The organism is Streptomyces zhihengii, assembly GCF_016919245.1.
GTDB classification, from domain to species: domain Bacteria; phylum Actinomycetota; class Actinomycetes; order Streptomycetales; family Streptomycetaceae; genus Streptomyces; species Streptomyces zhihengii.
Map to the genome: position 1 here is coordinate 4,417,501 of NZ_JAFEJA010000001.1, position 111,714 is coordinate 4,529,214.

108 protein-coding genes and 2 rRNA genes (2 of these 110 cut by a window edge) are annotated in these 111,714 nt (G+C 72.5%); 57 read left to right on the forward strand and 53 right to left on the reverse strand.

Annotated features, from left to right (window positions below; genetic code table 11):
- Together JE024_RS18530 and rrf are read left to right on the forward strand one after the other, a co-directional pair.
- Positions 1–2,844, forward strand: a 23S ribosomal RNA gene (locus tag JE024_RS18530); it begins 282 nt to the left of the window's first position.
- 79 nt (positions 2,845–2,923) lie between these two features.
- A 5S ribosomal RNA gene (gene rrf, locus JE024_RS18535) occupies positions 2,924–3,040 on the forward strand.
- 74 nt (positions 3,041–3,114) lie between these two features.
- Here rrf and JE024_RS18540 read toward each other — a convergent pair.
- From JE024_RS18540 to JE024_RS18555, 4 genes are all read right to left on the reverse strand, one after another.
- A complete protein-coding gene (locus JE024_RS18540; RefSeq protein ID WP_205374649.1) occupies positions 3,115–3,792 on the reverse strand; it encodes a response regulator in 678 nt (225 codons plus the stop codon).
- Positions 3,789–5,090 carry a sensor histidine kinase gene (locus tag JE024_RS18545; protein ID WP_372449816.1) on the reverse strand — a complete coding sequence of 434 codons (1,302 nt, stop codon included), beginning with the start codon at positions 5,088–5,090 and terminating at the stop codon, positions 3,789–3,791. Before JE024_RS18545 ends, JE024_RS18540 begins: the two co-directional genes overlap by 4 nt.
- A 68-nt stretch (positions 5,091–5,158) precedes the next feature.
- On the reverse strand, positions 5,159–5,953 hold the full coding sequence (locus JE024_RS18550; RefSeq protein ID WP_205374651.1) for an ABC transporter permease subunit: 795 nt from the start codon (positions 5,951–5,953) through the stop codon (positions 5,159–5,161).
- The gene (locus JE024_RS18555; RefSeq protein WP_205374652.1) at positions 5,950–6,990 is read right to left on the reverse strand and encodes an ABC transporter ATP-binding protein; all 1,041 of its coding nucleotides are present in this window, start codon (positions 6,988–6,990) and stop codon (positions 5,950–5,952) included. The genes JE024_RS18550 and JE024_RS18555 overlap by 4 nt, the downstream gene beginning before the upstream one ends.
- A gap of 165 nt (positions 6,991–7,155) precedes the next feature.
- Between JE024_RS18555 and JE024_RS18560 the strand changes: the two genes are divergently transcribed.
- Positions 7,156–7,710, forward strand: a complete 555-nt coding sequence (locus JE024_RS18560; RefSeq protein ID WP_205374653.1) for a GNAT family N-acetyltransferase — start codon at positions 7,156–7,158, stop codon at positions 7,708–7,710.
- Between the two features lie 111 nt (positions 7,711–7,821).
- Complete coding sequence (locus JE024_RS18565) at positions 7,822–8,130, forward strand: GNAT family N-acetyltransferase (protein WP_205374654.1); 309 nt, start codon at positions 7,822–7,824, stop codon at positions 8,128–8,130.
- Positions 8,131–8,215: 85 nt separating this feature from the next.
- Here JE024_RS18565 and JE024_RS18570 read toward each other — a convergent pair whose 3' ends face one another.
- The 6 genes from JE024_RS18570 to JE024_RS18595 form a co-directional block, all read right to left on the reverse strand.
- Positions 8,216–9,859, reverse strand: a complete 1,644-nt coding sequence (locus JE024_RS18570) for a type IV secretory system conjugative DNA transfer family protein (protein ID WP_205374655.1) — start codon at positions 9,857–9,859, stop codon at positions 8,216–8,218.
- 1 nt (position 9,860) lies between these two features.
- A complete protein-coding gene (locus JE024_RS18575) occupies positions 9,861–11,279 on the reverse strand; it encodes an ATP-binding protein (RefSeq protein WP_205374656.1) in 1,419 nt (472 codons plus the stop codon).
- Between the two features lie 12 nt (positions 11,280–11,291).
- Positions 11,292–12,845: an SCO6880 family protein gene (locus JE024_RS18580; RefSeq protein ID WP_205374657.1), complete on the reverse strand. Its 1,554-nt coding sequence runs from the start codon at positions 12,843–12,845 to the stop codon at positions 11,292–11,294.
- Positions 12,842–14,146 carry a hypothetical protein gene (locus JE024_RS18585; RefSeq protein WP_205374658.1) on the reverse strand — a complete coding sequence of 435 codons (1,305 nt, stop codon included), beginning with the start codon at positions 14,144–14,146 and terminating at the stop codon, positions 12,842–12,844. The genes JE024_RS18580 and JE024_RS18585 overlap by 4 nt, the downstream gene beginning before the upstream one ends.
- Entirely contained in the window at positions 14,136–14,975 is an 840-nt protein-coding gene (locus JE024_RS18590; RefSeq protein ID WP_205374659.1) for a DUF8175 domain-containg protein, read from the reverse strand. Before JE024_RS18590 ends, JE024_RS18585 begins: the two co-directional genes overlap by 11 nt.
- A gap of 129 nt (positions 14,976–15,104) precedes the next feature.
- A complete protein-coding gene (locus tag JE024_RS18595) occupies positions 15,105–15,413 on the reverse strand; it encodes a DUF8827 family protein (RefSeq protein WP_147987093.1) in 309 nt (102 codons plus the stop codon).
- A gap of 409 nt (positions 15,414–15,822) precedes the next feature.
- On the opposite strand from JE024_RS18595, the gene JE024_RS18600 reads away from it, so the two are divergent.
- Positions 15,823–16,371 carry a peptidoglycan-binding domain-containing protein gene (locus JE024_RS18600; RefSeq protein ID WP_205374660.1) on the forward strand — a complete coding sequence of 183 codons (549 nt, stop codon included), beginning with the start codon at positions 15,823–15,825 and terminating at the stop codon, positions 16,369–16,371.
- Positions 16,372–16,389: 18 nt separating this feature from the next.
- Here the strand turns inward: JE024_RS18600 and JE024_RS18605 are convergent, their stop codons facing one another.
- The gene (locus JE024_RS18605; protein WP_205374661.1) at positions 16,390–16,770 is read right to left on the reverse strand and encodes a DUF397 domain-containing protein; all 381 of its coding nucleotides are present in this window, start codon (positions 16,768–16,770) and stop codon (positions 16,390–16,392) included.
- Positions 16,771–16,781: 11 nt separating this feature from the next.
- Positions 16,782–17,636: a helix-turn-helix domain-containing protein gene (locus JE024_RS18610; protein ID WP_205374662.1), complete on the reverse strand. Its 855-nt coding sequence runs from the start codon at positions 17,634–17,636 to the stop codon at positions 16,782–16,784.
- 205 nt (positions 17,637–17,841) lie between these two features.
- On the opposite strand from JE024_RS18610, the gene JE024_RS18615 reads away from it, so the two are divergent.
- From JE024_RS18615 to JE024_RS18625, 3 genes are all read left to right on the forward strand, one after another.
- Positions 17,842–18,258, forward strand: a complete 417-nt coding sequence (locus JE024_RS18615) for an ATP-binding protein (protein WP_205374663.1) — start codon at positions 17,842–17,844, stop codon at positions 18,256–18,258.
- Positions 18,255–18,797, forward strand: coding sequence for a Uma2 family endonuclease (locus JE024_RS18620; protein ID WP_205374664.1), 543 nt, complete (start codon positions 18,255–18,257; stop codon positions 18,795–18,797). Before JE024_RS18615 ends, JE024_RS18620 begins: the two co-directional genes overlap by 4 nt.
- 89 nt (positions 18,798–18,886) lie before the next feature.
- Positions 18,887–20,947: a pectinesterase family protein gene (locus JE024_RS18625; protein ID WP_205374665.1), complete on the forward strand. Its 2,061-nt coding sequence runs from the start codon at positions 18,887–18,889 to the stop codon at positions 20,945–20,947.
- Positions 20,948–21,397: 450 nt separating this feature from the next.
- On the opposite strand, the gene JE024_RS18630 is transcribed toward JE024_RS18625, so the two are convergent.
- Both JE024_RS18630 and JE024_RS18635 read right to left on the reverse strand, forming a co-directional pair.
- Positions 21,398–22,201 carry a thioesterase family protein gene (locus JE024_RS18630; RefSeq protein WP_205374666.1) on the reverse strand — a complete coding sequence of 268 codons (804 nt, stop codon included), beginning with the start codon at positions 22,199–22,201 and terminating at the stop codon, positions 21,398–21,400.
- Positions 22,202–22,342: 141 nt separating this feature from the next.
- Positions 22,343–22,549: a hypothetical protein gene (locus JE024_RS18635; RefSeq protein ID WP_244882953.1), complete on the reverse strand. Its 207-nt coding sequence runs from the start codon at positions 22,547–22,549 to the stop codon at positions 22,343–22,345.
- A gap of 312 nt (positions 22,550–22,861) precedes the next feature.
- Between JE024_RS18635 and JE024_RS18640 the strand changes: the two genes are divergently transcribed.
- The 3 genes from JE024_RS18640 (at position 22,862) to JE024_RS18650 (ending at position 25,833) form a co-directional block, all read left to right on the forward strand.
- Positions 22,862–23,668, forward strand: a complete 807-nt coding sequence (locus tag JE024_RS18640) for an SAM-dependent methyltransferase (protein WP_205374667.1) — start codon at positions 22,862–22,864, stop codon at positions 23,666–23,668.
- A gap of 153 nt (positions 23,669–23,821) precedes the next feature.
- Positions 23,822–24,835, forward strand: a complete 1,014-nt coding sequence (locus tag JE024_RS18645; RefSeq protein ID WP_205376605.1) for a C40 family peptidase — start codon at positions 23,822–23,824, stop codon at positions 24,833–24,835.
- 257 nt (positions 24,836–25,092) lie between these two features.
- Positions 25,093–25,833, forward strand: coding sequence for a phosphatase PAP2 family protein (locus JE024_RS18650; RefSeq protein WP_205374668.1), 741 nt, complete (start codon positions 25,093–25,095; stop codon positions 25,831–25,833).
- 36 nt (positions 25,834–25,869) lie between these two features.
- On the opposite strand, the gene JE024_RS18655 is transcribed toward JE024_RS18650, so the two are convergent.
- Together JE024_RS18655 and JE024_RS18660 are read right to left on the reverse strand one after the other, a co-directional pair.
- Positions 25,870–27,435: an FAD-binding oxidoreductase gene (locus JE024_RS18655; protein WP_205374669.1), complete on the reverse strand. Its 1,566-nt coding sequence runs from the start codon at positions 27,433–27,435 to the stop codon at positions 25,870–25,872.
- 137 nt (positions 27,436–27,572) lie between these two features.
- Positions 27,573–27,737, reverse strand: a complete 165-nt coding sequence (locus tag JE024_RS18660) for a hypothetical protein (RefSeq protein ID WP_205374670.1) — start codon at positions 27,735–27,737, stop codon at positions 27,573–27,575.
- 158 nt (positions 27,738–27,895) lie between these two features.
- Between JE024_RS18660 and JE024_RS18665 the strand changes: the two genes are divergently transcribed.
- Both JE024_RS18665 and JE024_RS18670 read left to right on the forward strand, forming a co-directional pair.
- The gene (locus JE024_RS18665; RefSeq protein ID WP_205374671.1) at positions 27,896–28,723 is read left to right on the forward strand and encodes an SCO4651 family lipoprotein; all 828 of its coding nucleotides are present in this window, start codon (positions 27,896–27,898) and stop codon (positions 28,721–28,723) included.
- Between the two features lie 156 nt (positions 28,724–28,879).
- The gene (locus JE024_RS18670; protein ID WP_205374672.1) at positions 28,880–29,059 is read left to right on the forward strand and encodes a hypothetical protein; all 180 of its coding nucleotides are present in this window, start codon (positions 28,880–28,882) and stop codon (positions 29,057–29,059) included.
- A 164-nt stretch (positions 29,060–29,223) separates the two neighbouring features.
- Here JE024_RS18670 and JE024_RS18675 read toward each other — a convergent pair whose 3' ends face one another.
- Positions 29,224–29,556 (reverse strand): metal-sensitive transcriptional regulator, encoded by a 333-nt coding sequence (locus JE024_RS18675; protein WP_244882955.1) that lies wholly within the window; start codon positions 29,554–29,556, stop codon positions 29,224–29,226.
- Between the two features lie 196 nt (positions 29,557–29,752).
- On the opposite strand from JE024_RS18675, the gene JE024_RS18680 reads away from it, so the two are divergent.
- Both JE024_RS18680 and JE024_RS18685 read left to right on the forward strand, forming a co-directional pair.
- Complete coding sequence (locus JE024_RS18680; protein ID WP_147987079.1) at positions 29,753–30,373, forward strand: DUF47 domain-containing protein; 621 nt, start codon at positions 29,753–29,755, stop codon at positions 30,371–30,373.
- A 5-nt stretch (positions 30,374–30,378) separates the two neighbouring features.
- The gene (locus JE024_RS18685; RefSeq protein WP_205374673.1) at positions 30,379–31,377 is read left to right on the forward strand and encodes an inorganic phosphate transporter; all 999 of its coding nucleotides are present in this window, start codon (positions 30,379–30,381) and stop codon (positions 31,375–31,377) included.
- A gap of 562 nt (positions 31,378–31,939) precedes the next feature.
- Here JE024_RS18685 and pstB read toward each other — a convergent pair.
- The 8 genes from pstB to mshD form a co-directional block, all read right to left on the reverse strand.
- A complete protein-coding gene (gene pstB, locus JE024_RS18690) occupies positions 31,940–32,716 on the reverse strand; it encodes a phosphate ABC transporter ATP-binding protein PstB (protein ID WP_205374674.1) in 777 nt (258 codons plus the stop codon).
- 63 nt (positions 32,717–32,779) lie between these two features.
- Positions 32,780–33,850 carry a phosphate ABC transporter permease PstA gene (gene pstA, locus JE024_RS18695; RefSeq protein ID WP_205374675.1) on the reverse strand — a complete coding sequence of 357 codons (1,071 nt, stop codon included), beginning with the start codon at positions 33,848–33,850 and terminating at the stop codon, positions 32,780–32,782.
- A gap of 91 nt (positions 33,851–33,941) precedes the next feature.
- Positions 33,942–34,943, reverse strand: a complete 1,002-nt coding sequence (pstC, locus tag JE024_RS18700; protein ID WP_205374676.1) for a phosphate ABC transporter permease subunit PstC — start codon at positions 34,941–34,943, stop codon at positions 33,942–33,944.
- Between the two features lie 99 nt (positions 34,944–35,042).
- Positions 35,043–36,176, reverse strand: a complete 1,134-nt coding sequence (gene pstS, locus JE024_RS18705; RefSeq protein WP_205374677.1) for a phosphate ABC transporter substrate-binding protein PstS — start codon at positions 36,174–36,176, stop codon at positions 35,043–35,045.
- A gap of 248 nt (positions 36,177–36,424) precedes the next feature.
- Positions 36,425–36,898 (reverse strand): NUDIX hydrolase, encoded by a 474-nt coding sequence (locus JE024_RS18710; protein WP_205374678.1) that lies wholly within the window; start codon positions 36,896–36,898, stop codon positions 36,425–36,427.
- A complete protein-coding gene (locus JE024_RS18715; RefSeq protein WP_205374679.1) occupies positions 36,895–37,947 on the reverse strand; it encodes a CHAD domain-containing protein in 1,053 nt (350 codons plus the stop codon). The genes JE024_RS18710 and JE024_RS18715 overlap by 4 nt, the downstream gene beginning before the upstream one ends.
- The gene (locus JE024_RS18720; protein ID WP_205374680.1) at positions 37,934–40,159 is read right to left on the reverse strand and encodes an RNA degradosome polyphosphate kinase; all 2,226 of its coding nucleotides are present in this window, start codon (positions 40,157–40,159) and stop codon (positions 37,934–37,936) included. Before JE024_RS18720 ends, JE024_RS18715 begins: the two co-directional genes overlap by 14 nt.
- A gap of 583 nt (positions 40,160–40,742) precedes the next feature.
- Entirely contained in the window at positions 40,743–41,666 is a 924-nt protein-coding gene (gene mshD / locus JE024_RS18725) for a mycothiol synthase (protein WP_205374681.1), read from the reverse strand.
- Positions 41,667–41,934: 268 nt separating this feature from the next.
- On the opposite strand from mshD, the gene JE024_RS18730 reads away from it, so the two are divergent.
- Both JE024_RS18730 and JE024_RS18735 read left to right on the forward strand, forming a co-directional pair.
- Entirely contained in the window at positions 41,935–43,755 is a 1,821-nt protein-coding gene (locus JE024_RS18730; RefSeq protein WP_205374682.1) for a bifunctional metallophosphatase/5'-nucleotidase, read from the forward strand.
- Between the two features lie 201 nt (positions 43,756–43,956).
- Positions 43,957–44,829 (forward strand): phosphatidylinositol-specific phospholipase C, encoded by an 873-nt coding sequence (locus JE024_RS18735; protein WP_205374683.1) that lies wholly within the window; start codon positions 43,957–43,959, stop codon positions 44,827–44,829.
- A gap of 44 nt (positions 44,830–44,873) precedes the next feature.
- Here the strand turns inward: JE024_RS18735 and JE024_RS18740 are convergent, their stop codons facing one another.
- From JE024_RS18740 to JE024_RS18755, 4 genes are all read right to left on the reverse strand, one after another.
- Positions 44,874–46,487, reverse strand: coding sequence for an ATP-binding cassette domain-containing protein (locus JE024_RS18740; protein ID WP_205374684.1), 1,614 nt, complete (start codon positions 46,485–46,487; stop codon positions 44,874–44,876).
- Positions 46,488–46,671: 184 nt separating this feature from the next.
- On the reverse strand, positions 46,672–48,111 hold the full coding sequence (locus tag JE024_RS18745; RefSeq protein ID WP_205374685.1) for a sensor histidine kinase: 1,440 nt from the start codon (positions 48,109–48,111) through the stop codon (positions 46,672–46,674).
- On the reverse strand, positions 48,108–48,821 hold the full coding sequence (locus JE024_RS18750; RefSeq protein WP_205374686.1) for a response regulator transcription factor: 714 nt from the start codon (positions 48,819–48,821) through the stop codon (positions 48,108–48,110). The genes JE024_RS18745 and JE024_RS18750 overlap by 4 nt, the downstream gene beginning before the upstream one ends.
- 20 nt (positions 48,822–48,841) lie before the next feature.
- On the reverse strand, positions 48,842–49,966 hold the full coding sequence (locus tag JE024_RS18755; protein WP_205374687.1) for a S1C family serine protease: 1,125 nt from the start codon (positions 49,964–49,966) through the stop codon (positions 48,842–48,844).
- Positions 49,967–50,257: 291 nt separating this feature from the next.
- Here JE024_RS18755 and JE024_RS18760 point away from each other — a divergent pair, with 291 nt between their 5' ends.
- Positions 50,258–51,472, forward strand: a complete 1,215-nt coding sequence (locus JE024_RS18760; RefSeq protein ID WP_205374688.1) for an FG-GAP-like repeat-containing protein — start codon at positions 50,258–50,260, stop codon at positions 51,470–51,472.
- A gap of 484 nt (positions 51,473–51,956) precedes the next feature.
- On the opposite strand, the gene JE024_RS18765 is transcribed toward JE024_RS18760, so the two are convergent.
- Positions 51,957–52,985, reverse strand: a complete 1,029-nt coding sequence (locus JE024_RS18765) for a LacI family DNA-binding transcriptional regulator (protein ID WP_205374689.1) — start codon at positions 52,983–52,985, stop codon at positions 51,957–51,959.
- Positions 52,986–53,008: 23 nt separating this feature from the next.
- On the reverse strand, positions 53,009–53,788 hold the full coding sequence (locus JE024_RS18770) for a response regulator transcription factor (RefSeq protein WP_205374690.1): 780 nt from the start codon (positions 53,786–53,788) through the stop codon (positions 53,009–53,011).
- Between the two features lie 299 nt (positions 53,789–54,087).
- Between JE024_RS18770 and JE024_RS18775 the strand changes: the two genes are divergently transcribed.
- Genes JE024_RS18775 through JE024_RS18785 form a run of 3 tightly spaced genes read left to right on the forward strand, consistent with a single transcriptional unit; the run spans position 54,088 to position 56,874 of the window.
- Positions 54,088–54,933: an alpha/beta hydrolase gene (locus JE024_RS18775; protein ID WP_205374691.1), complete on the forward strand. Its 846-nt coding sequence runs from the start codon at positions 54,088–54,090 to the stop codon at positions 54,931–54,933.
- A gap of 44 nt (positions 54,934–54,977) precedes the next feature.
- The gene (locus JE024_RS18780; RefSeq protein WP_205374692.1) at positions 54,978–55,232 is read left to right on the forward strand and encodes a MoaD/ThiS family protein; all 255 of its coding nucleotides are present in this window, start codon (positions 54,978–54,980) and stop codon (positions 55,230–55,232) included.
- A gap of 10 nt (positions 55,233–55,242) precedes the next feature.
- A complete protein-coding gene (locus JE024_RS18785; RefSeq protein ID WP_205374693.1) occupies positions 55,243–56,874 on the forward strand; it encodes a hypothetical protein in 1,632 nt (543 codons plus the stop codon).
- On the opposite strand, the gene JE024_RS18790 is transcribed toward JE024_RS18785, so the two are convergent.
- On the reverse strand, positions 56,871–57,824 hold the full coding sequence (locus tag JE024_RS18790) for an IS481 family transposase (RefSeq protein ID WP_205374337.1): 954 nt from the start codon (positions 57,822–57,824) through the stop codon (positions 56,871–56,873). The genes JE024_RS18785 and JE024_RS18790 overlap by 4 nt on opposite strands.
- A gap of 372 nt (positions 57,825–58,196) precedes the next feature.
- On the opposite strand from JE024_RS18790, the gene JE024_RS18795 reads away from it, so the two are divergent.
- From JE024_RS18795 to JE024_RS18810, 5 genes are all read left to right on the forward strand, one after another.
- Positions 58,197–58,946 carry an LmeA family phospholipid-binding protein gene (locus tag JE024_RS18795; RefSeq protein ID WP_205374694.1) on the forward strand — a complete coding sequence of 250 codons (750 nt, stop codon included), beginning with the start codon at positions 58,197–58,199 and terminating at the stop codon, positions 58,944–58,946.
- A gap of 239 nt (positions 58,947–59,185) precedes the next feature.
- A complete protein-coding gene (locus tag JE024_RS42315) occupies positions 59,186–59,269 on the forward strand; it encodes a putative leader peptide (RefSeq protein WP_355648638.1) in 84 nt (27 codons plus the stop codon).
- Positions 59,270–59,412: 143 nt separating this feature from the next.
- Positions 59,413–60,252 (forward strand): sulfurtransferase, encoded by an 840-nt coding sequence (locus tag JE024_RS18800; RefSeq protein ID WP_205374695.1) that lies wholly within the window; start codon positions 59,413–59,415, stop codon positions 60,250–60,252.
- Between the two features lie 31 nt (positions 60,253–60,283).
- Positions 60,284–60,571, forward strand: coding sequence for a DUF1416 domain-containing protein (locus JE024_RS18805; protein WP_010985465.1), 288 nt, complete (start codon positions 60,284–60,286; stop codon positions 60,569–60,571).
- A 111-nt stretch (positions 60,572–60,682) separates the two neighbouring features.
- A complete protein-coding gene (locus JE024_RS18810; protein WP_205374696.1) occupies positions 60,683–60,946 on the forward strand; it encodes a DUF3099 domain-containing protein in 264 nt (87 codons plus the stop codon).
- A gap of 61 nt (positions 60,947–61,007) precedes the next feature.
- Here JE024_RS18810 and JE024_RS18815 read toward each other — a convergent pair whose 3' ends face one another.
- On the reverse strand, positions 61,008–61,370 hold the full coding sequence (locus tag JE024_RS18815) for a DsrE family protein (protein ID WP_205374697.1): 363 nt from the start codon (positions 61,368–61,370) through the stop codon (positions 61,008–61,010).
- A 104-nt stretch (positions 61,371–61,474) separates the two neighbouring features.
- Between JE024_RS18815 and JE024_RS18820 the strand changes: the two genes are divergently transcribed.
- From JE024_RS18820 to ygfZ, 6 genes are all read left to right on the forward strand, one after another.
- Positions 61,475–62,305 carry a hypothetical protein gene (locus JE024_RS18820; protein WP_205374698.1) on the forward strand — a complete coding sequence of 277 codons (831 nt, stop codon included), beginning with the start codon at positions 61,475–61,477 and terminating at the stop codon, positions 62,303–62,305.
- The gene (locus JE024_RS18825; protein ID WP_205374699.1) at positions 62,302–63,216 is read left to right on the forward strand and encodes a hypothetical protein; all 915 of its coding nucleotides are present in this window, start codon (positions 62,302–62,304) and stop codon (positions 63,214–63,216) included. Before JE024_RS18820 ends, JE024_RS18825 begins: the two co-directional genes overlap by 4 nt.
- The gene (locus tag JE024_RS18830) at positions 63,213–64,181 is read left to right on the forward strand and encodes a hypothetical protein (RefSeq protein WP_244882957.1); all 969 of its coding nucleotides are present in this window, start codon (positions 63,213–63,215) and stop codon (positions 64,179–64,181) included. The genes JE024_RS18825 and JE024_RS18830 overlap by 4 nt, the downstream gene beginning before the upstream one ends.
- A gap of 223 nt (positions 64,182–64,404) precedes the next feature.
- Entirely contained in the window at positions 64,405–64,977 is a 573-nt protein-coding gene (locus tag JE024_RS18835; RefSeq protein WP_205374700.1) for a heme-binding beta-barrel domain-containing protein, read from the forward strand.
- 56 nt (positions 64,978–65,033) lie between these two features.
- Positions 65,034–65,471: a Fur family transcriptional regulator gene (locus JE024_RS18840; RefSeq protein ID WP_205374701.1), complete on the forward strand. Its 438-nt coding sequence runs from the start codon at positions 65,034–65,036 to the stop codon at positions 65,469–65,471.
- A 9-nt stretch (positions 65,472–65,480) separates the two neighbouring features.
- Positions 65,481–66,446 carry a CAF17-like 4Fe-4S cluster assembly/insertion protein YgfZ gene (ygfZ, locus tag JE024_RS18845; RefSeq protein ID WP_205374702.1) on the forward strand — a complete coding sequence of 322 codons (966 nt, stop codon included), beginning with the start codon at positions 65,481–65,483 and terminating at the stop codon, positions 66,444–66,446.
- A 21-nt stretch (positions 66,447–66,467) separates the two neighbouring features.
- Here the strand turns inward: ygfZ and JE024_RS18850 are convergent, their stop codons facing one another.
- Positions 66,468–68,339, reverse strand: coding sequence for a serine/threonine protein kinase (locus JE024_RS18850; RefSeq protein WP_244882959.1), 1,872 nt, complete (start codon positions 68,337–68,339; stop codon positions 66,468–66,470).
- A gap of 178 nt (positions 68,340–68,517) precedes the next feature.
- Positions 68,518–68,955 carry a D-aminoacyl-tRNA deacylase gene (gene dtd, locus JE024_RS18855; RefSeq protein WP_205374703.1) on the reverse strand — a complete coding sequence of 146 codons (438 nt, stop codon included), beginning with the start codon at positions 68,953–68,955 and terminating at the stop codon, positions 68,518–68,520.
- A gap of 158 nt (positions 68,956–69,113) precedes the next feature.
- Between dtd and JE024_RS18860 the strand changes: the two genes are divergently transcribed.
- The 3 genes from JE024_RS18860 (at position 69,114) to JE024_RS18870 (ending at position 72,323) form a co-directional block, all read left to right on the forward strand.
- Complete coding sequence (locus JE024_RS18860; protein ID WP_205374704.1) at positions 69,114–69,719, forward strand: RsiG family protein; 606 nt, start codon at positions 69,114–69,116, stop codon at positions 69,717–69,719.
- Positions 69,720–69,792: 73 nt separating this feature from the next.
- Entirely contained in the window at positions 69,793–70,764 is a 972-nt protein-coding gene (locus JE024_RS18865) for an asparaginase (RefSeq protein WP_205374705.1), read from the forward strand.
- 314 nt (positions 70,765–71,078) lie between these two features.
- On the forward strand, positions 71,079–72,323 hold the full coding sequence (locus tag JE024_RS18870; RefSeq protein ID WP_205374706.1) for a GNAT family N-acetyltransferase: 1,245 nt from the start codon (positions 71,079–71,081) through the stop codon (positions 72,321–72,323).
- Positions 72,324–72,384: 61 nt separating this feature from the next.
- Here JE024_RS18870 and JE024_RS18875 read toward each other — a convergent pair whose 3' ends face one another.
- Positions 72,385–72,549, reverse strand: a complete 165-nt coding sequence (locus JE024_RS18875) for a hypothetical protein (RefSeq protein ID WP_205374707.1) — start codon at positions 72,547–72,549, stop codon at positions 72,385–72,387.
- 245 nt (positions 72,550–72,794) lie between these two features.
- Here JE024_RS18875 and JE024_RS18880 point away from each other — a divergent pair, with 245 nt between their 5' ends.
- From JE024_RS18880 to JE024_RS18890, 3 genes are read left to right on the forward strand one after another with little or no spacing between them, the layout of a single operon-like run.
- Positions 72,795–73,727 (forward strand): GntR family transcriptional regulator, encoded by a 933-nt coding sequence (locus tag JE024_RS18880; protein WP_205374708.1) that lies wholly within the window; start codon positions 72,795–72,797, stop codon positions 73,725–73,727.
- 2 nt (positions 73,728–73,729) lie between these two features.
- Positions 73,730–74,467, forward strand: a complete 738-nt coding sequence (locus JE024_RS18885; RefSeq protein ID WP_244882961.1) for an HAD family hydrolase — start codon at positions 73,730–73,732, stop codon at positions 74,465–74,467.
- A gap of 31 nt (positions 74,468–74,498) precedes the next feature.
- Positions 74,499–75,647 carry an aminoglycoside phosphotransferase family protein gene (locus JE024_RS18890; protein ID WP_244882962.1) on the forward strand — a complete coding sequence of 383 codons (1,149 nt, stop codon included), beginning with the start codon at positions 74,499–74,501 and terminating at the stop codon, positions 75,645–75,647.
- 29 nt (positions 75,648–75,676) lie between these two features.
- Here JE024_RS18890 and JE024_RS18895 read toward each other — a convergent pair whose 3' ends face one another.
- Positions 75,677–76,468, reverse strand: coding sequence for an ABC transporter permease (locus JE024_RS18895; protein WP_205374709.1), 792 nt, complete (start codon positions 76,466–76,468; stop codon positions 75,677–75,679).
- On the reverse strand, positions 76,461–77,510 hold the full coding sequence (locus JE024_RS18900) for an ATP-binding cassette domain-containing protein (RefSeq protein WP_205374710.1): 1,050 nt from the start codon (positions 77,508–77,510) through the stop codon (positions 76,461–76,463). Before JE024_RS18900 ends, JE024_RS18895 begins: the two co-directional genes overlap by 8 nt.
- 152 nt (positions 77,511–77,662) lie before the next feature.
- Here JE024_RS18900 and JE024_RS18905 point away from each other — a divergent pair, with 152 nt between their 5' ends.
- The gene (locus tag JE024_RS18905) at positions 77,663–78,469 is read left to right on the forward strand and encodes a TetR/AcrR family transcriptional regulator (protein WP_205374711.1); all 807 of its coding nucleotides are present in this window, start codon (positions 77,663–77,665) and stop codon (positions 78,467–78,469) included.
- A 170-nt stretch (positions 78,470–78,639) separates the two neighbouring features.
- Entirely contained in the window at positions 78,640–79,167 is a 528-nt protein-coding gene (locus JE024_RS18910) for a GNAT family N-acetyltransferase (RefSeq protein WP_244882964.1), read from the forward strand.
- Positions 79,168–79,183: 16 nt separating this feature from the next.
- Here JE024_RS18910 and JE024_RS18915 read toward each other — a convergent pair whose 3' ends face one another.
- The 5 genes from JE024_RS18915 to JE024_RS18935 form a co-directional block, all read right to left on the reverse strand.
- Positions 79,184–79,813 carry a histidine phosphatase family protein gene (locus JE024_RS18915; protein WP_205374713.1) on the reverse strand — a complete coding sequence of 210 codons (630 nt, stop codon included), beginning with the start codon at positions 79,811–79,813 and terminating at the stop codon, positions 79,184–79,186.
- Positions 79,814–80,020: 207 nt separating this feature from the next.
- On the reverse strand, positions 80,021–82,411 hold the full coding sequence (locus JE024_RS18920) for an ATP-binding cassette domain-containing protein (RefSeq protein WP_205374714.1): 2,391 nt from the start codon (positions 82,409–82,411) through the stop codon (positions 80,021–80,023).
- Between the two features lie 32 nt (positions 82,412–82,443).
- Positions 82,444–82,857 (reverse strand): VOC family protein, encoded by a 414-nt coding sequence (locus JE024_RS18925; protein ID WP_205374715.1) that lies wholly within the window; start codon positions 82,855–82,857, stop codon positions 82,444–82,446.
- A 19-nt stretch (positions 82,858–82,876) separates the two neighbouring features.
- The gene (locus JE024_RS18930; RefSeq protein WP_205374716.1) at positions 82,877–83,311 is read right to left on the reverse strand and encodes a helix-turn-helix transcriptional regulator; all 435 of its coding nucleotides are present in this window, start codon (positions 83,309–83,311) and stop codon (positions 82,877–82,879) included.
- 126 nt (positions 83,312–83,437) lie between these two features.
- Entirely contained in the window at positions 83,438–85,426 is a 1,989-nt protein-coding gene (locus JE024_RS18935) for a hypothetical protein (protein ID WP_244882966.1), read from the reverse strand.
- A gap of 253 nt (positions 85,427–85,679) precedes the next feature.
- Between JE024_RS18935 and JE024_RS18940 the strand changes: the two genes are divergently transcribed.
- From JE024_RS18940 to JE024_RS18950, 3 genes are all read left to right on the forward strand, one after another.
- Positions 85,680–86,132, forward strand: a complete 453-nt coding sequence (locus JE024_RS18940) for a helix-turn-helix domain-containing protein (protein WP_205374717.1) — start codon at positions 85,680–85,682, stop codon at positions 86,130–86,132.
- Positions 86,133–86,166: 34 nt separating this feature from the next.
- Entirely contained in the window at positions 86,167–86,760 is a 594-nt protein-coding gene (locus tag JE024_RS18945; protein ID WP_205374718.1) for a hypothetical protein, read from the forward strand.
- 115 nt (positions 86,761–86,875) lie between these two features.
- Complete coding sequence (locus JE024_RS18950) at positions 86,876–87,220, forward strand: DUF2516 family protein (protein WP_205374719.1); 345 nt, start codon at positions 86,876–86,878, stop codon at positions 87,218–87,220.
- A gap of 277 nt (positions 87,221–87,497) precedes the next feature.
- Here JE024_RS18950 and JE024_RS18955 read toward each other — a convergent pair whose 3' ends face one another.
- From JE024_RS18955 to JE024_RS18965, 3 genes are all read right to left on the reverse strand, one after another.
- Entirely contained in the window at positions 87,498–88,739 is a 1,242-nt protein-coding gene (locus tag JE024_RS18955) for a PP2C family protein-serine/threonine phosphatase (protein ID WP_205374720.1), read from the reverse strand.
- Positions 88,740–89,096: 357 nt separating this feature from the next.
- Positions 89,097–90,197, reverse strand: coding sequence for a C40 family peptidase (locus JE024_RS18960; RefSeq protein WP_205374721.1), 1,101 nt, complete (start codon positions 90,195–90,197; stop codon positions 89,097–89,099).
- Between the two features lie 390 nt (positions 90,198–90,587).
- Positions 90,588–91,370 (reverse strand): class I SAM-dependent methyltransferase, encoded by a 783-nt coding sequence (locus JE024_RS18965; protein WP_205374722.1) that lies wholly within the window; start codon positions 91,368–91,370, stop codon positions 90,588–90,590.
- A 455-nt stretch (positions 91,371–91,825) separates the two neighbouring features.
- On the opposite strand from JE024_RS18965, the gene mshA reads away from it, so the two are divergent.
- From mshA to JE024_RS18980, 3 genes are all read left to right on the forward strand, one after another.
- Positions 91,826–93,166, forward strand: coding sequence for a D-inositol-3-phosphate glycosyltransferase (gene mshA / locus JE024_RS18970; protein WP_205374723.1), 1,341 nt, complete (start codon positions 91,826–91,828; stop codon positions 93,164–93,166).
- A gap of 116 nt (positions 93,167–93,282) precedes the next feature.
- Positions 93,283–93,804 carry a type III secretion system chaperone family protein gene (locus JE024_RS18975; protein ID WP_187741123.1) on the forward strand — a complete coding sequence of 174 codons (522 nt, stop codon included), beginning with the start codon at positions 93,283–93,285 and terminating at the stop codon, positions 93,802–93,804.
- A gap of 184 nt (positions 93,805–93,988) precedes the next feature.
- Complete coding sequence (locus JE024_RS18980) at positions 93,989–95,758, forward strand: MFS transporter (protein ID WP_205374724.1); 1,770 nt, start codon at positions 93,989–93,991, stop codon at positions 95,756–95,758.
- On the opposite strand, the gene JE024_RS18985 is transcribed toward JE024_RS18980, so the two are convergent.
- Complete coding sequence (locus JE024_RS18985) at positions 95,696–97,075, reverse strand: MDR family MFS transporter (protein WP_205374725.1); 1,380 nt, start codon at positions 97,073–97,075, stop codon at positions 95,696–95,698. The two genes, JE024_RS18980 and JE024_RS18985, sit on opposite strands and share 63 nt — an antisense overlap.
- Before the next feature lie 154 nt (positions 97,076–97,229).
- On the opposite strand from JE024_RS18985, the gene JE024_RS18990 reads away from it, so the two are divergent.
- From JE024_RS18990 to JE024_RS19000, 3 genes are all read left to right on the forward strand, one after another.
- Positions 97,230–97,988, forward strand: a complete 759-nt coding sequence (locus JE024_RS18990; RefSeq protein WP_205374726.1) for a phosphoglyceromutase — start codon at positions 97,230–97,232, stop codon at positions 97,986–97,988.
- Positions 97,989–98,101: 113 nt separating this feature from the next.
- On the forward strand, positions 98,102–98,290 hold the full coding sequence (locus JE024_RS18995) for a hypothetical protein (protein WP_187741120.1): 189 nt from the start codon (positions 98,102–98,104) through the stop codon (positions 98,288–98,290).
- Between the two features lie 145 nt (positions 98,291–98,435).
- Positions 98,436–98,669: a DUF6332 family protein gene (locus JE024_RS19000; RefSeq protein ID WP_205374727.1), complete on the forward strand. Its 234-nt coding sequence runs from the start codon at positions 98,436–98,438 to the stop codon at positions 98,667–98,669.
- Between the two features lie 67 nt (positions 98,670–98,736).
- Here JE024_RS19000 and JE024_RS19005 read toward each other — a convergent pair whose 3' ends face one another.
- Together JE024_RS19005 and phoU are read right to left on the reverse strand one after the other, a co-directional pair.
- Complete coding sequence (locus JE024_RS19005; protein ID WP_205374728.1) at positions 98,737–98,889, reverse strand: hypothetical protein; 153 nt, start codon at positions 98,887–98,889, stop codon at positions 98,737–98,739.
- 208 nt (positions 98,890–99,097) lie between these two features.
- Positions 99,098–99,775, reverse strand: a complete 678-nt coding sequence (gene phoU, locus JE024_RS19010) for a phosphate signaling complex protein PhoU (protein WP_187741117.1) — start codon at positions 99,773–99,775, stop codon at positions 99,098–99,100.
- Positions 99,776–99,973: 198 nt separating this feature from the next.
- Here phoU and phoR point away from each other — a divergent pair, with 198 nt between their 5' ends.
- Both phoR and phoP read left to right on the forward strand, forming a co-directional pair.
- Positions 99,974–101,296, forward strand: coding sequence for a two-component system sensor histidine kinase PhoR (gene phoR, locus JE024_RS19015; RefSeq protein ID WP_205374729.1), 1,323 nt, complete (start codon positions 99,974–99,976; stop codon positions 101,294–101,296).
- Positions 101,297–101,301: 5 nt separating this feature from the next.
- Positions 101,302–101,973 (forward strand): two-component system response regulator PhoP, encoded by a 672-nt coding sequence (gene phoP, locus JE024_RS19020; RefSeq protein WP_020610279.1) that lies wholly within the window; start codon positions 101,302–101,304, stop codon positions 101,971–101,973.
- Positions 101,974–102,095: 122 nt separating this feature from the next.
- On the opposite strand, the gene JE024_RS19025 is transcribed toward phoP, so the two are convergent.
- Complete coding sequence (locus JE024_RS19025) at positions 102,096–102,767, reverse strand: copper chaperone PCu(A)C domain-containing protein (RefSeq protein ID WP_205374730.1); 672 nt, start codon at positions 102,765–102,767, stop codon at positions 102,096–102,098.
- A 644-nt stretch (positions 102,768–103,411) separates the two neighbouring features.
- On the opposite strand from JE024_RS19025, the gene JE024_RS19030 reads away from it, so the two are divergent.
- The 6 genes from JE024_RS19030 to JE024_RS19055 all read left to right on the forward strand — a co-directional run bounded on the left by JE024_RS19030 (position 103,412) and on the right by JE024_RS19055 (position 109,980).
- Positions 103,412–103,894, forward strand: a complete 483-nt coding sequence (locus JE024_RS19030; RefSeq protein ID WP_003953493.1) for a CarD family transcriptional regulator — start codon at positions 103,412–103,414, stop codon at positions 103,892–103,894.
- Between the two features lie 332 nt (positions 103,895–104,226).
- Complete coding sequence (ispD, locus tag JE024_RS19035; RefSeq protein ID WP_205374731.1) at positions 104,227–104,964, forward strand: 2-C-methyl-D-erythritol 4-phosphate cytidylyltransferase; 738 nt, start codon at positions 104,227–104,229, stop codon at positions 104,962–104,964.
- The gene (ispF, locus tag JE024_RS19040; RefSeq protein WP_205374732.1) at positions 104,954–105,451 is read left to right on the forward strand and encodes a 2-C-methyl-D-erythritol 2,4-cyclodiphosphate synthase; all 498 of its coding nucleotides are present in this window, start codon (positions 104,954–104,956) and stop codon (positions 105,449–105,451) included. Before ispD ends, ispF begins: the two co-directional genes overlap by 11 nt.
- A gap of 84 nt (positions 105,452–105,535) precedes the next feature.
- On the forward strand, positions 105,536–106,936 hold the full coding sequence (cysS, locus tag JE024_RS19045) for a cysteine--tRNA ligase (protein WP_205374733.1): 1,401 nt from the start codon (positions 105,536–105,538) through the stop codon (positions 106,934–106,936).
- 134 nt (positions 106,937–107,070) lie between these two features.
- Entirely contained in the window at positions 107,071–108,018 is a 948-nt protein-coding gene (rlmB, locus tag JE024_RS19050) for a 23S rRNA (guanosine(2251)-2'-O)-methyltransferase RlmB (RefSeq protein ID WP_205374734.1), read from the forward strand.
- A gap of 273 nt (positions 108,019–108,291) precedes the next feature.
- Positions 108,292–109,980, forward strand: a complete 1,689-nt coding sequence (locus JE024_RS19055; RefSeq protein WP_205374735.1) for a DoxX family membrane protein — start codon at positions 108,292–108,294, stop codon at positions 109,978–109,980.
- Positions 109,981–110,108: 128 nt separating this feature from the next.
- Here JE024_RS19055 and JE024_RS19060 read toward each other — a convergent pair whose 3' ends face one another.
- The 3 genes from JE024_RS19060 to JE024_RS19070 form a co-directional block, all read right to left on the reverse strand.
- Positions 110,109–110,831 carry a nucleotidyltransferase family protein gene (locus JE024_RS19060; RefSeq protein ID WP_205374736.1) on the reverse strand — a complete coding sequence of 241 codons (723 nt, stop codon included), beginning with the start codon at positions 110,829–110,831 and terminating at the stop codon, positions 110,109–110,111.
- 139 nt (positions 110,832–110,970) lie between these two features.
- Positions 110,971–111,393: a hypothetical protein gene (locus JE024_RS19065; protein WP_205374737.1), complete on the reverse strand. Its 423-nt coding sequence runs from the start codon at positions 111,391–111,393 to the stop codon at positions 110,971–110,973.
- 242 nt (positions 111,394–111,635) lie between these two features.
- Positions 111,636–111,714, reverse strand: partial view of an ABC transporter ATP-binding protein gene (locus JE024_RS19070; protein ID WP_205374738.1) — the end only. Its footprint extends 1,049 nt past the window's final position; the window shows 79 of its 1,128 coding nt (coding positions 1,050–1,128); its start codon lies off the right edge, out of view — the gene reads right to left on this strand; its stop codon occupies positions 111,636–111,638.

Consider the following 111,714-nt stretch of genomic DNA (forward strand, 5'->3'; position numbering starts at 1 on the left):
CGTGTGATACCCGGCAGGGGTTGCGCATGCGGGGTTGCGGGAGTTCTCTTGACCAGTCTGCCGACTGGTCGGCGAGTCAGAAACCGTATGGATAGGCGAAGGACATGCGAAAGGTCCGGCGTAGAGGGTAAGACCCCCGTAGCTGAAATTCATGCGGCTTGCTTGAGAATTTCCCAAGTAGCACGGGGCCCGAGAAATCCCGTGTGAATCTGGCGGGACCACCCGCTAAGCCTAAATATTCCCTGGTGACCGATAGCGGATAGTACCGTGAGGGAATGGTGAAAAGTACCGCGGGAGCGGAGTGAAATAGTACCTGAAACCGTGTGCCTACAAGCCGTGGGAGCGTCGCTGTATGTGCTTGCACATGCAGTCGTGACTGCGTGCCTTTTGAAGAATGAGCCTGCGAGTTTGCGGTGTGTTGCGAGGTTAACCCGTGTGGGGAAGCCGTAGCGAAAGCGAGTCCGAATAGGGCGATTCAGTAGCGCGCTCAAGACCCGAAGCGGAGTGATCTAGCCATGGGCAGGTTGAAGCGGAGGTAAGACTTCGTGGAGGACCGAACCCACCAGGGTTGAAAACCTGGGGGATGACCTGTGGTTAGGGGTGAAAGGCCAATCAAACTCCGTGATAGCTGGTTCTCCCCGAAATGCATTTAGGTGCAGCGTCGTGTGTTTCTTGCCGGAGGTAGAGCACTGGATAGGCGATGGGCCCTACCGGGTTACTGACCTTAGCCAAACTCCGAATGCCGGTAAGTGAGAGCACGGCAGTGAGACTGTGGGGGATAAGCTCCATGGTCGAGAGGGAAACAGCCCAGAGCATCGACTAAGGCCCCTAAGCGTACGCTAAGTGGGAAAGGATGTGGAGTCGCAGAGACAACCAGGAGGTTGGCTTAGAAGCAGCCACCCTTGAAAGAGTGCGTAATAGCTCACTGGTCAAGTGATTCCGCGCCGACAATGTAGCGGGGCTCAAGCGTACCGCCGAAGTCGTGTCATTGCAGCGTATAGCCCCAACGGGTGCTGTGATGGGTAGGGGAGCGTCGTGTGCCGGGTGAAGCAGCCGCGGAAGCGAGTTGTGGACGGTTCACGAGTGAGAATGCAGGCATGAGTAGCGATACACACGTGAGAAACGTGTGCGCCGATTGACTAAGGGTTCCTGGGTCAAGCTGATCTGCCCAGGGTAAGTCGGGACCTAAGGCGAGGCCGACAGGCGTAGTCGATGGACAACCGGTTGATATTCCGGTACCCGCTTTGAAACGCCCAATATCGAGCCCATTAATGCTAAGGCCGTGAAGCCGCCGGCTGAGTCTTCGGACGAGGTCGGAGTGGTGGAGCCGCTGACCCAAGGTGGTAGTAGGTAAGCGATGGGGTGACGCAGGAAGGTAGTCCAGCCCGGGCGGTGGTTGTCCCGGGGTAAGGGTGTAGGCCGTGTGATAGGCAAATCCGTCACACATTAAGGCTGAGACCTGATGCCGAGCCGATTGTGGTGAAGTGGATGATCCTATGCTGTCGAGAAAAGCCTCTAGCGAGTTTCATGGCGGCCCGTACCCTAAACCGACTCAGGTGGTCAGGTAGAGAATACCGAGGCGTTCGGGTGAACTATGGTTAAGGAACTCGGCAAAATGCCCCCGTAACTTCGGGAGAAGGGGGGCCATTCTTGGTGATCCGATTTACTCGGTGAGCTGGGGGTGGCCGCAGAGACCAGCGAGAAGCGACTGTTTACTAAAAACACAGGTCCGTGCGAAGCCGTAAGGCGATGTATACGGACTGACGCCTGCCCGGTGCTGGAACGTTAAGGGGACCGGTTAGCTTGGATTCGTCCAGGCGAAGCTGAGAACTTAAGCGCCAGTAAACGGCGGTGGTAACTATAACCATCCTAAGGTAGCGAAATTCCTTGTCGGGTAAGTTCCGACCTGCACGAATGGCGTAACGACTTCTCGACTGTCTCAACCATAGGCCCGGTGAAATTGCACTACGAGTAAAGATGCTCGTTTCGCGCAGCAGGACGGAAAGACCCCGGGACCTTTACTACAGTTTGATATTGGTGTTCGGTTCGGCTTGTGTAGGATAGGTGGGAGACTGTGAACTCTGGACGCCAGTTCAGGGGGAGTCGTCGTTGAAATACCACTCTGGTCGTGCTGGATGTCTAACCTGGGTCCGTGATCCGGATCAGGGACAGTGTCTGATGGGTAGTTTAACTGGGGCGGTTGCCTCCCAAAGGGTAACGGAGGCGCCCAAAGGTTCCCTCAGCCTGGTTGGCAATCAGGTGTTGAGTGTAAGTGCACAAGGGAGCTTGACTGTGAGACCGACGGGTCGAGCAGGGACGAAAGTCGGGACTAGTGATCCGGCGGTGGCTTGTGGAAGCGCCGTCGCTCAACGGATAAAAGGTACCCCGGGGATAACAGGCTGATCTTCCCCAAGAGTCCATATCGACGGGATGGTTTGGCACCTCGATGTCGGCTCGTCGCATCCTGGGGCTGGAGTCGGTCCCAAGGGTTGGGCTGTTCGCCCATTAAAGCGGTACGCGAGCTGGGTTTAGAACGTCGTGAGACAGTTCGGTCCCTATCCGCTGTGCGCGTAGGAGTCTTGAGAAGGGCTGTCCCTAGTACGAGAGGACCGGGACGGACGAACCTCTGGTGTGCCAGTTGTCCTGCCAAGGGCATGGCTGGTTGGCTACGTTCGGAAAGGATAACCGCTGAAAGCATCTAAGCGGGAAGCCTGCTTCGAGATGAGGACTCCCACCTCCTTGAGAGGGTAAGGCTCCCAGTAGACGACTGGGTTGATAGGCCGGATATGGAAGCCAGGTAACTGGTGGAGTTGACCGGTACTAATAGGCCGAGGGCTTGTCCTCAGTTGCTCGCGTCCACTGTGTTAGTTCTGAAGTAACGAACTCGCCTTTGACGGCTGGTAGTTCGACATCTTCATAGTGTTTCGGTGGTCATAGCGTTAGGGAAACGCCCGGTTACATTCCGAACCCGGAAGCTAAGCCTTTCAGCGCCGATGGTACTGCAGGGGGGACCCTGTGGGAGAGTAGGACGCCGCCGAACAATCATTGTGGGGAAGCCCCGGAACACTGTTCCGGGGCTTTTCTGCGTTCACCGGACGAATCGAGTGGCCGACCTCATCGCGACGGGTTCACCAGGCGGGTGTCGTAGGCGAGGATGACGGCCTGGACGCGGTCGCGGGCCCCGGTCTTCGCGAGGATCCGGCTGACGTGGGTCTTCACGGTGGACTCGGCGAGGTGGAGACGGCCGGCGATCTCCGTGTTGGTCCAGCCCTGGCCGATGACGGTGAGGATCTCCCGTTCCCGCTCGGTCAGTCTGCTGAGCCGTGCGTCGGGGGTGTCCGACGCGGGGTCGGCCGTCGCGTCCGCCGGGAGATGGTGGACATAGGTGTCCAGGAGCCTCCGGGTCAGGCTGGGCGCGACGACCGCGTCGCCCGCCGCCACGGCCCGGATGCCGGAGAGCAGTTCCTCGGGCAGCGCGTCCTTGATGAGGAATCCGCTCGCCCCCGCGCGCAGGCCCGTGTAGGCGTACTCGTCGAGGTCGAAGGTCGTCACGATCAGCACCCGGGTGCGGTGGCCGGCGGCGACGATCCTGCGGGTGGCCTCGATGCCGTCGAGGCCCGGCATGCGGATGTCCATCAGGACGACGTCCGGGTGGAGTTCGGCCGTCATCCGTACCGCCTCCGAGCCGTTCGCCGCCTCGCCCGCGACCGTGAGATCGGGCTGGCTCTCCAGCAGCATCCGGAAGCCGAAGCGCTGCATGGGCTGGTCGTCGGCGATGAGCACGGTGGTCACGGAGCGGAATCCTTCGGGAGACGGAGGCGGACGCGCCAGCCGCCGGGTGGCGTGCGCCGGGGGCCGGCCTCAAGTGTGCCGTCGTACAGGGCGGTTCGCTCGCGCATTCCGGTCAGCCCGCGGCCCGGACCCGTACCGGCCGGGGAGCTCTGCGGGCTGCCGGTGTCGGTGATCTCCGCTGTGACCGTGCCGTTGTCGGCGTAGGAGACCGCCACCGTCGCCGCCGCCTCGGGGCCGCCGTGCTTGAGGGTGTTGGTGAGGGCCTCCTGCACCACCCGGTACACGGCGAGCTGCCGGCCGGCCGGCTGGGTGCCCGGGTCGCCGTCGACGGTGAGGGAGACCGGCAGCCCGGCGGCGCGGACGCCCTCGACGAGGGGGCCGAGGTCGGTGAGGGCGGGCTGGGGCGCGAGTTCGGCGATGGGCGGGGCGTCGTCGCGCATCACGTCGAGGACCCGGCGGAGTTCGGTGAGGGCCTGGCGGCTGGTGGTGCCGATCGCTTCGAGCGCCTGGGCGGCGCGGGCCGGATGGGTGGCCGCCGCGTAGGCGCCGCCGTCGGCGAGGCCGGTGATGACGGAGAGGTTGTGGCCGATGATGTCGTGCATCTCGCGGGCGATACGGGCCCGTTCGGCGGCGGTGGCGAGCCGTGCCTGCTGGTCCCGCTCGACTTCGAGGCGGCGGGCGCGTTCCACCAGGGACGCCGTCCAGTCGCGGCGGCTGCGGACGACCAGGCCGAGGAGGGCGACCAGGGCGATCCCGTAGAGGTGGGGGACGAACTGCTGGTCCCAGCTGCCGACGGGGTACCGGGTCGCCCCGACCGCGACGGGGACCAGCACCGCGGCGCAGGCCCACATCAGGGTGCGCAGCGGCAGGCGCAGCGCGATGTTGAAGACGACGACGAGCTGGAGGTAGGCGGCCTGGAGATGGGCACCGGTCCAGGCGTTGACGAGGGCCGCCGCCAGGAGGACGCCGAGGACCGTGAGGGGTCTGGTCCGGCGCCACATCAGCGGGACGGAGAAGGCGAGGCTCATCGCGACGACGAGCCGGCCGGAGACGTCCGGGTCGAAGGCGATGCTCTTCCAGCCGCCGGAGGCGTCCACGAGGGCGGCGAGCACCAGCAGGCCGGTGAGGTGGAGGTCCCACCAGAAGGGGCGGCGGCCGTCGAAGCCGCGGACCCGCTCGCCGAGGCGGTGCATCCTGCCGGTGAGCGGCTCGGCACCCGCCGACCAGGAGGACCGGTCGGGGGTGCCGTCGGTGCCGTCGGTGTTCGTGTCGCCGGTCGGGCGCGGCTGGTCCGTCACCGTCCCATCCTGGCCCGGCGGGGCCTGCCGCGGGCCCGTGGGGGCCGAACTCCCGGGCGCTGTGCGGGTCATACGTCGCTTCGCCTCAGGCGCAGGGCCGCCGCGCCGAGTGCCGCCGCGGCCCACAGGACCAGCGCGAGCAGTGCGGCGGAGGGCGAGGGGGCGCCGGGTACGGGGGTGGCGGAGAGCAGCACGGTGGCGGCGCTGTCGGGGAAGTACTCCAGGGCGTCGTGGACGATGTCGTACGGGAGCATCCCGATCACCTCGGGCAGGACCATGACGCCGCCGACGAAGGCGCCGATCGCGCCCGGGACGGAGCGCAGGAGGGCGCCGAGCCCGAGTGCCACGATGCCGAGCAGGGTCACGCCGGCCGAGCTGCCGACGAGGGCCCGCAGTACGCCCGGGTCGCCGAACGCGGCCTCCTGGTCGGTGCCGTCGAAGAAGACCTGGGCGGCGGCGAAGGTCACGAACGCGGTCGCCGTGGTGACGACGAGGGTCACCGCGGCGTAGACGGCGGCCTTCGTCCACAGCACCGGCAGGCGTCTGGGGACGGCGGTCATGGTCGCGCGGATCATCCCCGTCGAGTACTCGCCCGCGATCACCAGGATGCCGAGCACGCCGAGGGCGACATGGGCGAACTGGAGGCCGATGAGGCTCAGGACGACGGTGTCGACGTCACCGTCGCCGCCGCCGCTCTCGTAGGTGGCGCCCATGGTGATGCCGATGCCGAGGGTCAGCAGGGACGCGGAGAGCAGGGTGATCCAGGTGGAGCGGACCGTCCACAGCTTGTGCCATTCGGAGCGCAGCACATGGGTGGGGGTGAGCAGGGCGACGGCCGGCGGTGCGGCCCGGTGGAGGGTCATGCGGCTGCTCCTTCGGGGGCGGCGGAGGTGCGTGCCTGGTACTCGACGGCGTCCCGGGTGAGGTCCATGAAGGCCTGCTCCAGGGAGGCGCGGACGGGCGTGAGCTCGTACAGGGGGATGCCGTGCTCGGCGGCCGTGGTGCCGATCCGGGTGCTGTCGGCGCCCCGGACGTCGAGTTCGCCCCGGGCGCCGGGCGCGATCTCGACGCCGGGGCCCGCGAGCAGCTCGGCGAGGGTGCCGGGCTCGGGGGTGACGACGCGGACGGAGGCGGTGCCCGCGTGGCGGACGAACTCCTCGACGGTGGTGTCGGCGAGGAGGCGGCCCCTCCCGATGATGACGAGGTGGTCGGCGGTGAGGGCCGTCTCGCTCATCAGATGGGAGGAGACCAGCACGGTGCGGCCCTCCGCGGCCAGGGACTTCAGCAGGGTGCGGATCCAGAGCACGCCCTCGGGGTCGAGGCCGTTGACCGGTTCGTCGAGGACGAGGGTCGCCGGGTCGCCGAGCAGCGCCGCGGCGATGCCGAGGCGCTGGCCCATGCCGAGGCTGAAGCCCTTCACCCGGTGCCGTGCGACCTCCGTGAGGCCGGTGAGCTCGATGACGGTGTCGACGCGCGAGGCCGGGATGCCGTGGGTGTGGGCCAGGGCGAGGAGGTGGTTGCGGGCGCTGCGGCCGGGGTGCACCGACTTGGCCTCCAGCAGGGCGCCGACCTCGGTGAGCGGCGCGCCGTGGGCGCGGTAGGGGCGGCCGCCGACGACGGCCCGGCCCCGGGTGGGGGCGTCGAGGCCGAGGATCATGCGCATGGTGGTGGACTTGCCCGCTCCGTTGGGGCCGAGGAAGCCGGTGACGGTGCCGGGCCGGACGGTGAAGGAGAGGTCGTGGACGACGGTCTTGTCGCCGTAGCGCTTGGTGAGGCCCACGGCCTCGATACCGGCGGAGCCGGCAGCGGTGCTTCCGGTGGTGGTGGCGGCTGAGGCTTCGGGCCCGGTGGGTGGGGCCGGGAGGCTGCCCCGGGCGGCGGTTCGCTGGGTGCTGGTCATGTCCTCGACGCTACGGAGGGGCGGGCCGCGCATCGTCCGACCGTGGACGGCATCCGGCGCGGGCGCGTAGTACCCGGGTACGACGGGGCGGCGGGCCGGTGGGCGCCCGTTCCACCGGCTGAAACCTCGTTGCCGGAGAGGGGGCGGCCGGGACACCATCTGCCCATGGAATACGTCATCCGCCCCGTGCGGGCCGAGGAGTGGGCCAAGGCCCGTGAGCTGCGGCTCGATGCCCTGCAGGACCCGCTGGCCTCCATAGCGTTCCTGGAGCCGTACGCGACGGCCGCCGCCCGGCCGGACGTCGACTGGCAGGAGCGGACCGCCTCGGCGGCCGAGGGCCGTGAGGTGATCCAGTTCATCGCCGAGGCGCCGGACGGAAGCTGGGACGGCACGGCCACCGTGCTGGTGGAACGGACCGGGGAGCCGGTGCGGGTGGGGAAGCCCTCGCCGGTGGACCAGACCCATCTGGTGGGCGTGTTTGTGCGGCAGCGCGCGCGGGGCGGCGGGATCGCCGACGCGCTGTTCCGGGCCGCGCTGGAGTGGTCGTGGGAGCTGACGGAGCCGCGGGCCGAGCGGGTGCGGCTGGTGTTCCATGTGGAGAACGAGCGGGCGGAGCGCTTCTACCGCCGGGCCGGCTTCGTGCCGAGCGACGATCCGTCGCCGATCCCCGGTGACCCGATGGCGCGCGAGTACGTGGTCCCGCGTCAGCCTCTTCCGTAACCGGCGGCTTCCGTAACCGGCGGCCGGGAGGCGCAAGCGGGAAAGTTGAAGCTTCAACTGAACTGGGTTAGTGTCCGACCAGGCGCACGCCTGACGACTCCTGGAGGACACATGGCAGTGGAAGTGATCGACGTTCCCGAGGCCAAGCGGTACGAGGCCCGGGTCGACGGGGAGTCCAAGGTCGCGGGGTTCTCGGACTACATCCGCACCGGCGAACTGATCGCGTTCGTCCACACCGAGGTCTCGCCGGAGTACGAGGGCAGGGGGGTCGGGGCGGCCCTGGCCCGTACCGCCCTCGACGAGGCGCGCGCCGCGAACCTGCGGGTGCTGGCCACCTGCCCGTTCGTCGCGGGGTGGATCGCCCGGCACCCCGAGTACCAGGAACTGCTGTACCAGGCCCGCAGCAAGGTCAGCGACTGAACGACCCGACCCGACCCGGGCCGGGCCGGGCCGCGGAGGTCGGCATCGGCCGCGCGGCCACGGGACGGCGTGGAGCCCCGCCGCGTCAGAGCGACGGGAGCGGCTCCGGCCAGCGTGCGCGGGCCTGTTCGGGCGAGCGCAGCAGGACGAGGGCGGGCAGGCCCTGCTCCTGACCCGTGGTCATGAGCTGCGGGACGAGGGGGAGCGGGGCGACGGCCGCCACGTCGTCGAGGACGAGCGTGAGTGGTGGGTCGAGCCGACCGTCGGTTGACCGTGCGGCCAAGCGGCGGCCGTGCTCGACCACGTCAGAGGCGAGAGCCGTGAGGAGCGGCATCGCGCCGGGGCGGGTGCGAGGATCTTCGATCGCTTCACCCACCACATAAAGGGTGCCCGCTTCTCGGGCGAATGATTCCAAGGCGAGCGAATCGGTTCGGTTCGGTGTGCAGGCCTCGCGGATGTGGACCGTGGCCAGGGCGCCGAAGGCACGGGCGGTCAACTCCACGGCGATGTCCCGGCGTTCGGGATAGGCGGTGAGCGCGGACTCCAGCAGCCCGGCGGTTCCGGAGGCGGCCTTGGGGTGGGTGCGCAGGATGCGTACCGCCTCGTTGGCGCCGGTGCCCTGGGCCCAGCGGTGGACCTGGCGGAACGGGCGGCCGTCGACCGCGGCGGCGTGGAGCCAGCAGCGCAGGAGCGTCTCGGCGGTGTCGGCCATGGCGGCGTCGACCAGCGCCCGGGGCCGTACCGGGGCGAGCAGGGCCGCCGCACGGGCCGCGGCGGTGCCGACGTCCTCGCAGCCCTGGGTGGGGGCCCAGTGGAGCCGGGCGGGCGTGTCGCACAGGTGGCCCGGGTCGTAGACGAGGACGGGTCCGAGCTTGCCGCGCGCGTCCTTGGTCGCGGCCCACACCGAGGGGTCGGAGGTGACGACGAGCGCGGGGCCCTCGGCGTCGAGGAGGGCCTGTACGGCGGCGGGGCGGCGGGTGGCGGCGTCCCCGTAGAGGACGCCCGCGGTGCGGATCCGCGGCCCGGGGACGACGGGCGCGGGGGCGACGGCCACGGGCGCGTAGGGCGCGGGGTGGGGCCCTTCGGCGGCGGACGCTCCCGTGGGGGCCGCTTCCGTGGCGGCCGGTGCGGGGAGCGGTTCCGTCGCGGCCGCCGCGCCGGGGGCGTGGCTCCCGGCGGGAGCCTCATGGGCCGGGTACCCCGTCGGGGAGACGGCCTGCTCCCGTGGGGCGGTCTCGTACGGGGCCGGGGCCGGTTGACGGGACGCCGGCTGCTGTCCGTGGTCGGCGGGGCGGTTGCGGCCCGCCGTGGCACGCTCCCCGCGTTCGGCGCGTTCGGCGCGTTCGGCACGGGCGTCGGCGCGCACCGCGCGCCAGCGGGCGACGGTGCCGAGCACGAACACCGTGAGCACGGCGAGCACCATCACCTGGCCGATGACCAGCCCCCAGAAGAGGCCGTATCCGGAGAGCTCACCGGGCGGCGTGGCCGGGTAGGCGCCCGCCAGGTCGGTCGGGTCGGACACCAGGGCCCGCAGCGCCTCGGGGGAGTTGCCGTAGGTGACGCCGGTGGGCCAGGCGCCGTGGGCGAACAGGCCCGCGAGCCCGGCGCCCGTCCAGACGACGATGCTCAGCCCGAGCAGGAAGCCGAGCAGGGCGAGCAGCAGCCCGTCCGGCAGGCCGCCGCTCCCGCGCCCCTGGAGTTCCTGACGTCCCTCCCGCCCCCGGTCCATGTCACGCCACCGTCGACTGGGAGGACTCGTCGTCCCAGCTCTGGTGCTGCTCGACGAGTGCCGCCCGTTGCTCCGCCTCCCATTCGGCGGCCTGGACGTGCTCCGGCACCGCGGGCCTGGACGCCTCCGTCATGGCGCGGTCGGTGAAGACCAGTGGTCGTTCGGCCTCCGTGATCAGGTGTTTGACCACCTGCACATTGCCGTTGACGTCCCAGACGGCGATGCCCGGGGTGAGGGTGGGGATGATCTCCACGGCCCAGCGGGGCAGGCCGAGGACCAGGCCCGTCGCCCGTGCCTCGTCGGCCTTCTGGGCGTAGACGGTGCGGGTGGAGGCCATCTTCAGGATGGCCGCCGCCTCACGGGCCGCCGCCCCGTCGACGACGTCGGACAGATGGTGCACCACCGCGACGAACGACAGGCCGAGCCGCCGGCCGAACTTGAGCAGCCGCTGGAAGAGCTGCGCGACGAACGGGCTGTTGATGATGTGCCACGCCTCCTCCACCAGGAAGATGCGCTTCTTGCGGTCGGGGCGGATCCAGGTGTGCTCCAGCCACACGCCGACGATCGCCATCAGGATCGGCATGGCGATCGAGTTGCGGTCGATGTGCGAGAGGTCGAAGACGATGAGCGGCGCGTCGAGGTCGATGCCGACGGTGGTCGGCCCGTCGAACATGCCGCGCAGGTCGCCGTCGACGAGGCGGTCGAGGACGAGGGCGACGTCCAGGCCCCAGGCGCGGACATCGTCTATGTCGACGTTCATCGCCGCGGCGGACTCGGGCTCCGGGTGGCGCAGTTGCTCCACGATGTCGGTGAGCACGGGCTGGCGGTCGGTGATGGTCTCGTTGACGTAGGCGTGGGCGACCTTGAGCGCGAAGCCGCTGCGCTCGTCGAGGCCGTGGCCCATCGCGACCTCGATGATGGTCCGCAGCAGGGCGAGCTGGCCGGTGGTGGTGATCGCCGGGTCGAGCGGGTTGAGGCGGATGCCGCCGTCGAGCGCCGTCATCGGGTCGAGCCGGATGGGAGTTATTCCCAGCTCCTGGGCGATGAGGTTCCACTCACCCACCCCGTCCTCGCCCTGGGCGTCGAGGACGACGACCTGGCGGTCGCGGAAGCGCAGTTGCCGCAGGACGTACGTCTTCTCCAGGGCGGACTTGCCGTTGCCGGACTCGCCGAGGACCAGCCAGTGCGGGGCGGGGAGCTGCTGCCCGTAGAGCTGGAAGGGGTCGTAGATGTAGCCCTTGCCGCTGTAGACCTCGCGGCCGATGATCACGCCGGAGTCGCCGAGGCCGGGTGCGGCGGTCGGCAGATAGACGGCCTGCGCCTGCCCGGTCGACGTGCGGACGGGCAGCCGGGTCGTCTCCACCTTCCCGAACACGAAGGAGGTGAACGCATCGGTGAGGACGGACAGCGGATCACGCATCAGTCGGGGCCCCTATCGGCGGATGCCGGTCGCGAACGGCAGGGTGTTCACAAAGGCCCGGTGGTGTTCGCGGTCGCACCACTCCAGCTTGAGATACGACTTGCCGGCGGAGGCCCTGATCGTGCGCTTGTCCCTGGCGAGGGCTTCGGGCGAACGCGACGACACAGTGATGTACCCGACGATGTTGACCCCGGCCGCACCGCTCGCGAGATCTTCACCCCGCTGGTCCAGCCGCCCGTGGGCGGCGATGTCGCGGGGGTCGACCGTGCGGTTCATCTTGGCGGCGCGGCTGGCGTCGGCCTCGTCGTTGGTCTTCTCGGTGAGCATCCGCTCGATGGCCACCTCGGTGGGCTCCAGGTCCATGGTGACGGCGACCGTGCGGATGACGTCCGGGGTGTGGACGAGCAGCGGGGCGAGGAAGTTGACGCCCACCGGGGTCATCGGCCACTCCTTGACCCAGGCGGTGGAGTGGCACCAGGGGGCGCGGGTGGACGACTCGCGGGTCTTGGCCTGGAGGTAGGTGGGCTCGACGGCGTCCAGTTCGGCGGGCCAGGCGTTGCGCTTGGTCATCGCCTGGATGTGGTCGATGGGGTGGTCCGGGTCGTACATGGAGTGCACGAGGGACGCCAGGCGCGACTGCCCGAGCGGCTGCCGCACGCGGATGTCCGCCTCGGCGAGGCGGGCGCAGATGTCGGTGAGCTCACGGGCCATGACGACGGCGAGGCCGGCGTCCCGGTCGATCCGCCGGGTCCCGGAGGACGCCTTGGCGGCGCGGGCCATGGCGTGTGCCTCGGCGGCCAGTTCGCGGGAGTAGTGCATGCAGGCGACCAGGTAGGCGCGGTGCTGCTCGCTGGAGGTGGAGACCATCGACTGGAGCTGGTCGTACGACTCCTGGAGCCAGCCGGGGGCGCCGTGGTCGCCGCGCTGGGCGACGTCCTTGGCGTGGGCGTCCGGGTCGGCGGGGAGGGTGCGGGCGAGCATCTGGAGGCGCGTCACGAAGCCGTCGCCGTTGGCGACGTGCTTGAGCAGCGTGCCGAAGCGGTCGACCAGGGCCTCCTGGTCCTCGCTGTCGCGCAGGCCGACGCCGGGGCCCTCGATCTCGATGGCGGCGGTGACCGTGCGGCGGTCGGCGTGCAGCAGCACGGCGATCTCGTCGGGGCCGAAGGGGGCCGCGAGCCAGCTGATCCGCCCGATGCCAGGCGGCGGGCCGACCTCGATCTCCCGCCCGTCGGCCCGGGTGCCGGCCTCGACCGCGCCGGAGCGGTAGGCGGTGCCCTGGCGCAGGGTGCGCTTGTAGGACCGGTTGATCTCGAACCACCGGTAGAAGGTGCGGTGCTTGTACGGGAAGTAGACGGCCGCGAGCGCCAGCATCGGGAAGCCGACCAGACACACGATCCGCAGGGTGAGCACGGGGACCAGCAGCCCGCTCATCATGCCGAGGAACGCGCCGGCGATGATCAGCGCGATCTCGCCGGTCTCGCGGTTCTTGCCGACGATCGCGTTCGGCCGGGCCCGGCCGATGAGGTACGTGCGGCGGGGCGTGATCGGGTGGGACTGGGTGGTCAACGCCGGCCACCTCCTGTGCTGTTGCGGTTGCTGTGCGGGGTGTTGCTGGTCGGGGCCGCGCTACGGGGCGGGGGCGCCGCGGTGGCGGCCTGGCCGCCACCCCGGCTGCCGTGGGCGGCCATGCCGCCGCTGACGGGGTTGGCGGGCCGGGGCGCGCTCGCGCCGCTGTCGCCGCCGCCCTGGTCGCCGCGGGAGCTGTGGGTCTTGATGCCCTGGGACACCAGCGCGGCGGGCGAGCTGATGACGGCGGCTGCCTTGCCCTCGGCCGCGTTCTGGATCCGGTTGTTGCGGGAGTTGGCGATCTCGTCGCCGAAGCCCGGGACGAAGCGGTAGATCATCGCGGAGGCGAAGATGGCCAGCAGGATGATCGACAGGCCGGACACGACGGCGGAGAAGGAGTCCGGCCCCTCGCCGGCCGAGAGCGCCCCCGCGAGGCCGAGCACGATCACGATGATCGGTTTGACCAGGATGATCGCGATCATGATGCCGGCCCAGCGGCGGACGTGGCCCCACATGTTCTTGTCGACCAGGCCCGCGTAGACCACGACGCCGAGCAGGGCGCCGACGTAGAGCAGCACGGCGCGGATGAAGAGTTCGAGGAAGAGGACGCCGGCGGCGACCACGGTGACCAGCGAGACGATGATCAGCATGATCGGCCCGCCGCTGATGCTGTCGCCCTTCTGGAGGGCTTCCTTGAAGCTCCCGAAGAAGACGTCGGTCTGCTCCTGCGTCCCGGAGGCGACGACCTCGGTGATCGCGTCGGTGGCAGACACGACTGTGTAGAGGAGGAGCGGCGTGAAGGCGGAGGCGAGGACGGTGAGCCAGAGGAAGCCGACCGCCTCGGAGATCGCGGTCGTCAGCGGCACGCCCCGGATGGCCCGCTTGGCGACGGCCAGCAGCCACAGGACGAGCGTGAGGACGGTGGCGGCGGCGAAGACGATGGCGTAGCGGGCGAGGAAGGCGGGGTTGGTGAAGTCGACGTCGGCGGTTTCCTTGACGGCCTTGGAGAGGTAGTCGAGGACGCTGACGGCGGCGTCGGCGCAGCCGCGGGCGAGGGAGGAGAGGGGGTCGAGGGCGTCGGCGGGGTTGTTGGAGACGGAACGACCGGAGCTGCCGGGTTCGCCGCTGGTGCAGTAGTCCCGTGCGGGACCGGCGATCAGCTCACAGGGGTCGTTGCTCGTGCTGGGTGAAGGCGTCGGGGAAGGCTCAGCCGCTGCGCGCGAGGCGAAGAGGACGACCGCAGCCTGCACTGTGAGGAAGACTGGCAGGACGCGTGTCAGGGATCGTGGGCTAGCGGGCATAGGTGAACCCTCCGAATCCGTTGACTGCGTCCGCGATCTCGTCAGACCCGGACACCTGGTTGTCGCCCGTCACCGGGGTCGGCCCGTTCCGCTGGCTGGTCTCCAGAACCTTCCAGTCCGAATCCGTCCACTTGAGCTTCACCGTGACTGTGAACCAGCCGTTAGTGACGGGCTTGGTGGACTTCTCACCGGTCAGGCCGAAGAGCCCTACACACCACACGTCGATCTCGGCGGTGTCGTCCGAGTACTTCAGTACTTTGGTGCCGGCGGGCATCGTCCGGTTGACGAACGTCGAACCGGTGGGCGCGGTCCCGTCCGGATTGAGGCCGATCTGCGCGAGGAAGTCGGCGGAGTAGTCCGCATCGAATCCGGACTGAAGCTCGGACCGGGTGGACGTGTCGGCGATCGAGGAAACGATCTCCCGGCGACGTTCCTTGTTGAACATGCCGTCCGAGCCCAGCACGGCGGTGTAATTCGCCGCCGCGCTCTGCGCCCCCTGCTCGTCCTGGGCGTAGCCCGTCGGGATGTCGCCGGACTTGCCCTCGACGGGGCGGGTGCCGGTGGCCGAGGTCGGGTTGGTGCCCGGGGGCTTCGCGCCGTCGGCGGCGTCGCCGCCGTCCCCGCTCCCCTGGTTGGCGAAGGCGATCGCCGCGATGAGGAGCACGACGACCCCCACCACCCCGATGAGGGAGCGCGAGGGGCGGACCGGGCGGCGGGGGCCGCCGTAGCCGTCGCCCTCGCCCGCGCCGGGCAGACGCGTGCGCGTCTGGCCCGAGCCGCCGAAGCCGTCGCTCGTACGGCCGCCGCCGTGCTCGTCGCCGAGGCTCATGTCGCGCTGGCTCCCTCAACCGGTCGTGGACGTAGCTCTTGCCGCGCGGGGGCGGGGTGGTGACGTGACATCAGGGAACGGACCTCTGACGGTGGGCCCGGGCATGCCCGGAGGGGATGTAACGGGTGGTCAGACGGCCATTCCGTACACGATGGTGAACACCGTCCCCAGTGAGCCGATGATGAAGACGCCGGTGAGGCCGGCGACGATCAGGCCCTTGCCCTGTTCCGCGCTGAACGTGTCGCGGAGTGCGGTCGCCCCGATGCGCTGCTTCGCCGCTCCCCAGATCGCGATGCCGAGGCAGAGGAGGATGGCAATCGCCATCACGACCTCGATCATCACCCGAGCTTCGTTGCCCAGGCTTCCGAAGGGGCCCCAATTCGGGGCGATACCGCCGATGATGGTGGTGATGTCGCCCTTCTCGGCTGCCAGGATCATGTAACTCACCGCCCCTGTTGGGTTGTTAGCCGCCCACGCCGCACGGCACGGGTCACCGTCTATCTTCGCTGATGAAACCGCGCACGTAAGCCGTCTTCGAGGGTCTCTTTACCCGATCTCCGCACGTATGACCGAAGCAATGGCCCTGACCTGGGCGGGCGTGGCGTGATTCCGTCGTCGTGCGAGCATCGTCACTCTGTGTATCACGGAGCGTGACTCCGGGCAATGACTGTCGTTGTGCCACCTTTGGGGTGCTTTGGGGTGTCGTCTGTCTCCGGGGTGTCCCAGTTCCCCACGGCTGCGCTACGCGGGCTCCCCGGCCCTGTTCCGGCGGGGCGGGGCGTCGTTAGCGTCCCCTCTCGGTGATCACCTTCTGCTTTCAACCTCACGCTCACCGAGAGGACCTGTCATGTCGTCACACGAGATCCGCCGCCGTACGCTCCGCCGCCTGTCCGTCCCCCTCGGGGCCACGGTGCTGGCTCTGGGCATAGCGGCGACGACGGTCACGCCGGCCGCCGCCAGCAACTCCTACAACGGCCGGTCCCACATCTACGGCGTCGGGACCATCACCGACGACCTGAACGACGAGGGCGTCGTCAACGTCGGCACGAACGCGCGGTCGAACGCGACCTGCCTGTGGCAGACCATCCTGTGGGCCGACGGCTATCTGCCCCAGTCCGGCGTGGACGGCTCGTTCGGGCCGCAGACGAAGGCGGCCACCCAGGCGTGGCAGAGAGCCCGGGGCCTGTCGGCCGACGGCTCCGCCGGTAAGCTCACCTGGACCAAGGCGGGTACGAAGATCTCCTTCCACGGCGCGAGCGGCGGCAAGGCCTACGGCGGCTACGACGGGTCGAAGGTCAACTTCATGGTCCGCCGCACCGACACCGGGGCGGGAACTGGGAGTTCGCCTCGGGCAGCGCCAAGGGCGGCATCAAGTGGGCGAGCTACAACAGCGTGAACTGCTGACGCCTCGCCCTCAGGTGCGGCGCCCCCGTCCGTCCGGGACGGGGGTGCCCGCGTCCGGGACGGCACGGCGGAAGTGGTCGAACTCGCCGGCACGCACGCCGAGGACGAAGGCGTCCCACTTGGCGGAGGCGGTGACGACGGGACGGTCCGCGTCCGGGGCCGTGAGGCGGACGAGACCGTCCTGGGTGTGGCTGACGGCGATGTGCGGGCTCTCGCCGCCGCTCTTGATGGCGTCCAGGAGGCCGCCGAAGGTCTCGGGGGTGGTGCGGAGTATGACCCCGTCGGGGTCGCCGCTCTCGGTGAGGTGGACGCCGGAGGCGTCCGAGGAAACGTTCAGGCATGCCTCTCCCTGCGCGCAGTACGAAGACTTCTGCCAGGGGTGGATCTGCACGGGAGGCTCCTTCACAGGCTGTCGGCGACGTCACGGATGAACGAGTTCGATTCCGCAGGGGTGAGGGACAGGGAGTCGAGGCGGGCGAAGAGTTCCCGGTACTGCTGCATCTGTTCGGTGCCGTCGACGAAGGCCGGGCCATGCGACTGGTCGAGTTGGACGGTGTCGAGCTGCGGTACCGCACCGTGCAAGTAGTTGATGGTCTGTCCGGATCCCGGGTACGAGCCGATGCCGAACGGGATGACCCTGATGGTCACGTGATCGAGAGCCGACATGCGGAGGAGGTGCTCGAGCTGGGCCCGTGCGACAGCGGGTCCGCCGAACTGCATCCGCAGCGCCGCTTCGTGGACGGTCGCCTGGTAGGGGGCGGGGCTGTCGGGGCGGTGGAGAAGGGCTTGCCGGCGAACGCGGTGAGCGACGCGGCTCTCGACGGCTTCGGGACTCAGCTCCGGGATGGCCTGGAGGCAGATCTCGCGTGCGTGGTCTTCGGTCTGGAGGAGCCCCGGGATGTGCACCGTGTGGGCCGTGCGAAGCGCTGTCGCGTGGTGCTCCAGCTCCGCAAGGTCCAGGAGCGCGCCGGGGAGAGCATCCCGGTAGCCCTCCCACCAGCCTCGGGACCGGTCCTCGGCCATGCCCGTGAGGGCTTCGACGAACTCCGGGTCATCGCAGGAATAGATGTCGGCCATCGCGCGGACGCGTGAGGCGCTGACGCCGAAGCGGGCCGTCTCCACATTGCTGAGTTGGCCCTGGCCGATACCCAGCAGGGCAGCCGCTTGCGTGGAACTCAGTCCGCTTCGCTCTCTGAGCTTGCGCAGTTCCGCTCCCACGCGGATGCGGCGGGCAGTGGGAGCCGCTCTACCGGGCACGGGACGTTCTCCGATTCGGTCGTTAGTTCAGTGCGTCATCTGCCAGGGGGAAGAGGGGCGGCTTGGGGCGCAAGTACTACTTGCGTCGCCCTAGCCTGTTCCTCAGGCCGGCCACCCGCCCGGAAGCACCCCGCTCGACGGAGCGGCCTCGTCACCGGGCCCGTATGCGCACCTGACCGACACGCCTTCCGCCGAGGAGACTTCCATGACCACCACCGTATCCCCGTCGTGGGCCTATGCCCTCCGGCTTCCGCAGGATCCCCGGGCTCCGGGGGTGGCCAGGCGGGTGCTCCGGGGGGTGCTCGGGGCGCACCGGCTCGGGGCGCTCGTGGACACGGCCGAGCTGCTGGCGTCGGAGCTCGTGACCAACGCGCTCCGGCACACCGACGGTCCGTACGGGCTCCGGCTGACCGGCCCGGAGCGCGGGCGGTTGCGGCTCGGGGTCTGGGACACCAGCCCCGAGGTCCCCCCGCCCTTCGCGGGGCTGCCGCGTCGCGCCGCGTCCGACGACGAGGGCGGCCGGGGGCTGCGCATCGTGGCGGTGTGCGCGGACGCCTGGGGTGCGACCGCGCTGCCGCAGGGCGGGAAGCTGCTCTGGGTCGAGCTGGGCGGGCGGCCGTGACGCCCCGTCGGGGTCCGCTGGCGCGGCTGGTGCCGCGTGATCCGCGGGGGGTCGCCCGGCTGGTGACCCGGGCGACGGGGCTGCGTGCTGAGGTGCTCGGGGGCAGCCTCGTCCTCACGCGCACCGACTGCGCGGTCCGTACGGAGACCGTGCGGCTGCTGGCGGACCGGATCGCCGGGGGCGGGGAGTGGGAGGCCGTCGGGGGGTGCCCGGTCGACATGCCCCTGGACGCCGACGACTTCGCCGTGCCCGACCTCCTCGTCCGGAAGGCCGGCGCCGGCGGCCGGCCCGTGCTCGCGGTCGAGGTCGTGTCCCGGGCGGAGAAGGGCAGGGGGCTCTCCGGCAAGGCGGAGTGGTACGCGGCCGCCTACCTGCCGCTGCTGCTGGTCGTCGATCCCCGGGAGGGGCGCTGGTCGCTGTGCTCGGGGCCCGACGGCGCCGCGTTCACCCGTACCGGGCAGGGCGTGTACGGGGAGGCGGCCGTCCTCCCCGCGCCGTTCGCCGGCGCGGTGCCGACGGCGGGGCTGCCGGTCCACTGAGGGCGGCAACCCCGTCCCCGGCGGCGGCGACTTCTTGGCATGGGCCTGGCAAAAGCTGGGTCCCCCCACGAGGAGATCGGAAGCGGCGCATGAGGCAGCGGGACGGCAGGGTGCGGGCGCGCGGCAGGCGGGGCGGGGTGGTGGTGGCGCTGGTCGCCGCGCTCGGCATGGCAGGGGGGACCGGTGCGGTGGCCGGTGCCGGGACGCCGGAGCGGGTGGCCGCCGGGGCGGTGGGCGCCGCCGGCTGGGCCGACGACGTCGCCGACGGGTTCGCCTCGGTGAACGCGCTCGGGCAGAACGGCACCTACGGCGGGCGCGGCGGGCCGACCGTCACCGTGCGGACGCAGGCGGAGCTGGAGCGGTACGCGACGGCGGCCGAGCCCTACGTCATCGTGGTGGCCGCCGCGATCACGATGAACCCCAAGGGCAAGGAGATCAAGGTCGCCTCCGACAAGACGATCGTGGGCTCGGGGACCTCGGGCCACATCGTCGGGGGCGGGTTCTTCCTGGGGCAGGGCGTGCACAACGTCATCATCCGGAACCTGACGATCCGTGACTCCTACGAGGGCGTCTGGAACGACAAGGACCACGACTGGGACGCCGTCCAGATGGACGGGGCGCACCATGTCTGGATCGACCACAACGACTTCCGGAACATGGCCGACGGTCTGATCGACAGCCGCAAGGACACGACGTACCTCACCGTCTCCTGGAACCGGCTGGGCAACAACAACAAGACCTTCGGCATCGGCTGGACCGAGAACGTCACCGCCGAGCTGACCGTCCACCACAACTGGATCCGGGAGAGCGAGCAGCGCAACCCGTCCACCGACAACGTGGCCCGCGCCCACCTCTACAACAACTACCTCCAGGACGTGCCGGGGACGGCGATCACCACCTCGTACGGCAACTACTCGCGCGGTGCGACCAGGATGCTGCTGGAGAACAGCTACTTCGAGGGGCTGAAGAACCCGGTCACCAAGGACGCCACGGCCTCCGTGGTGCAGCGGGGCAACGTCTTCTCCGGCACCAGCGGCCGCAACGAGAGCGGCGGCACCGCCTTCGACGCGCGGGCCCACTACCCCTACACCCTCGACGCGGCGGCCGACGTCCCGGCGCTGCTGAGGGCCGGTGCCGGGCCGCGCTCCACGATCGGGACGGCGGCGACGGCGGGCACCGCCGCGGCGGCCGCGACCACGCTCACCGTCGCCAAGGACGGCACCGGGCAGTTCACCTCCGTGCAGAAGGCGGTCGACGCCGTGCCCGCCGGCAACACCTCGCGGGTGGTGATCGAGGTGCGGCCCGGTGTGTACCGGGAGACCGTCAAGGTGCCGTCGAACAAGCCGTACGTCACGATCCAGGGCACCGGCGGCAGCCGCAAGGACACCGTGATCGCCTACGGGAACGCCGCCGGGACGCCGAAGCCCGACGGCTCGGGGACGTACGGCACCAGCGGCAGCGCCACCGTGGCCGTCGAGGCGAACGACTTCCGGGCCCGCAACCTCACCGTCCGCAACGACTTCGACGAGGCGGCCAACCAGCACCTGTCCGGGCACCAGGCGGTGGCGCTGCGCACGGCGGCCGACCGGGTGGCGCTGGACGGCCTCATCGTCGAGGGCGACCAGGACACCCTGCTGCTGGACACCGCGTCCAAGGACGCGCTGGGCCGTGTCCACATGACCAATTCCTATGTGGTCGGGAACGTCGACTTCGTCTTCGGCCGCGCCTCGGCGGTGATCGACCGGTCCGTCATCACCCTGAAGAAGCGGTGGAACGGCACCTCGGCGGGGTACGTGACCGCGCCCAGCACCCCGGCGCACCGCAAGGGGTTCCTGATCAGCCGGTCGACCGTGACCGGTGACGTGTCCGCCGGCAGCTTCCATCTGGGGCGTCCGTGGCACGCGGGCGGCGACGCCTCGCTGGACCCGCAGACGACCGTGCGGGACTCCAGCCTCGGCGCCGCGGTGAAGGCCGCGCCCTGGACGGACATGGGCGGCTTCTCGTGGCGTGACGACCGGTTCGCCGAGTACCGGAACTCCGGCGCGGGCGCCGGGGCGGCCGGTCCCGACCGGCCGCACCTGACCGACGCGCAGGCGGCGGACCAGGATATCGCCGACTGGCTGGGCGGCTGGGACCCGGCCGCCGGCTGACCGGCGGCCGCCGTCCGTGAGGTGCGGCGGAGCGGCCTGGCGGTTCGGCCGCCCGAGACGTGCGGCGGACAATGCGGCAGCCCCGCCGTCCGTGATGGGCGGCGGAGGGACGCGGCGGCCCCGCCGCCCGCGGGAACAGGCGGAGTGACGCGGCAGCCCGCCGCCCGCAGGCGGAAGAACGCGGCGGCCCCGCCGCCCGGGAAATCCGGCGGAAAAGCGCGGCAACCTTTTCCCGTGCGGTGGCGACAGACGGGTACGCCCCCCGACGGGAGACCGCCGGCGCGGGCGCGGAGGACTCTGGCCTCCGCGTCGGGGGCGGGCCGGGCAAGGGCTCCGCGAGCAGGCAGGGACGGGACGTGCCCCGGGCAGGGGTGCTCGTCCCGTCCGTGCCCGTGCGGCCCCGCCCCGGCGGGGCGCGCCGGGGTTTCCTTCGCAGCGCTCTCGGCGCTCTCAGCGCGGGGCGACGAACAGGCTCTGGGCGCTGCGGCCGATGGGCCCCTTCTCGTCGTGCAGACGGGCGTCGGCGAGGCCGATGCCCGCCGCGTCCACGCTGGTCCGCGCGTCGACGCACACCCACTCGCCCAGCGGGTGGCGGTGGAGATGGACCGTCAGGTCCGGGTTGATGAAGACATGGCTGCGGAAGTCGAGGACGTTGCTGATCCCGTTGCCGGAGTCGGCGGCGACCAGGACGCGGTCGAGCGCCCGGGGGGCGTCCCCGGCGATCAGCGGGATCCGCATCCGCATCCAGCAGGTGCCCGGCCCCTGTTCGCGCCAGGCGCCCTCGGCGAACCGGGTCTCCATCGACGTGTGGTAGCCGATGTCCCACGCGACGCCGAAGAACGGGGTGGCGGAGGTCTCGGACGGGGCGGGGAGCAGCGGGCCCTCGGCGACCGCGGGGCCGGGCTCCTCGGTGGTGCGGACGCGCAGGGCCCGGGCGTGCATCACGGGCGCGCCGCCCTCGGGGGTGAGCACGGCTTCGACGACCTCGGTGCTGCGGCCGGAGCGCAGCACGGAGGTGGTGATCTCCAGCGGTGCGATCGGGACGGGGCGCAGGATCTCGTAGGTGACGCGGGCGACGCGCATGTCGGTGCGGGCGCCGGGGCGTTCCTCCAGGGCGCGGCCGAGCAGGGCGGCGGGCGGGCCGGCGTGCTGGGACGCGGCGTCCCAGGGGCCCCGGGTGTGCTCCGTGGCGGCGAAGCGGTTCTCCGTGAGGCGCTCGTAGAACGCCTCGGTCTCCGGTGCCGCTGCCGTCATGGCCGTCCGCCTCCCCGCGATAGGTGTACGACGCACGCTACCTGCGGGTAACGGCGGGATCCAGGGGGCGGCGGGACGAAGAAGGGGTGTGCGGTCCCGTTCGGGACCGCACACCCCTCCGGCGGTGGTGCCGTGCCGATGTCAGCGGCCGAGCACCATGTAGCCGAGGAGGCCGAGGGCGACGGCCAGCAGGGCGATGAACGTCACCGTGGCGACGGTTCCGCCCGCGTCGCCGCGGCGGCCCCGGCGGCCGGCGCCGGTGCCCCCGTTCTGCGCGTCGCTCGCGTCCGTCGTGTCCGCCGAGCCGGTCGTGTCCGGGGTGACGGTCACGATCGCAGAGTTCTTCACTGGTGCTCCTGTGGTGCTCGCCGCTCCGTGGTCGACGGAGCGGTTTTGGCCTCAGCCTTGTGGCTGCGTGACACAGAGTAGTGGCAACTGGTCCAGACCACGGCCACCGGGTGGGTGACCCATGAGCTCTGTACCGGCAGCTTTGCCGTACTTCCCGAGACTGTAAGGCGTCAAAGAGGGTGGAGGGGCTGTTTCGCGTCAACCTCGCCGTCGCGCACCGTGACCACGCCGGGGCCCGGGGTGAACGGGGCGGCGGAGCGGAGTTCTCCGCAACCACCCTGCGCAGCGGGCCGGTTGACTAGAGTCACCGGCGTGAGCGACGACGCAGCGACACAGGCCCGTATCGACACCACCCGGCCCCACACCGCGCGCATCTGGAACTACTGGACCGGCGGCAAGGACAACTACGCCGTCGACCAGGAGGCAGGTGACCGGATCCGTGCGCTGCACCCGGGCATCGGCGACTACGCGCTCGCCGACCGGCGCTTCCTCGGACGCGCGGTCCGCCATCTCGCGGCCGATGTCGGGATCCGGCAGTTCCTCGACGTCGGCACCGGTCTGCCCAGCGCCGACAACACCCACGAGGTGGCGCAGCGGATCACGCCGGACGCGCGCGTGGTGTACGTCGACAACGACCCGCTGGTGCTGGTCCACGCCCGTGCGCTGCTCACCGGCACGGCCGAGGGGCGCACCGACTACCTCGACGCCGATCTGCGCGACACGGACACCATCCTGGAACAGGCCGCCGGGACGCTGGACTTCTCCGAGCCGGTGGCCCTGATGCTGCTCGGCGTGGTCATCTTCGTCGAGGACGACGCGGAGTCCCGGGCGGTGGTGCGACGGCTGCTGGACGCCCTGCCGCCGGGCAGCCACTTGGTGCTCTCGCACACCATCACCAGCCCCGCGATGCCCGACGTGGACGCGGCGGTGGCCTTCTGGAACGAGAACGGCACCCCGCGCCTGACCCAGCGCACCCCGGACGAGGTGGCCCGCTACTTCGACGGCCTGGAGCTGCTGGAGCCCGGCGTGGTCTCCTGCAACCGCTGGCGCCCGGACGCGGCGGACCTGACGGCCCCGGCCGAGGTGGCGATGTACGGCGGGGTGGGGCGCAAGGCGTAGCCGCCCGCCGCCGCGGCTCCGGCGCGGGCGCGGGCGCGGGGGAGCCTTGTACGGGGCCGAACTCGGGGGGCCGTCGTCCTACTGACGGGGCCCTTCGCCTCCTACACTGGCAACCGGGTCGGGCTACTGCCGTGCGGTGAAGGGTGGTTGACGGTGCGTAAGGCGTGGCTGGTCGCCGGGGTCTCCTTCGGCGGTGCCCTGCTGTTCGTCGCGCTGCTCGTCGTCGGCACCTACTCGGCCGCGGCCGGCATCTTCGGCGGCGACGCCAAGGGCGGTGCCGTGGGCCTGGCGAAGGGGGCCGTCCCGGCGCGCTACCAGTCGCTGGTGCAGAAGTGGGGCAACCTCTGCCCCGCCATCAACCCGGCGCTGCTCGCCGCCCAGCTCTACCAGGAGAGCGGCTGGAACCCGAGGGCGCAGAGCCCCGCCGCCGCGCAGGGCATCGCGCAGTTCATCCCGGGCACCTGGGCGACCCACGGCATCGACGGCGACAAGGACGGCGACCGCGACGTCTGGGATCCTGCCGACGCGATTCCGTCGGCGGCTTCGTACGACTGCGAACTGGCCGGATATGTTCGCAAGGCGCCGGGCGACCCGACGGACAACATGCTCGCCGCGTACAACGCCGGCGCCTACGCCGTGATCAAGTACGGCGGTGTCCCGCCCTACCGCGAGACGCAGAACTACGTGAAGGTCATCCGCACGCTGGAGAAGAGCTTCGCGCGCCCGGTCGGACGCGTCGAGCCCTCCCGGCAGGCGGCCGGTGCGATCTACTTCGCGCAGCAGAAGCTCGGCACCAAGTACCTGTGGGGCGGCAACGGCACGCCCGAGCAGGGCGGGCGGTTCGACTGCTCCGGCCTCACCCAGGCCGCCTACCGCACGGTCGACATCGAGCTGCCCCGGGTCGCCAACGACCAGTACAACGCGGGTCCGCACCCCTCGCGCGACGAACTGCTGCCGGGCGACCTGGTGTTCTTCTCCGACGATCTGACCAACTCGCGGGCGATCCGTCATGTCGGTCTCTACGTCGGCGGGGGCTACATGATCAACGCCCCGTACACCGGCGCGGTGATCCGCTTCGACAAGATCGACACCCCCGACTACTTCGGCGCCACCCGGGTCACCAAGGACGGTGCGGCGGCCCTGCCGACGGCGCTCCCGGAGGCCTGACGTACCGTCGCACCGTCATCCGGGTGGCTGGAAACCGCCCTTTACCGCAGGGCTCTGAGCTGCGATGACGTGTCACTCTTCGATAACGTCATGGTGATCGTTCGGTGGAGGGTGGAACGAGGCCGGGGTCCATGTCGTTCCCTGGTCAGGGAGGCCGCCGCACTGACCATGCAGCACACACCCGACCGACCACGGGGGTTGGGAGAGCGGCGCGCAGGACGCGCGCCGGCAGGCAACAAGGCAAGGGGCCGCGGCAGATGGCTGGACTCGCAATCGGGTTCCCCCTGACGGAGTCGAGGGATTCGATGAATCCCGACGTCAGCCTGCTCTACGACATCAACGGTCTGGCGAAGGACGCACCCGGCTGGTTCGACCGGACCATGGAGTTCGTCGGCGAGTACGGGATCATGCTGGCGCTGGTCCTGGTGGCGCTCTGGTGCTGGTGGAGCGTCCGCCGGCGCGGCACGGCGGAGGACTCGGTCGTCGCGGTGGCGAGCCTGGTCTGGGCGCCGCTGGCCGCGGGCATCGCGCTGCTGATCAACATCCCCATCCGCGGCTTCGTCGAACGGCCCCGGCCCTTCAACGACCACGAGGGCCTGGAGGTCCTGGTTCAGGGGAAGACCGACTTCTCCTTCGTCAGCGACCACTCCACGATGGCCATGGCCATCGCCGCCGCGCTGTTCGTCGCCCACCGCCGCTTCGGCATGGCCGCGCTCGCGCTCGCCTTCGCCGAGGGCTTCTGCCGCGTCTACATGGGCGTGCACTACCCGACGGACGTCATCGGCGGCTTCGCCCTCGGCACCGCCGTGGCCCTGCTGCTCGCCCCGCTCGCGCTGGCGCTGCTCACCCCGCTGGTGTCCGCGGTCGCCGGCTCCCGGGTGCTGGGGCGGCTGGTGCGCTCCCGGCGCGCGGGCAGCGCACGGCGGGTGGAGCCGCTGGACATCCCCGAGCCCCGGACCGAGGACACCGGACCGGGCGCCAACGGCCTGGCGGCGTAGCACCCGCGGGCGGCGGGCCGGACGGCCCGCCGCCGGTCAGACCACCTGGGGGTGGTCGAAGACCCGGTCGGGGTCGTAGCGGTGCTTGAGCCGGGTCAGGCGCTCGGCCGCCGGGCCGTAGTAGGCCTCGCGCCAGTTCGTCAGCTCCGGGTCGGCGTAGTTCTGGTAGGCGGCGCCCGAGGCGTACCGGCGCATCGCCGCGCGGGTGTCCCCGAGCCAGGACAGGGAGTCGGTGCCGGAGGTCCCTGGCTGCCAGGCGCCGATGTACTGGGCCAGGATCCGTGAGCGGCGGTGGACGAACGCCGTCGCCAGCGGGTCGACCCGGTTCACCGCGCCGCCGAGCGCGGTCAGCAGCACGCTGCCGTCCGCCGCGCCCCGCCCGGCCGGTATGCGGGTGTACGCCTCGGCCGCCGCGATCAGGGCCCGCACCCCGCCGCCCGTCAGGTCCCGGTCGAAGAAGTCGGAGGCCGAGGCGTAGGTCTCGCGCGGCAGCGTGCCCCCGGGCCCGCGCCCGGGCGTGGTGCCCGGCAGCCGGCACCGCTCCTCGTCGAGCCCGAGGCACCCGGCGGCGGCGAGCATCGCGTCGAGGTACGGGCGGGGGCGCAGGGCGACGGACGCGGCCGAGGAGCCCGCCGCGTCCGCGAGCCGGTCGACGGCGTTGCGCAGTCCGTCCTCGTCGCCGAGCGTGAGGGCCATGACCGAGAGTGTCGGGCGGACGCCGCCGGGCCCCGCGTTCACCGTCGCCGACGACCAGATCTCGTCCGGCTGCGCGGGCCCCCACCGCTGCCAGGCCGTCAGGACCGCCTCGGCCCTGGACCACGGCCAGTTCATGTAGGCGGCCACGGTCGGCGGCGCGGGGTGGGTGCGGAAGCGGAAGCGGGTGACCACCCCGAAGCCGCCGGTGCCGCCGCCGCGCAGGGCCCAGTGGAGGTCCCGGTCGGCGTCGGCGCTCGCGGTCCTGGTGGTGCCGTCCGCGGTGACGATCGTCGCCTCCGTCATGCTGTCGCAGGTCAGGCCGTAGGCGCGGGACGTCACCCCGTGGCCGCCGCCGAGGGCGAGGCCGGAGATGCCGACCGTCGGGCAGGAACCGCCGGGCACCGTGCGTCCGGTGCGGGCCAGCCCGCGGTACACACCGGCGAGCTTCGCGCCCGCGCCGATCGTGCCGTCGGCGCGCACCTCGTCGAGCGAGGAGACGTCGATGACGAGGCGTCCGGTCCCCGACGACCAGCCGCCGTAGGAGTGGCCGCCGTTGCGCACCGCCACCGGCACGGAGCGGGCCCGCGCGTACGCCAGGCACTCCCGGACGTCGTCCTCGCCGGCCACATAGGCGACGGCGGCGGGCCTCAGGCCGTCGAAGCGGGTGTTGTAGAGCTGCCGGGCGCTCGCCCAGTCCGCGTCGCCGGGCAGCACCAGCAGGCCGTCGAGCCCCCGGGCGAGCGCCGCCCAGTCGGCGGCGGCGCTGCCGCCCCCGGGAGTGCGGGTCGCCGGGCGGTCGGTGGACGGCGGGGAACCGTCCGTGCCGCCGTCGCCGCCCGTGCAGGCGCCGGTGACGGCCGTGGTGGTGAGAGCGACGGCGGTGGTGAGCAGCGTGCGCCGGTCCATGGGGCCTCCCGTGGAGGAGAAGACGGCGGCCGGCGGCCGCGGGTTCCCGGGCGGTGGCACTCCGGCCGGCGGGGCAGCGGGGCCGGGGGGTGCTTCGGCCCGGGGAGAGGGGGTGCGGGGTGGTGCGCCGGTGGTCCTCAGGGGGCTTCCGCGTGGGTGCGGGCGTCCGTGCGGGCACGGTCCCGGGACCGGCGTGCCGGTCCCGACCAGCCGCAGGTGCAGCGGGCCACGGCGAAGGAGCCGCGTTCGACGGTGGTGGTCAGATGCGCCGGGCTCCCGGCGCCCGGGTCCTGCTGGGGCACGGGGTCCACGGTACTGGGCGGCGGCGGGCCGCCGGGATGGCCCCCGCGGCGTGACGGGGGGAGGGGGCGGTCGTTAGGGAGTGCGGGGCGTCCCCGGGCCGCGGGCCGAGGGAGGGGCGGCCTCCAAGCACTGGTCCCGTTCTGGGGGTTGACAGGCGATGGTGGCGCAGCAGCACAGACGCAGGGGCGGAACGATGGCCGTCGCGGCGACCGTGATGGGGGTGATGGCGGCCACCGGGTGTTCGGGCGGGGGAGCCGTCGCCGACGAGGGCGACGGCGGCGGGACCGTCGACGAGGTCGTCAGGGCGGCGGACGCGCTGGAGCGGGCGCGCAGCTCCCGGGCGCGCACCGCGATGGAGATGGCGACCGGCGGCACCCGGGTCACCATCCGCGGCGACGGCGGCTACGACTTCGCCCGCCGCACCGGCCGGCTGACGGTGGTGCTGCCGCCCGACCCGGCCGGGGCCGACGAGCACGAGCCGATCACCGAACTGCTCACCCCGGGCGCGCTCTACATGAAGAACCGGGGCGCGGGCGTCCCCGCCGACAAGTGGGTCCGCGTCGACACGGCCGCCCTCGACGACGGGAACCTCGTCACGGGCGGGGCCACCGATCCGCTCGCGGCGGCGGAACTGCTGCGCGGCGCCGAGCAGGTGACCTTCGTCGGCGAGACCGAGGTCGAGGGCGAGCGGGTGCGGCACTTCCGCGGCACCACGGACATCGGGCGGGCGGCGCGGGCGGCGCGGCCGCACGCCAGGGCGGCGCTGGCGGCCGCGGCGAAAGGGTTCGCCGACCGGGCGGTGCCGTTCGACGTCTATCTCGACGACGCGGGTCTGCTGCGCAAGGTCCGGCACCGTTTCACCTTCGCCAACGAGGGGCGCGCGGTGGCCGTGACGTCGACCACGGTCCTCTTCGACTTCGGGGAGCCGGTCGAGGTGCGGCTGCCGGCCCGGGAGGACATCTACACCGGGAAGGTCGAGGTCTGACGCGGAGCGCGGGGCCCCGGGCGGCGCGCGGCGGCGGCCGTCGCGCGGGAAGCCACCCGGGATGGCCAGAGCGCAAATGGTCCGGACGTGCCATGCGCTTTGCGCCATCCGGTCCCTAGCCTAGGGACCGACATCGGCCGGAAGAGGTGACGGCACGTGGCTCCGCCCAGTACGACGACAGTCCAGGACGACTGCGTGGCCCTCGCCGAGATCGAGCTCTGCGGCGAGCTGATGATCGCCGCGTCGGCCGTGGACGGGGAGCGGCTGAGCCCGGCCCGTATCGACGAGGTGCTGTGGGGCACGCCGGACCGGCCGGCCGGCCCGGCGCACCGCTGAACTCTCCGCGCCGCGCCCCTCGGCCGACTGCCTCCGCGGCGTCCACGCTGTGGGCGGGCGATGTGATCAAGCCAATCGTGCCGTTCTTCCGGAGAGGGATTCGTCTCCCGAAGAACGGCACGTAACAGGACGAACGGGACCGGCCTCCGAGGCGGCCCGGGGGGTCAGGTGCGCAGAAGGCGGGCGATCGCCTTCGTCGCCTCCTCGACCTTGGCGTCGATCTCGTCGCCGCCCTTGACCGCCGCGTCCGCGACGCAGTGCCGCAGGTGCTCCTCCAGGAGCTGGAGCGCGAAGGACTGGAGCGCCTTCGTGGACGCCGAGACCTGGGTGAGTATGTCGATGCAGTAGACGTCCTCGTCGACCATCCGCTGCAGGCCGCGGATCTGCCCCTCGATCCGGCGCAGCCGCTTGAGGTGCTCGTCCTTCTGCTTGTGGTAGCCGTGCACGCCGTGGTCGTGGTCGGTGACCGGGGGGCCGGCCGCCTCGGTGGTCGTCATCGCGTCCTCCCGTTGTCCTGAAAGGGGTGTTGTATACCCCTCGTGGGTATATGGTATCGAATCACAGGGAAATCGGTGGGGGTCTGTGCTGATCGCGTCGGTTGATGGGCGACACTGGGTTGTCGCCGGTTAGCCGTGGCCGGATGATGCGCCTAGCATCAGCCTGACCGAAACCAGAGCACCCCGAGGACCCCACGTGCGATTTCGTCTGACCCCCAGGGAGACGAGCTTCTACGACATGTTCGCCGCATCCGCGGACAACATCGTCACGGGCTCGAAGCTCCTGATGGAACTGCTCGGTGCGGAGTCCTCCGCCCGGGCCGAGATCGCGGAACGGATGCGGGCAGCAGAGCACGCCGGGGACGACGCGACCCATGCGATCTTCCACCAGCTGAACTCCTCGTTCATCACGCCGTTCGACCGTGAGGACATCTACTCCCTCGCGTCGTCCCTCGACGACATCATGGACTTCATGGAAGAGGCCGTCGACCTCGTCGTCCTCTACAACGTCGAGGAACTGCCGAAGGGTGTCGAGCAGCAGATCGAGGTCCTGGCGCGGGCGGCCGAACTGACCGCCGAGGCCATGCCGCACCTGCGGACCATGGACAACCTCACCGAGTACTGGATCGAGGTCAACCGGCTGGAGAACCAGGCGGACCAGATCCACCGCAAGCTGCTCGCCCACCTCTTCAACGGCAAGTACGACGCCATCGAGGTCCTCAAGCTCAAGCAGATCGTCGATGTGCTCGAAGAGGCCGCGGACGCGTTCGAGCACGTGGCGAACACGGTGGAGACCATCGCGGTCAAGGAGTCCTGAGCTTCGTGGACACCTTTGCCCTGATCGTGACCATTGGTGTCGCGCTCGGATTCACGTACACCAACGGCTTCCACGACTCCGCGAACGCGATCGCGACCTCCGTCTCCACCCGCGCGCTGACACCGCGCGCGGCGCTGGCGATGGCCGCGGTCATGAACCTCGCGGGGGCCTTCCTCGGACAGGGCGTCGCCAAGACCGTCAGTGAAGGTCTCATCGAGACCCCGCACGGCGACCGCGGCATGGGCATCCTGTTCGCGGCGCTCGTCGGCGCGATCGTCTGGAACCTGGTCACCTGGTACTTCGGCCTCCCGTCCTCGTCCTCCCACGCCCTCTTCGGCGGCATGGTCGGCGCGGCGCTCGCCGGCGGGACGGAGGTGATCTGGACCGGGGTGCTGGAGAAGATCGTCATCCCGATGTTCCTCTCCCCGATCATCGGTCTGATCTGCGGCTACCTGGTGATGGTCGCGATCATGTGGATGTTCCGGCGGACCAACCCGCACAAGGCGAAGCGCGGCTTCCGTATCGCCCAGACCGTCTCCGCGGCGGGCATGGCGCTGGGCCACGGCCTCCAGGACGCGCAGAAGACCATGGGCATCGTGGTCATGGCGCTGGTGATCGCGGACGTGGAGCAGTCCGGCGACGAGATCCCGGTGTGGGTCAAGATCGCGTGCGCCGTGATGCTGTCGCTGGGCACCTACGCGGGTGGCTGGCGCATCATGCGGACGCTCGGCCGCAAGATCATCGAGCTGGACCCGCCGCAGGGGTTCGCGGCGGAGACGACCGGCGCGTCGATCATGTTCGGCTCGGCGTTCCTGTTCCACGCGCCGATCTCGACGACGCATGTGATCACCTCGGCGATCATGGGTGTCGGCGCGACCAAGCGGATCAACGCGGTGCGCTGGGGCGTGGCGAAGAACATCATCCTCGGGTGGTTCATCACGATGCCGGCGGCGGCGGCGGTGGCGGCGCTGAGCTACGGGGTCGTGTGGTTGATCTTCGGGTGACGCGTCCCGTGTGACGCGCCTCGCGGAGCCCCGTCGCCCCCCTCCCTGGGGCGCCGGGGCTCTCCCGTCCCCGGGGCGACCGGCTTTTGCGGGGGCTCCGCCCCCGAGCCCCCGCGCCTCAAGCTCCCCCTACGGCCTGGCGGCCGTGGGAGGTACCCCATGCGGGGCTGACTTTGTCAGCCCCGCCGGCGCTTGAGGCGACCGCGCGGAGCGCGGTGCGGGCCACGCGAGGCGCGGACGAAGGCAGCCCGTCCGGCGTTGGCGACCGCGCGGAGCGCGGTGCCGGGTCCGCGCGGTGCGGGCGGCGTCGGCCGGATCTCCCGATCACGGCTGGCGCATCCCCGCCGACACACGGGCCAGCCCCCGGACGGAGCCCGGCAACCGGTCAAGCCGCCCCGGGACGGAGCCCCCCCAACCGAGCCCCCCGGGGACGGAGCCCCCCAACCGCGACCGCCCCCGGGACGGAGCCCCCGTGCAGGAGTGCGGAAGGGCCCGCCCCCTGGGAGAGGGGGCGGGCCCGTCGTCTTGCGGGTGGCACCGCCATGCAGCACCCGCAGACGGCTTATCCGAAGCGCCCCGAGATGTAGTCCTCGGTCGCCTGGACGGACGGGTTGGCGAAGATCCGCTCCGTGTCGTCGATCTCGATCAGCTTCCCGGGCTGGCCCACCGCCGCCAGGTTGAAGAAGGCCGTGCGGTCGGAGACACGCGCCGCCTGCTGCATGTTGTGCGTCACGATGACGATCGTGAAGCGCTCCTTCAGCTCGCCGATCAGGTCCTCGATCGCGAGCGTCGAGATCGGGTCGAGCGCCGAGCAGGGCTCGTCCATCAGCAGCACGTCCGGCTCGACCGCGATCGCGCGGGCGATGCACAGACGCTGCTGCTGGCCGCCGGACAGGCCCGAGCCCGGCTTGTTCAGACGGTCCTTGACCTCGTTCCAGAGGTTGGCCCCGCGCAGGGACTTCTCGACGATGTCGGCGAGCTGGGCCTTCTTGTAGGAGCCGTTCAGGCGCAGCCCCGCCGCCACGTTGTCGAAGATCGACATGGTGGGGAACGGGTTCGGCCGCTGGAAGACCATGCCGACCGTGCGGCGCACGGCGACCGGGTCGATGCCGGAGGCGTAGAGGTTCTCGTCGTCGAGCATCACCTTGCCCTCGACCCGCCCGCCGGGGGTGACCTCGTGCATGCGGTTGAGGGTGCGCAGGAAGGTGGACTTGCCGCAGCCGGACGGGCCGATGAAGGCCGTCACGGAGCGGGGCTCCACGGTCATCGAGATGTCCTCGATCGCCTTGTGGGAGCCGTAGTAGGCGGTCAGACCGCTGACGTCGATTCGCTTTGCCATGGGGGTCACTTCGCTTTCTGGTGGTCGCGTCAGCGACCGGCCGTGCGGCATCGGGGCCGCAGATCAGTGCTTCGGGGCCTTCCAGCGGGCGATGCCGCGAGCCACCAGGTTGAGGATCATGACGAAGGCGATCAGGACCAGGGCGGCGGCCCAGGCGCGGTCGTACGACGCCTCGCTGCCGACCCGGTACTGCTCCCAGATGTAGAAGGGGAGCGACGACTGGGCGCCTTCGAAGGGGTTGGTGTTGATCAGCTGGCTGCCGAAGACGAGCAGCATGATCGGCGCGGTCTCACCGGCGATACGCGCGATCGCGAGCATCACACCGGTGGTGATGCCGCCGAGCGCGGTCGGGATGACCACCTTCATGATCGTGCGCCACTTCGGCACACCGAGGGCGAGGGAGGCCTCGCGCAGCTCGTTCGGGACGAGCTTGAGCATCTCCTCGGTGGAGCGGACGACGACCGGGATCATCAGGATCGCCAGGGCCAGCGCACCCATCAGGCCGGACGGCTGGAGCTTGAACATCAGCATGATCGACAGCAGGAACAGACCGGCGACGATCGACGGGATGCCCGTCATGACGTCGACGAAGAACGTCACGGCCTTGGCCAGCGCGCCCTTGCCGTACTCCACCAGGTAGACGGCGGTCAGCAGGCCGATGGGCACCGAGACCAGGGTGGCGAGGCCGACCTGCTCCAGGGTGCCGATGATGGCGTGGTACACACCGCCGCCCGCCTCGAAGCCGGGGACGCCGGCCATCGAGTGGGTGAGGAAGTACCCGTCGAGGGCCTTCCAGCCGCGGCTGACGGTGACCCCGATCAGCGAGAACAGCGGCACGACCGCGAGGACGAAGCAGACCCAGACGATGCTGGTCGCCAGCCGGTCCTTGGCCTGGCGGCGGTTCTCGACGGCGCTGGTGACCGTGTACGAGATCACGACGAAGAAGAGTGCGGAGACCAGCCCCCACTGGATCCGGCTCTCCCAGCCCGCGACGACGCCGAGACCCACGCCGAGGACGACGGAGACGGCGGCGAAGCCGAGCGGCGCCCACTTGGGGAGCGACCGGGTGCTGAGGCTGCGGCGGGGACCCGGCGCGGCGTGCGACGGGGTTTCCCTTATGGCGGTCTGGCTCATGCTGCACCCCATTCGTTCACTTCTCCGCCCGCGCGGCGCAGAGGTGCGGCTTTCGTGGTCGTCTGCGGCCCGGCGGCCGCGCGTGCGTCGTTCACGCGTTGGCCCCCGAGTACTCCTTGCGGCGCGCGATGATCAGGCGGGCCGCGCCGTTGACCAGCAGGGTGAGGACGAAGAGGACCAGGCCGGAGGCGATCAGGGCGTCCCGCCCGAATTCGTTGGCCTCGTCGAACTTCGCGGCGATGTTCTGGGCGAAGGTGCCGCCGCCCGGGTTCAGCAGGTGCAGCGAGATGAGGAAGCTCGGGGAGAGCACGGTGGCGACGGCCATCGTCTCGCCCAGCGCGCGTCCGAGGCCGAGCATCGAGGCCGAGATCACACCGGAGCGGCCGAAGGGCAGCACCGACATGCGGACGACCTCCCAGCGGGTCGCGCCGAGGGCCAGGGCGGCCTCCTCGTTGGTGCGCGGGACCTGGAGGAAGACCTCGCGGCTGACGCTGGTCACGATCGGCAGGATCATGATCGCCAGCAGCACGCCCACGGTGAACAGCGAACGGGCGACGCCGACCTCGGTCTTCTCGAAGACGTACGTCCAGCCGAAGAAGTCGTCGAGCCAGAGGTTCAGGCCCTCGAGGTACGGGACGAGGAAGAGCGCGCCCCAGATGCCGTAGATGATCGAGGGGACGGCGGCCAGCAGATCGACGACGTACGCGATCGGGGTGGCCAGCCTGCGCGGCGCGTAGTGCGAGATGAAGAGCGCGATGCCGACGGCGACCGGGACGGCGATCACCATCGCGATGATCGAGCTGACGACGGTGCCGAAGAGCAGGACCGCGATGCCGAAGACCGGCGGGTCACCGGCCGGGTTCCAGTCGAAGGTGGTGAGGAAGTTGCCCTCGTTCTTCGAGATGGCCAGCGTGGCGCGGTAGGTCAGGAACGCGGCGATCGACGCCATGATCACCAGCAGCAGGATGCCCGAGCCGCGGGACAGACCGAGGAAGATCTTGTCGCCTGCGCGGCCCGTGGACTTGCTGTTGAGCCCGGTGACCGGCGGAGCCGGCGTGGGTGGAAGTGAATCGGTGGGTGTGGTGGAAGCCATGGTCTTTCCGGTCTGTGTGGGGGAGCGCCCGGCTCCCCTGGCGGCGGTGCACCGGATGGCGGGCCGGCGGGGACGGAGCGTCCCCGCCGGCCTGCTGTGTTACTTCAGACCCGCGACGGTCTCGCGGACCTTGGCGTTGATCTCGGCCGGGATCGGGGCGTAGCCGGCCTCGGAGAGGACCTTCTGGCCCTCGTCGCTGGAGGTGTAGGTCAGGAAGGACTTGACGGTGTCGAGCGTGTCGGCCTTGTTGCCGGTGTCGCAGACGACCTCGTAGGTGACCAGGACCATCGGGTAGGCGCCCTCGGCCTTGGTGGCGTAGTCGAGCTCGAGCGCCAGGTCCTTGCCGGTGCCCTTGATCTTGGCGGCGGCGATGGCCTTGGAGGCGTTCTCCGAGGTGGCGTCCACCGGGGCGGCGGCACCGGTCGCGATGCTCACGGTCGGGATGGACTGCGAGGTGGCGTAGGAGAGCTCGAAGTAGCCGATGGCGCCCTCGTTCTGCTTGACCTGGGCGGCGACACCGGAGGAGCCGGACGCGGCCTGGCCGCCGGGGGCGGGCCACTTCTTCTCGGCCTCGTAGGGCCAGTCGGCCTTCGCGGTGGCGCCCAGGTACTTGCCGAGGTTCTGCGTGGTGCCGGAGTCCTCGGAGCGGTGGAAGGCCTGGATGGCCTTGTCCGGGAGCTGCGCGTCCTTGTTGAGCGCGGCGATGGCCGGGTCGTTCCAGTTCTTGATCTTGCCGTCGAAGATCTTCGCGATGGTGGCCGCGTCCAGGCTCAGCTTGTCGACGCCGGGGACGTTGTAGCCGATGGCGATCGGACCGCCGACCATCGGCAGGTTGATGCCCTGGCCGCCCTGGCAGATCTTCTTCGACTCCTCGACCTCCTCGGGCTTGAGCGCCGAGTCGGAGCCGGCGAAGCCGACGGTGCCCTGGTTGAAGGCCACGATGCCCTCGCCGGAGGACGAGGACTTGTAGTTGACCTCGACGCCCGTGCAGGCGGCCATGTAGTTCTTGACCCAGAGGTCCATCGCGTTCTTCTGCGCGCTGGAGCCGGAGGCGAGGAGCTTGCCCTTGGCGCCTTCGCACGTGATGTTGGAGGCAGCGCTGGTCGTCTCGCCGTTGCCCGTGGTGCCACCGGTGTTGTCGTCCGAACCGCACGCCGTGAGGACCAGGGCGCCGGAAACGGCGAGGGCACCGAGCGCGGCGGCCCGAAGCCCGTTCTTGCGCTGAAGCTTCACTTTCGGGTGTTCCTTCCAGTTGCCGCTGCGGTGCGGCGTGCGTCGGGGTGGGGGGACCGGCTCCGTGCCGGTCACCGTGTAAGGCCGAAATTAGGCAGATCAGGTGAAGTGGCCGACGGGGGAGAGTGAACGCGAGGTGAACCGTGGCGGGCGGCCCGGTGCTTCTTCCCCAGGATTGCGCCGGACGGGCGTCACGGCGCGTCGGCAGGCCGTCGTCACCCGTACGCGCCGGGCCGGCGGGGTGGCGGTCAGGCCGTGTGCAGGGAGTCCAGGAGGGCGTCGAGCAGGACGCGGTCCCGGGGCTGGGTGAGCCGGGCGCGGGCCGCGGCGGGCGGGAGCCAGGCGATGGCGTCGACCTCGGCGCTGGCGGCGAAGGAGCCGGAGCGGGTCTCCGCGGCCCAGTAGCTGACGTGCTTGGGCCGGCCGTTCGCCGTGTAGCGGACGGAGGGGAGCCGGGCGCCGGGGAGGCAGCGGTGGCCGGTCTCCTCCAGGACCTCGCGCAGGGCCGCCGCGAGGGCGTCCTCGCCGCGCTTGAGCTTGCCCTTGGGGTGCGACCAGTCGTCGTACTTCGGCCGGTGGACGAGGCAGATCTCGATCCGGTCGTGCCCGTGCGGGGCGCGGCGCCAGAGCACGCATCCGGCGGCCAGCACGGTGTCCGGTCCGACGGGGCCGTAGCCGGAGTCGTCGTGCCGGTCGTCGTGGGGGGTGCCGGGGCCGGTCATGGCGCGGGCACCGCCGCCGTGGCGTGCCGCCACTCCTGCTGGAAGGCGAACCGGGCCGCCTCCACCTCGTGCCGCTGGTCCGCGTGGAGCACCCCGAGGGCGTACGCGGTGGCCGGGGCGATCCGCGGGGTGCGGGCGGCCGACGCGGCGGCCTCGGACGCCTCGGCGGCCTCCCGGTGGTGGTCGAGCACCAGCCCGGCGTGGCACAGGACCGGGTCGTCGCCGGGGCGCACCGCCTCCCGTGCGTAGCGGTGCAGCCGCAGCAGCCGCCGGACCTCGTGCCAGGGCGCGTCCTGCTGCTCGGCGGCCGGGTCGGCGGCGAGGCCGTTGACCAGGGCCTCGGCGTTGTACGGGTGGGCGGCGCGGCCCAGCGGGAGCTCGGCCACCGCGTCCAGCAGGCGGCGCTCCGTGACGTCCGCCAGCATGCCCAGCACCTCGTCGGCGGGGCCGGCCGCTGCGGGGGCGAGCGGGAGTTCCGAGGCCAGTAAGGCGACGGAGTCCGCGACCGCGTGGAAGCGCGAGGAGCCGAGGGCGCCGAGCGCGGCGGAGTGCGCCCTGGTCCGGGCGAGTGTCAGCCGGCGCTCCAGCAGCGCTCCGGCGCGCGCCGCTCCCACGGTGAGCGCCCCGCCGCGCCGGGCGGCGGTGCCGCCGCCCGGCGCGGGCTCCTCGCCGGGCGGGGCCGGTTCGACCCGGGCCCGCGGCACGGCCGAGGTGCCCGAGAGGCGGGACAGGGCGTCCAGCAGCCGGACCATCCGGGAGGTGCAGGAGTGTTCGAGGGCGAGGGTCGCGGAGAGCCAGCCCAGCTCCCCGCGCAGGGTGTCCGCCCAGTCCGGGTCGAGCAGCGGGCGGAAGGTGGAAAGGCTCCCGCTGATCCGCCGCGCCGAGGACCGCAGCGCACGGGCCGCCTCCGCCGCGCCCGCCGTGTCCGCGCCGCTCTCGCTGTGCAGGCGCAGGCTGCGCAGGAACGCGCCCGCCTGCGTGTGCAGATGGCGGGCGAGGGTGTCGCCCGCCGTGGCGGTGTCGTGGCGGGAAAGTTCAGGGCTGTGCACGCCGGCGCCTCCGGGCGTCTATGAGCATCTCCTGGACGTTCCGCAGCGGCTGCCCGTCGGAGTCCGTGGCGTGCCGGGTCCAGGAGCCGTCCGGGCCGAGGTGCCAGGACGACGTGGTGTCGGACATGCCGGTCTCCAGGAACCGGGTCAGGGCCGCGCGGTGGGCCGGGTCGGTGACCCGTACCAGTGCCTCGATACGGCGATCGAGGTTGCGGTGCATCATGTCGGCGCTGCCGAACCACACCTCCGGTTCGCCGCCGTTGCCGAAGGCGAAGACGCGGGAGTGCTCCAGGAAGCGGCCGAGCACCGAGCGGACGCGGATGTTCTCCGAGAGGCCCGCGACACCGGGGCGGATCGCGCAGATGCCGCGCACCCAGATGTCGACCGGGACACCGGCCATCGCCGCCCGGTAGCAGGCGTCGATGACGGCCTCGTCGACCATCGAGTTCACCTTGATCCGGACGTACGCGAGACGTCCGGCCCGGTGGTGGGTGATCTCCTTGTTTATTCGCGAGACCAGACCGTCGCGCAGCGACTTCGGGGCGACGAGCAGCCGGCGGTAGGTCTCCCGGCGCGAGTAGCCGGAGAGCCGGTTGAACAGGTCGGAGAGGTCCGCCCCGACCTGCGGGTCGGCGGTCAGCAGGCCCAGGTCCTCGTAGAGCCGGGCGGTCTTCGGGTGGTAGTTGCCGGTGCCGACGTGGGAGTAGCGGCGCAGCGTCTCGCCCTCCTGGCGGACGACGAGCGACAGCTTGCAGTGCGTCTTCAGCCCGACCAGGCCGTAGACGACGTGGCAGCCGGCCTCCTCCAGCTTCCGTGCCCACTTGATGTTCGCCTGCTCGTCGAAGCGGGCCTTGATCTCGACGAGCACCAGGACCTGCTTGCCGGACTCGGCGGCGTCGATCAGGGCGTCGACGATGGGGGAGTCGCCGGAGGTGCGGTACAGCGTCTGCTTGATGGCGAGGACGTCCGGGTCGGCCGCGGCCTGCTCCAGGAACGCCTGGACGGAGGTGGAGAACGAGTCGTACGGGTGGTGCAGCAGCACGTCCCGCTCACGCAGCGCCATGAAGATGTCGGGCGCGGACGCCGACTCCACCTCGGCCAGGTCGCGGTGGGTGCCGGCGACGAACTTCGGGTACTTCAGCTCCTGCCGGTCGAGCGCCGAGATGCCGAAGAGGCCGGTGAGGTCGAGCGGCCCGGGCAGCGGGTAGACCTCGGCGTCGGAGATCTTCAGCTCGCGGACCAGCAGGTCGAGCACGTACGGGTCGATGGACTCCTCGACCTCCAGCCGCACCGGCGGGCCGAAGCGGCGCCGCATGAGCTCCTTCTCCAGGGCCTGGAGCAGGTTCTCGGTGTCGTCCTCCTCGACCTCCAGGTCCTCGTTGCGGGTCACCCGGAAGGCGTGGTGCGCCAGCACCTCCATGCCGGGGAAGAGCTCCTCCAGGTGGGCCGCTATGACGTCCTCCAGCGGCACGTACCGCTGCGGGCCGGCCTCCAGGAAGCGGGAGAGCAGCGGGGGCACCTTGACCCGGGCGAAGTGGCGGTGGCCGCTGACCGGGTTGCGCACGACGACGGCCAGGTTCAGGGAGAGGCCGGAGATGTACGGGAAGGGGTGCGCGGGGTCGACGGCCAGCGGGGTGAGGACGGGGAAGATCTGCTGCCGGAACAGGGTGAAGAGGCGGGCCTGCTCCTTCTCGGTGAGCTCCGGCCAGCGGATGAGGTGGATGCCCTCGTCCGCGAGGGCGGGGGCGACGTCCTGCTGGTAGCAGGCGGCGTGCCGGGCCATCAGTTCACGCGAACGGGTCCAGATGAGGTCGAGCACCTCGCGCGGCTGGAGCCCGGACGCGGAGCGGGTGGCGACACCCGTCGCGATGCGGCGCTTGAGGCCGGCCACCCGGACCATGAAGAACTCGTCCAGGTTGGACGCGAAGATCGCGAGGAAGTTGGCCCGCTCCAGCAGCGGCGTGGTCGGGTCCTCGGCGAGCTCCAGGACGCGCTCGTTGAAGGCGAGCCAGCTGCGCTCCCGGTCGAGGAAGCGGCCCTGCGGGAGCTCGGCGCCGAGGACGTTGTCCTCCTCGTAGGCGTCGGCGTCCGCGTCGAGGTCGGGTTCGAGATCGGAGACGGTGGCGGCGACGGTGTGCGGCCGGTGCGCGGCGATGGACGCGACGGACGGCTGGGGGTGCTGGACCGGGACCTCGGCGGGCTGCTGGCTCATGGACCCATTCTTCCGCGCCGAGAGGCTCACCGGCGCGTCGGAGAGGGCCGGATCGAGGGCTTTTCTCCCGTTCGGGGAGGCGGGCACGGCGGGCTGCATTGGGAGAGGGTCGCAAGGGTGTCTGAATGCCCGGTAACGACGACATGACGTGCGGGAAAGCGGAACGGGGCCCCGGGGGGTCGCCGCGCGGCGCTCCGGGGGCGCGGCGGCGCCGCCGATGATCGCACGCCCGCCGTCCCGGCGCCCGGCGAGGGGGCCGCCCTCGCCGGGCGCCGGAACCGGAGGCTTGGACCGAGGCCGGAACCGGAGGCTTGGACCGAGGCCGGAACCGGAGGCTTGGACCGAGGCCGGAACCGGAGGCTTGGACCGAGGCCGGAACCGGAGGCTTGGACCGAGGCCGGAACCGGAGGCGTGGACCGGAGGCCGGAGGCCGAGGCCCCGGAAGCCGGAACCGGGGGGCGGAAGCCGGGACCGCGGGCTCGGGGCCCGGAGGCCGGGACCGCGGGCTCGGGGCCCGGAGGCCGGAACCAGGGGCCCGGAGCCGGATCCGCGGGCTCGGGGCCCGGAGGCCCCGGAGGTCCGGCTAGGACTCGGTGCGGTACATCAGGTCGACCTCGTGGGTGACGAAGCCGAGTTGGCCGTAGACGCGCAGGGCCGCCGGGTTGTCGGCGTCGACGTACAGCATTGCGGTGGGGAGGCCCTGGGCGGCCAGGTGGCGCAGACCGGTGGCGGTGAGGGCCTTGCCGAGGCCGCCGCCCTGGGCGTCCGGGCGGATGCCCACGACGTAGACCTCGCCCAGTTGTTCCTCGGCGTGCACCTTCGTCCAGTGGAAGCCGATGATCGCGCCGTCCCGCACCGCCAGGAAGAAGCCCTGGGGGTCGAACCAGGGCTCGGCCATGCGGTCGTCGAGGTCGCGCTGGGTCAGCGAGCCCTGTTCGGGGTGGTGGGCGAAGGCCGCGGCGTTCACCGCGAGCCACTCGGCGTCGTCCTGGCCGGGCACGAAGGTGCGGACGGTGACCCCGGGCGGGTAGTCCTGCGGGGCCACCGAGTCGGGGCCCAAGGGGCGGCGGAGCTGGCGCAGTTCGCGGAACAGGGTCAGGCCGAGGACCTGCGCCATGTGGCGGGCGGCGGGCTTGCCCCCGTGCGCCCACATCCGCAGGCGCTTGCCCGAGGCGTCCAGCAGCGTGGTGCCGAGCGCCCGCCCGTGGCCGCGGCCGCGGTGGGAGGGGTGGACGACGAGCTCGGCGGCGGGGGCCTCGACCGGGTCGGTGTCCTCCAGTTGGGCGTAGCCGACGAGCAGGCCCTCCACGGTGAGCAGGAAGTGCCGTACGCCCTCCCGGCGCGCGCCGCGCAGTTGCAGCCGGCCCTGCTCGGAGACGGCCTGCATCCCGTCGGACCGGGCGGCCTCGGCCAGCATGGCGGAGACCGCGTCGGCCTGTTCGGCGCTCAGTTCGTCGAGGGAGTGGATCTGCCGGCCGGGCTCCGGAATCACTGCGTCGATCGTCATGGGTCCACGGTACGGCGGGCGGGGGCCGGGGCGGCACGGTGCGTGGCGCGGCGGCCGGTGCGGCGGGTACGCGCGGGCGGTACGCGCGGGTGTGTGCCGCTCTCTGCCGGTTCCGGGTGATGACGCACGATCGCGGCCGATGGCAACCAGGTCGTAACCCGCGTCCCCCTGTCGCGCTACGCGCGTTGACCCTAGGCTGCGGCCCTGCGGGCTGTCGCCGCACGGCCCCGCGTCCCACCACCCCACGCTGTAACTGACAAGGGGACAGATGTCAGCGAGATCCCAGAACACCCCCGCGACCCGGCGCACCCGGCGTGTGCTCGCCGCCGCCGCGGGCCTCGCCACCGTCGGCGCGCTCGTCGCCGCGATGCCGGCCGGCGCCGCGTCCGGTGACCGGCACGGCGGTCACCACGGCAAGCCGCGCACCGTCGACGTGCAGCTTCTTTCCTTCAACGACCTGCACGGCAACCTGGAGCCGCCGGCCGGCTCGTCCGGCAACGTCTCCGAGATTCAGCCGGACGGCACGGTGACCTCGGTCCCGGCCGGCGGTGTGGAGTACCTGGCGACCTCGCTGCGCACCGCGCGCGGCGGGAACCCGTACTCCGTCACCGCCGCGGCCGGCGACCTGGTCGGCGCGAGCCCGCTGCTCTCGGGCCTGTTCCACGACGAGCCCACCGTCGAGGCGCTCAACAAGCTGAACCTCGACGTCGCGGGCGTGGGCAACCACGAGTTCGACGAGGGCGCCGTGGAACTGGCGCGGCTCCAGAACGGCGGCTGCCACCCGGTGGAGGGCTGCTTCGAGGAGGGCAAGGAGTTCGAGGGCGCGGACTTCCCCTACCTGGCGGCCAACGTCACCAAGGAGAAGACCGGCAAGCCGATCCTCAAGCCGTACACGGTCTGGCGGAAGAACGGCGTCAAGATCGGCTTCATCGGCGTCACGCTGGAGGGCACGCCGGACATCGTCAGCGCCAACGGCATCAAGGGCCTGAAGTTCCACGACGAGGTCGACACCATCAACCGGTACGCCCGTGAGCTGGACCGCAAGGGCGTGAAGTCGATCGTGGCGCTGATCCACGAGGGCGGTTCGCCGGCCTCCACGGCGTACAACTACGACTGCGACTCGCCCGGCCCGGGCGACGGCATCTCGGGCCCGATCGCGGAGATCGCCAAGGGCATCACGCCCAAGGTCGACGCGCTGGTGACCGGCCACACCCACCAGGCGTACGTGTGCACGATCCCGGACCCGTCGGGCAAGCCCCGCATGGTCACGTCGGCCTCGTCGTTCGGGAAGCTGTACACGGACACCACGCTGACGTACGACAAGCGCACCCACGACATCGTGCGCACGTCGGTCACCTCGGCGAACCACATCGTCCGTCGCGACCAGCCCAAGGCGCAGGACATGACGGACCTGATCGCGCGCTGGAACAAGCTGGCCGCGCCGATCGCGAGCCGTCCGCAGGGCTGGATCTCGGCCGACATCGCGGGCCGCGGCTCCACCGAGCCCGAGAAGCCGCTGGGCAACCTGATCGCGGACGCGCAGCTCGCCGGGCTCGCCCCGGCCGACAAGGGCGGCGCGCAACTGGCGCTGATGAACCCGGGCGGCATCCGCTCCGACCTGGTCTTCAAGGCGTCGGGCGGCGAGGGCGACGGTGTGGTGACCTACGGCGAGGCGTTCACCGTCCAGCCGTTCACCAACATGATGAACGTCGTGGACCTCACCGGCGCCCAGCTCCTCACCACGCTCCAGCAGCAGGTGAGCGGCTCCAACGAGGCGTCCCCGAAGATCCTCCAGGTGTCGAAGGGCCTCACCTACACCCTGGACCTGACGAAGACGGGCGCCGCCCGGATCGTCGTGGACTCGGTGAAGCTGAACGGGGCGGCGATCGACCCGGCGAAGACCTACCGCGTCGCGATGAACGAGTTCCTCGCGGGCGGCGGTGACGGCTTCGCGGTGCTGAAGGAGCACACCAACAAGCTGGTGGGCGCCTCCGACCTGGACGTCTTCAACGCCTACCTGGCGGCGAACTCCTCGGCCACGGCGCCGATCGCGCCGCCGGCCACGGACCGGATCACCGTGATCCGGTAGTCGCGGGAGCTGTGCCGGGGGCGGCGGGCCGGGTGCCCGCCGCCCCTCGCGCGTCCCCCGGTGCGGGGGCCGGTGCCGTGCAGCGTCCGAAGCCCGGTGCGGGGTCCTGAGCCGTGCAGCGTCCGAAGCCGGTGTCCCGTCCGGTGCCGTGCCCGGTGCCGTGTCTGGTGTGGTTGACGCGGACGCGTCATACTCCGCGCCATGGACCGACGGAGATTCCTCGCGGGCTTGGCCGCCGTCCCGGCCGCCGCCCTCATCGGCACCCCCCACGCCGCCGCCGCACCCCGCCGCACCCTGTCGACCAGGGACTGGATGGCCGGTGCCGCCGACTCGACGCCCCTGCAACGACTGACCATTCCCGGCACCCACGACTCCGGCGCCCGCTTCGGCGGGCCGTGGTCGGAGTGCCAGAACACCACCATCGCCCAGCAGTTGGAGAGCGGGATCCGCTTCCTCGACGTCCGCTGCCGGGTCACCGGCGGCTCGTTCGCGATCCACCACGGGCCGTCCTACCAGAACATGATGTTCGGCGACGTGCTCGTCGCCTGCCGGGACTTCCTCGCCGCACAGCCCTCCGAGACGGTGCTGATGCGGGTCAAGCAGGAGTACTCCGGCGAGAGCGACGCCACCTTCCGGGCCGTCTTCGACGACTACCTGGACAACCGCGGCTGGCGCCCGCTGTTCCGCATCGGCGACGGCATCCCGGCCCTGGGCGGGGCCCGCGGCCGGGTGGTGCTGCTCGGGGACAACGGCGGTCTGCCCGGCGTCCGTTACGCCGACGGCGCCCACTTCGACATCCAGGACGACTGGAACGCGCTGCCCGACCCCAAGTTCTCCAAGATCCAGGCGCACTTCCGCAAGGCCGCGCAGCAGCCCGGCAAGCTCTACGTCAACTACGTGTCCACCTCCGCCTATCTGCCGCCGCGCTGGAACTCGGACAACCTCAACCCGCGCGTCCACGCCTTCCTCGACGGCGCGGAGGCGGGCGGCTGGCGGGGTCTGGGGATCGTCCCCATGGACTATCCCAACACCCGCGCCGGGCTCGTCGAGTCCCTCATCCGCCACAACGGCTGACGCCGGCGGCCGGGCCCGGGGCGCCGCGCCCCGGGCCCTGCCGGTCACCCGGACACGGGGCCCGGCAGGGCGAGCCGCGGTCCGCCGAAGCGGGACCGCAGCAGACGGTCGTGGGTGACGACGACCAGGGTGCCCGCGTAACCGGCCAGTGCCGCCTCCAGCTCCTCGACCAGCCCGGGGGAGAGGTGGTTGGTGGGCTCGTCGAGCAGCAGCAGGTCCAGGGGGCGGTCCAGCAGCAGGGCGAGCTCCAGCCTGCGCCGCTGACCGGCGGAGAGCGCCCGCACCGGCCGCACCAGATCCGCCTCCGCCAGCAGGCCGGTGGCCGCGATCCGGGCCGCCGCCTCCTCGCCGTGCAGCTCCGCCGCCGAGCGGCCGTGCGCCACCGGGTCGGCGCCCTGGCGCAGCAGGCCCACCCGGTGGGGGCGGGTGACGGCGCCCGACGCGGGGGCGAGTTCACCCGCCAGCACCGCCAGCAGGGTCGTCTTCCCGGCGCCGTTGGGCCCGGTGACCAGCAGCCGGCCGCCGGCCGGGATCTCCAGCGCGTCCAGGCTCAGCCGGCCGGGCACCCGCACGCCGGAGAGCAGCACCGGACCGTCCGCCGCCCCCTCGACGGAGGCGGTGAAGCGCAGCGGCTCCGCCGGCGGGCGCACCGGCCGGACGGTGAGGCGCTCCAGCCGTTCGCGGGCGCTGCGGACCCGGCCCATCGCGCCGTGCGCCCGTGACCGGGCGCGGAAGGCGCCGGCCCCGCTGAAGCCGCGCGGTCCCTTGCGCGGGACCGCCGCCAGGCGTCCGATGCCGGTCTCGGCGAGCCGGGACTGCCGTTCGACCTCCGCGCGCCACTCCTCGTACTCCCGCTGCCGGCGCGCCCGGTCCGCGGCCCTGGCGGTGAGGAACCCCTGGTAGCCGTTGCCGTGGCGGCGGACGGTGCGCGCTTCGGGGTCGACCTCCAGCACGGTGGTGGTCACCCGGTCGAGGAAGGCGCGGTCGTGGGTGACGGCGACGACGGTGCCCGGGTGGGCCCGCAGGTGCTCCTCCAGCCAGGCGACCGCCTCGTCGTCGAGGTCGTTGGTCGGCTCGTCGAGCAGCAGCAGCTCGGGCGCGGCCGCGAGGGTCGCGGCGAGCGCCAGCCGGGCCCGGCGGCCCCCGGAGAGGGTGCCGAGCGCGCGGTCGCGGTCGAGCGGGGCGCGGTCGCCGAGCCGGTGCAGGGTGCGGGCGACCCGGCGGTCGGCGCCGGGCCCGCCGCGCACCTCGTACGCAGCCAGCAGCCGCGCGTACGCGTCGGCCCCGGCCTCGCCGGTCCGGTGCAGCGCCGCCTCGGCGGCGCGGATACGGCCCTCCAGCCGGCGCAGCTGCGCCAGCGCGAGGTCGATCGCGTCGCCGACGCGGGCCGATGCCGGCAGTTCGAGGGTCTGGGGGAGGTGTCCCGTGCCGCCGGGGGCGACGACGGTGACGGTGCCGGAGTCCGGCTGCTCGACTCCGGCGAGCAGGCGCAGCAGCGTGGACTTGCCGGAGCCGTTGTCGCCGATCACACCGGCCTTCTCGCCGGGACGCAGGGCGAAGGTGACCTGGTCGAGCACGATCCGGTCGTCGTAGCGCTTGCCGACGCCGGTGAGGCTGAGCTGGGAGCGGGCGGTGGTGGCGGTGGCGGCTGGGAACAAGGGGCGGCTTCTTCCGTCGGGGACAGATGGAGAGACGAGACGTTCCGTCTTGTTGAAATATAGCGCAAGCCTTCTGCCCCCGCAAGACGTTTCGTCTCGCGGGGGCAGAAGTGCCGCTGTCGGGGGTGCCGCGCGGGCCGGGGCGCCGGTGTCAGGGCGCCGGGGGACGGTGGCGGCGGCGGTGTCAGGGCGTCGCGGGGGGCGGGGTGGGCGCGCCCGGGAGGCGGATCACCGCCCGGGTGCCGCCGCCCTCCGCACGGGCGAGCGAGACCTCGCCGCCCGCCTGCTGGACGGTCCGGGCCACGATCGACAGCCCGAGCCCTGAGCCGGGCAGCGAACGCGCCGACGGCGACCGCCAGAACCGCTCGAAGACATGGGGCAGTTCCTCGGTCCCGATCCCCGGCCCGTGGTCGCGCACCGACAGGGTGCCGTCGCGCAGCTCCACCTCGACGTGCCCGCCGGGCGGCGAGAACTTCACCGCGTTGTCCAGCACGTTGACCAGGGCCCGCTCCAGCGCCGCCTGCTCGCCCCGGACGTACCAGGGGCCGATGTCGGCGGTGAACGTCAGCTCGGGGCCGCGCAGCCTGGCCCGCTCCAGCGCGCCCTGGAGGATCTCGTGCAGCCCCACCACCTGCACCGTACGGCCGTGCGCCGATCCGTCGGGCCGGGAGAGCTCCTGGAGATCGCCGATGAGCGCGGCCAGTTCGGTCATCTGCGCCTTGACCGACGCCAGCAGGGCCCTGCGGTCGTCCGGCGGGATCGCCCGGCCGGTCTCCTCGCTCCTCGCGAGCAGTTCGATGTTGGTGCGCAGGGAGGTGAGCGGGGTGCGCAGCTCGTGCCCGGCGTCCGCGATGAGCTGCTGCTGGAGATCGCGCGAGGAGGCCAGCGCGGCGGTCATCGCGTTGAACGAGCGCGACAGCCGGGCGATCTCGTCGTCGCCCTCGGCCGGGATGCGCACGCTCAGGTCCTCGGTGCGCGCCACGTGCTCCACCGCGCCCGTCAGCCGGTCGACCGGCGCCAGCCCGGTGCGCGCCACCCACAGACCGGTGGCGCCCGCCCCGAGCACGCCGATGCCGGAGACCAGGAGCAGCAGCAGGGCCAGGTCGTTCAGGGTGCGTTCGGTCTCCCGCAGGGGCACGCCGATCATCAGCGCGGTGTCCCGGAAGACCGCCCCGTCCGCGGCGGCCGCGACGGTCAGCACCCGCACGGAGCGGCCGTCGGTGTCCGTGCCGTCGCGGAAGGTCTCCAGCCTCGGGTCCGCCCGGCCGGCCACCTCGCGGTCGCCGTCCGTCACCCGCACGGTCCCGGCGGAGACGGCGGCGAACACACAGGGCTCGTCGCCGGAGGCGCGCACGAGCTGGAAGTAGTAGTCCTTGGGGCGCCCGAACTCGTCCTGGGAGGTGGCGGACGGCGGGCAGGCCCGCAGGGTCGCCGCCACGTCCACGGCGCGCAGGTCGATGCTCTGCCGGGTGCTGCGCAGCTTGGCGTCCACCTCGTCGTACAGCTTGCCGCGCACCACCACCCAGCAGACCGTCGAGACCACGGCCACGGCCACCGCCACCGCCGTGGCCACCAGCAGGGCGAGGCGGGAGCGCAGCGGCAGCGCGCGCAGCCGTCCGATCACTCGGTGCCGCCCGGCCGCAGGGCGTAGCCGACGCCGCGCACGGTCTGCACGAGGCGCGGCTCGCCGCCGGCCTCCGTCTTGCGCCGCAGGTACATCACGTACACGTCCAGGGAGTTGGAGCTGGGCTCGAAGTCGAAGCCCCAGACGGACTTGAGGATCTGCTCGCGGGTGAGCACCTGGCGCGGGTGCGCCAGGAACAGCTCCAGCAGCGTGAACTCGGTGCGGGTCAGCTCCACCCGGCGGCTGCCGCGGGTGACTTCGCGGGTGGACAGGTTCATCCGCAGATCGGCGAAGGCCAGCACGTCCTCGTCGTCGGCCGCCGCCACCGCGGCGGTGTAGGAGCTGCGCCGCAGCAGGGCCCGGATGCGGGCGAAGAGCTCGTCCAGCTCGAAGGGCTTGACCAGGTAGTCGTCGGCGCCCGCGTCCAGTCCGGTGACCCGGTCGCCGACCGTGTCGCGCGCCGTGAGCATCAGGATCGGCACCCGCGAGCCCGCCGCCCGCAGCCGCCGGGCGGCGGTCAGCCCGTCCATCCTCGGCATCTGGACGTCGAGCACGATCAGCTCGGGGCCGTACGCCTCGGCCCGGGCCAGCGCGTCGAGACCGTCGACGGCGACCTCGGTGCCGTACCCCTCGAACGCGAGGGAGCGCCGGAGCGCCTCGCGCACGGCGGGCTCGTCGTCGACGATGAGGATGCGCTCGCCTTCAGTCATGGGCCCAGCCTCGCACGCGATCAGGCGTCCCCGCCGGAGCGGAGGGTGTCCAGGTCCGCCTTGACGGTGTCGATCGGGATGGCGAAGCCGAGGCCGACGCTGCCCGCGGTGGATCCGCTCGCGGAACTGGGCGAGTACATGGCCGAGTTGATGCCGATGATCTCGCCGTTCATGTTGATCAGCGCGCCGCCGGAGTTGCCCGGGTTGAGGGAGGCGTCGGTCTGGATCGCCTTGTAGGTCGTCTTGGAGTCGCCGGTGTCCCCGTTGAACTGCTGACCACCGAACTCGAACGGCCAGTTCTGGCGCGGGTCCTGCTGGGGCTCCTCGTCCTTGGCGACGGTCACGTCACGGTCGAGGGCGGAGACGATGCCGCTGGTGACGGTGCCGGTGAGTCCTTCGGGGGAGCCGATGGCGACGACCTGGTCGCCCACGCCGACGGCGCCGGAGTCGCCGAGGGCGGCGGCCTTCAGCCCGGAGGCGTCCCGCAGCTTGATCAGGGCGAGGTCCTTGTCGGGGTCCTTGCCGACGACGTCCGCGGTGTACTTCGTGCCGTCGCTGAGCCGCACCTCGACGGTGTCGGCGCCGGAGATCACATGGTTGTTGGTGACGATCTCGCCGTCCGCGGTGATGATCACGCCGGAGCCGGTGGACTGCCCGGCGCTCGACGACGCGCTGATCTCCACGATGCTCGGCGACACGGCCTGGGCGACGCCCGCCACGGTGCCCTTGCTGCTCTGGGACACGGTCGTCCCGCTGACGCTCCCGGTGCCGCGGGCCGGCTCGTCGCCGACCAGATGGCCGACGAGGGCGGAGGCCCCGCCGCCGACGGCCGCCGCGGCGATCGCGACGGCCGCGATCAGCCCGACCGGTCCCTTGGCCCGGCGCCGGGAGCGGGGGGCCGCCGGCTCCGGCGCGGGCGCGGCGGGCGCCGGGTGCGGGGCGGGCGGCTCGAAGCCGGGACCGCCGCCGCCGGGCCACACGGTGACCGTGCCGGCGGGCCGGTACGGCGGGGGCGGCGGGTAGCCGCCGTCCGCCTGGGTGAGGGGTGCGGTCGCGGGCGCGTCGTACGGCTGCTGCGGGAATCCGGGCTCCTGCTGCGGGAATCCGGGCTCTGCGTGGCCGTCGCGGCGGTAGTGGTCGCTCATGGCAACGACTCTCGCCGCGGCAGATGAGAGCGGTCTGAGACGGTGCTGAGAAGCCCGGCAGAAGCCTGTATGCCCGATATAAGGACGCCCGGCGGCCACGGTGCGCGGGCGGCCCGTTGCACAGCGTGCGGGCGATCCCGTCCCGTACCGGGAACCGTCGACGGCGGCACGACTCCCGCGGGCGGTTCCCGTACGGGAACCGCCCGCGGCGGCACAACCCTTGCGGGCCTTCGGCGGTCTCCTCGGTGTGCACCCACACGCCCTCGGGGCGTCATGAATAAGGACACCGCATTGCACAAGGGGATCAGACGGGCTCTCACCGCGCTGACGGGGCTCGTGACGGCCGGCCTGCTGACGGCCACGCTGCCCGCCCAGACCGCGCAGGCCGCGAGCGGCGCGGAGCGCTGCCCGAAGGGGTACTTCTGCGGCTTCACCGGCACCTCGGGTGACGGCGAGATGTTCAAGACGAACAAGGACCTGGCGACCCTGGGCGCCTGGGACAACCGGATCCGCTCGCTCGTGAACCGCGCCGGGAACTACGCCTGCGCCTACAGCGAGCCGAACTACGACCTCTCCGCCGAGGGCGCCGACTTCCTGCGCGAGAGCCCGAACGCCTCCTCGGGCGAGTACGGCTTCACGCCCTTCATGGACCGCAGGATCAGCTCCATCCGGTTCGTGAAGACGGACCGTGAGTGCTGGCTGAACGCCTACCCGCGCTGGTGGGTCGACCCGGCGGCGGCACCGGCCGGCTTCGGCGACCTCAACCACGACCTGGTCCCCGACGTCCTCGTGCGCGACATGGCCGGACGGCTGTGGCGGCTGCCCGGCGACAACACCGGCCGGCTCGTCGGCAGCGGCTGGAACTCCATGACCGCCATGACCCGCCACGGAGACCTCACCGGCGACGGCCACGAGGACCTGCTCGCCCGCGACAAGGCCGGTCAGCTCTGGCTCTACCCCGGCACCGGCCGCGGCGGCTTCGGCACCCGCAAGCTGGTCGGCGGCGGCTGGGGCGTCATGCGCCAGATCGCGGCAGCCGGCGACCTGACCGGCGACGGCAAGGGCGACCTGCTCGCCCGCGACTCCGCGGGCAAGCTGTGGATGTACCCGGGCAACGGCCGCGCCTTCGGCACCCGCAAGCTCGTCGGCGGCGGCTGGCAGGTGATGAACGCGCTCCTCGGTCCGGGTGACCTCAACGGGGACAGGCGTCCCGACCTGCTCGCCCGCGACACCTCCGGCAAGCTCTGGCTCTACCCGGGCAACGGCCGCGGCGCCTTCGGCACCCGCACCCTGGTCGGCGGCGGCTGGCAGGTCATGGAGAACTTCGTGGCCGTCGGCTCGTACAACGGCGGCACCCAGAACGACGTGCTGACCGTCACCAACGAGCGCCACCTGGGCGGCCACCCCGGCTGGCTGCTCGGCTACCGGGGCACGAGCGGCACCCCGCCGTTCCGTGCCTCCGAGGAACTCGACGGGGACTGGTGGGGCCTGAACGGCGCCTGGTGACCCCCGTCCGGCGCGGCTGGGGTTGCCCGGGTCACCCGGGTGCCCCCAGCCCCGCCGACGTGCGGGGTCACGGTCGCCCGGGCATCCCAGCCCGTCCGGCGTTTGAGGACACGGCCGCAGGCCGTGCTGCGACCACCGGGGGCGCGGGTGCCGGGGATGCGGAGCCCGGTTCGCCGGGGCTCTGCCCCGGACCCCGCGCCTCAATCGCCGGCGGGGCTGGAGCTACCCGGGCATCCCAGCCCCGCCGACGTGCGGGGTCACGGTCGCCCGGGCATCCCAGCCCGTCCGGCGTTCGAGGACACGGCCGCAGGCCGTGCTGCGACCACCGGGGGCGCGGTCGCCCGGGATGCGGAGCCCGGTTCGCCGGGGCTCTGCCCCGGACCCCGCGCCTCAATCGCCGGCGGGGCTGAAGCTACCCGGGCATCCCAGCCCGGTCCGAGGCCGAGGCGGCCGGGGCCCCGTCATCACGGCGCGCCCCGCGCGCCTACGCCCCGCCGCACCCGCAGGAGCGCCTGATCACCAGGCCGGACGGGAACTGCTTGACCCGCTCGCGGCGTGACCCCGCCACCCGCAGGCCGTCGTCGAGGACGAGATCCACCGCCGCCCGTGCCATCGCCGGGCGGTCCGAGGAGATCGTGGTCAGCGGCGGGTCCGTCAGCGCCGCTTCCTTCACGTCGTCGAAGCCAGCGACCGCGAGCTCGGACGGGACCTCGATGCGCAGCTCGCGCGCGGCGCGCAGCACGCCGAAGGCCTGGTCGTCGGTGGAGCAGAAGATCGCCGGCGGCCGGTCCGGCCCGGCGAGCAGCTTCAGGGCGACCTGGTACGCGTCGTAGCGGTTGTACGGCGCCTGGAAAAGGCGCCCCTCCGTGGAGCGCCCGGATTCCTGCATGGCGCGGCGCCAGCCCTCGACGTGGTCCGCGACGGGGTCGCCGACCTCCGGGGTGTTCTCCACGCCGCCCAGACAGGCGACGTACTCGTGGCCGTGCTCCAGCAGGTGCCGGGTGGCGAGCTGGGCGCCGCCGACGTCGTCGGTGACGACGGCGACGTCGTCGATCGCCTCGGGGCGCTCGTGCAGCAGCACGACCCGCGCGTCCCACGCCTCGATCTCGGCCGCCGCGCGCTCGCTCGGACCCTGGCTGACCAGGATCAGACCGGACACCCGCATTCCGAGAAAGGCCCGCAGATAGTGGACCTCACGCTCGTCGCGGTAGTCGGAATTCCCGACGAGCACCATTTTCCCGCGCTCGGCGGCCGCCTGTTCGACGGCATGCGCCATTTCCGCGAAGAACGGCTGCCGTGCGTCGGGCACGATCATGCCTATGAGGTCGGTCCGCCGCGAGGCCATGGCCTGGGCGACCCGGTCGGGCCGGTAGCCCAGCTCCTTGATCGCGGCGAGTACCCGCTCGCGCGTGGCCGGGGCGACCGGCCGGGGTCCGTTGTTGATGACGTAGCTGACGACGGCGGTCGAAGTACCCGCCAGTCGCGCAACGTCGTCCCGCGTCACCTTGGCCACGCGCGAAGTCTACGCGGGGTGACCTACCTCTGGGCAGGCCGTACGGCTGCTTCCTCGATCACAGGCGCTTCCTCCGTCCGGGTGACCTCCGCCGCGGCCTTCGCCTTGGCCTCCTCGGCGGCCCGCTCGACCTTCTCCGGGGCGACGAAGCGGTAGCCGACGTTGCGCACGGTGCCGATGAGCGACTCGTGCTCGGGGCCGAGTTTGGCGCGCAGCCGCCGTACGTGGACGTCGACCGTGCGGGTGCCGCCGAAGTAGTCGTAGCCCCAGACCTCCTGGAGGAGCTGCGCGCGGGTGAAGACCCGGCCGGGGTGCTGGGCGAGGTACTTCAGGAGTTCGAACTCCTTGAAGGTCAGGTCCAGGACCCGGCCCTTGAGCTTGGCGCTGTACGTCGCCTCGTCCACGGAGAGATCGCCGTTGCGGATCTCCATGGGGGAGTCGTCGGAGGTGATCTGCTGGCGGCCCATGGCCAGCCGCAGCCGCGCCTCGACCTCCGCCGGGCCCGCGGTGTCGAGCAGGACGTCGTCGATGCCCCAGTCGGCGGTGACGGCGGCCAGACCGCCCTCGGTGACCACGAGGATCAGCGGACAGCCGGGCCCCGTGGAGCGCAGGAGCTGGCACAGCGACCGCACCTGCGGGAGGTCGCGGCGGCCGTCGACGAGGATCACGTCGGCGCCCGGGGTGTCCACGAGGGCCGGGCCCTCGGCGGGCGCCACCCGGACGTTGTGCAGCAGCAGCCCGAGGGCCGGCAGCACCTCCGTCGAGGGCTGGAGGGCGTTGGTGAGGAGCAGCAACGAGCTCATCGCGTCCCACCTGCCCGGGTCGCCCTGCGGTCGTCGTGTGGGGATCGGCTTCGGTGGTCGGGTCGGTGCTCGGTTCGCTCGTCCATGACGTCGGTTCCTCCTCGGTCCCTGCGAGGACGCCTGCGGCACTGCTTCTTCGTCACTGCTTCGAAACTGCTTCGAACTGCCTCGCACAGTGGCTCTCTCGCGCCGGAGAGCCGCTGTGAGTTTGTGTTCACCTCGCCGTAACAACGGCGGGAAAACGCAAAAGGACCCGGTGGCTGCATCGCCCGGATCCTCTGCCCAGCAGAATAGCCCACATGAGTTCTGGCGAAGAGGGCCGATTTCACACTGTGGACGTGTCCAGGATCTCTTCCGGCCCCCGGCGCGCAACATTGCTCACCGCCGACGGGGTCCCGATCGAGGCCGTCCACGACCCGTGCGCGGGCGGTCCCGCGACGACCGCGGTGGTCGTGGCACACGGTTTCACCGGCTCCGTCGACCGGCCCGCGGTCCGCCGCGCGGCACGCGTCTTCGCCCGGCGCGCGGGTGTCGTGACCTTCTCCTTCCGCGGGCACGGCCGTTCGGGCGGACGGTCCACCGTGGGCGACCGGGAGGTGCTCGATCTGGCCGCGGCCGTGGCGTGGGCGCGGTCGCTCGGCTACGCCCGGGTGGTGACGGTCGGCTTCTCCATGGGCGGCTCCGTGGTCCTGCGCCATGCCGCGACGTATACGGCGGCGGGCGCACCGGAGCACGAGGGGCGCACGGGGCGCGCGGGAGCGCATTCGGACGCCGTGGCCGCCGTGAGCGCGCCCGCCCGGTGGTACTACCGCGGCACCGCCCCGATGCGCCGGCTGCACTGGGTGGTGACCCGCCCCGCGGGCCGGCTGGTGGGCCGCTTCGGCTTCCGGACCAGGATCCACACCGAGGACTGGGACCCGGTGCCGCTGTCGCCCGTCGAGTCCGTCCCGCTGATCGCCCCCACGCCGCTGCTGATCGTCCACGGCGACCGCGATCCGTACTTCCCGCTCGACCATCCGCGGATGCTGGCCGCCGCGGCGGACGGCGGTGCCGAGCTGTGGCTGGAGCCCGGCATGGGCCACGCGGAGAACGCCGCCGACGACGCGCTGCTGGCCCGGCTCGCCGCATGGCTGCTGACGCGATGACCCATCATGGAGGCCGGCGCGACACGAACGAGAGGAGTGCCGGCATGGCAGCGGTGACCATCCGCTACTGGGCCGCGGCGAAGGCCGCGGCGGGGACGGCGGAGGAGCCGTACGCGGCCGCGACGCTGGCCGAGGCGCTCGACGCGGTGCGCGAACGCCACCCGGGAGAGCTGACCCGAGTGCTCCTGAGGTGTTCGTTCCTGGTCGACGGTGACCCCGTGGGCACCCGCGGACATGAGACCGTGACGCTGGCCGAGGGCGGCACGGTCGAGGTGCTCCCGCCGTTCGCAGGAGGGTGAACCCCACAGCATGAGCAGCGATCAGCAGTATCCGCACCACTCCGGGGGCGGGTACGAGCCGCAGGAGCCCTACGGGACACCGGACCGGTACGGCCGGGGCGCCCAGGCGTCGCCGTACCCGCAGCCCGCGCCGGACGCGGGCCCGGACGGCCACGGGCAGCCGTACCCCGCCGACGCCCACGCCTCCCGGCCGGACACCTGGCCGCCCACGGGCGCCACTCCCTACCCGGCTCCGCCCGCCGACCCGTACGCCCCGTCGGCCGCCCCGTACGGCCAGCAGCCCGCGGACCCGTACGCGCAGCAGTCCGTCGACCCGTACGCGCAGCACGGGCAGCAGTCCGCGGATCCGTACGCGCAGCACGGGCAGCAGTCCGCGGATCCGTACGCACAGCACGGCGCGGGCGCCTACGCACCCGGCGCCCCGGCCGCCGACCCGTACGCACAGCACGGCCCCGGCGCCCACGCGTCCGGCGCCGGTGCCCCCGCCGCAGGCGGCTACCCGGGCCAGGGCGCCCCGGCCACGGACCCGCACGCGCAGCACGGCCCCGGCGCCTACGCGCCCGGCGCCGGGCAGCACGCCCAGCAGGGCGCGGGCGCCCACGCACCCGGCGGCACCCCCGCCGCGGGCTCCTACGCGCCCGACGCCGCGTACCCGCAGCCCTACCGGGACGCGGCGGTCCGGCAGGAGCCGGGAGCGCAGACCTGGCAGGGCGAGACCTGGGACACGCAGTACCAGCCGGCCCTCACGCCCACCGCCGCCCCCATGGCGGCCCCCGCGGCCCCGGCCGGGGCGCTGCCGCCGGAGACCGGGGCGGCGGCGCCCGCCGCTCCCGCTCCCGCGGACACCGACGGCTACGGCACCCCCACCACGTCAGGCAACAGCCGGATCACCGACGCGCAGCGTGCCCGGGCCGAGGGACGGTCGCCGATCATCCCGCCGGGCATCCAGCCCGCCGGGCTCACCGCCGTGCTCGGTCTGCTGCTGGCCGGCGGCGCGGCCGTCGGCCCGTACGCCCTGCTGGTGCCCCTGGTGCTGCTCCAGGCGGTGACGGCGGCGGGCTGGTTCCGGCTCAACGGGATGTGGCCCGCGCGTCAGGGCATCGTGCTCGCCTTCGCCGGCGGGCTCGCCGCCGACGCGGCGCTGCTCGCGGCGGGCGAGGGACACGGCCCGGCCGCGATCATCGGCGCGCTCGGCGTGTGGGTGCTCCTCACCCTCGTCCTCCAGCTCCGCAGCCACGCGGGTGCCGACGAACGGCTCCAGGGTCTGATGGCCACCGTCGTCTCGGCGGCCCTCGCGATCCTCGCCGCGGGCCATCTCGCCGCCGCCCCGGACGCGGTCGTCGTCGGCGGTGTCGCGGTCGCCGCGGCCACCGTCGCCCGTGCGCTGCCGCTGCCGGGCGCCGTGTCCGTCGTGGTGGCGCTCGCCGCCGGCGCGGGCGCGGGCATCGCCGCGGGCGGTCTCACCGACCTCGGGGCGAAGGGCGCGCTGCTCGGGCTTGCCGCAGCCGGCTGCGCGCTGATCGGTCTGCGGGTGGCCAGCTACGACTACCCGTCCCGATTCGTGCACATGACGGCGGGTGTGGCGCTGCCCCTGACGGCCGCCGTGCCCGCCCTCTACCTCGTCGGGCGCGCGCTGGTCTAGGTGTATTGCCCTGTGAGGTTGGGGACGCGGCTGGCGGGTGGGTTGCCTGCGAGTGCGGTGTGTCCGCGGTGGTGATTGTAGAAGTGCAGCCAGTCCGGGAACGCGTCGCGTCGTGCCTGCTCTGACCGGTAGGGGCGGGCGTAGGCCCACTCGTCCAGCAGGGTGCGGTTGAAGCGTTCGACTTTGCCGTTGGTCTGGGGTCGGTAGGGCCGGGTTCGCTTGTGGGTGATCCCGGCCGCCGCGAGTGCGTCGCGCCAGTCACGGGAGCGATAGCAGGAGCCGTTGTCCGTCAGGACACGTTCGACGGTGATCCCTGCACCGGCGAAGAACTTCTCGGCTCGTGTCCAGAAGGCGGTCGCGGTCTCTTTGCGCTCGTCGGGGTGGATCTCGCTGTAGGCGAGGCGGGAGTGGTCGTCGACGGCGGTGTGGAGGTAGCTGTAGCCGGCGTTCTTGCGGGTTCTGCGGCCGGCCTGGCGGCCGAGGACCTTGTGGCCGCCGCCGTCGGGGATGTTGCCGAGCTTCTTGATGTCCACGTGGACGAGTTCGCCGGGCCGTTCGCGTTCGTAGCGGCGTATGACGCGGCCGGTGGCGCGGTCCAGATGAGTCAGCCGGGCCAGCCCGAACCGGGTCAGGACCCGGTGCACGGTCGAGGGCACGAGGTCCAGCAGGTGGGCGATGCGGGCCGGTCCCCAGCGGCGAAGGAGGCGGACTTTGATGATCCGGCGTTCGGTGCGGGTCGGTGTCCGGCGCGGGCTGTGGCGGGGGCGGGACGAACGGTCGGTCATGCCGGCGTCGCCGAGCGTCCGGTAGCGCTCGGCCCACCGCTGGGCGGTGGTCGGTGAGACCTGGAAGCGTTCCGCGGCCCGGCGAAGAGGCCAGCCGTCCTCGACCACGCAGCGGGCCAGGCGAAGGCGTCCGGTCTCGGTCAGGGGTGCATTACGGTGGGGCACGAGGGCCTTTCTGGTCGGTGCAGACGTCGCAATCCACACCGAACCCGGAAGGCCCTCACCCGTTCAACCCGCCTCAGCCGAGACCTGCATCACCCGTCCACAACCTCCCTGGACAGAACATCTAGGGCGTCCGGGAGCGGGCTGGTCCGGGCGTCCGGGAGCGGGCGCCGGGCCGTCCGGTGGCGGGTGCGGGAGGGACGGCGCCCGCCGCGGGGAGGCATCCGGGAGGCATCCGGGCGGCACACGGCGGGAAGGGGCCCAGGAACCAACACAGGTTCCCGGGCGTCGATCATTGAGCAGATGGCGTCGTCCGGACTGATTCTCGCCCGTGGGCGACCGGGGGCCACGGAAAAGGGTGGGGGACACCGAGCAATGCGTGCACTGCGGATACTTCTGATCATCGGCGTGATCCTGGGCGGTCTCTTCGTCGCCGCCGACCGCCTGGCGGTCAACTTCGCCGAGTCGGAGGCGGCCGACAAGATCCGGAGCAGCCAGGGGCTGGACTCGACGCCCGAGGTCTCCATCCACGGGTTCCCCTTCCTCACCCAGGTGATCGGCAAGGAGCTCGACGAGGTGGACGTCAGCATCGGCGGTATCACCGCCACCGCGGGCGGCCGCGACGTCAACGTCACCGAGGTCCGGGCGGACCTGCGGGACGTGCGGATCGACAGCAGCTTCTCCTCCGCGACCGCGGGCCGCGCCGACGGCTCGGCCCGCATCTCGTACGCGGACCTGACCGCCGCCGCGCCCAAGGGCGCCACCGTCGCCTACGCGGGCGCCGAGCGGGCCGCCAAGGGCCAGGTGAAGCTGACGGGACCGCTGGCCGAGGTGCTGGAGGGCGCCGGCATCGAGGTGCCGGCCACGGTGAAGGCGCTGCTCGGCGACCGGCAGGTCTCGACGTACAGCACGGTGACCCTCCAGGAGGGCACCATCGTCCGCATGAAGGCCGAGACGCTGCCGAAGCTGCCCGTGCCGGGCTTCGACGACCGGCTGCGCAAGGCGGTCGACTACGACCTGAAGATCGACGGTCTGCCGTCCAGCATCACCCTCGACGAGGTCGAGGTGACGGACGCGGGGCTGCGCTTCTCCGGGACGGGCGAGGACGTCGCGCTGACCGGCTGACGCCGCGGCGAGGACGGCCGGCGGCTCCGCGAGAGGGCCGCCGGCCGGCCCGGCGAACGGGGCATGGCCGCATGGTGAGACGGCTGTGTCCGGTGGGCAGAAGAACGGGGGACGGCCCCCTCCGCCGATGGCGCGGAAGGGCGATCCGTCCCCCTTTTCGTATCGGATGGTGGACGATCGCGTCTCATCATGCGACACGCCGGTGACACGGCCGCCGTCTCGTCCCTACGATCGGACCCATGAAGCAGCGACAGGCGGATCTCACGAAGCGGCGGGCAGTAGACCTGTGCCGCGTCGCCGCCATGCTCTGTCGCACTGTCTGAGCGGGTTCCTCCCGTATCCCTCAGGCCCTTCGACCTCTGTCGGGGCCGCCCGTGCCGGCCGACGCGCTCCTCGCGTACCCGCACATCCCTCGCGCACCACCCTCGCGCACCACCGCCGCACACTGCCCCGGAGGAGAAGAAGCATGAGCCGCAGCGACGTCCTGGTAGACGCCGACTGGGTCGAGGCCCACCTCGAGGACCCGAAGGTCGTCATCGTCGAGGTCGACGAGGACACCTCGGCGTACGACAAGAACCACATCACCAACGCGATCCGGATCGACTGGACCAAGGACCTCCAGGACCCGGTCCGCCGCGACTTCATCGACCAGGAGGGCTTCGAGAAGCTCCTCTCCGCGAAGGGCATCGCGAACGACTCCACCGTCGTCCTCTACGGCGGCAACAACAACTGGTTCGCCTCCTACGCCTTCTGGTACTTCAAGCTCTACGGCCACGGCGACGTCCGCCTGCTCGACGGCGGCCGCAAGAAGTGGGAGCTCGACTCCCGTGACCTCGTCGCCGAGGTGCCGGTCCGCGAGGCCACCGAGTACAAGGCCAAGCCGCAGGACGCCTCCATCCGCGCCTTCCGTGACGACGTCGTCGCCGCGATCGGCTCGCAGAACCTGGTCGACGTGCGGTCGCCCGACGAGTTCAGCGGCAAGCTGCTCGCCCCGGCGCACCTGCCGCAGGAGCAGTCGCAGCGCCCGGGCCACGTGCCCAGCGCCCGCAACATCCCGTGGTCGAAGAACGCCAACGACGACGGCACGTTCAAGTCGGACGAGGAGCTCAAGGCCCTCTACGAGGACGAGCAGGTCGACCTGTCCAAGGACACCATCGCGTACTGCCGCATCGGTGAGCGCTCCGCGCTCACCTGGTTCGTGCTGCACGAGCTGCTCGGCCAGGAGAACGTCAAGAACTACGACGGTTCGTGGACCGAGTACGGCTCCCTCGTCGGCGTGCCGATCGAGCTCGGCGCCAACAAGTAACCCCCTCCCCCCGACCTTTCTGGAGAGCAGCATGTGTGGAGCGAAGGCCGGCGGCCCCGACGCCTCGACGATCAAGCCCGGTGAGACCACCATCCAGGGCCAGGTGACCAAGGACGGCGAGCCCGTCGTCGGTTACGTCCGACTCCTGGACTCGACCGGTGAGTTCACCGCCGAGGTCCCGACCTCGGCCACCGGGCAGTTCCGGTTCTACGCGGCCGAGGGCACCTGGACCGTGCGTGCCCTCGTCCCGGGCGCCACGGCGGACCGCACGGTCGTCGCCCAGACGGGCGGACTCGCCGAGGTCGCGATCGCCGTCTGAACATCGTGACCGGCCGAAGGGCCGCACCTCCTGGGGGTTGGACGCTACCGGGAATCGAGGTGCGGCCCTTCGGTCATGTCCGGGTACCGGCGCCCGCCGTAGGCTGGAGACATGCTCGCCCGAAGGCGCCGCGTGTACCTGTGGATGATGGGCGGATGCCTCGTCCTCTTCGTCTCCGCCTGGGCCGTGGTGCGCCTGTGGTCGGTCCCGGTGGCCGTCGGCATGTGCGTGGTGGCCATGGTCATCCCGCCGGTCGCCGCGATGGTCGCGAACCGGCGGGGCCCGGACGACCGCTGGTGGGACGACCCGAGCGGCGATCCGAAGTCCGACGAGTGGTGGGACGAACTCGACGGGAAGCGCCGCCCGCGCCCGTGACGCCCGCGCCCGCTCGCTGGCCGCGCCGCTGTATCCGTCCGGAGCCCCCGGCTGGGCCGGGTCAGTAGACGAGTGCCTGCACGTCGTCCTGGACCGCCTCGCTGACGAACACCTGGGCGCCCGCGATCCGCACGCCCTCCAGCACGTCCTTCTCCGTGATCTCCCGGCGCTTCGCGCACTGGGTGCACAGTGTGATCGTGCCGCCCGAAAGGATCGAGTCGAGCAGCTCGGGAAGCGGTGCCGCGTGCGGCAGTTCGAACTCCGCCGCCCGGCCGGGCAGCGCGAACCACGAGGACTCGCCGGTCAGCCAGAGGGACACCTCCACACCGCTGGCGACGGCGACGGCCGCCACGGTGAAGGCCTGGGAGCAGCGTTCGGGGGCGTCGGCCCCGGCGGTCACCTTGATCACGAGCTTCTTCGCCATATGCCGAACTGTAATGCGCCGGAGTGCAACCTCCCGTCCGCGCCGGGTGTCTGCTGTGCGACGCGGATACGGAATCCGCGCGTCATGTCTCGTGGGGGGACTCTTTGGAACCGCAGGACCCCGGGGCGTCGTCGCCTCCGGCCCCTGACACACCACCCGCACCGGCCGAGGCCCCGGCGCACGCCCCGGACGGCGCGGCCGCCACGCCCGGCCCCCGGCCCCGCCGCCGCGGACGCACCGCCGCGCTGATCGCCGCCGCGGCGGTCCTCGGGGTACTGGGCGGCACGGTCACCGGCTACACCGTCCAGTACCACCGGGAGCCGACCCCGCTGCCGGCGCTCTCGCAGCCCGACCTGCGCACGCCGAAGCCGGTTCCGGCGAAGCCGGGCACGACAGCGCGATCCATGAACGTCAACCGCTGGGTCAAGACCGACGGCGACCTGCGCGAACTGCTGCTGCCGAAGCCCAAGGGCGCGAAGACGGAGACGAAGCCGGCCTGGCAGGACCTCTTCTCGTACGCCCAGTGGTTCGAGGAGGAGGACTACATGTTCGAGGAGCTCGCGGAGGACGACTTCCGTCGCTGCGCGAGCGTCAGCTGGTCCGTGGGCGGCAAGGTCTACGTCGACATCCAGCTGATCCAGTTCCGCGAGGAGCATGAGCTGAAGGCGTCCTCGTTCGGCGAGGGCCAGCAGTGGTACCTGGACGAGGACAAGTGGGCGGGCAACGACGGCGAGCCGATCCCCGGCAGCGCCGACGGCCGCACCTACGTCTTCGACGAGCCGCTGCGCGAGGCGGGCTACGAGCCGCTGTACCGGGGCCGGGCCGTGGCCTGGCGCGGCGACGTCGTGATGCTCATCGAGTACGCGAACAACGCGGGGCCGATCAACGAGAAGGACCTGAAGTCCCTCGCCAAGCGTCAGTTGGAGCGCCTGTGACCGAGCAGCCGGAACCCGTGGCGCAGCCCGCCGCCTCGACGGCGCCCACCGACCCGCCGGAGACGCCGGAAGCGTCGGCGTCCGCCGCGTCCGTGTCGTCGGCCCCGGGGACGGACGCGGCGGACGAACCCGCGACCGAACCCGCGACCGAACCCGCGACCGGGCCCGTTCCGGTCGCGGACGGGCCCGCACGGCGGCGCCGGTTCCCCGTCGCGCTCGTCGCGGCCGTCGTCGGCCTCGGGCTGATCGCCGGGGGCGGGGTGTGGGGCTGGTCGGCCGTGCAGGACGCGGACCGCAGCGCCCCGACCACCGTCTGGGCCGAACCGGGCGAGCACACGGAGCCGGAGGAGCCGTCGCTGAAGCCCACCGGCCTGGCGGCCGACCTGCTGCCCATGCCGATCGGCTATCTGCCGGGGCCGGACGTCGACGAGTTCGGCAACGACAGCGTCCTGGACGCCGAGCGCGCGGTAGCCCTGTTCAAGGAGGGGGCGCGAGGACTGCCGGGCAAGCAGCGGCGTCAGCACCAGAAGGCCGTCGACGAGCTGGGGATCAAGGGCGTGGCCGTGCGGAGCTACCGCCCCGAGGACGCGAGCTTCGTGATGGAGATCCGCCTGGCGCAGCTGGAGAACACCAAGGCGGTGCGGAACATCGCCGAGTTCGACAAGCAGGTGGCCGAAGCCTTCGAGATCTTCCGCAAGGGGCCGAAGATCCCGGGCCACCCGAAGGCGACGTGCTACCTGCTGCCCGAGGACGACGAGGTGGAACTCGACGTCATGCTGTGCAGCGCCCCCGTGGGGGAGGTCCTCGTCAACGTGTACGCGTACGGCGTGAAGGACCTCCGGACCGGGACGATCAAGGATCTGGTGCGCGAGCAGCTCGACCACATCACGTCGCCCGGGGAGGCCGTGTGACCACCGAAGCCCAGCCCACCCCGCCCGTGACGGCTCCCGCTGCCGGGACGCCCGAGGCCGCTCCCGTGACGGCTCCCGCCACCGGGACGCCCGAGGCCGGCACCGTTCCCGCCCCGCCCGAGGCCGCTCCCGCCCCGGACGCACCCGCGCCTCCCGCCGGGCCCGCCCCGGCGCCCGCCGCCGCTCCCCGGGTGCCGTTCCGGGAGCGGCGAGTGCTGCGGGCCGTGCTGCGCTGGACCGCCGCCACGGTCGTCCTCGCGGCCGTCGGCACGGGCACGGCCTACGGGATCGTGTCCCAGGAGCGCACCGACGTCCCGGGTCTGTCGACCCTGGACGACGGCCGCTGGGAGTACCCGAAGCTCACGAAGCCGACCCTGCCGGCCGGGGCCCCGCTGCCCTACGCGCCGGAGAACGTCGGTGAGATCCACTACGCGGATCTGAGCGCGCTGCTGCTCCCCGCTCCGGCCGGCAGCCGGCCGGACCGGACGCTGCCGACCGAGAAGGGACGCACGACCGTCGACCGCTACCTCCGCGAGTACGAGGAGGACGAGCGGGAGGCGCTGCGCGAGCACCTGACCGAGTCACGGGTCCGGCAGGTGGCCGCACGCGGCTGGACCATGTCGGACGGCACCGTGGCACGGGTCTTCCTGCTCCGCTTCCACACGTCCGCGGTCGCCGGCGAATTCTTCGTCGAGAACGTGGCCAGCGGCCCCGACCTGACGCTGCGGCCCGTGGGAGTCGAGGAGATGTCCTCGGTCGACGACGGCTACGACCGCCGGGCGGAGGTCACCGGTACCGAGCGCTACGTCTACGACGAGGCCGCCCCGCGCGGCCCCGTCCACGTGCGGCACGCCTACATCACCGCGGGCGACACCGTCGCCTTCGTGGTGCTCTCCCGCGAGGGCGAGGTGCCGCGGGTGCCGTTCGACCAGACGGTGGTCCTGCAGAACCAGCTCCTCGGCTGACGCCGACCTCGCAGAACGGGCCGGACCGCAGCCCACTAAGCTGGGGTCCGGCCCGTACTGCCGTCACGCCCCGCGAGGAGCCCTCCCGTGATCGTTTTCTTCGAAGTCCTGCTGGCACTGGTCTGCGTCGCCGTGCTCGCCTTCACCGGCCTCGCCGTGAAGAAGCTGTACCAGGGCCAGCGCTGACCGCCCGTACCTCCGCCACCGACCGACAGAGCTGCTCATGATCGAGATCCCGTCCGACCTCAACCCGGACCTCGTCCCCCTCGCGTTCCTCCTCGGCACGTGGGAAGGCGCGGGCGTATCGGACTTCCCCGGCGCCGAGAAGTGCAACTTCGGCCAGTCCGTCACCTTCAGCCACGACGGCCGGGACTTCATCGAGTACGTCTCGCACTCGTGGGTCCTCGACGCCGAGGGCAACAAGGTGCGGCCGCTGGAGAGCGAGAGCGGCTACTGGCGCATCGACAAGGACCGCAAGGTCGAGGTCGTCATGGTGCGCGACCAGGGCATCGTGGAGATCTGGTACGGCGAGCTGGCCGACCAGAAGCCGCAGATCGACCTCGTCACCGACGCCGTCGCGCGCACCGCGGCCTCCGGCCCGTACAGCGGCGGCAAGCGGCTCTACGGCTATGTGAAGAGCGACCTGATGTGGGTGGGCGAGAAGGCCACCCCGGAGGTCCCGCTGCGGCCGTACATGTCGGCGCACCTGAAGAAGGTCGTCTCGCCCGAGGAGGTCGCCTCCTGGGCCAAGGACCTGGGCGACCTGCCCGACGACGGGATCGCGTTCTTCAAGTAGGGGCCGTCGGGCAAGCGCCCCTTCGCACAGGGGCGCCGCTGCCTACACTGGGGGGCGTGGTGAGCACCGACTGGAAGAGTGATCTGCGGCAGCGCGGCTACCGGCTGACCCCGCAGCGCCAGCTTGTCCTCGAAGCCGTCGACACGCTCGAACACGCCACCCCGGACGACATCCTCGGCGAGGTCCGCAAGACCGCGTCGGGGGTCAACATCTCCACGGTCTACCGGACGCTGGAGCTGCTGGAGGAACTGGGGCTGGTCTCGCACGCCCACCTCGGGCACGGCGCCCCCACGTACCACCTGGCCGACCGGCACCACCATCTGCACCTGGTGTGCCGGGACTGCACCGAGGTGATCGAGGCGGATGTGACGGTGGCGGCCGAGTTCACCGAGAAGCTGCGGCGGCAGTTCGGGTTCGACACCGACATGAAGCACTTCGCGATCTTCGGCAGGTGCGGGGACTGCGCCGAGGGGAAGCCGCCTACCGGGTCGTAGGCTTGTCGCATGAAGAGCCCTCTCCTGTCCCAGCCCGGCGCGGTGCCGGCCGAGGGACGCGACGAAGGGGTCGCCGCCCACTACGGCGACCTGTTCCGTGAGCAGCGCGCACTCGCCGACGGCAAGGGGCTGGTCGACCTCTCGCACCGCGGTGTGCTCACCGTCACCGGCGACGACCGGCTGAGCTGGCTGCATCTGCTGCTCACCCAGCATGTGAGCGACCTGCCCGCGGGGCGGGCCACCGAGGCGCTGATCCTCTCCGCGAACGGGCACATCGAGCACGCCCTCTACCTCGTGGACGACGGCACGACGGTCTGGGCGCACGTGGAGCCGGACACCCAGGAGGCGCTGATCGCCTATCTGGAGTCGATGAAGTTCTTCTACCGGGTCGAGGTCGCCGACCGCACCGACGACTTCGCCGTCGTCCATCTGCCCGCCGGCTCCATCGCCACCGTGCCCGACGGCGTGGTCGTCCGGGAGACCGCGCACGGCCGCGACCTCTTCCTGCCGCGCGCCGACCTGGAGTCGTACGCGGCCGGACACGGCCCGCTCGCGGGCATCCTGGCGTACGAGGCGCTGCGGATCGAGGGGCACCGGCCGCGGCTGGGCTTCGAGACCGACCACCGCACCATCCCCCATGAGCTGGGCTGGATCGGCAGCGCCGTGCACCTCCAGAAGGGCTGCTACCGCGGCCAGGAGACGGTCGCCCGTGTCCACAACCTGGGGAAGCCGCCGCGCCGCCTGGTCTTCCTCCACCTGGACGGCAGCGAGGTCCATCTGCCCGTGCCGGGCACGCCGGTGAAGCTGGCCGCCGACGGCGACGAGGGCCGCCAGCTCGGCTTCATCACCACCTCGGGCCGCCACCACGAACTCGGCCCGATCGCGCTCGCCCTGGTGAAGCGGAACGTGCCGGTCGACGCCCCGCTGCTCGCGGGCGGCACGGCCGCCGCGCAGGAGACGGTCGTCGAGCCCTGAGCGGCCCGCCGGACCCGCGTCTCAGACGCGGGTCCAGCGCTGCGAGGCGGAGCCGTCGCACGTCTCGGTGACGACATTGGTGCCGCTGAGACCGCTGAGGTCCAGGCAGCCGCCGGTGCGCACACTGCGGATCGAGCCGTCGGCCCCCGAGCGCCACTGGTGGTCGGTACCGCCGCCGCAGCTGAACGACATGACCTGGTGGCCGAGGGTGTTCGCGTCCATGCAGTCGCCCTCCCGGCCGTTGACGATCCGGAACACGCCGCCCGACACGGTCCGGAACGACCAGGTGGCGGCGGTGCCGGAGCAGGCGCCGTCGTGGGGGCTGTTGCCGGCGCCGTAGGTCACGCACTTGCCGTTCTCGGCGTTCTTGAGCATGAAGGCGGACGGCGCCGGCCCACCGCCCCCGGAACCCGCCGACGAGCCGCCGTCCGACGAGCCGCCGGACGAGGATCCACCGCCCGAACCGCCGGTGGGCGCGTCCGAGGGCCCGGAGCCTCCCGGGGCGGCGGTCCCGCCCGAGGCCCCGGAGGACACCGCGCCGCCGGAGCCGTCGCCGGGCCCGTCCCCGCCCCGGCCGTCGTCCGCGCCCGGAGCGCCGGCTTCCGTGCCGTCCTTCTCCCCCTGCCGGCCGTCCGCGCCCGCGGAGGCGGAGGCCGAGGAACCGGCGCTCGCCGACGCGGTGGGTGACGCGGCCCGGTCGCCGGGGGCCGTGGGGGAGGGCGAGGCCGAGGCCGACGGCGGCAGCGCGTTCGTGCCCGGCCGGTCGAACGCGTAGGGCAGGAGCTGGAACGAGAGCGTGCTCCCCGCCACGACGACCGGGATCACGATCGCCAGCACCTTCCGTCTGCGGCGCCGCTCGGCGCGCGGGCTCCGCTCGGCGTCGGCCAAGGGCGCGGACCCGGCGGAGGCGTCCGCTCCCGGCCCGGCGGAGGTGTCCGGTCCGGGCAGGTCCTTCGCGTCCGGCACGTGCTCCGCGAAGGCGGCGCGCACCGCGAGCGGCCCGCTCACGGCGTCCGGCCACGGCGGGGGCCCCGGCGGGATGCGGCGGCCGGCGGTCTCCACCAGGTCCGCCGCGGTCGGCCTGACCCCGGGATCCTTGTCCAGGCAGGCGGCGACGACGTCGGCCAGTTCCGCGTCCAGCGCGCGCAGCGCCGCCAGGTCGGGGGCCTCGTGGACGATCCGGTACAGCACGCCGTGGCCCGACTCGTCCCCGAAGGGGGGCCGGCCGCTGCCCGCGTACGCCAGCACCGAGCCGAGCGCGAAGACGTCAACGGCGCCGGTGGAGCTCCGCGCCCCCGAAGCCTGCTCGGGGGACATGTAGGCCGGGGTGCCGACCACCATCCCGGTGCGGGTGACCTGGCTCTGCTCCGCCGCGCGCGCGACGCCGAAGTCGATCAGCGTGACACCGTCGAGGGTCAGCATCACGTTGGAGGGCTTCACGTCCCGGTGGACCATGTCCAGTGCGTGCACGTCCGCCAGGCCCGCCGCGGTCTCCCGCAGCAGCCGCCAGAGCGCTGGTGCGGGCAGCGGTCCGCCGTGCGCCGCCAGCGCCTGGCTCAGGGTCAGACCCGGTACCCAGGCGGTGGCGAACCAGGGCGGCTGTGCCGTCCGGTCCCCGTCGAGCAGCCGGGCCGACGCCCGCTCGGGCAGCCGCGCGAGGTTGTCCAGCTCCTGGCCGAACCGCCGCAGGAAGTCCTTGTCCTCCGCCGCGATCGAGGGGAGGAGCTGCTTGACGGCCGCGAACCGCCCCTGGTGCACGCCGAGGTAGACCCGGCCCATCCCGCCGGCCCCGAGCCGACCGAGCAGCGGAATCGGGCCGATCCGGCGCGGATCGCCCTCACCCAGCGGCTCCGCGCCGCTGCCCGTCGGATCCAGCTCCGTCCGCCCGTCCACCTTCTCGCGCCTCCACAGCGATGCGGCCCCGCCCGGGCCGTGAACTCCCCCCGCCCCACACGGACGGGCGCACGGCCTCCACGGTTCCCGTGGCGGCGGCAATCACCCTATAGAAAACGGGAGTTGAGCGACCCCGTACGCCCGCCGGCCTCCCGGCGCCCGCCCCCCGGGGTGGCCGTCAGATCTCGACGAGGACGGTGAACGGGCCGTCATTGGTGAGCGACACCCGCATCCGGGCACCGAAGCGGCCGGTCGCCACGGTCGCCCCCAGCGCCCTGAGCTGGGCGACGACCTCGTCGACGAGGGGTTCGGCCACCGGGCCGGGGGCGGCGGCGTTCCAGGTGGGCCGGCGCCCCTTGCGGGCGTCCCCGTAGAGGGTGAACTGCGAGACCACCAGCAGCGGCGCGTCCACGTCCGAGCAGGACTTCTCGTCCGTGAGCATACGAACCGACCATAGTTTGCGGGCCAGTTGGGCCGCCTTCTCCGGTGTGTCGTCGTGGGTGACCCCCACCAGCACACACAGGCCCTCGCCCGTGATCTCGCCCACCGTCTCGGGGCCCGTCTCACCCGGTACGACGACGCTCGCGCCGTCCACCCTCTGCACCACTGCACGCATGCGGAGAAAACTACCTGGCCGCCATTCGGGGCCGAACAGGTGCAGACCGACTCCGCCGGGGGTACCGGGGTGGCACCATGCACGCAGGCGGTGCAGTCCCGCGGCCCATCGGGCCCCGGGTGGCCCATGCACCGGTCGCGAGGGGACGGACGACGCACATGACCACATCTGGCGCCGGGCCTCGGCTCGGCCCCGTACCGAGCTGCCCGGCGGACGTCGCGGGGGATCTTCCGGCTCCCGCCCGCCCGCCCCGGCCCCGTGGCGGAGACCTGCTCCCCGAGACCCCGGAGCCCGATCTGGGGGGTCTGCGGCTGCCGGAACTGCGGGCGCTGCGCCGGGACGCGCAGCGCGACGAGGCGGACCTCAGCTATGTGCGGCGCCTCGTCCAGGGCCGGCTCGACATCCTCCGGGCCGAGGTCGCCCGCCGCGCCGACCCGGAGGCCCCCGTGGTCGACCGGCTCTCCGAGATCCTGGCCGACGCGCCCTCCCGCCGCGGCTCCTCGGCCCGGCACGTCACGCTCTCCACGCCGCACGGCGAGGAGTACCGGCGGCTGGCGTCCGACATGCTCGACGAGGTCGGCCTCTCGGACCTCGGCGCCCGGACGGACGACGAGCTGCACGACGCGATGGGGCGGCTGCTCGCCTACGAGCAGCGGGTGTCCCGGCGCCGCCAGCAGCTCCAGCGGACGGCCGACGATTGCAGCGCCGAGATCGCCCGCAGGTACCGTGAAGGCGAAGCACAAGTAGACGACCTGCTCATCTGACGCGGGGCGGCCGGGGCGATCCCCCGGCGCCGCCGCCGGGGTGCGGGTCGCCCGTCCCGGAAGGCCGTCCACCATGACCTCCTCCGTCGCCCCCGTCAGCGCGGCCATACCCCCGGTCCTCGCCGAGGTCGTCCGTTCCGGCTTCGTCGAGGGCCACCACCGGGGATCGCTGGTGCTGCTGGGCGCGGACGGAAGCGTCGAGCTGGCGGTCGGCGACCCGTCGGCCCCCGTCTTCCCCCGCTCGTCGAACAAGCCCATGCAGGCCGCCGCCGTGCTCCGGGCCGGTCTCGACCTCGCGGGCGAGCGGCTGGCCCTGGCCGCCGCGAGCCACTCGGGAGAGGACTTCCACCTCGACCTGGTGCGCAAGATGCTCGCCGAGTTCTCGCTCTCCGCCGACGAACTGCGCACCCCGCCGGACCTGCCGCTCGACCCGGTCGCCGCCGAGACCTACCTGGCCACCGGGCACGTCCGGGACCGGGTCACCATGAACTGCTCCGGCAAGCACACGGCCATGCTGGCCGCCTGCGAGCTGAACGGCTGGGACCGCGCGACCTATCTGGACCCGGGACACCCCCTCCAGCGCCTGGTGCACTCCGTCGTCGAGGAGGCCGCCGGCGAGAAGGTCGCCGCCGTCGGCACGGACGGCTGTGGCGCCCCGCTGATGGCGATCTCGCTGACCGGCCTCGCCCGGGCGTTCCGGCACTTCGTCCTCGCGGCGCCGGGCACCGCCGAACGCCGGGTGGCCGACGCCATGCGGGCCCACCCCGAGTACGTGGCGGGGACGCGGCGGCCCGACACCTGGCTGATGCGGGAGGTGCCGGGGACGCTGTCCAAGATGGGCGCCGAGGCGGTCCAGGCGGTCGCGCTGGAGGACGGCAGGGCGCTCGCCTTCAAGATCGACGACGGGGCGGGCCGCGCGCTCGGGCCCGTCCTGGCCCGTGCGCTGCGGCTGATGGGCGTGGACGCGCCCGTGCTGGACCGCATCGGCCACATGCCGCTGCTCGGCGGCGGCGACGAGGTGGGCGAGGTCCGCGCGGCGTTCTGACCCGGGGGCGCTCTGACCCGTGGTGGGCTCTGACCTGCGGGGCGTTCTGACCCGTGGGGCGCTTCGACTCGCGGGGCGTTTCTGATCCGCGGGGCGGGCGGGCGGCGCCCGGGAGCGCGGCGCGGAGCCGGACGCACCGGGCCGGAGCGCTCGCGGGATGCCCCGGGGGCGCGGGGGGGACGCCCTGGGCCCGTACCCGTCGTGCCCGCGCCCGTCGTGCCCGTGCCCCGGGACATCCGGGCGCGTGCCCGTCGTGCCCGTGTCCGGGGAAATCCGGGTGCGTGGCGCTCCGGAGTCCGCCTAGCGTGGCCGGTATGACCGTCGACACCCGTCCGATCACCGAGTCCGAGTTCCCCGGCTGGCTGCGCGCGCTGGCCACCGGATTCCTGCGGCCGCCGCTGATCACCGACGAGGAGGCGGAGAGCCGCCGCGCGCACATGGACCTCGCGCGGATGAGCGGCGCCTTCGACGACGGCCGCTGCGTGGCCACCTACCGCACCTTCGACCAGCGGATCACCGTGCCGGGCGGGGCGCGGGTGGCGGCCACCGCCGTCACCCAGGTCACCGTCTCGCCGACTCACCGCAGGCGCGGTCTGCTGAGCCGGCTGATGGCCGAGGGCCTCGCCGGGGCCAAGGAGCGGGGCGACGCGCTGGCCACCCTGATCGCCGCCGAGTACCCGATCTACGGGCGCTACGGCTTCGGCCCCGCCGCCTCGATCACCGAGTGGACGGTGGACGTGCCCCGCACCGGCCTGGACGGCCGCCGCGCGCTGCCGGAGGGCGGCGGCAGGATCGACCTGGTGGAGGGCGGCGACGTCCGCAAGACCGGCCCGGCGCTGCACGAGCGGCTCGCGGCCCGGCGGCACGGCATGGTCAGCCGGGACGAGCACTGGTGGAACGCGAACACCGGTGCCGAGCCCACGCCCCCGCATCCCTGGACGGAGCCGTTCCACGCGGTCTACCGCTCGGCCGGCGGCGAGCCCGAGGGCCTGGTGACCTACGCCGCCGACGACCGCTGGGGCGACGCCAAGCAGCCCCTGAACACCGCCACCGTGCGCGACCTGATCGCGGTGACCCCGGAGGCGGAACGGGCGCTGTGGCACTTCGTGTGCTCCGTCGACTGGGTCACCACCGTCCGCTCCGGGTACCGCGCCGCGGACGACCTGCTCCCCGACCTGCTGCCCGACCCCCGCGCGGCACGGGTCCGCACCGCGGCCGACTTCCTGTGGGTGCGGGTGCTGGACACCGTGCGCGCCCTGGAGGCACGCACCTACGAGGCCCCCGCCTCCCTGGTGCTGGAGGTCGTCGACGCGGCCGGGTTCGCGGGCGGCCGCTTCCGCCTCGCCACCGAGGGCGGGCAGGCGTCCTGCGCCCCGACGACCGCCGCCCCCGACCTGACGCTGGACGTCCGCGAACTGGGCGCGCTGTACCTGGGTGACGCCTCGGCGGTCCGGCTCTCCGCCCTGGGCCTGCTGACCGAGCACCGCCAGGGCGCGGTCGCCGAGGCGGACACCGCCTTCCGCACGGCCCGCCGGCCCTGGTGCCCGGACGTCTTCTGACACCGGCCCCGCGCCGCGTGACACCCGCCGTCCCGCCCCGTGGGGGGAGCCGGCGGGCGGCTCAGCCGGCGGTGACGGCCGGGGCGACCAGGAGGAGGCCGCCGACCCCGGTGCACGTCGGGTTGTCGGCCTTGATGCCGACCGCGAGGAGTGCGAGACCGAGCCCGGCGGCGAAGCCGAACCTCCACTGGACGTACTGCTCGGCGAGGAGGGCGATCAGAGGCATGGTGTGTCACTCCTTCGGTGCGAGAGGCCGAGCGCGCACACCGTTGTGCTGCTGGGATTGATCCGGTCCGAGAGGCAACTCGGAGTCGAATTCCTTCGGTTGACCTGACCTTGTGATGCCCCGTCATGCCATGGCCGTAAACTTGTCCGGTTGTTTGGTTGATTCAAGGGTGATGACCGCGCGCCGGGTTGACAGGTCCGGCGCGGTATCACCGGCTGACAGGGCGGGAGTTGTATGGTTGTGAGGTGACCAGTCATGGACCCGCCTCCAGGGACGGCCAGTTCCGCTATGTGCAGCTGGCCGATGTGCTGCGCAAGGAGATCAACCAGGGCACCAGGCTGCCGGGGCAGCGCATCCCCACCCAGGAGGTCCTCGCCGCGCAGTACCACGTCTCGCGCAGCACGGTGATCCAGGCGATCACGCTCCTGCGCGAGGAAGGGCTGGTCCGTGTCCGGCAGGGCAGCGGGACGTTCGTCCGCGAGCTCGGCGACACCGCGCCCGCGACGGCATCGGAGCCCGCCGACGGCGGCGACGAGAGCTGGGCCGTCGTCTCCGAGGACGTGCCGCTGGTGCGCCTCAAGCCGTATCTGGAGGAGGCCTTCGAGGCGACCGAGGTGACGCTGGACGTCTTCTCGATGACCACGGAGTCGCTCGCCACCCAGGTCTCCCACCAGAAGGACCGCATCCTGGACGGGGTGATCAGGCCGCCGCGCGGCATCACCGCGCGACTGATCCTGCCGGACACCGCCTCGGGCCACCTGGCCATCCCCCGGCCGGTCGACGGCTCGGACGACCCGCGGGTGCGCAACCGGATGCACGGCATCCTCACGGCCCACGCCACCATCCTGCGGGAGTCGCTGTACGAGCTGCGCAACCGCAAGCTCGTCCCCGAGGTCTCGGTGGAGGTGCGGCTCGTGCCGTTCTCCCCGCAGATCAAGCTGTACATCCTGAACCGCAGGCTCGCCCTGCAGGGCTTCTATCCGCCGGACCTGGGAAACGTCACCGTCGTTCCCGGCGGCGAGGAAGTGACCATCCTCGACGCATACGGCACCGGGGCGACCCTGTTCCCCTTCCGTGCCGCCGCCGACTCCACACCCGATCAGGTGGGCATCGTGCGTCAGATGCAGAAGTTCTTCGAGAACACCTGGACCCACCAAGCCACAAGGGCGGACATCTGACCGTGCCACACGCCACTGCCACCCCGGCACAGCCGTTCGCGATCCGGGAGGCGGTGACCCGGGCCCGGTGCGTCGTCCTCGATCTCGACGGTCCCGTCGCCCGCGTCTTCGCGGGCGAGCCGGCCGCCGCCATCGCCCGGGAGATGCTGGGCCTCGCCGCGGACGACGGCCGGCTCGCCCCCGGGGTCCCCGACACCGACGACCCGATCGCCGTCCTGCACGCCCACACCGCGGAGATGCTCCGCCGGGGCGGCGATCCCGGCTGGCGCAGGACCGTCGAGGCCCTGCACGACCTGCTGGACGCCTACGAGCGCAAGGCCGCCGAGTCCGCCGAACCGACCCCGGGCGCCGCCGCCTTCATCCGGGCGTGCCACGACTCGGGCCGGACCCTGTCGGTCGCCACCAACAACCACGCGGACGCCGCCGCCCGGATCCTCGAGCGGATGGGCGTACGCGACTGCTTCGAGGGACCCCTCGTCGGGCGGACCGGGGACGCCACCCTCATGAAGCCCCACCCCCGGGCCGTGCTCGCGGCGAAGAGCCGGGGCGTGCCGGTCGGCCGCCATCTGATGATCGGGGACACGGTCAGCGACTTCCACGCGGCCCGGCAGATCGAAATGCCGTTCTGCGGGTATCACCGTCATGAGAGGGGGCGGCAGCGGCTGCTCGATGCCGGAGTGCCGCTGGTCGCCTCGGAGATGGGGGAGTTCCTGGCGTTCGTCGCGGACGCGGACCGGTGAGCTCCCGCCGGCACGGGCGACGCTCGGTCCCGTGACGGTACCGGTGGCGGGGCGGTGTTCCCGCGGCAAGGGGGGCGGCCGCATTCACCCGGGCGCAGCGAGCACCGCCGGCCCGGGATCGCGGGCCCGGCAGACGTCCGTACGGCTCAGCGCCGGTGAGGCGCTGATCGAGGGACCGCTCAAGGGCTACCACCACGAGACCTACGCCTTCCCGCTGCCCGGCGCCGACGGCGGCGCCGGGTCGGTCCGCTGGAAGTGCCGGGAGCCGCGCGACGGCGTCCTCTGGTTCGACCGGCGCTGGTTCGCCTCGGAGGGCGCGCTGATCCGGGCGCTCTCCGGGCGGGTGGCCAGCGTGCCGGAGATCATGCTCGTCGACGGGATCGGCCTCCAGCGGTTCATCGAGGGGACGACCCTCGGGGCGTTCGGGGGCCCGGGCAGCGCCGTCGCCGAGCGTCATCTGCGCCAGCTGGAGCGGTTGTTCGGCGAGCTGGCGGCGATCGGGCCGGGCGCGCTCGGGGTCGAGCCGCTGGGCGCGGCGGACACGGCCGTCGGTGACGGGGACTGCGCCGGCTTCGCCGCCGAGCTGCTGCGCTTCACCGAGGAGCAGGTGCGCCAGGCGCATCTGCCGCACCACGGGGAGCTGTTCCGCGCGCTGGGCGTGCCCGAGGACGGTCTGACGCGCCTGGCGCGCAGGATGGGCTCCCTCACCGGGCGGCCGTTCTGCCTGCTCCACGGCGACCTCCACCGGGAGAACTTCGTCGTCGACGGCCACGACCGTCTGTGGACCATCGACTGGGAGCTCGCCGCGTTCGGCGATCCGCTCTACGACCTGGCGACCCATCTGCATCTGATGCGCTATCCGGCCCGTCAGGAGGCGGTGGTCGCCCGGCGCTGGCGGGAGGCGGTGGAGCGGGTGCTGCCGGGGGGATCGGCCGGGTGGCGCGAGGATCTGCCGCGGCTGCTCGCCTACAAGCGGGTGCAGTCGGTGTACACGGACATCGTCCGGGCGGGCATCGGCACCGGGCGCGATCCGCTCGACCTGCGGACGCTCTGCGACACCGCGTACAAGCTGGAGTCCGTGCTCGGACGGGCGGCGGCCGTGCTGGGGATGCGCCGGCCGCCGGGCGTGCGGGAGATCGCCGCGGCCCTGCTGCGCCGCCGCCGCACCGCCGGCACCTGACCGCCGGGAGCCGGCGCACGGGGGCCTCCTCAGCGTGTGCGCACCCGGAAGAGGAGGGCCGAGAGGACGACGGCCACCGCCAGGATTCCCCCGCACCAGGCCAGGGCCAGCCAGGGCGCGGAGCCGACGGGCTGGTCGTGGAGGAGGCCGCGCAGGGACTCGATCAGCGGGGTCACCGGCTGGTGGTCGGCGAAGCCGTGGAGCCAGGTGGGCATGGTGTCGATCCGCACGAACGCGCTGCTCGGGTACGGCAGGAACATCATGAGGAAGGTGAATCCGCTCGCCGCCTCGGGTGTCCTGGCCAGCAGGCCGACGGCGGCCGAGAACCAGGACAGCGCCACCAGGAACGCCAGCAGGAGGCCCGCCGCCGCGAGCCAGCCCGCCGCGGACGCGGACGGCCGGAAGCCGATGAGCAGTCCGACGCCGAGCACGAGCACGGTCGCGAGCAGGTTGCGCAGGGTGCTGGCGGTGACGTGCCCCGCGATGACGGCGGTGCCGCCGATGTCCAGGGAGCGGAAGCGGTCGATGATGCCGCTCTTCATGTCCTCGCTGACCCGCACCGCGGTGCCCGCGGCGCCGAAGGCGGCGCACAGCACGAGGATGCCGGGGACCACGTAGTTCACGTACCGCGTGCCGGTGTCGATGGCGCCGCCGAAGAAGTAGATGAAGACCAGCATCAGCATCAGCGGCAGCATCAGCGACGTCATGAGGGCGTCCCCGTCGCGCCGGCTGAGCCGGACGCAGCGTCCGGCCATGGTCAGGGCCGGGGTGAGCGGGCCGGGTGTCAGGGCCGGCGGGAAGGGGCCGGGTGCGTCAGGCATGGGCGGTCTCCGTCGGGTGGGCGGGGCGGGCGTCGGTGCCGGGCGGGGGAGCGGTCGTGGGACCGTCACCCGTGCGGGAGCCGCCCCCGGTGAGGGACAGGAAGACGTCGTCGAGCGTGGTGGTTTGGAGGGCGAAGCGGGCCACGTCCGTCCGCCGGGGGTCGATCTCGTCGAGCAGGGCGCGGACCTGGGCGGCCGATCCGTCCGTGGGCAGCCCGACCGTGAGCGTCCCGGGGGAGCGGAGCACGGCCGTCCGGGAGGCGTGGCGCAGGTAGGCGGCGGTGTCGGCGAAGACCACGTCGAGCCGGTGGCCGCCGACTTCGGCCTTGAGCTCGGCCGCGGTGCCCTCGGCCACGATGCGGCCCGCGTCCAGCAGTGCGACCCGGTCCGCGAGGCGGTCCGCCTCCTCCAGGTACTGGGTGGTGAGCAGCACGGTCGTCCCGCCGGCGGTCAGTTCGCGCACCACCTGCCAGAGTTCCCGGCGGCTGCGCGGGTCGAGTCCGGTGGTCGGCTCGTCGAGGAAGACGACCCGCGGTCCGCCGACCAGCGAGGCGGCGAGGTCGAGCCGTCGGCGCATACCGCCGGAGTAGGTGTGGACGAGACGGCCGCCGGCATGGTCGAGGCCGAAGCGTTCGAGGAGTTCGGCGGCGCGTCGCCGGGCGCCGGGGCGGGACAGGCCGCAGAGCCTGCCCATCATGCGCAGGTTCTCCTCGCCGGTCTGCTTCTCGTCGACCGCGGCGTACTGGCCGGTGAGGCTGATCGCCCGGCGCACCAGGGAGCGTTCGGCGACGACGTCGTGTCCCGCGACGCGGGCGGTGCCGGCGTCCGCGGTGGTGAGCGTGGCGAGGACGCGCACGGTGGTCGTCTTGCCCGCGCCGTTCGGGCCGAGCAGCGCGAAGACGGTGCCGCGCTCGACCCGCAGGCCGATGCCGTCGAGCACGCGGACCGTGCCGTAGGACTTGCGCAGCCCCTCGGCCTCGACGGCGGCGGGCTCGGTGCTTTCCGTACGGGCTGCGGGCGGCGGTTGCCGGCTGGAGGTCATGGCCTGGTCCCTTCACGTCCGGTGCGCGGGCGATGCCCCGCCCACGGCGGACGATGCCCTCGCCCCTGCTTCTGCGTATGTCATACGCTCTACTGCGTAAGGGTTACGCATAACTAGGATGGGCGTCAAGCGACGAAGGAGGATCGACGGCCATGGCGGACGGCGGACCGGCGCACACGCGGGCGGACGAGGACTCCGCCCTGCCCGCGAGCCTGGAGGCGGCCTGGGGACTGCGGCAGCGGCCGGGCAAGGGCCCCAAGCCGGGCATCGGCATCGACCGGATCGTCGAGGCGGCCCTCGCGGTCGGCGCCGCCGAGGGGCTCGCGGCCGTCTCCATGGGCCGGGTCGCCAAGGAGCTCGGTGTCTCGACCATGTCGCTCTACCGGTACGTGGCGGCCAAGGACGAGCTCTACATCCTGATCCAGGAGGCGGCCATGGGCCTGCCCCCCGCGCCGCCGGAGCCGGGGACGGGGTGGCGGGAGGCCTTGGACGCCTGGGCCCGCGCCCAGCGCGAGGTCTTCCACCGGAACCTGTGGATGCTGCGCATCCCCATCTCCGGCCCGCCGGCCACACCGAACTCCGTCGCCTGGTGGGACCGGGGCCTCGAAGCGCTGGCGGACACCGCCCTCGGGGAGGGCGAGAAGATCTCGGTGATCCTGCTCGTCGGCGGCTTCGTGCGCAACGAGGCGCTCCTCATGGCCGATCTGAACGCCGCCGTCGCGGCCGGCGGCAAGTCCCCCGAGGAGACCATGCGCGGGTACGCCCGCACCCTGGAGCGCCTCGCCGACCCCGTGCGCTATCCGGCGCTCGGCCGGCTCCTGGAGAGCGGCGTCATGAGCGGACCGGACGACCAGGACTGGGAGTTCGAGTTCGGCCTGGAGACGCTGCTGGACGGCGTCGAGGTGCTCATCGCCCGGCGGGCCCGGGACGCCGCCGGCTCCGCGGACCGGCCGTCCTGAGGCTCCGCGCCGGTACCCTGTGGGGGCGGATGGACGTCATCCGCCGTGTGGGAGAGGGAGGTTGATGACTATGGCCCGCCGTCAGGCACGTCATCGGCATGCCCGGATCCGGGTCGCGCACGGCGAGTGATCGCGGCCCGGTCGTCTCGAAACCGACCAGGAGCGTCACCGTGTCCTCTTCTTCTTCCGCCTCTCCCTCCGCCCGCGCCACCACCGACCTGACCACCGACCGTCTGGTGCTGCGGGTGTGGACCCCCGCCGCCGTCGCCGCCGTCCACGGCGAGGAGCGGCTGCCGGGCTGGGCCGACGACTTCCCCGCCGAGGGCGACCGCGTCGTCGCGGGCTTCCTCACCGGACACCCCGAGGCCCTCGCCGGCGGCGGCCACCGGCTGATCGCCGAGCGCGCCGGCGGCGCCGTCGTGGGGTCCATCGGCTTCTTCGACGGCCCCGAGCCCGGCACGCTGGAGGTCGGCTACGGCGTCGTCGCCTCGCGCAGGGGGCTCGGCTACGCCACGGAGGCGGCGCGCGCCGCGGTGGCGGACGCCCTCTGCGCCCCGGGCGTCCACGGGGTGTACGCCCACGCCGACCTGGTGAACCCCGCCTCGCTGCGCGTCCTGGAGAAGGCCGGGCTGACCCGCCTGTCCGACGACGGCACGACGGCCCGCTTCGGCGTCACCGCCGGGGGCTCCGCCGGCTGACCGCCCGGGGGCGGGCTCAGATGCGGTGGTCGTGACGGTCGGGCGAGAAGCCCGTCCAGCGCAGCTCGGCGGGGAGATGGCGCATGTCGTTGAGGAGCACCACCGACGGGGGCCTGCCCGGCGTGTACGCCAGCACCGTCAGCGCGGCGTTCGCGACCCGCAGGCCCATCCAGCGCCAGGCGGGGGCGTCGAAGGCGGCCCGGACCAGCCAGGCGACGAGGAAGGCATGGGTGACGACCAGCTCGTGCCGTTCCCCGCCGGCGGCGGGTCCGGTGAACGACTCCAGCGCCCGGCGGGCGAGTTCCGGCCCCCTGCTGATCTCCTCCTCGGTGGCGCCGGTGAGGAAGGACAGCAGGGTGTCGGCCGACTCCGGCGGCAGCTCCGCCCGTTCGGGCAGGTACGGGATGTAGTCGCCGGCCGCCTCGGAGCGGTGGAGCGGGACCTCGGGACACCGCTCGCCGATCAGCCGCGCCGTCTGCTCGGCGCGGGGCAGCGGCCCGTGGTGGATCGCGGCCAGCGGCACGGCGCGCAGCCGCTCGCCGAGCAGTCCGGCCTGGCGCCGGCCGCCTGGCGTGAGCCCGCTCTCCTCCGAGGCGGCCTCGCCGTGCCGGGCGAGGTACAGGTAACGGGTGGCGGCCTCGGTCATGCCGGTCGCTCCAGGTGCGTCGTGGGGGCGTACGGGACAGCGGGTGGGACGCCACCCGCTCGCCGCCCGGTTCCCGCCTCCCCCCGCCCCGCCTCCCCGCGTCTCCCGCCCAGCGTCCCCGTGCCGGCGGAATACCCGCCGGCACGGTGGACCGCGGCGCGCCCCGCCCGGGAGGGGGAGCGCGCCGGGCCACGGCGCGCGCGCCGGTCAGGCCCCGACGTACGCCGCGAGGTGCTCGCCGGTCACGGTGGAGCGGGCCGCGACGAGATCGGCCGGCGTGCCCTCGAAGACGATCGCCCCGCCGTCGTGCCCCGCGCCGGGACCGAGGTCGATGATCCAGTCGGCGTGGGCCATGACCGCCTGGTGGTGCTCGATGACGATGACCGACTTCCCGGAGTCGACCAGGCGGTCGAGCAGGCCGAGCAGCTGCTGCACATCGGCCAGGTGCAGCCCCGTGGTCGGCTCGTCCAGCACGTAGACGCCGCCCTTGTCCCCCATGTGCGTCGCCAGCTTGAGGCGCTGGCGCTCACCGCCCGAGAGCGTGGTGAGGGGCTGGCCCAGGCTGATGTAGCCGAGGCCGACGTCGGCCAGCCGCTCGAGGATCCGGTGGGCGGCCGGGGTGGCCGCGTCACCGCCGGCGAAGAACTCCTCCGCCTCGGTCACCGACATCGCGAGCACCTCGCTGATGTCCCGGCCCCCGAGGTGGTACTCCAGCACCGAGGGCTGGAACCGCTTGCCCTCGCAGTCCTCGCAGGTGGTGGCCACGCCCGCCATCATCCCCAGGTCGCTGTAGATGACCCCGGCACCGTTGCAGGTGGGGCAGGCGCCCTCGGAGTTGGCGCTGAACAGGGCCGGCTTGACGCCGTTGACCTTGGCGAACGCCTTGCGGATCGGGTCGAGCAGACCGGTGTACGTCGCCGGGTTGCTGCGCCGCGACCCCTTGATGGGGCTCTGGTCGACCGCCACCACGCCCTCGCCGGCCGGGATCGACCCGTGCACCAGCGAGCTCTTGCCCGAACCGGCGACACCGGTGAGGACGCAGAGCACGCCGAGCGGGATGTCGACGTCGACGTCCTTGAGGTTGTTGGCGTCCGCGCCGCGGATCTCCAGGGAGCCGGTGCGCTCGCGCACCGCGTCCTTGAGGGTGGCGCGGTCGTCCAGGTGGCGGCCGGTGACGGTACCGCTGGCCCGCAGGCCCTCGACGGTGCCCTCGAAGCAGACGGTGCCGCCCGCCGTGCCGGCGCCGGGACCGAGGTCGACCACATGGTCGGCGATCGCGATGGCCTCCGGCTTGTGCTCCACCACGAGCACGGTGTTGCCCTTGTCGCGCAGCCGCAGCAGCAGGTCGTTCATCCGCTGGATGTCGTGCGGGTGGAGACCGATGGTGGGCTCGTCGAAGACATAGGTGATGTCGGTGAGCGAGGAGCCGAGGTGGCGGATCATCTTCACGCGCTGCGCCTCGCCGCCCGACAGCGTGCCCGCGGGCCGGTCCAGCGCGAGGTAGCCGAGGCCGATCTCCACGAACGAGTCGAGGGTCCCCTGGAGCGCGGTCAGCAGCGGGGCCACCGAGGGCTCGTCGAGTTCCCTGACCCAGGCGGCCAGGTCCCGGATCTCCATGGCGCAGGCGTCGGCGATGGAGATCTTCTTGATCTTGGAGGAGCGCGCGCCCTCGCTGAGCCGCGTCCCGCCGCACTCGGGACAGGCGGTGAAGGTGACCGCCCGCTCCACGAACGCCCGGATGTGCGGCTGCATCGCCTCCTTGTCCTTGGACAGGAAGGACTTCTGGATCTTCGGGATCAGGCCCTCGTAGGTGAGGTTGACGCCGTTGACCTTGACCTTCGTCGGCTCGCCGTAGAGGAAGTCCTGCATCTCCTTCTTGGTGAACCGGCGGATCGGCTTGTCGGGGTCGAGGAGGCCGGACTGCGCGTAGACGCCGACGGTCCAGACGTTGTCCGACTTCCAGCCGGGGATGGTGAAGGCGCCCTCGGCGATCGACTTGGAGTCGTCGTAGAGCTGGGTGAGGTCGATGTCGGAGACCGTGCCGCGCCCCTCGCAGTGGGTGCACATGCCGCCCTTGCGCTCGAACGTCGCCCTGACCGCCTTCTTGTTGCCGCGCTCGACCGTGATCGCGCCGGCCGCCCGCACCGAGGCGGTGTTGAAGGAGTACGCGCTGGGCGGGCCGATGTGCGGTGTGCCGAGCCGGCTGAAGAGGATCCGCAGCATGGCGTTGGCATCGGTGGCGGTGCCGACCGTGGAGCGGGTGTCACCGCCCATCCGCTGCTGGTCGACCGAGATCGCGGTCGTCAGCCCGTCGAGCACATCGACCTCGGGCCGCGCCGTGGACGGCATGAAGCCCTGCACGAAGGCGCTGTACGTCTCGTTGATCAGCCGCTGCGACTCGGCCGCGATCGTGTCGAAGACCAGCGAACTCTTGCCCGAACCGGAGACTCCGGTGAAGACCGTCAGCCGGCGCTTCGGGATCTCGATGCTGACGTCCTTGAGATTGTTCTCCCGGGCGCCGTGCACGCGGATCATTTCGTGGCTGTCGGCGGCGTGCTGCGGGGACGGCTGGGTGCGCGTCCTCGTCGTCCTGCTCATCGTGTCTCCATCTGTGGGGCGCGCGGGCCGGCTCAGCGCTGCTGCTGCTGGATGCGGACCATGTTGCCCGCGGGGTCGCGGAAGGCGCAGTCGCGCACACCGTACGGCTGGTCGGTCGGCTCCTGCACGACTTCCGCGTCACCGGCCTGGAGGCGCTCGAAGGTGCCGTCGATGTCGGCGGTGGACAGCAGGATGCTGCCGTAGGTGCCCTTGGCCATCATCTCGTTGATGACACGGCGCTCGTCGTCGGTGACGCCCGGGTCGACGCCCGGGGGGTGCAGCACGATGGAGACCCCGGGCTGGCCCGCGGGACCGACCGTGATCCAGCGCATGCCCTCGTAGCCGACGTCATTGCGGACCTCGAAGCCGAGGGTGTCGCGGTAGAACGCGAGGGCGGCCTCGGGGTCGTCCTGCGGGAGGAAACTGGCGTGAATGCTGATGTCCATGGCAGTCACGTTAGAGCCGTCACGAGGGTGGCGCTTCTCGATTCCTGATCGGTCGGGTGACCTGCTTCGCGACGCACGGCGGCATCCCCGCGGTGGCCCGTTCCGCCTCCCGCCGGTAGACGCTGGGAGGCACCCCGACGAGCTCGGTGAAGCGGCTGCTGAAGGTGCCGAGCGAGGAGCAGCCCACGGTGAAGCAGACCTCGGTGACGCTCATGTCGCCCTTGCGCAGCAGGGCCATCGCGCGCTCGATGCGCCGGGTCATCAGGTACGAGTACGGCGATTCGCCGTACGCCAGCCGGAACTGGCGGCTGAGGTGGCCGGCGGACATGTTCACGGCGCGGGCGAGCGCCTCGACGTTCAGCGGCTGCGCGTACTCCCGGTCGATCCGGTCGCGGACGCGGCGCAGCAGCCGCAGGTCGCGCAGCTGCTGCTCCGGGGTGGGTCTGCTGGTCACCCGCGGAATCGTGCCACACCACCCCGGCGCGGCGACCGGGGTTTCCGGCGCCCGCGCGGCAGGGGGCGGCGGGTGGCGCGGTGGGGCTAGCGGCTCCGGTCCTGTGCGGCGGGTGGCGCGGTGGGGCTAGCGGTTCCGGTCCTGTGCGGTGCGGGATCCCTCCGCGGCCGCCTTCGCGGCCTTCGCCGCCTCCGCCGCCTCCGCCGCCTCGACCGCATCGGCGGTCGCGGCCAGGATGCGGTGCAGGACGGGGACGGGGATCGCGGGATTGGTCACCGCGTCGGACGCCGTGGCGCGGTCGTGCAGCAGCCCGGCCAGGACGCGGGCCGGCAGCCGGGCCGTGCGCGTCGCGGTCCTGCGGACCGAGTCGGCCGGGTCGTTCAGCAGCCGCACCGCGTCGGCCGGTGACAGCCGGGGGTCCTCGGCCGCGCGGCAGCGCACCTCGGCTTCGGGATCGCGGGCCAGGCGCGCGACATCGGCGGGGGTGGACTCAGGGTCGTCCAGGACCAGGCGGCGCATCCGCCCGCGGGGGTCGCCGGCGTGGCGCAGCAGGCCGGTGCGGGGGAAGCGGGGATGGCTGCGCGGGCGGTCGGGGTGGCTGAAGCTGCCGTCCCACCAGCTCCAGACCTCCAGCAGCATCGCGGGCGGCGCGTCGTCGCACGCCTCGGCGAGGAACAGCCGGACCACCCGGTCCTCGTCCCGCGCGAGTGCCTCCACCACGTCCGGCGGCAGCCGCCGGGCGCGGGCCACGCTGCGGCGGACGAGCGGATGGGACGAGGCGGCCAGGCGGCGCATCGCCCCGGGGTCGCCGTGCAGGCTCTCGACCCAGGGCAGGGGGTGGCAGAGCGTCGTCGGATCGAAGTCGTGGCGCACCGCGGCACGCTGCTCCTCGCCGAGGTCGGCGCGCAGCGCCACCGCCGAGCGGACGGCACCGGACGGGTCCTGGGCCAGCACGGCCACTGCCCGGGCGCCGAGCCGCGGATTGCCGGCCAGCGTCCGGCGCACCTCCTCGTCCCCGTCCCGGACCAGCTCCGCCTCCAGTGCGGGCGCGAAGCGGCACTCCTCCAGCGCCCGCCACCGGTCGGGCAGCGCGGCGAGGACCTCCCGGGGCATGGGCGCGCTCCGGTGGTGGGCGAGCAGCGCCGCCGTGCGCACGGTGTCGTCGGCGTCGGTCAGCAGCGGCTCCCGCAGCGGCGCGGGGAGGTCGTCCCACCGGCCGCAGACGGCCCTCCGCACCCGGGGATCGGCGTCGGTCGCGAGACCCGGGAGGAGCGGGGCGGGGATGCCGTTCAGTTCGGCGGCGTCGGCCCGGGCCGGGCCGGTCAGGAGGTCCTCGTACAGGGACGCGGGAAGCGCGACGTCCCACGCGCGGGCACGCTCGGCCAGCAGCAGGCGCCGTACCGGTGACCGTTCGGCGCTCACGAGGCGCACCCACTGACCGGGGGTGAGCGCGGGCCGGAAGGCCTCCGCGGGCCTGGCGCGCACCCGGGGATCGGGGTGTGCCACGGCGGCGTCGAGCACGGCGGGCCGGTCGCAGGAGTACAGGAAGCCCGTCTCCACGTCCAGCAGCCGGATCAGCAGCTCGTCGGGAGCGGCCGGGTTGAAGCCGATCCACTCCGCCCAGTGCAGGGGCCACCCGGAGGGGCTGGGCACCGTCGCCCACACCGCGGCGCGCTCGGCCTCCGTCTCGCGCCCGGCGGCCTCGGCGGCCTCCTCCAAGCGCTCCGGCAGCCGGTCCAGGGCCGTCACCCGGGGCCCGTCCGCGCCGGGCAGCTCCGCCAGCAGCACCTGCCCGTCGGGGGAGAGCGCCACGAACCCCGGGCCCCCGGCCAGCGCGGGCACCCCGTCCCCGAGGTGGCGGACCCGGGTCCACCAGGAGTCGTTGCCGCCGATCCGGTGCCCGGCGACGGCCACCAGGAACGACCCGTCGGCATCGCGCAGGCGGTGCCACCACCCGGGGTCGAGCGTGCCGCGGCCGGCGGTGTCGGGCGCCGCTGTGCGGCCCGCGACGCGCCACGCGGCCTCCGGCGGGAAGAGGCCGCCCGGGCGGACGTCCTCGACGACCGTGAGCCCGGCCTGTACGAGCCGTTCGTGGAGTCTCTCGTGGTGCTGCACCCCGGCATGATCACCGCCGGGTGGTGGCGGGGACAAGGGGACAAGGGGACAAGGGGACAAGGGGACAAGGGGAGAAGGGGAGAAGAGGGATGGGGGCAGGGGGACATGGCGCAGGGGGTGACAGCCCGCGGGGGGAGGGGCGGGGGGATGCGGACAGGGGCGGCGAGGTCCGGGATCGCTCGTCCGGGTGGCGTGGAACACTATTGCAAGCAGTTGCTTGCAATAGTTAGCAGGGTTGCGGCACCATCGGGGCATGGCATCGCTCAACGTCGGCAATCTCGGTGACTACCTCCGCGAACAGCGGCGCAGCGCGCAGCTTTCGCTGCGGCAGCTCGCCGACGCCGCCGGGGTGTCCAATCCGTATCTGAGCCAGATCGAGCGCGGGCTGCGCAAGCCCAGCGCCGAAGTGCTGCAGCAGGTCGCCAAGGCTCTGCGGATCTCGGCCGAGACCCTCTACGTCCGGGCCGGGATCCTCGACGAGCAGGCGCGCGACCCGCTGGAGACGCGGGCGGTGATACTCGCCGACCCGTCGATCAACGAGCGCCAGAAGCAGGTGCTGCTGCAGATCTACGAGTCCTTCCGCAAGGAGAACGGGCTCGATTCCGAGACCGGTGCCGAAGGCCCGGCCGCGGACGCACCGAAGGACACACCCGATGACGGCCCCCGCACGGCCGGCGAGGGCGAAGCCGAACCGAAGTCGACCTGAGAAGACCCCCACTGCGTTCGGGAGGACGACAGTCATGGCCATCACCGACGACCTGCGCAAGACCTTCAGCGACCCGACCCCCCTCTACTTCGCCGCCGGCACCGCCGACCTCGCCGTGCAGCAGGCCCGCAAGGTGCCCGCGCTGCTGGAGCAGCTCGCCGCCGAGGCGCCCGGCCGTTTCGAGACGGTGCGCAACACCGACCCCAAGGCCGTGCAGGAGAAGGTGTCCGTCCAGGCCGGCAAGGCCCAGGCCACCCTTCAGGCCAAGGTGACCGAGGTGATCGGCGGCCTGGACACCGACCTGAAGAAGCTCGGCGAGACCGCCCAGGACCTCGCGCTGCGCGGCGTGGGCGTGGCCGCCGAGTACGCGGTCAAGGCCCGTGAGACCTACGAGCGGGTCGCCGAGCACGGCGAGCAGGCGGTCAGGACCTGGCGCGGCGAGACGGCCGAGGAGATCGTGGAGATCGCCGTCGCCGTCGAGCCCGACGCCGAGACGAAGACGGGTGCGCAGGCCGAGGCGAAGACGGCCACGCCGAAGACCGCGGCCGCCGGGACGAAGAAGCCCGCCGCCGCCCGCAAGGCGCCGGTGCGCAAGCCCGCCGCCAAGAAGGCCCCCGCGGCGGAGTGACCTCGTGGGGGGAGCCGTGTGACACGGTGCCCGTCCGGCTCATCGCGCGGGCGGCTCCCCCGGAGGTACCTTGGCCGCGAGGCGGCACACACGACTGAGTAGGCGGTGTTCCAGGATGTTGGCTGACAATTTCGACTTCGGGCTGTGGATGATCACCAAGCTGGTGTTCGTCGCGACCTCGCTGATCGCCCTGGTCATGGCCGCGGTGGCCCGTGAGGACGCCTACCGCGCCGCCGGCAAGAAGACGAAGTCCTTCTGGCTGATCATCCTCGGCCTCGCCGCCGTGGTGAACCTGATCCCGTGGCTGTCGATGCTGTTCCTGTCGATCGCCGGACTGATCGCCGCCATCGTCTTCTTCGTGGACGTGCGCCCCGCCCTCCAGCAGGTCTCGGGCGGCGGCCGTCGCCGCGGCGGTTCGAGCAGCGACGGGCCGTACGGCCCGTACAACGGCGGCCGGTAACCGCCCCCGGGCGGCGGCCTCCCGGACCGTCACCCGCCTGTGCCCCACCACGACGGCGCCCGTACCGCGGGCGCCGTCGGCATGTCCGGACACGCCCGGGCGGAGGGGCGATGGTCTCGGGGCGGTGGCGGTGACGCGCTCGGGCGGTGACGCGCCCGGCCCCGGGGAGCACGAGGCGGCCCAGTGAAGCGCCGGTTCCGGCGGGGCACGAGGCGGCGCGGTGGCCGGACCGGGCCTGCCGGGGCCCGGTCCGGGTGGTGCGGCGCCGGTGATGCGGTCAGGCGCGCTTCGCGTGACGGGAGAGGAGCAGGACGGCCACGTCGTCCGTCAGGTCGCCGCCGTTCATCTCGCGCACCTCGCCGACGGCGGCCTCCAGCAGGGACTCGCCCTCCAGGCCGGCCGCGAGCTGGCGGTTGACCATGGCGAGCATGCCCTCCTGGCCGAGCCGCTGCCGGGTGCCGGGCCCCTGACGGCCCTCGATCAGCCCGTCGGTGTACATCATCAGGCTCCACACGCCGCCCAACTCCACCTGCCGGCGCGGCCAGCGGGCGCGGGGGAGCAGGCCGAGCGCGGGGCCGCCGTCCTCGTACGGCAGCAGCTGGGCCGCCCTGCCGTGGCGGGCTATCAGCGGGGCCGGGTGACCGGCCAGGCACAGGCCCGCGCGCCGTCCGTCGGGGGCGATGTCCACGGTGCAGAGCGTCGCGAAGATCTCGTCGCTCTCCCGCTCGTGCTCCAGCACCCGCTGGAGGGTGGAGAGCAGTTCGTCGCCGCACAGGCCGGCGAAGGTCAGCGCACGCCAGGCGATGCGCAGTTCGACCCCGAGCGCCGCCTCGTCCGGGCCGTGGCCGCAGACGTCGCCGATCATCGCGTGGACCGTGCCGTCGGGGGTGCGGACGGTGTCGTAGAAGTCGCCGCCGAGCAGCGCCCTGGAGCGGCCGGGGCGGTAGCGCGCGGCGAAGCGCAGATCGGAGCCCTCCAGCAGCGGCGTGGGGAGCAGGCCGCGCTCCAGCCGGGCGTTCTCCTGGGCGCGCAGCCGGGACTCGGCCAGCTTCACCTGGGCGGCGTCGGCGCGCTTGCGCTCGACCGCGTAGCGGACCGCGCGGCTGAGCAGCCGGGCGTCGAGCTCCTCGCGGACGAGGTGGTCCTGGGCGCCGACGCGGACCGCCTCGGCGGCCAGCTCGGTGTCGCCGGACGCGGTCAGGGCCAGCACCGCGTGCCGGGGCGCGAGGCGCAGGACGTGCTTCAGCGCGCCCAGCTCCTCGCCCTGGGTGCGTCCGGGCAGGGCGAGGTCGACGAGGACGCAGTGCACGTCGTCGGTGAGCAGCCGCTCCGCCTCGGTGAGGTTGCGTGCGGTGCGGATGCGGACCCGGGTACCCGAGGCGTCGAGGAGTTCCGGGACGCTGAGGGTGCCCGCCGGGTCGTCCTCGATGACCAGAAGCGTCAGGTCGCTTCCGGTCGCCCCGCCAGGGGTGGTCTCCGCGACGGGGGCGTTCCTCTGTCGCGGTACGGGTACGGGCATCGGTGTTGTTTCCTTCCCTCCCCCCGAGGGCGCGGCAGGGCGACGAACGACGTCCCGCCAGACGGGGACCATAGCGGTATGCGGCGGCCGAACGGAATGCTGATCGGCGAAGAGCCAGCGGCATATGCCGCACATGGGGGCGCAGTTGGCCGCCGATCCATGACGAACGTCACGCGCTCGTCGGCACCTCGTCCCTTTCGCCCGTTGTGACGGGTGGCGCAGCTCACGTACCGGGCCGGCGCCGGCCCGGTGTCCCCCGCTTCGTGGCGTGCCGACGGCCGTCGCGGGGTGCCCGGTGGGACGCAGATCACGTGATCGCGGCACCGGGGCGCAGGGGCCGCCCCGGGCCGGGGGCGGTCACCTGTCGGGGCGTACGACTCCCAGGATCCGCATCGAACCGGCGCCCGCCAGCGTCACATGGCGGCCCGGACGGGGGGCGTGGACGATCGAGCCGTTGCCCACGTACATCCCGACATGGCTCGCGTCGGAGTGATAGATGATCAGGTCGCCGGGGCGCATGTCCCTGATGTCGATGCGGGGGAGCAGCCGCCACTGCTCCTGCGAGGTGCGCGGTATGCCCCGGCCGGCCGCCGCCCAGGCGGTCTGGGTGAGCCCCGAGCAGTCGTACGAGGCCGGACCCTCGGCGCCCCACACGTACGGCTTGCCGATCTGCGCGGTGGCGAAGGCGATCGCCTTCTTGCCCTGCTCGCTCGCGCGACCGTCGATCTCCTGGAGTATGCCGGAGCCGAGCCACTGCGCCTGCGCCTGCTGCTGCGCCTGCCGTTCGAGCTGGAGGAGCCGCTCCAGCTCCTCCTTCTGCAGCTTGTCCTCGAGCTTCCTGGCCTCGGCGATCTTCTCGGTGATCTCCTTGCGGGCCTTCTCCCGCTTGACCCGGTTGTCCTCCAGCTTCTCCCACTGGAGGCCGGCGTCCTTGCTGTAGGCCGCCAGATCGGCCTGGGCCTGCGTCAGTTCCCCGATGAGGTCGGTGGTGGCCTTCTGGCCCTGGCGTATCCGGCCGAGACCGTCCAGGAAGAGCTGCGGGTCGTCGGTGAGGGCGAGCTGGGCCTCGGGGGGCAGGCCGCCGCCCCGGTACTGGGCGCGGGCGGCGGCGCCCGCGCGGTTCTTCAGCTCCTCGATACGGGCCTCGCCCGCGGCCATCCGCTCGGCCAGCGTCACGAGTTCGGCCGACTGCTTGCGAGTGCGCTCCTCGGCGAGGTTGTACGCGTCGGTCGCGGAGGCCGCCTGGCCGTACAGCTCCTCGATCCGCAGCCGGACGGCTTCGAGCGAGGCGCTCGGCGCGGGCGGCGCCATCGCACCGGGCACGGTGACCGACGCGGGCGGCTCGGGCTGCGGGTCGGGGGCGGCGTGGGCCGTGCCCGGCGAGGCGAACAGGGTCAGCGCCGTCAGCGCGCTGACGACGGCGATCGCGGCGGCTGTGGCGATGCGGCGACGGTGCACGACTCCCCCTCCGGGCGGACACCTGGCCCGTGAATTTGATTAACGGTCAGTAACTTATCGGTGACGACCGTGATGGTGTCATGGCTCCGGCGAAAGTGACAGAGCCGCACGGCAGTTCGGCCCCCCGATGTCTCCCGCCCCGACCGCGCCGCCTGCCGAACCACGACGCGCGTCACTCTTCCCCGCTCCACCGTCACTGACGAGCGGCGGTGTCCGGCCGTTCCCGTGTTCGGCAGGTTCACTCGTGTGGGTGTCCTGTTCGTGGTGAAGCGTGCGGGAACGTGCGGGTCGAACGGTGCGGGGCGGGCATCGGATGGTGGCGGAGGCGGGCGCGGGGATCGGATGGTGGCGGAGGCGGGGGCGAGGGCGCGCGGGGGCAGTGGCAGGCGGTCAGGCCGCCGGGGCCAGCGCGCTCCAGGCGACGGTGACCTCGCCCTGGCGCCAGCGCCGCCGGTCGTCCGTCACGGGCCAGTCCCCGGCCAGATCGCCGACCGCCCTGATCCACCGTTGGCGCGCGCCCAGCGAGGCGTAGGGCGCGGCCGCCGCCCAGGCGCGGTCGAAGTCGCGCAGGAAGGCGTGCACCGGCTCCCCCGGCACATTGCGGTGGATGAGCGCCTTCGGAAGGCGTTCGGCCAGGTCGGACGGGCGGTCCAGCGAGCCGAGCCGGGTCGCGAAGGTCACCGAGCGCGGGCCCTCGGGCCCGAGGGCCACCCAGACGTGCCGGCGTCCGATCTCGTCGCAGGTGCCCTCCACGAGGAGCCCGCCGGGCGCCAGCCGCCCCCGCAGACGGCTCCACACCGCGGCGACCTCGTCCTCGTCGTACTGGCGCAGCACGTTGGCGGCCCGGATGAGCGCCGGCCGCCCGGCGGTCGGCACCTCGAAGCCGCCGTGCCGGAACGCGAGTCCCTCACGCTCCCAGGGCGCCGCGGCGGCGACCCGGGCGGGGTCGATCTCGATGCCCACGACCGCGCAGCGGGGGTCGGCGGTGCGCAGGCGCTGGAGCAGCTCCACGGCCGTCCAGGGGGCGGCCCCGTACCCGAGGTCGACGGCGACCGGCGGGGCCTCGCTGCGGCGCAGCGCCGGCCCGTGGACGGCCGCGATCCAGCGGTCCATCCGGCGCAGGCGGTTGGGGTTGGTCGTCCCGCGGGTGGCGGTGCCGACGGGGCGGTTCATGCCACCGAGGGTATGCGAGCCCCGGCGGCGCCCCACCCGCCGACCGTCCGCCGGCAAAGGCCGTCGCGCGCCCCCGGCCGCGGCGCCGGCGAAGCCTCCCGTCCGGTGACCGTGCCCCGGTAGAGGTTTCGGCCGGGCGGCCGTGCCCCGGTAGAGGTTTCGGCCCGCTGGCCGTGCTCCGACAGAGGGCCCCGGCCTGGCGAGCGCCCGTGGAGGTGGCCCCGGCGGTGCTCGTGGAAGTGGCCCCGGCGACTGCCCGTGGAAGCGCCCCCGGCGACGGCTCGTGGGAGCGCTCGTGGAACAGGAAGCGGCGGGTCCGCCTGACACGATCTCGGCAATCATTTGGCAAAGTGGCCCCGACCTGGAAATGGAAGAGTTCGTTCCGCTGTTGAGGGGCGTGCGGGGATCCCCACTCCCCGCCCATCGCCGTGCCCGCACCCGAGAGGACCGCCGACGTGAGCCAGTACGTCTCCCGATTCGGCAGCAGCCGGATGACCCCGCGTCTCCGGTTCCCCAGCGGGCACCGGAAGCCGCGCCGGGTCGCGATGCTGAGCGTGCACACCTCCCCGCTGCACCAGCCGGGCACCGGCGACGCGGGCGGTATGAACGTCTACATCGTCGAGCTCGCCAAGCGGCTCGCCGCCATCAACATCGAGGTGGAGATCTTCACCCGGGCCACCACCGGCGGCCTGCGGCCCGTGGTCGAGCTGGCGCCGGGCGTCCTGGTGCGGCACGTCGACGCGGGTCCCTACGAGGGCCTCGCCAAGGAGGACCTGCCGCCCCAGCTCTGCGCCTTCACCCACGGGGTGATGCGGGCCTGGGCCAATCACCGTCCCGGCCACTACGACCTGGTCCACTCCCACTACTGGCTCTCCGGCCACGTGGGCTGGCTGGCCGCCGAGCGCTGGCGCGTCCCCCTGGTGCACGCCATGCACACCATGGCCAAGGTGAAGAACGCCGCCCTGGCCGAGGGCGACACCCCCGAGCCCGCCTCCCGGGTCATCGGCGAGACCCAGATAGTGGCCGCCGCGGACCGGCTGATCGCCAACACCGCGGAGGAGGCCGACGAGCTCGTCCGCTTCTACGAGGCGGACCCCGCCAAGGTCGCCGTGGTCCACCCGGGCGTGAACCTGGACGTGTTCCGCCCGGCCGACGGACGCGCGGCGGCGCGGGCCAGGCTGGGGCTGCCCCAGGACGCCTTCATCCCGCTCTTCGCCGGCCGGATCCAGCCCCTCAAGGCCCCCGACATCCTGCTGCGCGCCGTCGCCGTCCTGCTGGACCGCGACCCGTCGCTGCGGCACCGCATCTTCGTGCCGGTCGTCGGCGGCCCGAGCGGCAGCGGCCTCGCCAAGCCGGAGGGCCTCCAGAAGCTCGCCGCCCGGCTCGGCATCGCCGATGTCGTCCACTTCCGGCGCCCGGTCGGACAGGAACTGCTCGCCGACTGGTTCCGGGCCGCCTCCACGCTGGTCATGCCCTCGTACAGCGAGTCCTTCGGGCTGGTGGCCATAGAGGCGCAGGCGGCCGGCACACCGGTGGTCGCCGCGGCCGTCGGCGGCCTGCCCGTGGCGGTGCGCGACGAGGAGACGGGTTTCCTCGTCCCCGGTCACGACCCCGAGCACTACGCGGACGTGCTGGCGGCCTTCGTGCGCAACGAGTCGCTCGCCGAGCGGATGGGGCAGGCCGCGGCCCGGCACGCGCAGTCCTTCGGCTGGGGGACGTCCGCCTCGGCGACCGCCGACGTCTACGCGGCCGCGATGCACGAGCACCGCCACCGCATGCGCGCCCACCACCACTGAGCACCACCACCGCACGCGGCCGCGATGCACGAGCACCGCGTCACCGCACGCGCGCCCACTACCAATGGGCACCGCCACTGCACGCGGGCCCACCACCACTGACGTACGCTCCCAGCATGGCTGACGCAGAGCGCGCGACGCAGCGCACCGAGCAGACCACGCTGGTCGTCGAGCAGACCCTGAGGGACGCCGAACTGGACTGGGAGAGCCCCGAGCCGGGCACCTACGTCGTCCAACTCCCCGGCACCCGCAAGCTGTCGACGACCTGCTCCCTGCGGGTCGGCAGGCACTCGCTGTCGGTCAACGCCTTCGTCATCCGCCACCCCGACGAGAACGACGCCGCCGTCCACCGCTGGCTGCTGGAGCGCAACCTCAAGCTCTACGGCGTGAGTTACGCGGTCGACCGGCTCGGGGACATCTATCTGACGGGCCGCCTCCCGCTGTCCGTGGTCACGCCGGAGGAGCTCGACCGGCTGCTGGGCACGATCCTGGAGGCCTCGGACGGGGCCTTCAACACCCTGCTGGAGCTCGGCTTCGAGAGCGCGATCCGGCGCGAGTACGCCTGGCGGGTGTCGCGGGGCGAGTCCACGCGCAACCTGGACGCGTTCGCCTCGCTGATCCGGCGTCCGGCCGACTGACGCCCCTCCGGCCGACTGACGGCCCTCCGGGGCCACATGCCGCCCCGAGCCGGCCCCGCCCGGCCGGCCCCGCCCCGGCCCCGCCCCGGCCCCGCCCCGGCCCCGCGCCGTCCCGGAACCTCCTGCGCACGCGCGGGCCGGCGCGGATGTGCGCACCGGCGCGGACGGGGTCAGACTCGATTGCATGGGCAACGACAGGTCCCACGCGGTCTCCTCGACGCGGGCATCAGGCCCCGGTGCGCCACGTCAGACGCTGGCTCTCGCGGCGACGCTCTTCGCGGTGTCGATGACGTTCATCGACCAGACCATCGTCTCGATCGCCGCCCCGAGCATCATCGACGAACTCGGCCTCACCTCGTCCGGGATGCAGTGGGTCGTCAACGCCTATCTGCTCACGCTGGCCGCGTTCTTCGCGCTCGGCGGGCGGCTCGCCGACATCCTCGGCCACCGGCGCGTGATGGTCGTCGGCACCCTCACCTTCGTCGTCTCCTCGGTGCTGTGCGGGTGCGTCCCCGACGGCGACTTCGCCCAGCCCTGGCTGATCGTCTTCCGCGCCACCCAGGGCCTCGGCGCCGCGCTGATGTTCCCCGCCGCGCTCGCCGTCGTCGTCAACGTCTTCCCGGTCGGGAAGCGCGGCCGGGCGCTCGCCCTGTTCTTCGGGCTGTCCGGCGCGCTGACCGCCATCGGCCCGCTGCTCGGCGGCTGGCTCACCGGCTGGACCTGGCGGGCGATCTTCTGGGTCAACGTCCCGGTCGCCGTGATCGCGCTCGTCCTCACCTTCCTCGCCCGCGTCCCGAACACCCGGCGCCCCGAGAAGCTCGACGTCCCCGGCGCGGTGCTGGTCGCGGCCGGCATGGGGCTGAGCGTGCTGGGCCTGCAACAGGCGTCGGCATGGGGCTGGAGCAGCGTCCTGACCTGGGTGTGCATCATCGGCGGCCTCGTCGTCCTGGCGCTCTTCTGCCGCTACGAACTCACCCTGGACCAGCCCCTGGTGAAGCTGCGGGTCTTCCGCGACAAGGCGTTCGCCGCCGACAACCTGGTGCTCTTCTTCGCGATGCTCGCGTTCGTCCCGGTCTTCTTCTTCGCGTCCGTCTACGCACAGGTCTCGCTCAGCGCCTCGCCCAACCAGGCCGCGCTGTTCCTGCTCTACTTCTTCATCGGCTTCGCCATCGCGTCCCAGTGGGGCGGGCGGATCCTCGACCGGAGGGGCGCCAAGCCCGCGCTGAAACTCGGCACGGCGCTCGGCGCGGTCGGCTTCGCGCTGTGGGCCAACAAGCTCACCGACCTGTCGATGCACGACCAGTGGCCCTACGCGGCGCTCGCCGGCGCGGGCATCGGCCTCCTGCTGGCCCCGGCGTCGACCGACGCCGTCAACCGGGCCATCGGCGCCTCCTACGGCGAGGTCACCGGCATCACGCAGACCGTGCGCAACTACGCCGCCGCCGTGGGCATGGCCGTCTTCGGGACGGTCCTCACCCATGTGACCACCGACCGGGTGGTGGAGACCCTCCAGGGCAAGGGCGTCCCGGCGGGGGCGGCGCAGGACGCCGCCCGCTCCGTCAGCGAGGCCGTCACCGGCCACGCGGACGGGGCGACCCCCAGCGGCACCGGGCCGCTCGCGACGACCATGCGCGACTCGATGGACGCGATCCGGATGGACTTCGCCCAGGCCAACCAGTGGGTGTTCTACGGGATGGCCATAGCCCTCGCCGTCGCGTACGTCTGCGCGCACTTCCACCCCGGGACGAAGGTGACCGGCGAGGCGGCAGCCGCCGGCGCGGCGGTCGGTCCCGGCGACACGACGGCCGCCGGGACCGACCGCCGCGCACCGGCGGACGGGGATCCCGGCGGCGGATCCGCCCCGGCCGACGGTGGCCCCGGCGGCCGGACGTCAGGCGGCGGCGTCGACTCCGCCTCGCTCGACCGCGACGCCGCCCGCCGCCGCAGGGACTGACCGCTGCTCCACCGGCTCCGTCCTCGTCACCGGTTCCGCGCGCTCCGCGGCGCCCGGCTCCGCCTTGGCGGTCCGGGTGCCCTTGCCGGGCTCCGGGCCGCCGGGCTCCGGCCGCTCGGTGGGCAGGTCGCGCACCACCAGCCAGTAGCCGACCGCCGCCACGGTGCCGATCACCGCGCACAGGCCCCACAGCCAGGCGGTGCCCCAGGCGTCGATGACGAAGCCCGACATCAGCGGGGCCACCAGCGCCGCCGCCGACCACGACAGGCTGTACATGCCCTGGTAGCGGCCCCGGGCGTGCACCGGCGAGAAGCGCACGACCAGTCCGGTCTGGGTGGGCGCGTTGATGATCTCGGCGATCGTCCAGACGGCGACGGTCAGCGCGTAGACGCCGAGCGAGCCGGCGAACGCGGTGAGCCCGTAGCCGTACCCCGCGAGCAGCGCGGAGAGGATCAGCAGGCGGCCCGGGTCGCGGTGCTCGATGAGACGGGTGACGGGGATCTGCAGCACCACGATGAGCACACCGTTGACGGCGATCACCAGACCGAAGTCGGAGCTGCTGAAGCCGTCGGCGCCCATGGCCAGCGGCAGGCCCACATGGCCCTGCATGAAGATCAGCGCGACCAGGAACGACAGTCCGACGACCGACATGAACCGTCCGTCGCGCAGCACCCCGAGCAGGCCGGTCTCCGGTTCGCCCGCCCCGTCGTCCGCGGTCTTGTCCGGCCGCGACTCGGGCAGCTTGACGAAGACGACGACGGCGCAGACCAGCGTCATCGCCGCCTCGCCGAGGAAGCCGACGCGGTAGCTGTACTCGGCGATGAAGCCGGCCGCCACCGAGGAGATGGCGAAGCCGAGGTTGATCGCCCAGTAGTTCAGCGAGAACGCCCGCACCCGGTCCTCGGGGCGCACGATGTCGGCCATCATCGCCTGCACCGCGGGGCGGGAGGCGTTGCTCGCCATGCCGACCACGAAGGCGACGACCGGAATGGCCACCGGGTCCTCGACGAACCCGAGCAGCGCCACCGAGAACGCGGTCGACGTCTGGGCGATCAGCAGCGTGGGCCGGCGCCCCAGCCGGTCCGCCATCACTCCGCCGGCCAGCGACGACACGACACCGCCGAGCCCGTGCAGCGCGGCGACGAGCCCCGCGTACGAGGCCGAGTAGCCGCGCTCCAGGGTCAGGTAGAGCGTCATGAAGGTGGCGACGAACGCACCGAGGCGGTTGACGAGCGTGCTCGTCCACAGCCACCAGAACTCACGGGGGAGCCCCGAAACGCTCTGGCTCACGGCACGCCGCACAGCGACGACGGACATGGATCCCCCCATGAAGATGTAAGTGGCCAGGTAGGTATCCGCACGTTACGGTCCGGGCGTCGTGGGTGGCCACTCGATTGACGGCTGCCGTCAATCGAGTCCGCTCCTCGGTCACCGGCGCGGGGGGCGCGCGCCGTCGATTAGGCTCGTGCGCATGGCCGACGCACCGTACAAGCTGATCCTCCTCCGCCACGGCGAGAGCGAGTGGAACGCGAAGAACCTGTTCACCGGCTGGGTGGACGTCAACCTCACGGAGAAGGGCGAGAAGGAGGCAGTCCGCGGCGGTGAGCTGCTGAAGGACGCCGGTCTGCTCCCCGACGTGCTGCACACCTCGCTCCAGAAGCGCGCCATCCGCACCGCGCAGCTCGCGCTGGAGTCCGCCGACCGCCACTGGATCCCGGTCCACCGCTCCTGGCGGCTGAACGAGCGCCACTACGGCGCCCTTCAGGGCAAGGACAAGGCGCAGACGCTGGCCGAGTTCGGCGAGGAGCAGTTCATGCTCTGGCGCCGTTCCTACGACACCCCGCCGCCGGCCCTCGAGGACGGCACCGAGTTCTCGCAGTCCGGCGACGCCCGCTACGCGACCATCCCGAGCGAGCTGCGCCCGCGCACCGAGTGCCTCAAGGACGTCGTCGAGCGCATGCTGCCGTACTGGTACGACGGCATCGTCCCCGACCTCCTCGCCGGCCGCACCGTCCTCGTCGCCGCCCACGGCAACAGCCTGCGCGCCCTCGTGAAGCACCTCGACGGCGTCTCCGACGCCGACATCGCGGGCCTCAACATCCCCACCGGCATCCCCCTCGTCTACGAGCTCGACGCCGACTTCCACCCGATCAACCCGGGCGGCACCTACCTCGACCCCGACGCGGCGGCCGCCGCGATCGAGGCCGTGAAGAACCAGGGCAAGAAGTAGCCCGACGGCACGAGGAAGCCCCCTGTCCGCTGTTCTCCCAGCGGGCAGGGGGCTTTTCGCTGTCTGCCCGGCCCGGCCGGGCTGTAGCGTGCCGGGACCTGAGGGAGGGGCTTGTGGCGAGGCGGCGGTACGTGGCCAGAGGGGTGCCCGGGGGGTACCGGATCTGGGACAGCAGGGGGCGCAAGTGGTGGGGGGATCACTACGAGCTGTGTCCGGACGATCTGCTGGCCGAGCTGAACGGCCCCGCCGACCACGCGCGCATCACCGCGCTGCTGAAGCGCTACCGGGCGCTGAAGCGCTGAGCCGGTGATGGGCCGCGGGCGCGGACCCGGTGGACCCGGCACGGGCCCGAAGTGGACCCGGTACCCGGCGGACCCGGGCGGGTCGGGGTGGGCCCCGGGTGGGTAGGTCCCGGGGTATCGGTGGTCGGCGGAGGGGGCGTGGGGGATGGCGGGGGAGCGGGACGCGAGGACGGTGGAGATCGGGTACGCGCTGGTGACGGGGGCGTTCCTCGGGGGCGTGGCCGGGGTGGTGCTGGCGAGTCCGGTGCTGGTGTTCGGGCTGCGGGGGACGGCGGCGGGCGCCGTCGCCTGGGTGGCGGTGGCCGGTGCGCTGGGGGTGTTCGGGGTGCGGGTGGTCCGGGTGCTGTGGCGGTACGACCGCCGTCGCCGGGCGTCGTGACGGCGCGCACGGCGCGCACAGGGAAGGGCCCCGTCCGGAATCCGGACGGGGCCCTTCCCTGTGCGCGTCAGCCGCTGCAGCCGCCGCACTGGCACGGAGCGCCGGACTGGCAGCCGCAGCCGCAGCCCGAGCCGCATCCGCAGGCGCCCAGAAGGGGCAGGAAGTCCACGCCGACCGGGCTCGCTTCCTGCGGGGAGTCGGTCATGGGGGTCTCGGCCATGAAGTGCCTCCTGACGGGCGCACACCCGGGGTGTGCGCGTATCGCCGGCGTACGGATTGCCGCCTTCGCCCATTGCATGCCCGCCCGGTGGCCCGCATCAACGGCGCATGGACGGCGCACCCGCGCAAGCGCCCCCGAACGCGCCGTCAGTGCCGCAACGCGCCCTCCCGGATCCCGGAAACGTGCGGAACGCGCCGTGCGGAGGCCGCTACGCGCCCTCGACCTGCGTCGGCTGCTGGAGTTCGTCCGCGTGCTCGCCGGTGACCAGGTAGACGACGCGCTTGGCGACCGAGACCGCGTGGTCCGCGAAGCGCTCGTAGTAGCGGCCGAGCAGCGTCACGTCGACGGCCGTCTCGATGCCGTGCTTCCAGCGGTCGTCCATCAGGTGCTGGAAGAGCGTGCGGTGCAGCAGGTCCATCTCGTCGTCGTCCTGCTCCAGCTGGAGCGCCAGGTCGACGTCCTTGGTGATGATGACCTCGGCGGCCTTGGCCATCAGGCGCTGGGCGAGCTGGCCCATCTGGAGGATCGTGGCGTGCAGGTCGTTGGGCACCGCACGGTCGGGGAAGCGCAGCCGCGCCAGCTTGGCGACGTGCTGCGCCAGGTCGCCCGAGCGCTCCAGGTCGGCGCTCATCCGCAGCGAGGTCACCACGATCCGCAGATCCGTGGCCACCGGCTGCTGCCGGGCCAGCAGCGCGATCGCCCGGGCCTCCAGGTCGTGCTGGAGGTCGTCGACCTTCTGGTCGGCGGCGATCACGTTCTCCGCCAGCTTGAGGTCGGCGTCGAGCATGGCCGTGGTGGCGCGCCCGATCGCCGACCCGACCAGCCGGGCCATCTCGACCAGGCCCTCGCCGATGGAGTCCAGTTCCTCGTGGTACGCGTCCCGCATGGGGTGTCCCTCTCTTGTGCGACCGGGGTCCGGATGGTCTCCGAACCCCCACGCTCCCACGTTCGAGCCCGCAGTGGTCCGGACCCTCCCTCTCAAATGAACCGGCACTTTCCCCTCGGTGAACTCTGAGCGACGACTGTTCGAGGTGCCACCCGTTTGGCTGGGAGACCGCCCGGCACCCCGCATAACCTGGGAAGCATGGACGTGAACGCGGCGGTCGCCGCAGCAGCAGCGATTGCCGGTCTGTGCACCGGTGTCATCGCGGTGCTGGCGTTCCGCTGGAGCGAGCGCGAACAGAAACGCCCCACCCGTACCTCCCTGCACACGGACGCCGTGCTTCCGCCGGGCGTCGACACGGTCCTGTCCGTGCTCCGCTCCTCCGCGGTCGTCCTCGACGAGTCCGACTCGGTCGTCAAGGCCAGCTCCGCGGCGTACGCGCTCGGTCTGGTCCGCGGCGGGAAACTGGCCGTCGAGCCCATGCTGCACATGGCCCGTGACACCCGGAGGGACGGCGAGATACGGCAGGTCGAACTCGACCTGCCCCGTCGCGGCACCGGCCGCGGCGAGGCGCTCGCGGTCTCCGCCCGGGTGGCGCCTCTCGGCTCCCGCCTGGTGCTGCTCCTCGTCGAGGACCTCACCGAGGCGCGCCGGATAGAGGCGGTCCGCCGGGACTTCGTCGCCAACGTCAGCCATGAGCTCAAGACGCCCGTCGGGGCGCTCTCCCTGCTGTCGGAGGCCGTCATGGACGCCTCCGACGACCCGGAGGCGGTCACCCGGTTCGCCGGCCGGATGCAGATCGAGGCGACCCGGCTCACCAACCTGGTCCAGGAGCTCATCGACCTCTCGCGGGTGCAGAACGACGACCCGCTGGAGGACTCCGAGCCGGTCCGGGTGGAGGAACTGGTCGCGGAGGCCATCGACCGCTCCCGGCACACGGCGTCCACCAAGCAGATCACCATGGCCACGAACGTGTGGACGCCCGAGGGAATCGAACACGACGGTGCCCAGGGACCCGAGGGCGCCGCCGGCCTGCGGATCTGGGGGAACCGCGGGCAGCTCGCCGCGGCGCTCGGCAACCTCGTCGAGAACGCCGTCAACTACTCACCGGCCCGTACCCGGGTCGGCATCTCCGCGCGCCGGGTCGCCGGGCCCGGGACGGCGGGCATCTCCCCGGGGTCGGGCCCCGGGCTGATCGAGATCGCCGTCACCGACCAGGGCATCGGCATCTCCGAGAAGGACCGGGAGCGGATCTTCGAGCGGTTCTACCGCGTCGATCCCGCCCGCTCCCGCGCCACCGGTGGCACCGGCCTGGGCCTCGCCATCGTCAAGCACGTGGCCGCCTCGCACGGCGGGGAGGTCGCGGTGTGGAGCTCCGAGGGACAGGGCTCCACCTTCACCCTGCGGCTGCCCGAGGCGGCCGCCCGAGACCACTCAGGCCGCGATCGAGTCGTCAAGGACGACGACCGGCTCTACGACACCGACCCGAACAGCGAAATTCCAGCCCCGGAGGTCCTTCCGTGACCCGAGTGCTCGTCGTCGAGGATGAGGAATCCTTCAGCGACGCTCTGTCCTACATGCTCCGCAAGGAGGGCTTCGAGGTCGCGGTGGCGACCACGGGGCCCGAGGGGCTCGACGAATTCGAGCGCAACGGCGCCGACCTCGTCCTCCTCGACCTGATGCTCCCCGGCCTGCCCGGCACCGAGGTGTGCCGTCAGCTCCGCGGCCGCTCGAACGTGCCGGTCATCATGGTGACCGCCAAGGACAGCGAGATCGACAAGGTCGTCGGCCTGGAAATAGGAGCCGACGACTACGTCACCAAGCCCTTCTCCTCGCGGGAGCTGGTCGCCCGCATCCGCGCGGTGCTGCGCCGCCGCGGGGAGCCGGAGGAGGTCACGCCGGCGGCCCTGGAGGCCGGCCCGGTGCGGATGGACGTCGACCGCCACGTGGTCACCGTCTCCGGGGGCAAGGTCGACCTGCCGCTGAAGGAGTTCGACCTGCTGGAGATGCTGCTGCGCAACGCGGGCCGGGTGCTGACCCGGATGCAGCTCATCGACCGGGTCTGGGGCGCGGACTACGTCGGCGACACCAAGACCCTCGACGTCCACGTCAAGCGCCTGCGCGCCAAGATCGAGCCGGACCCGGGCGCGCCCCGGTACCTGGTGACGGTGCGGGGCCTGGGCTACAAGTTCGAGCCGTAGGCCGCACCGGCCGTGCGGGCCGGGTGTCGCGCGGCCCGCGCACCCGCCCCGCACAACGCCCGAGGGGGCGTCCACCGTCACGGTGGACGCCCCCTCGGGCGTTGTGCTGTCGCGGAGCCGGATCAGCCGGCGCTCTGCGAGGCGGAGGCGGCGTCGCCCTCGGGGGCCTCGTCGCCCTCGGCGCCCGCGGCCTCACCGGACGGGGAGCCCGACGGCGACCCGGAGGGGGAGGCGTCGCCGGAGGCGGACGGGGAGGGCTTCTCGGCCGGCGGGGTGGGCACGCTGCTGGGACCGAACTCGGTGAAGAAGCTGGTCGCCGGGACGACGAAGGCCAGCAGCCGGACATCGCCGGTCTCGCTGAAGGTGAAGACGACCTCCTGCGTGCGGCCGTCCTCGACGGCCTCGCGGCCGTCGGCGATCACGGCGGAGGCGTTGCCCTTGCCGCCGATGATCACGCGGCCGCCCGCGGGCACGGTCAGCGGGCCGGAGCCCTCGGCCGGCTTGAGCTCGACCTTCGCGTCCGAGCCGGGGAGCGTGATCGACTCCAGCGTCTGGTCCTTGGTGCCGTCGTTGAAGAGGGTGACGGAGACGACGGCCGGGCCGTCGGCGTCGCGCTCCGGCTGGGTGATGACGGTGCCGTTCTGCAGCTTGAGGCTGTCGACGGCGGTCGCGGCGTTGTCCGGGCGGACGCCCAGGGTCTGCGCGTTGTTGCCCGCACCGCAGGCGGAGAGCGAGGCGATCGAGAAGACGACGGCAGCGCCGGCGAGGGCACCGCGACGAAGGCTGCTGCTCACGGCGGCGGCATCTCCTTGGACGAGCGGACGTACGGACTGTGGAACAGCTGTCACCGGGCTGGGCGTCAGCTCGCGCTTAGGTTACCGAGCGGCCCGTCACGCCCCGCACCCGACCCGCCCTTTGGCGTCACACGGACACCTCGCGGTGAGCCGCGCCGGGCGGGCGGTTGTTTTCGGACGCGGGCGCCGGTGAGCGGCGCGGAAGTGCGCGGAGGCCTTACGGGGCGGCCGTACACACGCCGTTCACATAACGTGAGTGATCAATTCTCATCGGCGATCGGGTTTTCCCGGAAAAGCGCGGAGGGTGTGGCGGCGCGATCATTAGTGATCAATTCAGGATTCGGCGCGGCGTGACTCCGTACATGTGACCGATCCTCGAACGGACCACGGGAAGCGGCGGCTCTTCACCCGGACAAAATGGGACTTTCGGCCCGTCGGGGGAGGGTTGCGCAAGGTGTAACGTGGGCGTTTCCGTGCGCCCGCGCAGCCGCTCCGACCTGCGAATACCCCCTTCCGCTCGTCGGCCGCAGCACGTTCCTGTCTGTGTTGTCAAGCCCTGAGATATGCCCTGACCTGCGAAAACGCCATTCAGAACACGCTGTGTTCGTGTTACCCTGGATAGCCACGGAAGGGGTACCTGTCACATGACGTTCAAGGTTGGCGACACCGTGGTCTATCCCCATCACGGGGCCGCGCTGATCGAGGCCATCGAAACTCGCCAGATCAAAGGCGTGGACAAGACCTACTTGGTGCTCAAGGTCGCCCAGGGCGACCTGACGGTTCGCGTCCCGGCTGACAATGCGGAGTTCGTCGGCGTTCGCGATGTGGTCGGCCAGGATGGGCTGGACCGGGTCTTCGAGGTGCTGCGTGCACCCTATGCCGAGGAGCCGACGAACTGGTCCCGTCGGTACAAGGCAAATCTCGAGAAGCTCGCCTCCGGCGATGTCATCAAGGTCGCCGAAGTGGTGCGTGACCTGTGGCGTCGTGAGCGCGAGCGAGGGCTGTCCGCCGGAGAGAAGCGGATGCTCGCAAAGGCGCGCCAGATTCTGGTGAGCGAGCTCGCGCTCGCCGAGAACACCAACGAGGACAAGGCCGAGGCCCTGCTCGACGAGGTCCTCGCGTCCTGACGCACGATTGATGCCGCGGTGCCCGCTGACATGCTGGGAGTTCTCCAGCCTGTCGCCGGGCGCTGCGGCATGTTCGTCCCCTGGCCGGCCGCCGCGTGCGCGGCCGTGGCCCTGCCCCTCGCTCGTACGATCCGGTGCCGACGTCCGTCACCGGCCGTGGCGTCACCGAGGTGATGCTGTGATGTGCCGGGCCCGGGCGGCTGGCGCAGACCAGTTTTCACGGAAGGGTCCGGTCAAGGCGACGCGCCCGGCACTCCCCCGACCTGTCGGCCGGGGGCACGACCAGGCCATACCCACGTCGACTCAGGAAACAAACCTCCGGAGTGCAACCGATGTCCGACCAACCGCGTCCGCCTCGCACCGCCGCTGTGATCCCGGCCGCCGGCCGGGGCGTGCGCCTCGGACCGGGCGCCCCCAAGGCGCTCCGCACGCTGAACGGCACGCCGATGCTCGTCCACGCGGTCCGCGCGATGGCCGCCTCGCGCGCCGTCTCCCTCGTCGTCGTCGTGGCACCGCCCGACGGCGCGCCCGACGTCAGGCGCCTCCTCGACGCCCACTCCCTCCCCGAGCGGACCGACTACCTCGTCGTCCCCGGGGGCGAGACGCGCCAGGAGTCCGTCCGGCTCGGCCTCGACGCGCTCCCCGAGGGCTTCGACATCGTCCTCGTCCACGACGCGGCCCGCCCGCTGGTGCCCGTGGAGACCGTGGACGCGGTGATCGAGGCGGTCCGCGACGGGGCCCCGGCCGTGGTGCCGGCGCTGCCGCTCGCGGACACCGTCAAGGAGGTCGAACCGGCCTCCGGCAGTGCGCCCGAACCCGTCGTCGCCACCCCGGAGCGCGCCCGGCTGCGCGCCGTGCAGACCCCGCAGGGCTTCGCGTACGAGACCCTCGCCGAGGCCCACCGGACCGTCACCGGGGAGGTCACCGACGACGCGAGCATGGTCGAGCGGCTCGGCCGGAAGGTGGTCGTGGTGCCCGGCCACGAAGAGGCGTTCAAGGTGACCCGTCCGCTCGACCTCGTCCTCGCCGAGGCCGTACTCGCCCGCAGGAGGGCCAACGATGGCTTCTGACCGCCCGCTCCTCCCCCTGGTGGGGATCGGCACCGATGTGCACGCCTTCGAACAGGGGCGTGAGCTGTGGTGCGCCGGTCTGCTGTGGGAGGACGCCGACGGCTACGGCCTCGCCGGGCACTCCGACGGCGACGTGGCCGCCCACGCCGCCTGCGACGCCCTCTTCTCCGCCGCCGGGCTCGGCGACCTCGGCGCCCACTTCGGGACGTCCCGCCCCGAGTGGTCCGGCGCCTCCGGCGTCACCCTCCTCGCGGAGGCCGCGCGGATCGTGCGGGCGGAGGGCTTCGAGATCGGCAACGTCTCCGTGCAGGTGATCGGCGTGCGGCCCAAGATCGGCAAGCGTCGGGACGAGGCGCAGAAGGCCCTGTCGGCCGCGGCCGGGGCCCCGGTCTCGGTGTCCGGCACCACCACGGACGGCCTGGGACTGACCGGGCGGGCCGAGGGTCTGGCGGCCGTCGCGACCGCTCTCGTGGTGCGCGCGGCCTGAGGGGGCCGGGACCGGCGCGACGTCGGGCCCCTCAGTGTGCACAGGGGGCGTGGGGCATGGCCCCGCGCCCACTACCCTGGTTCCGTGACCATTCGCCTGTACGACACCAGCGCCCGGCAGATCCGTGACTTCACCCCTCTCGTGCCGGGTTGCGTCTCGATCTACCTGTGTGGCGCCACCGTGCAGGCGGCCCCGCACATCGGGCACATCAGGTCGGGGCTGAACTTCGACATCATGCGCCGCTGGTTCGAGTACCGCGGCTACGACGTGACCTTCGTGCGGAACGTCACCGATATCGACGACAAGATCATCAAGAAGGCGGACGAGCAGAACCGCCCCTGGTGGTCGATCGGCTACGAGAACGAGCGCGCGTTCAACAGCGGCTACGAGGCGCTCGGCTGCCTCCCGCCGACGTACGAGCCGCGCGCCACCGGCCACGTCCCCGAGATGATCGAGATGATGCGCGGCCTGATCGAGCGCGGCCACGCCTACGAGTCGGACGGCAGCGTCTACTTCGACGTGCGCTCCTTCCCCGGCTACCTGGAGCTCTCCAACCAGGACATCGACGATCTGCGCCAGCCCGACGAGGGCGTCTCCGGCAAGCGCGACCCCCGCGACTTCGCCATGTGGAAGGCGACCAAGCCGGGCGAGCCCGACTGGGAGACGCCCTGGGGGCGCGGCCGGCCCGGCTGGCACCTGGAGTGCTCGGCGATGGCCCACAAGTACCTCGGCTCCGCCTTCGACATCCACGGCGGCGGGCTCGACCTGATCTTCCCGCACCACGAGAACGAGATCGCCCAGGCCAAGGCGTTCGGCGACGACTTCGCCGCGTACTGGGTGCACAACGCCTGGGTCACCATGAGCGGCGAGAAGATGTCGAAGTCGCTCGGCAACTCGGTCCTCGTGAGCGAGATGGTCAAGAACTGGCGCCCCATCGTGCTGCGTTACTACCTCGGCACCCCGCACTACCGCTCGATGATCGAGTACAGCGAGGAGGCCCTGCGCGAGGCGGAGTCCGCGTTCGCGCGGATCGAGGGCTTCGTGCAGCGGGTGATGGAGAAGGCCGGCGGCGTCGTGGCGCCCGCCGACGAGGTGCCGCCGGCGTTCGCCGAGGCGATGGACGACGACCTCGGGGTGCCGCAGGCGCTCGCGGTCGTCCACACCACCGTCCGGCAGGGCAACTCGGCGCTCGCGGCCGACGACAAGGAAGCCGCCGTGGCCCGCCTCGCCGAGGTCCGCGCCATGCTCGGCGTGCTGGGCCTCGACCCGCTCGACGAGCGGTGGGGCGGCGGCTCCGGCGAGCGCGGGGACGACCTCCACGGTGTCGTCGACACCCTGGTGCAGATGGTCCTCCACCAGCGCGAGGCCGCGCGCGGCCGCAAGGACTGGGCGACCGCCGACGCCATCCGGGACCAGCTCAACCAGTCCGGCCTCGTCATCGAGGACGGCCCCGACGGGCCCCGGTGGACCCTCGGGTCCCGCTGAGGAACGAGAGCGATGTGCCGCCCGGAGCTCCGGGCGGCACACTTCCTTACGTAGACACATACGCAGACACTGACGCAGACACACAGACGCGGACTCGTTCTCGTCTGAGCGAGCTTTACAGGAACGGGTAGGTCATGGCCGGGAACAGCCAGCGCAGGAACCGCCGCACGTCCAACAAGAAGGGCGCGACGGTCGGCAGCGGTGGCAAGCGACGCCGCGGACTCGAGGGCAAGGGCCCGACGCCGCCCGCCTCCGCCCGCAAGGGGCACACCAAGAACCGCATCGCCAACGCCAAGGCCAAGCAGGCCCAGCGCCGCCCCGTGGTCCGCCGCGGCGGCAAGGGGACCTCGGAGATGGTCGTCGGCCGCAACCCGGTCTTCGAGGCGCTGCGCGACGGCGTGCCCGCCTCCACCCTCTACGTCCAGCAGTTCATCGACAACGACGAGCGGGTGCGCGAGGCGCTCCAGCTCGCCACCGGCCGCGGCAACATCCACATCATGGAGGCGCCGCGCCCCGAGCTGGACCGGATGACGAACGGGCTGAACCACCAGGGCCTGGTCCTCCAGGTCCCGCCGTACGAGTACGCCCACCCCGAGGACCTCGCGGCCGCCGCCTTCGACGACGGCGAGGACCCGCTGATCGTCGCGCTCGACGGCGTCACCGACCCGCGCAACCTCGGCGCGGTCGTCCGCTCGGTGTCGGCGTTCGGCGGCCACGGCGTCGTGGTGCCCGAGCGCCGTGCCGCCGGGATGACGGCGGGCGCCTGGAAGACCTCCGCGGGCACGGCCGCGCGGACGCCGGTCGCGCGCGCCACCAACCTGACGCGCGCGCTGGAGGCGTACCAGAAGGCCGGGCTGACCGTCGTCGGCCTCGCCGCCGACGGCGACACCGAGGTCGGCGAGCTGGAGGCGCTGGGCGGGCCGGTCGTCATCGTGGTCGGCAGCGAGGGCAAGGGGCTGTCCCGCCTCGTCGGCGAGACCTGCGACTTCCTCGTCCGCATCCCGATGCCCGGCGGCGCCGAGTCGCTGAACGCGGGTGTCGCGGCGGGCGTCGTGCTGTACGAGGCGGCCAAGCGCCGCTGAGCGCGCGGGCCGCTCCGGGGGCGGGCTTCCCGTCCCCGGAGCGGCTTCGCGCGGGGCGGCGCCCCGGGTGTTGTGCGCTCCGGGACCGGCCCCGGCACCGGGGCCTTGCGCGGGCGCGGTGCCGGCGCGGACCGGATCAGGGGCGGGGCCCTCGCGCGGGCGCGGACCGGATCAGGGGCGGGGCGGTCAAAAAAGCAGACAAGGTGCTCTTGACGGGTCTCGGACACGTAGAGCCTCCCGGGGCCGTGCCCTAAACCCGCATCACTCGGTTAGATGAGTGTGGACACCAGAACACCCCGGTCCGGGTTCGACGATCAGCCTGCGCTGAGCATGGTCAAGGTGCACTGCGATCCCGCGCAGGTCATCGTCAACCACGCCAGCTTCCGGGTGCAGCTCGGGCACAGCCCGCGCCCCGCCCGAGCCCTGGCGGACTCCGCGCGGCTCGCCCCCTTCGGCGCGGCCGGCGGCGCGGGAGTGCCCGCCGCGGCGGGAGCGGCCGGCCGGGTCGTGCGCCGCCGGGCCCCCGTCGTGTGGAGCGGCAGATCCGCCCCCGGGGACGCGGGTGCCACGGGCCTGCTCCAGGCGGTGCGCAACTCCACCCTGGAGCAGGACGACCCGTACAGCACCGGCTCCACCCAGGTCATCCCGCGCGTCGACCTCTCCGGCGACACCGTCCAGCACCCCGCGGTCACCGACGCCGGTCTCTCCGAGCGCCGGGACCGGCCGTTGCTGCCGCCCATGCGCCAGGCCGTCGGCGCCTACGACCACCCCCCGGCCCACGGGCAGGACGGCGGCGGGCACCACGGGTACGGCGCCCCGTACGACGACGACGGGACGTCGCACGCGTACGACCTGAGCCCCGACGAGGGCGACGGGCGGGCCGGGACCGGTGCGCCCGCGGGCCACCGCGCGAGCGGCGACCACACCCGGCACGCCTACTACCCCGGCCGCCGGATGAACCTCGGCGTCGTCCTGCTCCCGCTGCGCATCCTGCTCGGCCTGATCTCGGTCTACGCGGGCATGGGCAAGCTCTGCGACCCCGTCTACTTCGACGGCGGCGAGCGGGGCTCGATGGTGCGGTGGCTCGGTTCGCTGGAGCCGTGGGCCCTCGCCGAGCCGATGCGCGACTTCGCCCTGGCCCACCCGGTGGGCTCGGGCCTCACCGTCGCGTTCTTCCAGGTCATCGTGGGTGTGCTGACGCTGCTCGGTCTGTGGCAGCGGCTGGCGGCGGCGCTCGGCGCCCTGCTGTCGGCCGCGCTGATCCTGACCGTGAGCTGGCGGACCGTCCCCGTCTACGACGCGCCGGACATCATCTTCCTCGCCGCCTGGTCGCCGCTGATCATCGCCGGCGCGCCCGTCTACTCCCTCGACGGCCGGCTCGCGGGCGAAGCCTGGCGCACGCTCGGGCCGCGCTCCGAGATCCGGGACCTCCGGCGCCGGGTCCTGCGGCGCGGCGGGCTGGTCGCCGCGGTGGTCGTCGGTCTGACGATGCTCATCGGCTCCATGCTCGGCGGGGCGGTCCGTTCCACCGAGATGGTCACCGTGCCCGGTCCCGGCCAGGACCCGGCCAACCACCTGCCGGGCGCGCCGCTCCCGCAGGAGTCCGGCGCCGAGCGCAGCCCGGCGGCCCGGAAGAACAGCCCGACCCCCTCGGCGACCCGCTCCTCCACCCCGGAGTCCAAGGCGTCGACGCCGGCCCAGGACGCCCCCCGGGAGACGCAGGGCTCCGGCGGCGCCCCCGGCCGCTCCCAGGGGACCGGCGGGCAGCCTTCGACGGGCTCCCAGCCGGCCCCGCCGCCGCCCAGCGACTCGGGCCCCGCCTCCAGCAGCGGCACCGGCGGCGGCACCACGGGCGGATCGCCCGGCACCGGCGGCTCGGGCGGCACCGGCACCGGATCCGGCGGCGGCGACGGGGGCGGCGGCTCCGAGGGCGGCAAGGTCATCGGCGGCCTGCTGGGCTGACCCGCCGCACACGGTACGAGGGTGGTCACCGGAGCTCTCTCCGGTGACCACCCTCGTGTGCGTCCTCGGCGCCTGCGCGGGGAGCGGCAGGCCGCGGTACGGCCGGCGGGTCACCGCGCGGGGGCGGCTCAGCGTGCCTGGGCGGCGAGTTCCTTCGCGGCCTCGGTCAGGTCCTTCGCCGTGTCGATCGCGCGCCAGTACGCCCCCTGCGGCAGCGGGAAGCCGGCCAGCCGCCGGTCGCGGGCCAGGCGGGGGAAGGTCGTGCGCTCGTGGTCGCCGACGTCCGGCAGCAGACCGGTGAACTCCGCGGAGAACACGTACACACCGGCGTTGATCAGGAACGGCGACGGCGGCGACTCGATGAAGTCGGTGATGTGGCCGAAGGTGTCGGTCTCCACCGCGCCCCACGGGATCCGGGGGCGGGCCAGGGCGAGCGTGGCCGCGGCGTCGCGCTCCGCGTGGAACCCGGCCATCTCCCGCAGCGAGAAGCGGGTCCAGATGTCGCCGTTCGTCGCGTACCAGGGGCGGTCGGGGTGCGGCAGGCTGGCCGCCGCGTACTTGAGGCCGCCGCCGCGGCCCAGCGGTTCCGTCTCCACCACCGTCGTCACCCGCAGTGGCAGGTCGGCGCCCGCCAGCCAGTCCTGGAGCACCTCGGCGAGGTGGCCGCAGGAGACGACCGCGTCGGTCACGCCCTCGGCGGCGAGCCAGGCGAGCTGATGGCCGATGATCGGCGTCCCCGTGCCGGGGATCTCCACCATCGGCTTGGGGCGGTCGTCGGTGTACGGGCGCAGCCGCGAGCCCTGGCCGCCCGCCAGGATCACGGCCTGCGTCGGATGCGTAGGCGTTTGCATGCCGTGAACGATAGGCGCAGGCCGGAACGCGAAGGGGACCGGACCCGTGGGTACGGGTCCGGTCCCGGTGCCGGCGAGGTGCGGCGCGCTCGCGCCGCCGTGGGTTGTCCGGGGCCCGGTCGGCCCCGGGTGCCGTGGGTCAGTGGCCCAGGGCCTGCTGGGAGACACCGGTGGCGAACGAGGTGTCGCAGACCGGCCGGGAGAAGCGCTGGGCGCGCGTGGGGCCGTACCGGTCCACGGCGGCCTTGCCGAGCTCGCGGGCGATCGACATGCAGTGCTGGGCGAGCGAGGGGCGCGCCTCGACCTCCCGCTGGAGGGACGTGAGCGCGACGCCCGGGTCCTTCGCCTGGAGCTCGGTGAGCAGCCGGTCGCGCAGCACGTCCTGCGGGGCGCGGGACTTGGCGCGGACGGAGACGTTCTCGGACGAGGCGGTGAGCATCTGCGACTCCGTCGACTGCCCGGCCCACGGCACGGTGGAGACCGCGAGGGTCCCGGAGAGCACCAGGACGACGGGCAGGACGAGGGCGAGGGTGCGGCCGATGCGGCGGGCTGTGTGGGTCACACGGGCGAGCGTAGCGGGCGGTGACGGCATGGCGACATTCAGTCACTCACGTGGGTGATCGCTCAGGGCTTTCTTTCGATTAGCAGGTTGACGTCCTGGGGTGAAGTGCCCCGATATGCCGGGTATTTGTCGGACCGGCGCCCTCCTGCACACGAAGCCGGGCCCCGCACCTGGAGAGGTGCGGGGCCCGGCCGTACGGCTCACGGGGACCGGCGCCGCGGGCGCCGGTCACGCGGGGGACGTCAGTCGCTGAGGCGCTCGCCCGTCGACGTCGAGAAGACGTGGAGCTCACCGGCGCGCGGCACGACGTGCAGCTCGCTG

Bases quoted from the DNA above. Each gene is read 5' to 3' on its own strand.
- JE024_RS18780 (WP_205374692.1), top strand. From the start codon at position 54,978: ATGGCAGCGGTGACCATCCGCTACTGGGCCGCGGCGAAGGCCGCGGCG.
- JE024_RS18955 (WP_205374720.1), bottom strand. From the start codon at position 88,739: ATGCCCGTACCCGTACCGCGACAGAGGAACGCCCCCGTCGCGGAGACC.
- JE024_RS18980 (WP_205374724.1), top strand. From the start codon at position 93,989: ATGGGCAACGACAGGTCCCACGCGGTCTCCTCGACGCGGGCATCAGGC.
- phoR (WP_205374729.1), top strand. From the start codon at position 99,974: ATGGACGTGAACGCGGCGGTCGCCGCAGCAGCAGCGATTGCCGGTCTG.
- JE024_RS18755 (WP_205374687.1), bottom strand. From the start codon at position 49,966: ATGAGCGACCACTACCGCCGCGACGGCCACGCAGAGCCCGGATTCCCG.
- JE024_RS18770 (WP_205374690.1), bottom strand. From the start codon at position 53,788: ATGAGCTCGTTGCTGCTCCTCACCAACGCCCTCCAGCCCTCGACGGAG.
- JE024_RS18615 (WP_205374663.1), top strand. From the start codon at position 17,842: ATGACCACCACCGTATCCCCGTCGTGGGCCTATGCCCTCCGGCTTCCG.
- JE024_RS18950 (WP_205374719.1), top strand. From the start codon at position 86,876: ATGTTGGCTGACAATTTCGACTTCGGGCTGTGGATGATCACCAAGCTG.
- JE024_RS18555 (WP_205374652.1), bottom strand. From the start codon at position 6,990: ATGACCAGCACCCAGCGAACCGCCGCCCGGGGCAGCCTCCCGGCCCCA.
- dtd (WP_205374703.1), bottom strand. From the start codon at position 68,955: ATGCGTGCAGTGGTGCAGAGGGTGGACGGCGCGAGCGTCGTCGTACCG.
- JE024_RS18560 (WP_205374653.1), top strand. From the start codon at position 7,156: ATGGAATACGTCATCCGCCCCGTGCGGGCCGAGGAGTGGGCCAAGGCC.
- JE024_RS18675 (WP_244882955.1), bottom strand. From the start codon at position 29,556: ATGACGACCACCGAGGCGGCCGGCCCCCCGGTCACCGACCACGACCAC.
- JE024_RS18940 (WP_205374717.1), top strand. From the start codon at position 85,680: ATGGCATCGCTCAACGTCGGCAATCTCGGTGACTACCTCCGCGAACAG.
- pstB (WP_205374674.1), bottom strand. From the start codon at position 32,716: ATGGCAAAGCGAATCGACGTCAGCGGTCTGACCGCCTACTACGGCTCC.
- JE024_RS18655 (WP_205374669.1), bottom strand. From the start codon at position 27,435: ATGGACCGGCGCACGCTGCTCACCACCGCCGTCGCTCTCACCACCACG.
- JE024_RS18985 (WP_205374725.1), bottom strand. From the start codon at position 97,075: ATGTCCGTCGTCGCTGTGCGGCGTGCCGTGAGCCAGAGCGTTTCGGGG.
- JE024_RS18630 (WP_205374666.1), bottom strand. From the start codon at position 22,201: ATGACGGCAGCGGCACCGGAGACCGAGGCGTTCTACGAGCGCCTCACG.
- JE024_RS19055 (WP_205374735.1), top strand. From the start codon at position 108,292: ATGAGTGTGGACACCAGAACACCCCGGTCCGGGTTCGACGATCAGCCT.
- JE024_RS18895 (WP_205374709.1), bottom strand. From the start codon at position 76,468: ATGCCTGACGCACCCGGCCCCTTCCCGCCGGCCCTGACACCCGGCCCG.
- JE024_RS18870 (WP_205374706.1), top strand. From the start codon at position 71,079: ATGACCGTCGACACCCGTCCGATCACCGAGTCCGAGTTCCCCGGCTGG.
- JE024_RS18945 (WP_205374718.1), top strand. From the start codon at position 86,167: ATGGCCATCACCGACGACCTGCGCAAGACCTTCAGCGACCCGACCCCC.
- JE024_RS18965 (WP_205374722.1), bottom strand. From the start codon at position 91,370: ATGAACCGCCCCGTCGGCACCGCCACCCGCGGGACGACCAACCCCAAC.
- JE024_RS18785 (WP_205374693.1), top strand. From the start codon at position 55,243: ATGAGCAGCGATCAGCAGTATCCGCACCACTCCGGGGGCGGGTACGAG.
- JE024_RS18795 (WP_205374694.1), top strand. From the start codon at position 58,197: ATGCGTGCACTGCGGATACTTCTGATCATCGGCGTGATCCTGGGCGGT.
- JE024_RS42315 (WP_355648638.1), top strand. From the start codon at position 59,186: ATGAAGCAGCGACAGGCGGATCTCACGAAGCGGCGGGCAGTAGACCTG.
- mshD (WP_205374681.1), bottom strand. From the start codon at position 41,666: ATGACGATCGACGCAGTGATTCCGGAGCCCGGCCGGCAGATCCACTCC.
- JE024_RS18565 (WP_205374654.1), top strand. From the start codon at position 7,822: ATGGCAGTGGAAGTGATCGACGTTCCCGAGGCCAAGCGGTACGAGGCC.
- JE024_RS18550 (WP_205374651.1), bottom strand. From the start codon at position 5,953: ATGACCCTCCACCGGGCCGCACCGCCGGCCGTCGCCCTGCTCACCCCC.
- JE024_RS18720 (WP_205374680.1), bottom strand. From the start codon at position 40,159: ATGAGCCAGCAGCCCGCCGAGGTCCCGGTCCAGCACCCCCAGCCGTCC.
- JE024_RS19060 (WP_205374736.1), bottom strand. From the start codon at position 110,831: ATGCAAACGCCTACGCATCCGACGCAGGCCGTGATCCTGGCGGGCGGC.
- JE024_RS18865 (WP_205374705.1), top strand. From the start codon at position 69,793: ATGACCTCCTCCGTCGCCCCCGTCAGCGCGGCCATACCCCCGGTCCTC.
- pstC (WP_205374676.1), bottom strand. From the start codon at position 34,943: ATGGCTTCCACCACACCCACCGATTCACTTCCACCCACGCCGGCTCCG.
- JE024_RS18775 (WP_205374691.1), top strand. From the start codon at position 54,088: ATGAGTTCTGGCGAAGAGGGCCGATTTCACACTGTGGACGTGTCCAGG.
- JE024_RS18665 (WP_205374671.1), top strand. From the start codon at position 27,896: ATGGTGGCGCAGCAGCACAGACGCAGGGGCGGAACGATGGCCGTCGCG.
- JE024_RS18875 (WP_205374707.1), bottom strand. From the start codon at position 72,549: ATGCCTCTGATCGCCCTCCTCGCCGAGCAGTACGTCCAGTGGAGGTTC.
- JE024_RS19005 (WP_205374728.1), bottom strand. From the start codon at position 98,889: ATGGCCGAGACCCCCATGACCGACTCCCCGCAGGAAGCGAGCCCGGTC.
- JE024_RS18975 (WP_187741123.1), top strand. From the start codon at position 93,283: ATGGCTGACGCAGAGCGCGCGACGCAGCGCACCGAGCAGACCACGCTG.
- JE024_RS18750 (WP_205374686.1), bottom strand. From the start codon at position 48,821: ATGACTGAAGGCGAGCGCATCCTCATCGTCGACGACGAGCCCGCCGTG.
- pstA (WP_205374675.1), bottom strand. From the start codon at position 33,850: ATGAGCCAGACCGCCATAAGGGAAACCCCGTCGCACGCCGCGCCGGGT.
- JE024_RS18575 (WP_205374656.1), bottom strand. From the start codon at position 11,279: ATGCGTGATCCGCTGTCCGTCCTCACCGATGCGTTCACCTCCTTCGTG.
- JE024_RS18835 (WP_205374700.1), top strand. From the start codon at position 64,405: ATGATCGAGATCCCGTCCGACCTCAACCCGGACCTCGTCCCCCTCGCG.
- JE024_RS18860 (WP_205374704.1), top strand. From the start codon at position 69,114: ATGACCACATCTGGCGCCGGGCCTCGGCTCGGCCCCGTACCGAGCTGC.
- JE024_RS18625 (WP_205374665.1), top strand. From the start codon at position 18,887: ATGAGGCAGCGGGACGGCAGGGTGCGGGCGCGCGGCAGGCGGGGCGGG.
- JE024_RS18595 (WP_147987093.1), bottom strand. From the start codon at position 15,413: ATGATCCTGGCAGCCGAGAAGGGCGACATCACCACCATCATCGGCGGT.
- ispF (WP_205374732.1), top strand. From the start codon at position 104,954: ATGGCTTCTGACCGCCCGCTCCTCCCCCTGGTGGGGATCGGCACCGAT.
- JE024_RS19000 (WP_205374727.1), top strand. From the start codon at position 98,436: ATGGCGGGGGAGCGGGACGCGAGGACGGTGGAGATCGGGTACGCGCTG.
- JE024_RS18650 (WP_205374668.1), top strand. From the start codon at position 25,093: ATGGCTGGACTCGCAATCGGGTTCCCCCTGACGGAGTCGAGGGATTCG.
- JE024_RS18915 (WP_205374713.1), bottom strand. From the start codon at position 79,813: ATGACCGAGGCCGCCACCCGTTACCTGTACCTCGCCCGGCACGGCGAG.
- JE024_RS18585 (WP_205374658.1), bottom strand. From the start codon at position 14,146: ATGCCCGCTAGCCCACGATCCCTGACACGCGTCCTGCCAGTCTTCCTC.
- JE024_RS19030 (WP_003953493.1), top strand. From the start codon at position 103,412: ATGACGTTCAAGGTTGGCGACACCGTGGTCTATCCCCATCACGGGGCC.
- JE024_RS18810 (WP_205374696.1), top strand. From the start codon at position 60,683: ATGCTCGCCCGAAGGCGCCGCGTGTACCTGTGGATGATGGGCGGATGC.
- JE024_RS18990 (WP_205374726.1), top strand. From the start codon at position 97,230: ATGGCCGACGCACCGTACAAGCTGATCCTCCTCCGCCACGGCGAGAGC.
- ispD (WP_205374731.1), top strand. From the start codon at position 104,227: ATGTCCGACCAACCGCGTCCGCCTCGCACCGCCGCTGTGATCCCGGCC.
- JE024_RS18735 (WP_205374683.1), top strand. From the start codon at position 43,957: ATGGACCGACGGAGATTCCTCGCGGGCTTGGCCGCCGTCCCGGCCGCC.
- JE024_RS18805 (WP_010985465.1), top strand. From the start codon at position 60,284: ATGTGTGGAGCGAAGGCCGGCGGCCCCGACGCCTCGACGATCAAGCCC.
- JE024_RS18800 (WP_205374695.1), top strand. From the start codon at position 59,413: ATGAGCCGCAGCGACGTCCTGGTAGACGCCGACTGGGTCGAGGCCCAC.
- rlmB (WP_205374734.1), top strand. From the start codon at position 107,071: ATGGCCGGGAACAGCCAGCGCAGGAACCGCCGCACGTCCAACAAGAAG.
- JE024_RS18905 (WP_205374711.1), top strand. From the start codon at position 77,663: ATGGCGGACGGCGGACCGGCGCACACGCGGGCGGACGAGGACTCCGCC.
- JE024_RS18710 (WP_205374678.1), bottom strand. From the start codon at position 36,898: ATGACCGGCCCCGGCACCCCCCACGACGACCGGCACGACGACTCCGGC.
- ygfZ (WP_205374702.1), top strand. From the start codon at position 65,481: ATGAAGAGCCCTCTCCTGTCCCAGCCCGGCGCGGTGCCGGCCGAGGGA.
- JE024_RS18925 (WP_205374715.1), bottom strand. From the start codon at position 82,857: ATGGACATCAGCATTCACGCCAGTTTCCTCCCGCAGGACGACCCCGAG.
- JE024_RS18900 (WP_205374710.1), bottom strand. From the start codon at position 77,510: ATGACCTCCAGCCGGCAACCGCCGCCCGCAGCCCGTACGGAAAGCACC.
- JE024_RS18590 (WP_205374659.1), bottom strand. From the start codon at position 14,975: ATGAGCCTCGGCGACGAGCACGGCGGCGGCCGTACGAGCGACGGCTTC.
- phoU (WP_187741117.1), bottom strand. From the start codon at position 99,775: ATGCGGGACGCGTACCACGAGGAACTGGACTCCATCGGCGAGGGCCTG.
- JE024_RS18815 (WP_205374697.1), bottom strand. From the start codon at position 61,370: ATGGCGAAGAAGCTCGTGATCAAGGTGACCGCCGGGGCCGACGCCCCC.
- JE024_RS18600 (WP_205374660.1), top strand. From the start codon at position 15,823: ATGTCGTCACACGAGATCCGCCGCCGTACGCTCCGCCGCCTGTCCGTC.
- JE024_RS18570 (WP_205374655.1), bottom strand. From the start codon at position 9,859: ATGGACCGGGGGCGGGAGGGACGTCAGGAACTCCAGGGGCGCGGGAGC.
- JE024_RS18920 (WP_205374714.1), bottom strand. From the start codon at position 82,411: ATGAGCAGGACGACGAGGACGCGCACCCAGCCGTCCCCGCAGCACGCC.
- JE024_RS18730 (WP_205374682.1), top strand. From the start codon at position 41,935: ATGTCAGCGAGATCCCAGAACACCCCCGCGACCCGGCGCACCCGGCGT.